Annotated in this window: 93 protein-coding genes and 7 pseudogenes; 48 read left to right on the top strand and 52 right to left on the bottom strand. The window is 67.8% G+C overall.

All coding sequences use genetic code 11. From position 1 onward, the window contains the following. Nucleotides 1-8 precede the first annotated feature (8 nt). Nucleotides 9-197: pseudogene (locus tag LMU33_RS41540) on the bottom strand (replication-relaxation family protein); the annotation flags it as partial. A gap of 512 nt (nucleotides 198-709) precedes the next feature. Next, entirely contained in the window at nucleotides 710-1,675 is a 966-nt protein-coding gene (locus LMU33_RS36730; protein WP_228625641.1) for a hypothetical protein, read from the bottom strand. Nucleotides 1,676-3,112: 1,437 nt separating this feature from the next. Here LMU33_RS36730 and LMU33_RS36725 point away from each other — a divergent pair. Further along, nucleotides 3,113-5,335: a tetratricopeptide repeat protein gene (locus LMU33_RS36725; RefSeq protein WP_228625639.1), complete on the top strand. Its 2,223-nt coding sequence runs from the start codon at nucleotides 3,113-3,115 to the stop codon at nucleotides 5,333-5,335. Nucleotides 5,336-5,662: 327 nt separating this feature from the next. After that, nucleotides 5,663-6,127, top strand: a complete 465-nt coding sequence (locus LMU33_RS36720; RefSeq protein WP_228625637.1) for a hypothetical protein — start codon at nucleotides 5,663-5,665, stop codon at nucleotides 6,125-6,127. 486 nt (nucleotides 6,128-6,613) lie between these two features. On the opposite strand, the pseudogene LMU33_RS36715 reads toward LMU33_RS36720, so the two are convergent. After that, nucleotides 6,614-6,844, bottom strand: a pseudogene (locus LMU33_RS36715) (hypothetical protein); the annotation flags it as partial. Nucleotides 6,845-7,232: 388 nt separating this feature from the next. Beyond that, nucleotides 7,233-8,105 carry a helix-turn-helix transcriptional regulator gene (locus tag LMU33_RS36710; RefSeq protein WP_228625635.1) on the bottom strand — a complete coding sequence of 291 codons (873 nt, stop codon included), beginning with the start codon at nucleotides 8,103-8,105 and terminating at the stop codon, nucleotides 7,233-7,235. A 152-nt stretch (nucleotides 8,106-8,257) separates the two neighbouring features. Here LMU33_RS36710 and LMU33_RS36705 point away from each other — a divergent pair, with 152 nt between their 5' ends. From LMU33_RS36705 to LMU33_RS36690, 4 genes are all read left to right on the top strand, one after another. Continuing rightward, on the top strand, nucleotides 8,258-9,652 hold the full coding sequence (locus tag LMU33_RS36705; protein ID WP_228625633.1) for a DHA2 family efflux MFS transporter permease subunit: 1,395 nt from the start codon (nucleotides 8,258-8,260) through the stop codon (nucleotides 9,650-9,652). Nucleotides 9,653-9,738: 86 nt separating this feature from the next. Continuing rightward, nucleotides 9,739-10,065, top strand: coding sequence for a carboxymuconolactone decarboxylase family protein (locus tag LMU33_RS36700; protein ID WP_228625631.1), 327 nt, complete (start codon nucleotides 9,739-9,741; stop codon nucleotides 10,063-10,065). 32 nt (nucleotides 10,066-10,097) lie between these two features. Then, nucleotides 10,098-10,496, top strand: a complete 399-nt coding sequence (locus LMU33_RS36695; RefSeq protein ID WP_228625629.1) for a (R)-mandelonitrile lyase — start codon at nucleotides 10,098-10,100, stop codon at nucleotides 10,494-10,496. Between the two features lie 35 nt (nucleotides 10,497-10,531). Beyond that, nucleotides 10,532-11,548, top strand: coding sequence for a zinc-dependent alcohol dehydrogenase family protein (locus LMU33_RS36690; protein WP_228625627.1), 1,017 nt, complete (start codon nucleotides 10,532-10,534; stop codon nucleotides 11,546-11,548). Nucleotides 11,549-11,662: 114 nt separating this feature from the next. On the opposite strand, the gene LMU33_RS36685 is transcribed toward LMU33_RS36690, so the two are convergent. Both LMU33_RS36685 and LMU33_RS36680 read right to left on the bottom strand, forming a co-directional pair. Further along, nucleotides 11,663-12,031 carry a hypothetical protein gene (locus LMU33_RS36685; protein WP_228625625.1) on the bottom strand — a complete coding sequence of 123 codons (369 nt, stop codon included), beginning with the start codon at nucleotides 12,029-12,031 and terminating at the stop codon, nucleotides 11,663-11,665. Beyond that, nucleotides 12,028-12,708, bottom strand: a complete 681-nt coding sequence (locus LMU33_RS36680; RefSeq protein WP_228625623.1) for a hypothetical protein — start codon at nucleotides 12,706-12,708, stop codon at nucleotides 12,028-12,030. The genes LMU33_RS36685 and LMU33_RS36680 overlap by 4 nt, the downstream gene beginning before the upstream one ends. A gap of 264 nt (nucleotides 12,709-12,972) precedes the next feature. Here LMU33_RS36680 and LMU33_RS36675 point away from each other — a divergent pair, with 264 nt between their 5' ends. Next, nucleotides 12,973-13,425, top strand: a complete 453-nt coding sequence (locus tag LMU33_RS36675) for a DUF5959 family protein (RefSeq protein ID WP_228625621.1) — start codon at nucleotides 12,973-12,975, stop codon at nucleotides 13,423-13,425. Here the strand turns inward: LMU33_RS36675 and LMU33_RS36670 are convergent. Further along, nucleotides 13,407-14,251, bottom strand: a protein-coding gene (locus tag LMU33_RS36670; protein ID WP_372478127.1) for an IS5 family transposase whose coding sequence is annotated in 2 segments (ribosomal slippage) — nucleotides 13,407-13,904 and nucleotides 13,907-14,251 — 843 coding nt in all. Because the reading frame shifts where the segments join, the coding sequence is not laid out codon by codon here. The genes LMU33_RS36675 and LMU33_RS36670 overlap by 19 nt on opposite strands. A gap of 1,387 nt (nucleotides 14,252-15,638) precedes the next feature. Here LMU33_RS36670 and LMU33_RS36665 point away from each other — a divergent pair. Continuing rightward, on the top strand, nucleotides 15,639-16,379 hold the full coding sequence (locus LMU33_RS36665) for an SDR family NAD(P)-dependent oxidoreductase (protein ID WP_228625618.1): 741 nt from the start codon (nucleotides 15,639-15,641) through the stop codon (nucleotides 16,377-16,379). A gap of 229 nt (nucleotides 16,380-16,608) precedes the next feature. Here the strand turns inward: LMU33_RS36665 and LMU33_RS36660 are convergent, their stop codons facing one another. Further along, nucleotides 16,609-17,061 carry an ATP-binding protein gene (locus LMU33_RS36660; protein WP_228625616.1) on the bottom strand — a complete coding sequence of 151 codons (453 nt, stop codon included), beginning with the start codon at nucleotides 17,059-17,061 and terminating at the stop codon, nucleotides 16,609-16,611. Nucleotides 17,062-17,399: 338 nt separating this feature from the next. On the opposite strand from LMU33_RS36660, the gene LMU33_RS36655 reads away from it, so the two are divergent. Then, complete coding sequence (locus LMU33_RS36655; RefSeq protein ID WP_228625614.1) at nucleotides 17,400-17,609, top strand: hypothetical protein; 210 nt, start codon at nucleotides 17,400-17,402, stop codon at nucleotides 17,607-17,609. Nucleotides 17,610-17,701: 92 nt separating this feature from the next. On the opposite strand, the gene LMU33_RS36650 is transcribed toward LMU33_RS36655, so the two are convergent. Beyond that, nucleotides 17,702-19,093 carry a GAF domain-containing sensor histidine kinase gene (locus LMU33_RS36650; protein WP_228625612.1) on the bottom strand — a complete coding sequence of 464 codons (1,392 nt, stop codon included), beginning with the start codon at nucleotides 19,091-19,093 and terminating at the stop codon, nucleotides 17,702-17,704. 172 nt (nucleotides 19,094-19,265) lie between these two features. On the opposite strand from LMU33_RS36650, the gene LMU33_RS36645 reads away from it, so the two are divergent. Beyond that, nucleotides 19,266-19,919, top strand: coding sequence for a response regulator (locus LMU33_RS36645; protein WP_228625610.1), 654 nt, complete (start codon nucleotides 19,266-19,268; stop codon nucleotides 19,917-19,919). Between the two features lie 101 nt (nucleotides 19,920-20,020). Here the strand turns inward: LMU33_RS36645 and LMU33_RS36640 are convergent, their stop codons facing one another. The 8 genes from LMU33_RS36640 to LMU33_RS36605 all read right to left on the bottom strand — a co-directional run bounded on the left by LMU33_RS36640 (nucleotide 20,021) and on the right by LMU33_RS36605 (nucleotide 28,331). After that, complete coding sequence (locus tag LMU33_RS36640) at nucleotides 20,021-21,913, bottom strand: MFS transporter (protein ID WP_372478126.1); 1,893 nt, start codon at nucleotides 21,911-21,913, stop codon at nucleotides 20,021-20,023. Nucleotides 21,914-21,951: 38 nt separating this feature from the next. After that, nucleotides 21,952-23,148, bottom strand: a complete 1,197-nt coding sequence (locus LMU33_RS36635) for an NAD(P)/FAD-dependent oxidoreductase (RefSeq protein WP_228625608.1) — start codon at nucleotides 23,146-23,148, stop codon at nucleotides 21,952-21,954. A 5-nt stretch (nucleotides 23,149-23,153) separates the two neighbouring features. Beyond that, complete coding sequence (locus LMU33_RS36630) at nucleotides 23,154-23,363, bottom strand: ferredoxin (RefSeq protein ID WP_228625606.1); 210 nt, start codon at nucleotides 23,361-23,363, stop codon at nucleotides 23,154-23,156. A 35-nt stretch (nucleotides 23,364-23,398) separates the two neighbouring features. Further along, nucleotides 23,399-24,637 carry a cytochrome P450 gene (locus LMU33_RS36625; protein WP_228625604.1) on the bottom strand — a complete coding sequence of 413 codons (1,239 nt, stop codon included), beginning with the start codon at nucleotides 24,635-24,637 and terminating at the stop codon, nucleotides 23,399-23,401. Nucleotides 24,638-24,768: 131 nt separating this feature from the next. Then, entirely contained in the window at nucleotides 24,769-25,251 is a 483-nt protein-coding gene (locus LMU33_RS36620) for a MarR family winged helix-turn-helix transcriptional regulator (protein ID WP_228625602.1), read from the bottom strand. 376 nt (nucleotides 25,252-25,627) lie between these two features. After that, a complete protein-coding gene (locus tag LMU33_RS36615; protein ID WP_228625600.1) occupies nucleotides 25,628-26,074 on the bottom strand; it encodes a nitroreductase family deazaflavin-dependent oxidoreductase in 447 nt (148 codons plus the stop codon). Nucleotides 26,075-26,228: 154 nt separating this feature from the next. Next, nucleotides 26,229-27,383, bottom strand: a complete 1,155-nt coding sequence (locus LMU33_RS36610) for a Gfo/Idh/MocA family oxidoreductase (RefSeq protein ID WP_228625598.1) — start codon at nucleotides 27,381-27,383, stop codon at nucleotides 26,229-26,231. A gap of 72 nt (nucleotides 27,384-27,455) precedes the next feature. Continuing rightward, complete coding sequence (locus LMU33_RS36605) at nucleotides 27,456-28,331, bottom strand: LLM class F420-dependent oxidoreductase (RefSeq protein WP_228625596.1); 876 nt, start codon at nucleotides 28,329-28,331, stop codon at nucleotides 27,456-27,458. Nucleotides 28,332-28,691: 360 nt separating this feature from the next. On the opposite strand from LMU33_RS36605, the gene LMU33_RS36600 reads away from it, so the two are divergent. From LMU33_RS36600 to LMU33_RS36590, 3 genes and pseudogenes are all read left to right on the top strand, one after another. Beyond that, a complete protein-coding gene (locus LMU33_RS36600) occupies nucleotides 28,692-29,702 on the top strand; it encodes a recombinase family protein (protein WP_228625594.1) in 1,011 nt (336 codons plus the stop codon). A 119-nt stretch (nucleotides 29,703-29,821) separates the two neighbouring features. Then, nucleotides 29,822-30,562: a Type 1 glutamine amidotransferase-like domain-containing protein gene (locus LMU33_RS36595; RefSeq protein ID WP_228625592.1), complete on the top strand. Its 741-nt coding sequence runs from the start codon at nucleotides 29,822-29,824 to the stop codon at nucleotides 30,560-30,562. Nucleotides 30,563-30,962: 400 nt separating this feature from the next. Continuing rightward, nucleotides 30,963-31,664 (top strand): annotated as a pseudogene (locus LMU33_RS36590) (transposase); the annotation flags it as partial. Nucleotides 31,665-31,691: 27 nt separating this feature from the next. Here the strand turns inward: LMU33_RS36590 and LMU33_RS36585 are convergent. Beyond that, the gene (locus LMU33_RS36585; protein WP_228625589.1) at nucleotides 31,692-33,131 is read right to left on the bottom strand and encodes a cytochrome P450; all 1,440 of its coding nucleotides are present in this window, start codon (nucleotides 33,129-33,131) and stop codon (nucleotides 31,692-31,694) included. Nucleotides 33,132-33,471: 340 nt separating this feature from the next. Between LMU33_RS36585 and LMU33_RS36580 the strand changes: the two genes are divergently transcribed. Continuing rightward, a complete protein-coding gene (locus LMU33_RS36580; RefSeq protein WP_228625587.1) occupies nucleotides 33,472-33,750 on the top strand; it encodes a hypothetical protein in 279 nt (92 codons plus the stop codon). Here the strand turns inward: LMU33_RS36580 and LMU33_RS36575 are convergent. Then, nucleotides 33,737-34,960, bottom strand: coding sequence for a beta-ketoacyl-[acyl-carrier-protein] synthase family protein (locus LMU33_RS36575; protein WP_228625585.1), 1,224 nt, complete (start codon nucleotides 34,958-34,960; stop codon nucleotides 33,737-33,739). The two genes, LMU33_RS36580 and LMU33_RS36575, sit on opposite strands and share 14 nt — an antisense overlap. Further along, a complete protein-coding gene (locus LMU33_RS36570; RefSeq protein ID WP_228625583.1) occupies nucleotides 34,950-35,219 on the bottom strand; it encodes an acyl carrier protein in 270 nt (89 codons plus the stop codon). Before LMU33_RS36570 ends, LMU33_RS36575 begins: the two co-directional genes overlap by 11 nt. Before the next feature lie 305 nt (nucleotides 35,220-35,524). Between LMU33_RS36570 and LMU33_RS36565 the strand changes: the two genes are divergently transcribed. Further along, nucleotides 35,525-36,532 (top strand): terpene synthase family protein, encoded by a 1,008-nt coding sequence (locus LMU33_RS36565; protein WP_228625581.1) that lies wholly within the window; start codon nucleotides 35,525-35,527, stop codon nucleotides 36,530-36,532. A 3-nt stretch (nucleotides 36,533-36,535) separates the two neighbouring features. Then, on the top strand, nucleotides 36,536-37,915 hold the full coding sequence (locus LMU33_RS36560) for a cytochrome P450 (RefSeq protein ID WP_228625579.1): 1,380 nt from the start codon (nucleotides 36,536-36,538) through the stop codon (nucleotides 37,913-37,915). A 27-nt stretch (nucleotides 37,916-37,942) separates the two neighbouring features. Here LMU33_RS36560 and LMU33_RS36555 read toward each other — a convergent pair whose 3' ends face one another. Beyond that, nucleotides 37,943-39,205, bottom strand: a complete 1,263-nt coding sequence (locus tag LMU33_RS36555; RefSeq protein WP_228625577.1) for a phthiocerol/phthiodiolone dimycocerosyl transferase family protein — start codon at nucleotides 39,203-39,205, stop codon at nucleotides 37,943-37,945. Nucleotides 39,206-39,512: 307 nt separating this feature from the next. Here LMU33_RS36555 and LMU33_RS36550 point away from each other — a divergent pair, with 307 nt between their 5' ends. The 6 genes from LMU33_RS36550 (at nucleotide 39,513) to LMU33_RS36525 (ending at nucleotide 45,246) form a co-directional block, all read left to right on the top strand. After that, nucleotides 39,513-40,949, top strand: coding sequence for a cytochrome P450 (locus tag LMU33_RS36550; RefSeq protein ID WP_071384597.1), 1,437 nt, complete (start codon nucleotides 39,513-39,515; stop codon nucleotides 40,947-40,949). Then, nucleotides 40,946-41,587: an ATP-binding cassette domain-containing protein gene (locus LMU33_RS36545; protein WP_071384598.1), complete on the top strand. Its 642-nt coding sequence runs from the start codon at nucleotides 40,946-40,948 to the stop codon at nucleotides 41,585-41,587. The genes LMU33_RS36550 and LMU33_RS36545 overlap by 4 nt, the downstream gene beginning before the upstream one ends. Continuing rightward, the gene (locus LMU33_RS36540; RefSeq protein WP_071384599.1) at nucleotides 41,584-42,384 is read left to right on the top strand and encodes a hypothetical protein; all 801 of its coding nucleotides are present in this window, start codon (nucleotides 41,584-41,586) and stop codon (nucleotides 42,382-42,384) included. Before LMU33_RS36545 ends, LMU33_RS36540 begins: the two co-directional genes overlap by 4 nt. Before the next feature lie 115 nt (nucleotides 42,385-42,499). Then, nucleotides 42,500-42,763, top strand: a complete 264-nt coding sequence (locus LMU33_RS36535; RefSeq protein WP_228625575.1) for a hypothetical protein — start codon at nucleotides 42,500-42,502, stop codon at nucleotides 42,761-42,763. Continuing rightward, on the top strand, nucleotides 42,730-43,521 hold the full coding sequence (locus LMU33_RS36530) for an IS110 family RNA-guided transposase (protein ID WP_228625574.1): 792 nt from the start codon (nucleotides 42,730-42,732) through the stop codon (nucleotides 43,519-43,521). Before LMU33_RS36535 ends, LMU33_RS36530 begins: the two co-directional genes overlap by 34 nt. Before the next feature lie 348 nt (nucleotides 43,522-43,869). After that, entirely contained in the window at nucleotides 43,870-45,246 is a 1,377-nt protein-coding gene (locus LMU33_RS36525) for an IS1380 family transposase (RefSeq protein ID WP_228625572.1), read from the top strand. A gap of 678 nt (nucleotides 45,247-45,924) precedes the next feature. Here LMU33_RS36525 and LMU33_RS36520 read toward each other — a convergent pair. Next, nucleotides 45,925-46,568 (bottom strand): annotated as a pseudogene (locus LMU33_RS36520) (IS6 family transposase). 111 nt (nucleotides 46,569-46,679) lie between these two features. Then, nucleotides 46,680-47,363, bottom strand: coding sequence for a rhomboid-like protein (locus LMU33_RS36515; RefSeq protein WP_228625570.1), 684 nt, complete (start codon nucleotides 47,361-47,363; stop codon nucleotides 46,680-46,682). Nucleotides 47,364-47,476: 113 nt separating this feature from the next. On the opposite strand from LMU33_RS36515, the gene LMU33_RS36510 reads away from it, so the two are divergent. The 4 genes from LMU33_RS36510 to LMU33_RS36495 all read left to right on the top strand — a co-directional run bounded on the left by LMU33_RS36510 (nucleotide 47,477) and on the right by LMU33_RS36495 (nucleotide 51,383). Continuing rightward, the gene (locus LMU33_RS36510; RefSeq protein ID WP_228625567.1) at nucleotides 47,477-48,682 is read left to right on the top strand and encodes a sensor histidine kinase; all 1,206 of its coding nucleotides are present in this window, start codon (nucleotides 47,477-47,479) and stop codon (nucleotides 48,680-48,682) included. Further along, nucleotides 48,679-49,365, top strand: a complete 687-nt coding sequence (locus tag LMU33_RS36505) for a response regulator (protein WP_228625565.1) — start codon at nucleotides 48,679-48,681, stop codon at nucleotides 49,363-49,365. The genes LMU33_RS36510 and LMU33_RS36505 overlap by 4 nt, the downstream gene beginning before the upstream one ends. 539 nt (nucleotides 49,366-49,904) lie before the next feature. Continuing rightward, nucleotides 49,905-50,903, top strand: coding sequence for a M48 family metallopeptidase (locus LMU33_RS36500; RefSeq protein WP_228625563.1), 999 nt, complete (start codon nucleotides 49,905-49,907; stop codon nucleotides 50,901-50,903). Between the two features lie 273 nt (nucleotides 50,904-51,176). Next, entirely contained in the window at nucleotides 51,177-51,383 is a 207-nt protein-coding gene (locus tag LMU33_RS36495) for a hypothetical protein (protein ID WP_228625561.1), read from the top strand. Nucleotides 51,384-52,151: 768 nt separating this feature from the next. Here the strand turns inward: LMU33_RS36495 and LMU33_RS36490 are convergent. The 4 genes from LMU33_RS36490 to LMU33_RS36475 all read right to left on the bottom strand — a co-directional run bounded on the left by LMU33_RS36490 (nucleotide 52,152) and on the right by LMU33_RS36475 (nucleotide 63,349). Next, on the bottom strand, nucleotides 52,152-52,418 hold the full coding sequence (locus LMU33_RS36490; RefSeq protein WP_228625559.1) for a hypothetical protein: 267 nt from the start codon (nucleotides 52,416-52,418) through the stop codon (nucleotides 52,152-52,154). A 414-nt stretch (nucleotides 52,419-52,832) separates the two neighbouring features. After that, complete coding sequence (locus LMU33_RS36485) at nucleotides 52,833-53,189, bottom strand: hypothetical protein (protein ID WP_228625557.1); 357 nt, start codon at nucleotides 53,187-53,189, stop codon at nucleotides 52,833-52,835. Then, nucleotides 53,186-59,287, bottom strand: coding sequence for an RHS repeat-associated core domain-containing protein (locus LMU33_RS36480; RefSeq protein WP_308280835.1), 6,102 nt, complete (start codon nucleotides 59,285-59,287; stop codon nucleotides 53,186-53,188). Before LMU33_RS36480 ends, LMU33_RS36485 begins: the two co-directional genes overlap by 4 nt. A gap of 504 nt (nucleotides 59,288-59,791) precedes the next feature. Next, nucleotides 59,792-63,349, bottom strand: coding sequence for a laminin G domain-containing protein (locus tag LMU33_RS36475; RefSeq protein ID WP_308280834.1), 3,558 nt, complete (start codon nucleotides 63,347-63,349; stop codon nucleotides 59,792-59,794). A 468-nt stretch (nucleotides 63,350-63,817) separates the two neighbouring features. Here LMU33_RS36475 and LMU33_RS36470 point away from each other — a divergent pair, with 468 nt between their 5' ends. After that, nucleotides 63,818-64,339 carry a hypothetical protein gene (locus tag LMU33_RS36470; RefSeq protein ID WP_228625555.1) on the top strand — a complete coding sequence of 174 codons (522 nt, stop codon included), beginning with the start codon at nucleotides 63,818-63,820 and terminating at the stop codon, nucleotides 64,337-64,339. A 405-nt stretch (nucleotides 64,340-64,744) separates the two neighbouring features. Here the strand turns inward: LMU33_RS36470 and LMU33_RS36465 are convergent, their stop codons facing one another. Then, complete coding sequence (locus tag LMU33_RS36465) at nucleotides 64,745-65,380, bottom strand: HNH endonuclease family protein (RefSeq protein ID WP_228625553.1); 636 nt, start codon at nucleotides 65,378-65,380, stop codon at nucleotides 64,745-64,747. A gap of 236 nt (nucleotides 65,381-65,616) precedes the next feature. Here LMU33_RS36465 and LMU33_RS36460 point away from each other — a divergent pair, with 236 nt between their 5' ends. The 3 genes from LMU33_RS36460 to LMU33_RS36450 all read left to right on the top strand — a co-directional run bounded on the left by LMU33_RS36460 (nucleotide 65,617) and on the right by LMU33_RS36450 (nucleotide 66,589). Further along, nucleotides 65,617-65,811, top strand: coding sequence for a hypothetical protein (locus LMU33_RS36460; protein ID WP_228625551.1), 195 nt, complete (start codon nucleotides 65,617-65,619; stop codon nucleotides 65,809-65,811). Between the two features lie 68 nt (nucleotides 65,812-65,879). After that, nucleotides 65,880-66,206, top strand: coding sequence for a hypothetical protein (locus LMU33_RS36455; RefSeq protein WP_228625550.1), 327 nt, complete (start codon nucleotides 65,880-65,882; stop codon nucleotides 66,204-66,206). Nucleotides 66,207-66,346: 140 nt separating this feature from the next. Beyond that, nucleotides 66,347-66,589 (top strand): DUF3761 domain-containing protein, encoded by a 243-nt coding sequence (locus LMU33_RS36450; RefSeq protein WP_228625548.1) that lies wholly within the window; start codon nucleotides 66,347-66,349, stop codon nucleotides 66,587-66,589. Between the two features lie 115 nt (nucleotides 66,590-66,704). Here the strand turns inward: LMU33_RS36450 and LMU33_RS36445 are convergent, their stop codons facing one another. Continuing rightward, entirely contained in the window at nucleotides 66,705-67,580 is an 876-nt protein-coding gene (locus LMU33_RS36445; RefSeq protein WP_228625546.1) for a PhzF family phenazine biosynthesis protein, read from the bottom strand. A gap of 592 nt (nucleotides 67,581-68,172) precedes the next feature. On the opposite strand from LMU33_RS36445, the gene LMU33_RS36440 reads away from it, so the two are divergent. Beyond that, entirely contained in the window at nucleotides 68,173-68,451 is a 279-nt protein-coding gene (locus LMU33_RS36440) for a hypothetical protein (protein WP_228625512.1), read from the top strand. A gap of 9 nt (nucleotides 68,452-68,460) precedes the next feature. Here LMU33_RS36440 and LMU33_RS36435 read toward each other — a convergent pair whose 3' ends face one another. After that, nucleotides 68,461-70,056 (bottom strand): ISL3 family transposase, encoded by a 1,596-nt coding sequence (locus LMU33_RS36435; protein WP_443728982.1) that lies wholly within the window; start codon nucleotides 70,054-70,056, stop codon nucleotides 68,461-68,463. Between the two features lie 712 nt (nucleotides 70,057-70,768). Between LMU33_RS36435 and LMU33_RS36430 the strand changes: the two genes are divergently transcribed. The 4 genes from LMU33_RS36430 (at nucleotide 70,769) to LMU33_RS36415 (ending at nucleotide 76,015) form a co-directional block, all read left to right on the top strand. Next, on the top strand, nucleotides 70,769-71,671 hold the full coding sequence (locus LMU33_RS36430; RefSeq protein ID WP_228625544.1) for a HEPN domain-containing protein: 903 nt from the start codon (nucleotides 70,769-70,771) through the stop codon (nucleotides 71,669-71,671). Between the two features lie 346 nt (nucleotides 71,672-72,017). Continuing rightward, nucleotides 72,018-73,544, top strand: a complete 1,527-nt coding sequence (locus tag LMU33_RS36425) for an ISL3 family transposase (protein WP_228625542.1) — start codon at nucleotides 72,018-72,020, stop codon at nucleotides 73,542-73,544. A 318-nt stretch (nucleotides 73,545-73,862) separates the two neighbouring features. Continuing rightward, nucleotides 73,863-75,491 (top strand): hypothetical protein, encoded by a 1,629-nt coding sequence (locus LMU33_RS36420; RefSeq protein WP_228625540.1) that lies wholly within the window; start codon nucleotides 73,863-73,865, stop codon nucleotides 75,489-75,491. Next, entirely contained in the window at nucleotides 75,488-76,015 is a 528-nt protein-coding gene (locus LMU33_RS36415) for a hypothetical protein (protein WP_228625538.1), read from the top strand. Before LMU33_RS36420 ends, LMU33_RS36415 begins: the two co-directional genes overlap by 4 nt. A 503-nt stretch (nucleotides 76,016-76,518) precedes the next feature. On the opposite strand, the pseudogene LMU33_RS36410 reads toward LMU33_RS36415, so the two are convergent. Next, nucleotides 76,519-77,299 (bottom strand): annotated as a pseudogene (locus LMU33_RS36410) (IS5 family transposase). Nucleotides 77,300-77,556: 257 nt separating this feature from the next. Next, nucleotides 77,557-77,964, bottom strand: a complete 408-nt coding sequence (locus tag LMU33_RS36405; RefSeq protein WP_228625536.1) for a hypothetical protein — start codon at nucleotides 77,962-77,964, stop codon at nucleotides 77,557-77,559. A 443-nt stretch (nucleotides 77,965-78,407) separates the two neighbouring features. Here LMU33_RS36405 and LMU33_RS42260 point away from each other — a divergent pair. Further along, a protein-coding gene (locus LMU33_RS42260; RefSeq protein WP_443728984.1) for an IS630 family transposase occupies nucleotides 78,408-79,501 on the top strand; the annotation gives its coding sequence in 2 pieces (ribosomal slippage) (nucleotides 78,408-78,851 and nucleotides 78,854-79,501; 1,092 coding nt in all). On the opposite strand, the gene LMU33_RS36390 is transcribed toward LMU33_RS42260, so the two are convergent. The 3 genes from LMU33_RS36390 to LMU33_RS36380 form a co-directional block, all read right to left on the bottom strand. Further along, complete coding sequence (locus LMU33_RS36390; RefSeq protein WP_228625533.1) at nucleotides 79,495-82,644, bottom strand: tetratricopeptide repeat protein; 3,150 nt, start codon at nucleotides 82,642-82,644, stop codon at nucleotides 79,495-79,497. The two genes, LMU33_RS42260 and LMU33_RS36390, sit on opposite strands and share 7 nt — an antisense overlap. After that, the gene (locus LMU33_RS36385; RefSeq protein ID WP_228625531.1) at nucleotides 82,641-83,084 is read right to left on the bottom strand and encodes a hypothetical protein; all 444 of its coding nucleotides are present in this window, start codon (nucleotides 83,082-83,084) and stop codon (nucleotides 82,641-82,643) included. Before LMU33_RS36385 ends, LMU33_RS36390 begins: the two co-directional genes overlap by 4 nt. A 357-nt stretch (nucleotides 83,085-83,441) precedes the next feature. Next, nucleotides 83,442-83,798 (bottom strand): hypothetical protein, encoded by a 357-nt coding sequence (locus LMU33_RS36380; protein ID WP_228625529.1) that lies wholly within the window; start codon nucleotides 83,796-83,798, stop codon nucleotides 83,442-83,444. 235 nt (nucleotides 83,799-84,033) lie between these two features. On the opposite strand from LMU33_RS36380, the gene LMU33_RS36375 reads away from it, so the two are divergent. Continuing rightward, on the top strand, nucleotides 84,034-84,192 hold the full coding sequence (locus tag LMU33_RS36375) for a hypothetical protein (protein WP_228625527.1): 159 nt from the start codon (nucleotides 84,034-84,036) through the stop codon (nucleotides 84,190-84,192). Nucleotides 84,193-85,066: 874 nt separating this feature from the next. Here LMU33_RS36375 and LMU33_RS36370 read toward each other — a convergent pair. Beyond that, the gene (locus LMU33_RS36370; protein WP_228625525.1) at nucleotides 85,067-85,417 is read right to left on the bottom strand and encodes a DUF6233 domain-containing protein; all 351 of its coding nucleotides are present in this window, start codon (nucleotides 85,415-85,417) and stop codon (nucleotides 85,067-85,069) included. A gap of 68 nt (nucleotides 85,418-85,485) precedes the next feature. Between LMU33_RS36370 and LMU33_RS36365 the strand changes: the two genes are divergently transcribed. The 4 genes from LMU33_RS36365 to LMU33_RS36350 all read left to right on the top strand — a co-directional run bounded on the left by LMU33_RS36365 (nucleotide 85,486) and on the right by LMU33_RS36350 (nucleotide 88,204). Further along, nucleotides 85,486-85,653: a LexA family protein gene (locus tag LMU33_RS36365; protein WP_228625523.1), complete on the top strand. Its 168-nt coding sequence runs from the start codon at nucleotides 85,486-85,488 to the stop codon at nucleotides 85,651-85,653. Between the two features lie 368 nt (nucleotides 85,654-86,021). Continuing rightward, nucleotides 86,022-86,741 carry an IS6 family transposase gene (locus LMU33_RS36360; protein WP_228625521.1) on the top strand — a complete coding sequence of 240 codons (720 nt, stop codon included), beginning with the start codon at nucleotides 86,022-86,024 and terminating at the stop codon, nucleotides 86,739-86,741. 112 nt (nucleotides 86,742-86,853) lie between these two features. Continuing rightward, nucleotides 86,854-87,432: a hypothetical protein gene (locus tag LMU33_RS36355; protein ID WP_228625519.1), complete on the top strand. Its 579-nt coding sequence runs from the start codon at nucleotides 86,854-86,856 to the stop codon at nucleotides 87,430-87,432. Between the two features lie 148 nt (nucleotides 87,433-87,580). After that, nucleotides 87,581-88,204 carry a hypothetical protein gene (locus LMU33_RS36350; protein WP_228625518.1) on the top strand — a complete coding sequence of 208 codons (624 nt, stop codon included), beginning with the start codon at nucleotides 87,581-87,583 and terminating at the stop codon, nucleotides 88,202-88,204. A gap of 225 nt (nucleotides 88,205-88,429) precedes the next feature. Here the strand turns inward: LMU33_RS36350 and dnaE are convergent. Beyond that, nucleotides 88,430-91,976, bottom strand: a pseudogene (gene dnaE, locus LMU33_RS36345) (DNA polymerase III subunit alpha). Nucleotides 91,977-92,551: 575 nt separating this feature from the next. On the opposite strand from dnaE, the gene LMU33_RS36340 reads away from it, so the two are divergent. Then, nucleotides 92,552-93,085 carry a hypothetical protein gene (locus tag LMU33_RS36340; protein WP_228625516.1) on the top strand — a complete coding sequence of 178 codons (534 nt, stop codon included), beginning with the start codon at nucleotides 92,552-92,554 and terminating at the stop codon, nucleotides 93,083-93,085. A gap of 153 nt (nucleotides 93,086-93,238) precedes the next feature. On the opposite strand, the gene LMU33_RS36335 is transcribed toward LMU33_RS36340, so the two are convergent. Further along, nucleotides 93,239-94,321, bottom strand: coding sequence for a hypothetical protein (locus LMU33_RS36335; RefSeq protein ID WP_228625514.1), 1,083 nt, complete (start codon nucleotides 94,319-94,321; stop codon nucleotides 93,239-93,241). 443 nt (nucleotides 94,322-94,764) lie between these two features. Here LMU33_RS36335 and LMU33_RS36330 point away from each other — a divergent pair, with 443 nt between their 5' ends. Continuing rightward, entirely contained in the window at nucleotides 94,765-96,456 is a 1,692-nt protein-coding gene (locus LMU33_RS36330; RefSeq protein ID WP_228625665.1) for an IS1182 family transposase, read from the top strand. A gap of 123 nt (nucleotides 96,457-96,579) precedes the next feature. Then, nucleotides 96,580-96,858 (top strand): hypothetical protein, encoded by a 279-nt coding sequence (locus LMU33_RS36325; RefSeq protein ID WP_228625512.1) that lies wholly within the window; start codon nucleotides 96,580-96,582, stop codon nucleotides 96,856-96,858. Nucleotides 96,859-96,867: 9 nt separating this feature from the next. Here the strand turns inward: LMU33_RS36325 and LMU33_RS36320 are convergent, their stop codons facing one another. After that, nucleotides 96,868-98,463 carry an ISL3 family transposase gene (locus LMU33_RS36320; RefSeq protein WP_443728982.1) on the bottom strand — a complete coding sequence of 532 codons (1,596 nt, stop codon included), beginning with the start codon at nucleotides 98,461-98,463 and terminating at the stop codon, nucleotides 96,868-96,870. A gap of 307 nt (nucleotides 98,464-98,770) precedes the next feature. Here LMU33_RS36320 and LMU33_RS36315 point away from each other — a divergent pair, with 307 nt between their 5' ends. Then, on the top strand, nucleotides 98,771-99,217 hold the full coding sequence (locus tag LMU33_RS36315; protein ID WP_228625510.1) for a hypothetical protein: 447 nt from the start codon (nucleotides 98,771-98,773) through the stop codon (nucleotides 99,215-99,217). A 337-nt stretch (nucleotides 99,218-99,554) separates the two neighbouring features. On the opposite strand, the pseudogene LMU33_RS36310 reads toward LMU33_RS36315, so the two are convergent. The 6 genes and pseudogenes from LMU33_RS36310 to LMU33_RS36285 form a co-directional block, all read right to left on the bottom strand. Beyond that, nucleotides 99,555-99,722: pseudogene (locus LMU33_RS36310) on the bottom strand (IS5/IS1182 family transposase); the annotation flags it as partial. Between the two features lie 61 nt (nucleotides 99,723-99,783). Continuing rightward, nucleotides 99,784-100,101 carry a hypothetical protein gene (locus LMU33_RS36305; RefSeq protein WP_228625508.1) on the bottom strand — a complete coding sequence of 106 codons (318 nt, stop codon included), beginning with the start codon at nucleotides 100,099-100,101 and terminating at the stop codon, nucleotides 99,784-99,786. Continuing rightward, nucleotides 100,098-100,538: a hypothetical protein gene (locus tag LMU33_RS36300; RefSeq protein WP_228625506.1), complete on the bottom strand. Its 441-nt coding sequence runs from the start codon at nucleotides 100,536-100,538 to the stop codon at nucleotides 100,098-100,100. The genes LMU33_RS36305 and LMU33_RS36300 overlap by 4 nt, the downstream gene beginning before the upstream one ends. After that, on the bottom strand, nucleotides 100,525-101,358 hold the full coding sequence (locus LMU33_RS36295) for a hypothetical protein (RefSeq protein ID WP_228625504.1): 834 nt from the start codon (nucleotides 101,356-101,358) through the stop codon (nucleotides 100,525-100,527). Before LMU33_RS36295 ends, LMU33_RS36300 begins: the two co-directional genes overlap by 14 nt. A gap of 361 nt (nucleotides 101,359-101,719) precedes the next feature. Next, complete coding sequence (locus LMU33_RS36290; protein WP_228625501.1) at nucleotides 101,720-102,220, bottom strand: NUDIX domain-containing protein; 501 nt, start codon at nucleotides 102,218-102,220, stop codon at nucleotides 101,720-101,722. Further along, on the bottom strand, nucleotides 102,217-104,025 hold the full coding sequence (locus LMU33_RS36285; RefSeq protein WP_228625500.1) for an ABC transporter ATP-binding protein: 1,809 nt from the start codon (nucleotides 104,023-104,025) through the stop codon (nucleotides 102,217-102,219). The genes LMU33_RS36290 and LMU33_RS36285 overlap by 4 nt, the downstream gene beginning before the upstream one ends. Before the next feature lie 254 nt (nucleotides 104,026-104,279). On the opposite strand from LMU33_RS36285, the gene LMU33_RS36280 reads away from it, so the two are divergent. Continuing rightward, entirely contained in the window at nucleotides 104,280-104,519 is a 240-nt protein-coding gene (locus LMU33_RS36280) for a hypothetical protein (RefSeq protein ID WP_228625498.1), read from the top strand. 427 nt (nucleotides 104,520-104,946) lie between these two features. Here LMU33_RS36280 and LMU33_RS36275 read toward each other — a convergent pair whose 3' ends face one another. The 6 genes from LMU33_RS36275 to LMU33_RS36250 form a co-directional block, all read right to left on the bottom strand. Then, nucleotides 104,947-107,040 carry an NACHT domain-containing protein gene (locus tag LMU33_RS36275; protein ID WP_228625496.1) on the bottom strand — a complete coding sequence of 698 codons (2,094 nt, stop codon included), beginning with the start codon at nucleotides 107,038-107,040 and terminating at the stop codon, nucleotides 104,947-104,949. A 316-nt stretch (nucleotides 107,041-107,356) separates the two neighbouring features. Beyond that, nucleotides 107,357-107,845, bottom strand: coding sequence for a hypothetical protein (locus LMU33_RS36270; RefSeq protein WP_372478125.1), 489 nt, complete (start codon nucleotides 107,843-107,845; stop codon nucleotides 107,357-107,359). Further along, nucleotides 107,842-108,138: a hypothetical protein gene (locus LMU33_RS36265; RefSeq protein ID WP_228625494.1), complete on the bottom strand. Its 297-nt coding sequence runs from the start codon at nucleotides 108,136-108,138 to the stop codon at nucleotides 107,842-107,844. Before LMU33_RS36265 ends, LMU33_RS36270 begins: the two co-directional genes overlap by 4 nt. A 123-nt stretch (nucleotides 108,139-108,261) precedes the next feature. Then, nucleotides 108,262-108,567, bottom strand: a complete 306-nt coding sequence (locus tag LMU33_RS36260; RefSeq protein WP_228625491.1) for a hypothetical protein — start codon at nucleotides 108,565-108,567, stop codon at nucleotides 108,262-108,264. 168 nt (nucleotides 108,568-108,735) lie between these two features. Next, nucleotides 108,736-109,239: a hypothetical protein gene (locus LMU33_RS36255; RefSeq protein WP_228625489.1), complete on the bottom strand. Its 504-nt coding sequence runs from the start codon at nucleotides 109,237-109,239 to the stop codon at nucleotides 108,736-108,738. Nucleotides 109,240-109,380: 141 nt separating this feature from the next. Then, complete coding sequence (locus tag LMU33_RS36250) at nucleotides 109,381-110,520, bottom strand: NUDIX hydrolase (protein ID WP_308280833.1); 1,140 nt, start codon at nucleotides 110,518-110,520, stop codon at nucleotides 109,381-109,383. A gap of 819 nt (nucleotides 110,521-111,339) precedes the next feature. Between LMU33_RS36250 and LMU33_RS36245 the strand changes: the two genes are divergently transcribed. Next, the gene (locus tag LMU33_RS36245) at nucleotides 111,340-112,311 is read left to right on the top strand and encodes a hypothetical protein (RefSeq protein WP_228625487.1); all 972 of its coding nucleotides are present in this window, start codon (nucleotides 111,340-111,342) and stop codon (nucleotides 112,309-112,311) included. A 387-nt stretch (nucleotides 112,312-112,698) separates the two neighbouring features. Here LMU33_RS36245 and LMU33_RS36240 read toward each other — a convergent pair whose 3' ends face one another. Continuing rightward, complete coding sequence (locus LMU33_RS36240) at nucleotides 112,699-113,592, bottom strand: hypothetical protein (protein ID WP_228625485.1); 894 nt, start codon at nucleotides 113,590-113,592, stop codon at nucleotides 112,699-112,701. 1,448 nt (nucleotides 113,593-115,040) lie between these two features. Here LMU33_RS36240 and LMU33_RS36230 point away from each other — a divergent pair. Continuing rightward, nucleotides 115,041-115,343, top strand: a 303-nt coding sequence (locus LMU33_RS36230; RefSeq protein WP_228625483.1) for a hypothetical protein, incomplete at its 3' end; no start/stop codon positions are given.

Below are 115,343 nucleotides of genomic sequence, written 5' to 3'. Positions count from 1 at the left end.
CCGGTGCCGGCCTTCGGTCGGGGAGGCAGCTCGTTGCCGTCGGCCAGAGCCTTCTGTCCCGCCGGGGTCAGGTTCCAGATCGGGTGCTTGCCGTCCTTGCCGTTCGTTTCCGCCAGCCCGAGCTCCGCCAGCTCCACCATGGCCCTGCGCACGTACGACCGGCCGTCCGACTCCTCTTTCGTGATCACCTGAGCCATCTGCCGGACCGTGGCTATCCGCACGCAGCCCAGCATTCGCAGCGCATCGGCACGCACCTTCCCGGCCGTGGGGGTGGACTTCTTCCCCTTCGCTGACGTCTCAGGGGAAGGGAGAGAGGTGTCAGCGTGCCGGGAGGTCCCCTGGCGGGCGGTGTGAGCTGCGGTGATGGACACGACGTTGGAATCGTTCGCGGCACCGTTCACGGCACTGGATTCCGGGCCGCCCGGAGGCCGCTCGGCACCCCTTGTCCGGGTCGGGCGCGGCGCCGGTTCGGACTGTCGGGCGCTGCTGGTGTACGTCATGACAAGGCTCCTCACACAGGTGGCGCGGGGGTCCGGATGGAATCCCCCCGTCACCTGCTAGAGGTGTCGTGAAAGTCGACGGTGTGACGCTCCACTGAGTGCCGTTACCGAGCCGTGATCATCAGGCAGGCCCGGCTGTCCAGTGACACCGAACGGGGACACGTTGCCACTGAAGTTGGACCAACTGCTCGCTGACCGGCCTCGGGCCGTCAGCGCGCCAGTCTGAGGCGTGCCGTCTCTGCGGCATGGGATGCGGCTTCGATCAGCCCGAGTTCGCCGGCGAGCGTTCCCACGAAAGCATCGACCGCCTCGATCGCGCGGCCCTCCATGGTGTCGGGCTCAGCGAAGTACGCCGCGAACTCTCCGGCGCCGATGGTCGCCAGGGCGGGCCGACGAGCCTGGTAATCCGCCCACTCTGGCCGAAAGACGGCGCGCACCCGGTCGAGCTCTTGCTCGTCGATCTCCTCGTGCCGAAGGCGGCGGATCGTCTGCTCTCTGGCCTTCCACATCGCGATGTGGTGCTGGACGGGGACGGGCCCGAACGGGCCGGCCAGGGCTCGTTCGATCCTCGGCATTCCGGGCTGGACTGGCCAGGGCGAGTACAACTCCGTGAGGACCGCGGTCAGTCTGTCGATGTCGATTCGGCCCGTCCGCTCGCCTTCCTCGAGGACGAGCTGGGCGGCGCGCCGTTGCTTGAAGGTGGCTGAGGGGTGGGCAAGTTGCTCAACGATGGCGCGGACGTTCTCGCTGCGCCGGACGGCGGTCGTCTGGCCAGTAGCGCGCGCGTGGGTACGCCAGGCTCGGCGCGCCTGCGGGGTGAGCACGATCGTGTCGTCGATCAGCCACAGGTACAGCACGACACGGATCAGCGACCGTTGCGGGATGCGCCCCAGCGGGGAACGCTCTCGAGCTTCGAGAAGTCTGGTCAACAACTCACGTTGTTCCGGGGGGAAGACTCGCGGATCGCTGCCGTGCGCGCTGGTCTTGCGCGGCTCAGGGTTGGCGAGCATCCCGTCCTCGACCCAAGAGGTCACCATCCTGGGACTGGCCTTCATCACACCCAGAGCGTGCGCGTCGGCAACCAGGTCGGCCGAAGTCCCTTCGACCCACGTGGTGGCCCGATTCCCGTTCATGGCGCCGAACTTACATCGAGATTCGAGCCTCAGGAGCTGCATTCAGCGGACGTCAGCCATAAGGCTTGGGGCTGCAGAAACTGCGCCCCGCACCGTATCCCTGCCAGGAACACGCGGTGCGGGGGCAGCCGACTCATCCCCTGAACGGAGACCGTCATGTCCCACCGTACGCACCGCCCCGTCCCGAAACGGCGACGTGCCCGCCATCGTCTAGTCCAGGGCCTCGGGCAGGCGGCGTTCTACGCCGCTTCCGCCACGTTGGCCGGCGGGCTGGTCCGCGAGCTGCTCCACCTGGTCCACACGTCCGTCTCTTCGTGCTGACCTGGGCGCCGGGGAGATGCCGCGTCCTGCCGCGCGCGGCATCTCACCGGCGCCAGCTACAGGTAGAGGTCTGCAGCTTCGAGTTGAGAAGACCGCGGTTCAGCGGGGGTGTCGGGAGCAGCGCGCGGACAAGGCGGCCGTCGACCCGAGCGAGACGGCGAGCGGAGTCCGCAGCCCCGACCGCCGGGGCATCGCGCAGCGTGGCGGGACGGAGATTCCTCCCCCACCTAAATGGGCGGAATGTCGCAGGTAGCGGAACTGGACAAGGGGCAACGCGAGCGCCTGTGACTGTTCGAGTTAGTTGGCGGTTGTTCACGAGAAGTGGCGGATCGAGGCCGTCGAGTGATCACATGGCGCCGAAAGCCGTTCAGGCCTGGAGCTGTGAGCGCTGGCCCGAACGGCTTCGTCTTGCCTGGGATCAGTGGCTGAGGCGCCAAGCAATGAGGGCTTCGACAGCGCCACTGGTGGAAGCGAGCGCAAGGTGCCCGAGGACGACGAGGAACATGTGCAGGGCACGGCGCGCGCGGGAGGATTCCTGGTTGTGGGACATGGACGTCTCCTGACAGAAGGCCGGCTGCGGGGTGCTGCCGGACGGAGACGCCATGGCGCGGGTTCCGGGGGGTTTCCGACGATGTCGGTACTCGGAGCTGGGGCGGGAACTAGGCTGGTCAGCCCAAGGGCCGCGTGATTTCCTGGGGGATTCAACTTCGGAAGTCAGTAAGCGGGGTGGGCGTTGTGGGAGAGCATGCGGAGCGGTTCCGAGCGGAGTTGAGCGCCGTGTACGCGGCGGCGGGGCGCCCGACGCTGGACCAGCTCGTCCGTTTCGGGCGGCAACAGAGGCCTCCGGTTACCGTGGCGGACTCAACGATCAACGGCTGGCTAAACGGGCCCACTGTGCCCGGCCAGAAGCACACCCGGTACTTCCTCGCCCTTGTCGACTTCCTTCAGCACGAAGCTGCACGGGCGGGGAGCGGATACGCGCGACGGTCGCAGGGATGGTGGCAGCAGCTTCTCGACCAGGCGCGGCAAGAACGCAACGCTAGCCGCGGCGGAAGACCACGGACCGGCACGAATACGACCTCACCACCCAACGGCCCTGTGACGCTCCCGCCAGCTCCGGTCGGGTTCACTGGCCGTACTGCAGAGCTGGTCGAGGTCTTGAACTGGCTGGAGGCCGGGCGTGAACAAGTGGACGACTCAGAGGCCGCGGTGGTGGTGTCGGCTGTGGCGGGGATGGGAGGCGTCGGCAAGACCGCTCTCGCTTTACAGGCTGCCCATCAGGCCCGTGCGCGGAACTGGTTCCCCGGCGGGATCCTTTTCGCTGACTTGCGCGGCTATAGCCTCGACAACGCAACGCAGGTCGACGCAGTGGCCGACCAGTTTTTGCGTGCTCTTGGTCTGAAAGCCAAGGACCTGCCCTCCACGCTGGAGGAGAAGCTTGACGCTTGGCGCCTCGCGCTCGATGACTTGGCAGCGCAGGGGCGGCCGCTACTGGCAGTCCTGGACAATGTCCGATCGCCCGGTCAGGTCCGTGGCCTATTGCCCGGTGCCCCGCACCGAGCCCTGGTCACCTCCCGCCACACCCTGTCCAGCTTGCCTGCTCATCGCATTGGCCTCGCCCCGCTCACACCGGATGAGGCCGTCGCCCTTCTGGACAAGGCACTGCGAGTTGGGGGAACCGGCGACGACCGCGTCACCAGGCAACCAGGAGCGGCGTCACGTTTGGCCGAGCTAAGTGGTTACCTTCCGCTGGCCTTGCAGATCATTGCTGCACTGCTGAGGGATGAGCCTGCAAGGGAGCTTGATGACCAGGCCCACGAGCTGGAGAACGTACGAACCCGGCTGGAGGCCATGACGTACGACGGCGAGGATGGTGGGGGTTATCCACTTGTGGTTCGGGCATCTTTCGAGCTGTCCTACCAACATCTGAACGACTCTCAGGCTCGTGCCTTCCGGCTGTTGGCCGCCGCGCCGGGTGGTGTCGTCTCTACCACTGCAGCCGCAAGGCTGGTCGATCAGCCCCTGGCGGAGTCCCGGCGGCTGCTTGCCGACTTGGCGCGCGCTCATCTCCTGCGGCCAGTAGCCACGGCCCCGGAGCGGTGGTCGATGCACGACCTCATCCGCCTGTTTGCCGATGACCTGGGCCGTTACCACGCTGCCGACGACCAGCGTGACGTCGCGGTGGCACGACTGCTCGACCACTATCTCACTACCGCCAAGGCCGCAAACACCCACCTAAGGGTTGACCATGAGCCTGACTCCCTGTTTCACAATCGGGAAGAGGCGTTGGCCTGGCTAGAGGCCGAGCGCACCGCCTTGGTCGCCGCCGCGACCTCCGCCGAAGCAGGCCACCACTCAGTCGGTCCTGAACTCTCCTTCGCGCTCGGTCAGTACCTCACCTGGTACCGCTACTTCGAGGATGCGATCGCTGTCGCTACTGCCGCTGCTGGCATCCTGCGGGAGAGTGACGACCGACGAAGTGAGAGCGTGGCGCTGAACAATCTCGGGCTTGCTCTGCTCCAGGCACGGCGTTTCGGGGAGGCCATTCAGGCGTACAGCCAGAGCCTGGAAATATGCCGGGACTGTGGTGACCGTGGTGGAGAGGGCGCGGCACTGGGCGGCCTCGGGGCCACCTTTGCCGAGGTAGGGCGTTTCGACGAAGCAATTCAATCCCAGACCGCTGCCGTCGAAATCCTCCGGGAAGTGGGTGACGGTTACCAGGAATGTGCGCAGCTGGGCAACCTCGGACTCACGCTGCAAGGGGTTGGGCGTTTCAACGAAGCCATCGACGCCCACCTCACTGCTGCTGACATCTTCCGGGCGATCGGAGAGCGCCGAGGCGAGGGCGAGGCGCTGGCTAACGTCGGGCTCGCGGCAACCCGCATCGGGCAGTTCAAGAAGGCCATCTTCTTCTACCACGCTGCTGTAAGCATCTTCCAGGAGATCGGCGATCAATACAGTAGAGGCCAGGCATTGAACAACCTTGGTGTCACACTGCGAGGAGCTGGTCGATTCAGTGACGCCGTCTTCGCCCACGGTGCTGCCGCCGAGATTTTCCAGGAGGCTGGCGATCGTCGCAGCCTGGCTATGGCATTCGGCAACATGGGACTCGCCTTGGCCGGCGGCGAGCAATTCGACGTGGCCATAAGCTGCCATTCCGCCGCTGCCGAAATCTTCGGGGAGACCGGTGACCACCACAGCGAGCGCGAAGCGGTGAAAAACCTAGCGATTTCACATAACGAACTTTGGCGACGTAAGAAGCCACAGACCGCAAACCTGCTCGTTGTCTCGCATCTATGGCAAACGGACGACCTGCCTCGATCCCATGGTCGTCGCGCACACGCGTCCGACCCAGCTGAGCAAGAACCTCAGAAGCCGTAGTGCTGATCCTGCTGGCTTGGTGACAGAGCATGAGATCAGGCGAAGCCCAGACGTTCGATGAGAGATCCGTACGTCATCGTATTCGGGGCCGGTGCGGGACCGCCGCTGCCATCCAACGTGAACAGAACCCGCCAATCACAGTGAACAGAACCGTGACGACCTGCAGGAACCACGCATCGCACCCGCCAACTAACGTGAACAGTCACAGCGCCGACCGGGCGAGTCCGCCCACCGTCAGTGCGCGGACTCTATCCACAGGCACTCGCTCCGAAGATCGCTTATGAGGCCGCCGCGATCGGCGCGGCGCCCCGTACGTGAGGAGCCATCATGCCCACCACCAACATGCCGCTCGCCCCGATGACCCCGGCCGCGGCCATCAGCGCGTTCAGCTACCTCCGCGCCGTCCAGGCCGACGACGTCGAAGCCTCCCGCGAGTTCGCCAGCGGCGAGCCGCGGATGCCCGAGCTGCTCGTCGATGTCGTCGAACGGATCGTCGTCCCCGTCACCGCGCTGCCCAGCCCGGAGGCGGGCGAGCCGTGCGCGGACACCTTCGCCCTGGAGGCCCTCGGACGCGTCTTCGTGACCTCGCTGCGGACCTGGGCACAGGCCGGACCGGACACGGCGGAAGGCATCGCCCGCTCCGTCATCGACTTCGCCGCGCAGTTCCTCACCGAGGACCACGAGGACGTCGCCGACACTCTGCGTCAGCTGGAGGCCGTCGGAGTGGGCCAGGCCCTCGATGCCCACCCCGCACCGGCCGGCTCGCACCCGGTGCGCCTGACCGTCGTGTAGGCGCACCCGATGCGCGCCACCGCCGCGCGCCACACCGCATCGCCCATCGTGGTGCGTTCCATCGGCATCACCGCACCGCACCTGGCGCGCGCCACGGCCGGGCAGGCTCCCCTATCACGCACCCCCTTGACCACGACCTGATCGCCAGCCGAAACGGGCTGTGTCAAGGAGAAACGTCCTCGGTAGCGGACCTGGTCAAGGGGTCAAGCACGCCACCGGCCGCACCTGGTCAAGGGGTCGGTCGGCGGTGGGCACACCGGTGCGGCGCACCGGGCGCACGCGAGAGTGCCGGGCATCGTCGGGTGGTGCGCCGCCGGATGCGGTGGCGGACATCGCGGTGCGCACCACGTGGCGTGCATCGTCATCCGGCGCACCGGAGTGGAGTCCACTCTGCGGATCCCATCGGGTGGAGTCCACCCGATGTCGTGCATCGCCACTGGATGCAGAACATCGTGGGCTCCACTCGGTGGACAATGCCCGGCATCGTCACCACAGCCAGGCGGTGGAGTGCCGCACCCGGGACAGGTCACGGGCATCGCGGCGCGCGGCCGCGTTGCCGATCCGGTTCTGCCGGGACCGGGGCCGACGCGACTGCCCGGCGGCGAGGCGGCGCTTCCCGGCGTCCTGGAGTCGCCGCCGCTGCTTGCGCAGCTCCTGCTTCTTCGCCGCCTTCGACTTCGGCTTCCGGGGGCGCTTCCAGATCGGCTGCCACCCCAGGGCTGAGCGTCTCGGTGAGCTCGCGGTTGTGACGCTTGAGCTTGGCGTTTCGCGCGACGAGCCTGTCGTAGCGGGTCGGTTTGCTTGGGGCTCCTGGCGTCGGCGGTGCTGACCGGAGGGCGGCGACCCGGGTCTACTGAACACCTGCGGACCCTAGCCGGTCAGTAGTCGACTACTCGCCCCCAGCCGGGCGGTGCCCGCTCCTTCTCGGTCCGGCCGCGCCGGCCGGGAGATCCTGCTCACCGCGACGGGACACGGCGACACGCAGCGAGGGTGCACGAAACCGCAGGGCGGGCCAGCGGGACCCGTCCATTTCGTGCCCAGGGGCCGGCATCTGCAGCGCAGGGGACGATCAGTTGTGCGTCGTGGATCGGCAGCGTCATCCTGGTCATCCCTGTGACCGACGGGTCGATGCCTGAGATCCGTAGAGACGCGCGAAGGCTGCGGCATGCCGCCCGGTGGCCGCGAGGGTGTAGGTGACGATGGTCAGCCCGGGGTCTGCGGGGACTTCGAGGGCGTCGTAGTCGAGGTCGAGGTCGCCGACGTCGGGGTGGTGGAAGCGCTGCTGGCCGGAGCGGTAGTACTCGACGTCGTGGTCGTCCCAGCGCTGGGCGAACTCGTCACTGCACGTAGCGAGTTCGTCGATGAGGTCGGCGAGGTCGGTGTCGGCGGGGTTGCGGGCGGCTTCGGTGCGGAGGCTGCCGACCGCGTCGTGGGCGATGCCCTCCCAGTTGCGGTAGAAGCGTCGGGCTCTCGGGTCACGGAAGACGAAGCGGGCCAGGTTGGGCGGCTGCTCGTCACTGTCGAGGGCCTCTGTGTACAGGGCGCGGGCGAGAGCGTTGGTGGCGAGGATGTCGAGGTGGGCGTTGCGGACGAAGGCGGCGGCCCCGGTCATGGCGTCGAGGATCTGCTGGAGGCTGGGCCGTACGTGGCTGATGCCGCCGTCGCGGTCGGGGACGCGGTGGGGGTTGTTGGCAGCGCGGACGAGTGCGGCCAGGTGCGCGCGTTCGACGTCGTCCAGGCGCAGGGCGCGGGCGAGGGCATCGAGGATGTCCTCGGAGACGCCGCCGACGTTGCCGCGTTCGATGCGGGTGTAGTACTCGACGCTGATGGCGGCGAGCTGAGCGACCTCTGAGCGTCGCAGCCCGGATACCTGCCGCCGCCCGCCGAAGTCGGGCAGGCCGGCCTCCTTGGGGGTGATGCGGGCCCGGCGGCTGGTGAGGAAGGTACGGATGTCCTCGCGGACGGTGTCGGCTGGCACGGCTCCAGCGTAGGCCGGTGCCGTTTGCGGGGGTCCCTGCCAGTACCCCTCCCAGCAAGGACTCCCAGGTCAGAGCCGGTGCGTGGTTCTGTGGATGGGTGACCGGACCGTCTGGCCCGGCGCGTTTCCCACTGGAAAGGATCACGCCCGTCATGACCGTCACCGCTACTTCGCGCCGCTCTCCGGATGTCGGCACGGCTGACAGCGGCCGGCACGCCACGGCGACGCTGGTCGCCGCTGTGCTGGGGTTCTTCGTGATCACCCTGGACGCGACGATCGTGAACGTGGCCCTGCCCTCGATCCGTGACGCGCTGGGCGGCGGGATCACCGGTCTGCAGTGGGTGGTCGACGGCTACACGCTGATGTTCGCCGCCCTGCTGCTGTCCGCGGGCGCCCTGTCGGACCGGATCGGTGCCCGCAAGGCGTTCGCCGGCGGCGTGGCCCTGTTCGTGCTCGCCTCACTGGCGTGCGGGCTGGCCCCGTCGCTGCCCGTCCTCATCGCCGCCCGGGTGGTGCAGGGCATCGGTGCGGCTGTGACCATGCCGACCTCGATGGCTCTGGTCCGTCACGCCTTTCCCGACCCGGCCCGCCGGGCCCGGGCGGTGGGGGTCTGGGCGATGGGCGGCGCGGTGGCCGCCGCCGCGGGCCCGGTGCTTGGGGGTGTGCTGAGCCTGGCCTCCTGGCGGATGATCTTCTTCATCAACCTGCCGGTCGGCCTGCTCACTCTGGCCCTGCTCGCCCGCAGTCCGCAGTCCCCGACGCGTCCGGCGCCGTTCGACTGGATCGGGCAGATCACCGGCATCCTTGCCATGGGCGGGCTGACCTTCGGCGCGATCGAGGCCGGCGAGGCCGGGTTCACCGCCCCGAAGGTGCTGATCTCACTCGGTATCGCGGTCGCGGCGCTGGCCGCGTTCGTGCCGGCACAGGCCAAGGTGGCGCACCCGATGGTGCCACTGTCCCTGTTCCGCGTCCCCACGGTGGTGATCGCCACCGGGATCGGCTTCGCGTTCATGGTCGGCTTCTACGGACTGCCGTTCGTCTTCAGCCTCGACTTCCAGCAGCAGCACGGACTGTCCGCCCTCGGTGCCGGCATCGCGTTCTTGCCGATGATGCTGCTCAGCGCCTGCCTGACCCCCTTCTCCGCACGGATCGCGGAGCGCACCGGCCCCCGCGTGCCGGTCATCGCCGGGCTGGTGCTTATCGCGGCCGGATCGATCGCCCTGGCTGTACTGCCGGCCTCGGCACCGGTGGGGGCCAGCGCCCTGCTGCTGATCCCGGTCGGGCTGGCCGGGCCGCTGGTGATGCCGCCGACCACCGCCGTACTGCTGGAACACGTGCCAGCCGAGCAGACCGGCACCGCCAGCGGGGTCTTCAACACCAGCCGTCAGATCGGCGGCGCCCTGGCCGTGGCCGTCTTCGGCGCACTGATCTCCGGCACGGCCGGCTTCCAGCACGGCCTGCGTATCAGCCTCACCCTGGCCGCCGTCATCGCTCTGGCAGCCGCGCTGGCCGCCACCCGCATGGCCGCCGCCTGGCATCGCGCCTGACCCAAGCCACGCCGACCGCGGAACGGTCCAGCACCACCCATAGCTCACCGCCCCGCCGCCAGGGGCCCGACGACAGGATCTCACCCATGTCCGGCAACACCGATCGCCCCTCGGGCGCAGCAAAGATGTTCGGCGACTTCGCCCCGCAACTGGTGCACTTCACCGACGATGTCCTGTTCGGGGAGGTGTGGAAGCACCCTGGCCTCGACCCGCGCGACCGCTCGCTGATCACCGTGGCGAGCCTGGTCACGGGCGGCAGCACCGAGCAGCTGCGCCACCACCTGGGGCGCGCCAAGGACAACGGCGTCACCGAGGCCCAGCTGATCGAGGCCATCACCCACCTCGCCTTCTACACCGGCTGGCCGCGCGCCATGTCCGCCATGGCCGTCGCCAAGGACCTCTTCACCAGCTGACCCACCCCCTACCTCCCTCAAGGAGCCAACCGATGGAACTGCGCACCCGTCCCGCCACCGCCAAGCTGCCCGAGAAGATGTTCACCGGCGACGCCTGGGCCGACGTCATCTACCGCGGCGAAGACCCCTCCAAAACGCGGGCCAACGCGGTGCACTTCGCGCCCGGTGCCCGCACCGCCTGGCACTCCCACGGCATCGGCCAGACCCTCTACATCGTCGAGGGCATCGCCCTGATCCAGTCCCGCGGCGGCAAGATCCTTGAAGCCCACCCGGGCCAGGTGATCTGGACCCCGCCGGGTGAGGAGCACTGGCACGGTGCCGCCCCCGACCACTTCATGACCCACATCGCCCTGTGGGAAGGCGACGACGTCGACTGGCTCGACCACGTCACCGACGCCGAATACGCCGGCCCCCGCACCCGCGAACTCTGATCCCCTTCCCCAACGACAGCAAGGAGCACCCCGCCATGCGTGGAGCCATCCTGTACGGACCGGGCGACGTCCGCGTCGAAGAGCGCGCCGCCCCCACCATCCTCAAGCCCACCGACGCGGTCATCCGCACCTTCGCCACCTGCGTGTGCGGCTCGGACCTGTGGGACTACCGCGGCATCAACCCGGTCAAGGACCCCGCCCCCATCGGCCACGAGTACGTCGGCATCGTCGAAGAGATCGGTGACGACGTCACCACCGTGCGGCCGGGCCAGTTCGTCGTCGGCTCCTTCTTCGCCAGCGACGGCACCTGCGCCAACTGCCGCAACGGATACCCCAGCAACTGCCTCAACCGGGAGTTCGTCGGCGGCTGCCAGGCCGAGTACATCCGTATCCCGTGGGCCGACGGCACCCTGGTCGCCACCCCCGAACTGCCCAGCGAAGCCCAAGTGCCCGACCTGCTGGCCTGCTCCGACGTCATGGGCACCGGCTGGTGGGCCGCCGTCGCCGCCGGAGTACAGCGCGGTGACACCGTCGCGGTCGTCGGTGACGGAGCCGTCGGGCTGTCCGCCGTCCTCGCCGCACGCGAACTCGGCGCCGAACGCATCATCGCCATGTCCCGCCACGAGGCACGCCAGAAGCTCGCCACCGAGTTCGGCGCCACCGACATCGTCGCCGAACGCGGCGAGGAAGGCGTGGCCCGCATCAAGGACATGACCGGCGGCATCGGCGCCGACCGCGTCCTGGAATGCGTCGGCACCGAACAGTCCACCCAGCAGGCCCTGAACTCCACCCGCCCCGGCGGCGGCGTCGGCATCGCCGGCGTCCCACACGGCGTCCAGCTCGACGGCACCGCCCTGTTCTACTCCCACGTCGCCGTCCAGGGCGGCCCCGCCCCGGTGCGCCGCTTCCTGCCCGATCTCGTCGACCGCGTCATGACCGGCCGCATCAACCCCGGCCGCGTCTTCGACCTCACCCTGCCCCTCGACCAGGCCGCCGAAGGCTACAAAGCCATGGACGAACGCCGCGCTATCAAAACCCTCCTCCGCCCGTGACCGTTTGCTCTCGAGCCCCCCACAGCCCTCAACGAATCCGCCGTCTCACTGCTTGGGCGACTCGGTACAACCAACCCACCCCTGACGTACCGGCCCAGACCGGTCACTGACCGCCTATGCACAAGGGTGCGGGTGCCGTAAGAAGATGCCGTGGGTGTGGACGGCGCGCGGGATGCGGGGGATGAGTACCGCCGGGTCGTCGCCGGGGTACAGATGCAGGTTGCGCCAGCCGTGGGTCCGGGCCATGTACGCGGTGGCGGCCTCGATGATGTCGGCCCACCGCTGATGCCCGAGGACCAAAAAGCCGACCGGGTAGAGGTCGTCGTCGGCCCCGCCGTCGATCCCGGCGACGAACAGGCCCTGGTGGGCGATGAACCCGTGGTCGGCCGCGCCGTCGGCGCACGGCGTCCAGACCTGTTCGGCGGGGTGCATGGTGCCGTCGTCGCCCTCGCTGGTCTCGATTTCGTACAGATCCGAGGTCACGCGCTCACCCCCGCGATGGCGTCGGCCAGGAGCGCGGCGACGTCGGCGCCGTGCGGGTCGGCGTAGCTGTCGTGGTCGCTGACGTGGAACACGGCGTCCTTCGCGGTGACGGTGAAGCCGGGGATGACGAGGGCGGCGCGGCCTTCCAGCTCGGTGTTGAGGCGGTCGGCGTCGCGGGAGGCCAGCCAGGTCTGGGTGTAGGGCCCGAGGCGCAGCAGCGTGTAGCCGGTGCCGTCGGCGCGGCGGGCTTCGACGTGGACGCCGTAGTGGGCAGGGCCCATGCCGACGTCGTCGGGGAGGGGCAGGTTCGCGGCGGCGTGGGTGAGCATCGTGTAGGCCGGCTGCCAGAGGCCGAGGATCGCGGTCGTCTCGCAGCGCAGCCAGCCCCGGTCGGTGTAGCCGAGCTGGCGGCCGTGGAGGTAGGCCGCGGCGTGCGGGGTGTCGGGGTGGACCAGGGCCACGGCGATCATCTCGGTGCCGTGGTCGTCGCCGGGCCGGGAGTGCGCGCGCTCGATGAACGGGCCGACGCGCACGGCGATGTCCTGGGAGCGGCCGGGCGTCCAGGGTTGCGGGTCGCGTACGGCGGCGAGCATTGCACGGAACTGGTCGACGACGGCCTGGTCCTCGGGGGTGAGGGCGCCGGGGCCGTGGCCGCAGCGACGGAAGCGACGGATCATCGGGCGGTCTCCTGCTCGGGGTTGGCGGTGCGGGGGCTGGCGGGCGTCTTGAGGACGCGCGGCAGATGGACGTGCAGGTGCTCGACTACGACCTCGCGGCCGCGGTCCCGGAGTGCTCGGGCCAGGAGTTCGGTAAGACCGCTGGCACTTTTCCGGACTAAGAACTCCTAACGGAATGAGCTTGGACAATCTGGTTGTGGCCGAAGCTCTGGTTCAGCACCATGAGCCCTAGCGGGTGAAGGAAGGCAGAGCAGAGGGCACACTGTGGAACTGATCAGTCTCTCGGATGGTGACAACGGCTTCCGGGTGCGTGTGCTGGGACGTCGGTCGCCGGGCGTGCTGCATCTTCACGACCGGCTCGACGCAGAGGTCCTGATCACGAGCAGCTTCGTCAGCGGTCGATTGGGCATGTCCCTGTTGCCTTCCGACCTGGAAGACTGGTCCCGCGCTTTGGATCTCCTTGCTGTAGGTCAGGACATCTGCTGGAGGGACGACGACCATAGTCCAGAGATCAGGATCCAGCCGCACAACGACGAGCATGGGACTCCCGCTGTCCATGTAGAGGATCTGGGCAGTTCGTGCGTCTCCGTGTTCCTTCCTATGAACCTTGAAGAGGGTTGGATCGACGAGCAGCGGAGGCTGCTTGGGCGGGTACTGAAGGAGTGGCCGAGCGAGGTCCTGCAGTCCTCACCGGGTGTCTATGAGTGGCGGCGCTGAACTGCTGCCAGGCGCCGCCAGCAGATGAGTGCGCATCCGAGGGCGAGGAAAGCTTCGTGGATGTCGTCGCGGATCTCCCATCGGATCCGCAGACGGCGGAACCAGTGCAGGTGGGCGAACGCGCGTTCCACGACCCAACGTTGGGTGCCGAGTCCGGAGCCGTGCTCGGTGCCGCGGCGGGCGATCAGCGGTTTCACGCCGAGGTCCCAGACCAGGCGGCGGTACTTGTCGTGATCGTAGCCGCGGTCGGCCAGCACCACGTCTGGTCGGCGGCGAGGCCGGCCGCGCTTGCCCCGCACCGGCGGCACGGCTTGGAGCAGCGGGATCAGCTGGGTGACGTCGTTGCGGTTGCCGCCGGTCAGGGTGGCGGCGAGCGGGATGCCGGTGGCGTCAGTGATCAGGTGGTGCTTGCTGCCCGTTCTGCCCCGGTCAACGGGGCTTCGTCCGGTCTTGTTTCCCCCTTTAACGCGCGGATGTGGGAGCCGTCGACCGCCGCCCGGGAGAAGTTCAGGGCGTTGACGCTGCGGAGCTTGGCGAGGAGGACCTCGTGCAGCCGGGGCCAGACTCCGGCCTCGGTCCATTCAGCCAGGCGGCGCCAGCAGGTCATGCCGGAACCGAAGCCGAGTTCCTGCGGAAGGTGTTCCCAGGCGATCCCGGTGTGCAGCACGAACAGGATGCCCTGGAACACCAGCCGGTCCGGATGCCGCTTGCGCCCCGGATACCGGGTCCGACGCTCCACCCTCGGCAGCAATGGCTCAACTACCGCCCACAGCTCGGCATCGACTTCCCACGGCTTCGGCCGCGCCACCCCACACCCCCGGATCATCGCTTCCGAAGCGATCCAACCACCTCGAAGATCATTTCGTTAGGGGTTCTAAGAAGCCGGGCTGGCCTGGTCGCTGCCGTTCACCGTCCGCGGTTGGCCTTGGCCTGCCCTGGTTGGAAAGGGCCTCGGGCAGCCAGAGGAACTATTCGATTGCGGACGTAGTGTGCGACATCCCGTGGGTTGCTGTGAGCCGCGCTGAGTTCTCGACCTCGTGGCCAGGGGGTTCGTCTTCTTTCCGGCAGTGGTTCGCGGGCTGACGTAACTTCAGGATTCCTGAAGCGTTCTCACTCTGTCTGATCGGTTCACGATCGGGCTGAAGGTGAGGGGGATCGGGTTGGCGCTGGCTGTCGTACGGGACCTGCGCGATGTCCGGCCGCCGGCTACGGCGGAGGAGCTGGAGCAGTTCGAGACCGACGTGCTGGCGGGGTTCGTGCTGGCGCGGGCCTCGGCCGGGCTGGCGGACGGCACGATCCGCGGGGACGTCGGGCACCTGGAGCAGATGCCGCTGGCGCCCTTCGACCGTTGCGCAACCCGGACGCGCCCGAGCTGGACGAGGACGACGACGGCGAGACGTGATCGCGCTGACCGCGGCTATGCGGCGCCCTCGATCTCGGCCCTGAGTTGGGCAGCGAGGGGCGCGGGCCTCCTCCGCCTGGACGGCGGCTTCGGGGCGGCCCTCCTCAATGGCGATCCGGTCGAGCAGGGCCGCCTTGCGGTCGGTCAGCCGGAGGCGGGCAACAGGGTCCGGGCGCTTGTACATGGCTCTGGAGTCCTAGCTCAGACACCAGCCGCAAAGTATCGGGTGATCACGCGCTCGCCGTCGTGGCGGCGTTCTCGTCGTGCTCGCGGGGCATCCGCATGACGGTGGTGGGTGAGAGGTGCTGACCCTTCTTCGTGCCGATGGTCTTGCCGCTTGGCAGGCCGGACAGCGGGCGGCGCCTCCACCCCGCGGCTGCTGCTCTGCGGCACTTTCGTAGCTCATACGCGCCCGAGCATGACGAGGACGGCGATGGCCACGAGGACCGACGCACCCTACGGCTGGGCCGGGAACAGGGGAGGACGGACACCGCGGTCCAGCCGGTTGCTGAACGGCCCAAGAGCGGCCTCACCGAGCTCGACCAGTCATTCGTCGTCACCGGTCCGGACGTAGCGCACCCGTCGATCTCCACGAGCAGAGCGGCGCGCTCCAGTCTCCCGCGGACGTGATCAACGAAGGCGAGCTCACTGGCCAACCCAGGACCACGTGGGCCACGGCCCCGGGCTGGACCATGATCAACGATCGGTCCGGCGTGGGTCCGTCGTCGCCATGGCATGAACCATCAGGATCATCAGTTACACGAGGAACAACCGACAGCATGTCGTTCCTCTCGGCTTGGAGGAGCTTTTCATGGCTGCAGAACTGGACGGATCCACCGCTCTTGTCACCGGCGCCACCGCCGGCATCGGCCGGGCCGTGGCCCTGCGCCTGGCAGCGTCGGGGGCCTCGGTCATCGTCCACGGGCGGGACGAGCAGCGGGGTGCGGAGACCGTCAAAGAGATCGCTGCCGCAGGCGGGAAGGCTCGGTTCGTCGCTGCGGATCTGAGTAGCTCTGAAGAAGTCCTGCGTCTTGCCGCTGAAGCAGGCGAAGTGGACGTTCTGATCAACAACGCCGGCATCTACCGGTTCGCCAGTACGCCGGACACCACCGCCGAGATGTTCGACGCTCAGATGGCCGTCAACTCACGCGCGCCGATGCTCCTGGTCGGTGCCCTCGCCCCGGGAATGGCTGCACGTGGGCGTGGTGCCATCGTGAATGTGAGCACAGCGGCGGCCACCACGCCGGTGCGGGAAACGGGCGCTTACGGGGCCTCCAAAGCTGCACTCGAACTTCTCACCCGAGTATGGGCTGACGAGTTCGGCGCCCAGGGCGTCCGCGTGAACGCCGTGGCCCCGGGCCCTGTCCATACCCCCGGGACGGAGGAGATGGCAGGTGAAACCCTCCAGGCGATCGGGCGAACCACCGTACTGGGGCGGGTCGCAGACCCTGAAGAAATCGCGGAAGCGGTTCTGTTCCTCGCCTCCTCCCGCGCCAGCTACATCACCGGCACGGTTCTCGAGGCACGCGGCGGACAGCTCGCGATCGGCTGAACTCCGGGCCGGGTTTCGATAGACATGCCAAATCGGCATGTCGCCACCCACGCCCGTGATGTCCGTGGACTGGTCGGCGTGCCCGACGCGAGTGGGTCCACCCTGGGTCTCGACGTGCCGACGATCGTCGCGAGCCTCCTCATCGCCCGGCCGGTCTGCTGGGTTGGACTGTTCGCGCGGTACCGCGTCGCCATGCGCGACCGATCCGGAGAGGAGACATCGGCGCCGGTCAGGCCGTGGCGTGGACGTCGGCCCAGTGGACGGCGTGTCCGGGGCGGTCGTGCTCGCCGTGGGCGGCGGTGATGTGGTCGATGATGTCCAGCCCGCGGCCGTGCTCGTCAGGGGTGCCGCTGGCGGCCCAGTCGCCCTCCCTGTCGGCGGGGCCTCCGTCGGAGACCTCGATGTGCACCCGGCAAGTGTCCGCGTCGCGGTTCAGCGAGAGGTTCAGTGGGGGCTGTGCGTGCTCGACGGCGTTGGTGACGAGTTCGGAAACGGTCAGCAGCACCGAGTCGGCCGCCTCCCGGGGGACACCCCACCACGTCAGGAGCCTCTGGGTGATCCTGCGGGCCTCTCCGGCGGCTTCCGGGCGGTGCGCGAGGGGCCAGGCATCGCCCGCTGCCTGTCGCGGCCTCCGGGTGACGCCTCGACTCGGGGAGACGGTGGGTGTGTAGGTGCAGGTCATGATCATCACCCTCTTCCGGCGCCACGGTGACGCCCGGGACTCCAGGCCCCTAACGACCCATGAGCCATTTATATCACTGCTCTATATAGTTTGTCTATATAGAGCGATGGTATAAATGCTCGAGTTGAGGATCTTGACCTGGCGGACGACGAGATTGCAGCTGGCCGGTAGAGCCGCTTACAGCCTGCAGGATTGTCCGGGATTTCCCCGCAGGGCAGCGTAGGGACCGGGAAAACGGAATGGAACGGACGCCAGAAGGCCCAAGGCCCGGCAGCCACCTTCCCTGCGCGTCACGTCTGATGCGCTGTCACTTTCCCTTTCACTCCAGGAGATTGATCATGCGTAACATCAAGTGGCCCCTCGCCGTCCTCGCAGGTCTCACGCTGGCCCTGGGAGGTTCCGCCGTGTCGGCCGTCGCCGCACCGACCGCGCCGGTGGGCGTGGTTCAGGGTCACAGCAGCCCCAACAACGATGACGACGACACCGCCTACGTCATTCACATCCACGACCACGACCACGGCCACGGCGGCTGGAGGTGGGGACGGTAGTTCCGTCCCTGAGGGGGCCGGCCCCGCGTCGGCCCCCGTCCGCACCCGGCCGACGCTCCCCCGGCCGGTCGACGGGCCGGCGCTCGGCCTCCTCAGTGACGTCGAAGCGCAGCGGCGGTCTGGTCGCGGCCTGTGCGGCCGCTCGGCCCGAGCGGCAGCTCCGCACTGAGGGTGGTCCCCGCCGTGCGCGGACTGTCCAGAACCATCCTGCCGCCGAGGGCTTCCACCCGGTCCTTCAGACCCACGAGGCCGGTACCGGCGGCGAAGGCGGCGCCGCCGACGCCGTCATCCTGTACGCGGACACGCAGTACGCCGGAGTCGGTGTCCACGGTGACGGTGACGGTCGAGGCCTCTGCGTGCTTCGCCGCGTTCGTCAGCGCCTCGGAGACGACGTAGTACGCGCTGACTTCCACACGTTCGGGCAGTCTCCCTCGCAGGCGCACCTCGACATCGACGGGGAGGGCCGATCGGCGGGCGAGCGCCCTCAGCGCGGGACCGAGGCCGCCGTGGGCCAGGACCGCCGGATGGATGCCCCGTGCCACCTCGCGGAGTTCGTCGAACGCGCCCGTGACCCCGGCGGCGACGTCGCGCAGTCGCGCGCGGAGCTCGGCCAGGTCCGGCGGGACCGTCAGCTGCGCGTGCTGGAGCAGGAGGAGCAACGACACGAGCCTCTGCTGCACGCCGTCGTGCAGATCACGTTCGATACGGCGGCGCGCACCGTCGGCGGCCGTCACGACACGGGCGCGTGAGGCGGTCAGTTCGGCATGGGTCCTGGCGTTCTCCACGGCGATCGCCGCCAGGTCGGCGAAGGCGGCCATCTGGGACTCGGTGTCCGCCGGGAACGGGCCGTCGCTCTCCTTCGAGACGACGATCGCACCCCACGCCTCCCCGTCCACCACGATCGGGCGCCCCACCGACGAGCGCATGCCTGGTGCCCGTGCCTTCCGGGCGATCGCCGCGGTGGTGTCCTCGACGTCCTCGATGCGGACGGGACCGCACGTCGGCCGGACCTGGCGGGCGGCCCCGCGTCCCTCGAGGGCAGAGCGAGCACCGACGGGCGACGGATCCGGCCTGCCCCGACGGCTCCAGGTCGCGACGCCACGCATGCCGCCGTACGCCTCGAAGCGCGCCAGGCAGGCCAGATCGGCGCCGCAGAGGAGACCCGTCTCGCGGGCCACGGCCTCGAACACGGTCGACGGCGGAGCGGACCGTGCGACAAGTGTCGCTACCTGCCGCAGCGCGGACTGCTGCTGCGACAGCTGTGCCGACACATGAGCGGAGCGCCGCAGCCGCACCGCCAGCCGACCGACGATCGCCGCCGTGAGGAGGCAGGCGGCCAGGGCGACGCGGGAATGCGAGCCGGTGATCCCCAGGCCGTGCTGCCCGGCGTACGGCGCGACGGCGCCCAGGAGGCCCGCCACGCCCGCCATGATCGCTGTTCCGGCGAGCCGGCCCTTCACCCAGTGCCGACTCTGTATGTCCACCCGGCCATGTGTCATCGCTTCACGCCCCTTGCCCGGCCCGGCCTGGACCCGGCGGTTCAGCGGTCGACTGGTGCCGATGCCCATGAGAGCCTGCAGCTGAGCAGGGCATCGCCGCCATCGGCCGGCGACGGAGCTGGCCAGGCATGCCGCCCAGGACGGTGGAAGGCGCGGTATGACACAGTTGCGAGTCGTTCTGGCGGACGACGACGTACTGCTGCGCCAGGGCCTGGCAGGTCTGCTCGAGCGGGCCGAGGTGTCCGTGGTGGGGCAGGCCGGTGACGGCCCGGGCTTGCTGAAGCTCGCCAGGGACACGGTGCCCGACCTGGTCGTGGTCGACATCCGTATGCCGCCCACCCACACCATGGAGGGTCTGGAGGCGGCCCGGGTCATACGCCGTGAGCTGCCGGATGTCGGCATCCTGGTCCTGTCCGCGCATGTCGAGGTGGAGCAGGCCATGGAGCTGTTGGCCGGCGGTCGGCGGATCGGGTATCTGCTCAAGAGCCGGGTCGCCGACGTGGAGGAGTTCCTGGAGGCGGTCAGGCGGATCGCCAAGGGCGGATCCGTCGTGGATCCTGCCCTGGTTCAGGAACTGGTCTCGGCGCAACGGCGCAGGAATCCGCTCGACGCGCTGAGCGCACGCGAGCGCGAGGTACTGGCCCTGATGGCGGAGGGCCGGTCCAACATCGGTATCGCACGCCGTCTCTGGGTCACCGAGGGCACCGTCGAGAAGCACGTGCGCAGCATCCTCGGCAAACTGGGCCTGTCCGAGACCGACGACGACCACCGGCGGGTACGAGCCGTCCTGACCTTCCTGCAGGCCCCCTGATCCCGCGCCGAACAGGACGCGGTCCGGCGACACCTCTGCGGTACGGAGGAACGCATGGACATGGCAGCTGCCCGCCAGGCCGCGGGGCGCCCGGTACCGGATCAGCATGTCGGCCGCTGTCCCTTCTGACGGCCCGACCCGTCGAGCGGCCACTGGCTCCCCGGTGCCTCGGCCACCGTGGCAGTGCAGGGCGCTCGTCCCGGCCGGCCGTCCACTCCCCCGCCTGCTGAGGTCGTCGCGAGGGGACTGGCGGAGGTTGCCGCCGACGTGGTCCCGCGACGGTTGCGGATCAGGGATGTGACCGCGGCGACGAGGGCCATGGCGATGGCCAGCGTGAAGACGACGACCAGGCCGTCGTGGAAGGGCCGGGAGATCAGGTGGGGGAAGAATTCCCGCCCGGTCAGGTTGGCGGCGTTGGCCCTCGGCAGGTGGTCGAGGATGGCCGGACCGAGCAGCTGCCGGACGGGGTTGTAGCCGAGGAAGGCGGCGAACAGCACCCCCACCGGCGGCAGCGTGGCGACGGTGTGAGCGGCTGGGGCGGGCACGTGCTGGGCGGTGAGGCCGGAGCCGAGGGTGTGCGGCAGGGAGCCGGCGAGCCCGGCGACCATCAAGGAGAAGAAGACGCCCATGGACAGCACCGTGCCGGCGTTCTGGAAGGTGGCGCGCATGCCGGAGGCGGCGCCACGGGCGTCCGGTGGAACGCTGGACATGATGATCGAGGTGTTCGGCGCTGCGAACAGCCCGTTGCCGAGCCCGTTGAGCAGGACCAGGACGGCGAAGGCGCCGTAGGGGAAGTCGGTGGGCAGCACGAGGAGCCCGGCGAAGGAGACGGCCGTCACGGCGCATCCGGCGACGGCGAACGGCCGGGCGCCGAATCTGTCCGACAGGGCTCCGGACACTGGCCCGGCCGCGAGGAAGCCGACGGTGAGGGGCAGCAGGTAGATACCGGCCCACAGCGGGGTGTCGGCGTAGTCGTAGCCGTGGAGCGGCAGCCAGATGCCCTGCAGCCAGATGATGAGCATGAACTGCAGTCCGCCGCGGGCGATCGCGCCCAGGAGCGTGGCCGCGTTGCCGCCGGCGAAGGCGGCGTCGCGGAACAGCCGCAGCGGGAACATCGGTTCGGTGACTTTCGCCTCCACCATGCAGAAGACAGCCAGGGTGAGGGCGCCCCCGGCCAGGCCGGCGAGCACCCAGGGGTCGGTCCAGCCCATGGTGTGTCCGCCGTAGGGCTGGATGCCGTAGGTGATGGCGGCCAGCAGTGCGGTCAGCCCGGCGCCGAAGGTGAGGTTGCCCCACCAGTCGATCCGCCCGGGATTGCGGATGCCCGTCTCGTGCAGCGACTTGTACGCCCACACGGTGCCGATCAGTCCGATCGGCACGTTGACCCAGAAGATGGAGCGCCAGTTCCATTCCACGAGCGCGCCGCCGAGAACCAGGCCGATGAACGTGCCGGCGATGCCGGCGACCATGTTCACGCCGAGCGCCATGCCGCGCTGCCGGGCGGGGAAGGCGTCGGTGAGGATGGCGGTCGAGTTGGCCATCAGCATCGCACCGCCGACGGCCTGCACGATCCGCCACCCGATCAGCCACAGCGCACCGGCCGACCCGTGCAGCGGGTCGACCGAGAGGATCACCGAGGTGACGGTGAAGACGACGAATCCCAGGTTGTAGACGCGTACCCGGCCCCGCATGTCGCCGAGACGGCCGAGGGTGACGACCAGCACGGCGGTGACCAGCAGGTAGCCCATCAGCATCCACAGCAGGTAGCCGACGTTGCCCGGTTGGAGCGGATCGAGCCGGATGCCGGTGAAGATACCGGGCAGCGAGATCAGCACGATCGAACCGTTGATGGTCGCGATCAGCACGCCGAGCGTGGTGTTGGTCAGCGCCACCCATTTGTAGCGGGGGTGGTCGGCGCTGATCCAGGCGCGGCGAGTGCGGTGCCGGACGCCGGGGGCGGTGCCCGCAGGGCGGCGGGTTTGTTCGGCGGTCACCGGCAGTCCTCCCTCCTTGTCTCCTGTGGGACCTGGGGTCAGTTCACGGTGGCCGGGTCGAGCGCGGGTGCGGCCGCGAAGGCGGCCCACGGTGCGCGGTCGACGACCAGGCGACGCAGCGTGCGTACCTGGCGCGGAGCGTTCCAGCCGAGTACGCCGACCACCCTGCCGTGGTGCCCGTAGGCGGCGGCGAAGTGGCCGTCGGACGGGTCACCGTAGACGATCCGCATCTCCGCGTCCGGCGGGAAGATGCCGTACGCCTGGATCCTGGTGTCGTACTGGTCGGTCCAGAAGTAGGGCACAGGAGCGAACGGGGTGTAGCCGCCGAGCAGGTTGCCGACCGCGGCCATGGCCTGTTCGGTGGCGTTCATCCGGTGCTCCAGCCGCATCCGGGTGCCGAAGTGCGGGTTGAACCACGAGGCGACGTCGCCGGCGGCGTAGATCCCGGGTGCCGCCTCGCACAGTGCGTCGCACTCCACACCGTCCCTCAGGCGCAGCCCCGAACCCGACAGCCAGCCGGTCGCCGGCGTGGAGCCGAGGGCCAGAACGACCACATCGGCCGGCAGCGTGGTGCCGTCGCCGAGTTCCACCCCGGCCACCCGGCCGCCCGCCCCGCGCAGTCTGCGCACCCCCACTCCGCAGCGCAGGCGGGTTCCATGGTCGCGGTGCAGGTCGGCGACGAGCTCGCCCACGCGGTCCCCGAACGGGCGTCGCACCGGGACGGGTTCCGGCTCGGCCACGGTCACCTCCAGGCCCATGACCCGTGCGGCCGCGGCGACTTCGGTGCCGAGGAACCCGGCGCCCACGACGACCACCCGGGGCCCGGCGAGCAGCGCGGCGCGCAGGGCGATCGCGTCGTCCAGGGTGCGCAGGACGTGGACTCCGGCCAGATCGCTGTCGGGCAGGCGTCGGGGAGCCACGCCGGTGGCGATGACCAGCGCGTCGAAGCCGATGCTCTCGCCGCCTCCCAGGCGCACCCGGCGGCCCGGGACGTCCAGGGCGACAGCGCGCTGTCCGAGCCGCAGATCGGCCTTCAGCCGGTCGAGATCCCGCAGGGTGCGCAGGGTGGTCCGTTCGGGCTCCCATGCGCCGGTGAGGATCTGCTTGGACAGCGGCGGACGGTCGTACGGCAGACGGGACTCGTCGCCGATCAGGGTGAGTTCACCGTTCCAGCCGCGGCGGCGGAGGGTCTCGGCCGCAGTCAGGCCTGCGGCCGAGGCTCCCACAATGACCATGCGGTTCACTCCTTCTTCTCCTCTTCTTCCACCCAGATCGCCTGGGCCGGGCAGAGGGCGGCGGCTTGCCGGACGTCGTCCGCCAGGCCGTCCGGTGGCTTCTCGGTGAGGAGTACGACGATGCCGTCCTCCTCCCGCTGGTCGAACACGTCCGGTGCGCTCAGCACGCACTGGCCGGAGGCCACACACTTGTTCTGGTCGACGATCACCTTCATCGGATCCTCCTTTCCCGCGCGGCAGTTGGCCGCGGTCACCAGGTGACGGGCAGTTCGTAGACGCCGTAGACGGTTCCGTCGTGCTTGAACGGGATCTCGTCGAGATCCACGGCGAGCTTCAATGTGGGAATGCGGCGGTACAGGGTGCTGTAGACGACCTGCAGCTCCACCCGGGCCAGCGGCTGGCCCAGGCACTGGTGGACGCCGAAGCCGAAGGCCACGTGGTGGCGGGGGTTGCGGTTGAGGTCCAGTTGGTCGGGGGCGGGGAAGGCGTCGGGATCGCGGTTGGCGACGTCGTTGGCGAGGACGACGCCCTCGCCGGCGCGGATGGTCACGCCGCCGACCTCGATGTCCTCCAGGGCCACCCGGCGGCGTCCGCTGTGCACGATGGTGAGATAGCGCAGGAGTTCCTCGACCGCCGAGGCGACCGCCTTCGGGTCGTCGCTCTCGCGCAACCAGCCCAGCTGGTCCGGATTCTGCAGCAGGGCCAGGGTGCCTAGCGCGATCATGTTCGCGGTGGTCTCATGCCCGGCGGTCAGCAGCAGCATCCCCATGCTGGCCGCCTCACGCCGGGAGAGCTCACCGGCCCTGACCCGCTCGGCCAGCGTGGAGAGCACGTCGTCGGCCGGGTGGGCGAGTTTGACGCCGATCTGCCGGTCCAGGTAGTCGAGCAGCTGCTGTGTGGCCACCCGCGCCTGCTCCACGGTGCTCGTGCGCTTGATCAGGATCTTGCTGTTGGCCTGGAAGAAGTCGTGGTCGGCATACGGAACACCGAGCAGCTCGCAGATCACCAGCGACGGCACCGGCAACGCGAACGCCTGGACCAGGTCCACCGGCTTGGGCCCGGCGAGCATGGTGTCGATCAGGCCGTCGACGATCTTCTGAATGGCAGGCCGTAGCGCCTCCACCTGCCTGATGGAAAAGGCCGCGGTCACCATCCGGCGAAGCCGGGCGTGCTCCGGATCGTCCATGTTGATGAAGGTCCGCGACTGCCTCCGGCGCTCCTTTTGGGCCGGGCTCAGGTGGGGGTAGTGCGGGAGGTCGCTCTCCGAGCTGATCCGCGGATCGGCCAGCAGGGCTCGCGTGTCCTCGTAGCGGGTGACCAGCCACGGGGTGCTGCCGTCCCACAGCCGTACGCGGCTGATCGGGGCCTGGTCCTGCAGGACGTGCAGGGCCGGCGGCGGGTCGAACGGGCAGCGGGCCGCCCGGGGCATGGGGTAGTCCGGGACCTGCGCCGCGGGTGCGTCGGTGCCGTGTGCCGAGGTGGTTGTCATGTTCTCCGCCCTTTCCGGAAATCGGACATGGGGCAGGCGCCGGGGCCGGGGCCCGCCGCGCGTGGGCGTGACGGGGCAGCGGAGCAGATCCCGCCTGCAGGAGAAGCAACCTGAGAGAGCAGCCAGGAGGTTCAGGAGGCCGGCCCGCCGCCGGGGTCACCGGAGCGCGGGGCGGCTTGGATCATCCGCTGGACGATCGGCAGGGCCGTACGCATGGCCTCACCCAGGGCCCGCACGTCCTGCTCGGACAGTGCGGTCATCAGGCCGGCCACCCGGGCGCGCTGCGCGTGCCGGCGCTCGGCCAGCAGCGCTCGCCCGGCATCCGTGATGGCGACGAGGCGGACCCGCCCGTCTTCGGGATGGGTCACGCGTGACGCCAGTCCCTGCTCCTCCAGCCGCTGGACCAGTGCGGTCATCGACGGTTGGGCGAGGCCCTCCGCGGCTGCCAGCGCGGTCAGCCGGATCGGCCCCTCCTGCTCCAGCCGGCTGAGCGCCGAGGCGGTGGTCAGATTCATGTTCTGCCGGTCCGACAGAAGGTATCTGACCAGCCCGATGGCCAGCGCATTCAGGTCCGCCGCCACCTCCCGGAGGCTCTCTTCAGGTGTCTCATCCATACCCCCTTTATATCACTTACCTATATTTAGTGTCTATATAGGACGGTGATATAAAATCCGGCCAAACGGCCACCTTCGAGACACCTTCCCGTGCATGCCTCTGCAGGCGTCAGCCCGTGGCGTGTCGACGAAGAAGCGCCGGGGGCAGCGGGGTAAGCACCCGACACCAGGCGGCGGCGCCGGGGGCGAGCCAGGCGGCGATCGCACGAGCCGGCTCGAAGCCCTCCTGCCGCGCCGGCCAGGTAGCGTCCCCGTGGGCGGCGGCGTCAAGCCGACTTGGGGGGCTCAGTAGCTGAAGATGCGAGGGGTGGTGGCCAGGCGTCAAGGTTGGTCGTCGTCGAGTGCCCTCCGACGGCTCCGAGACCGCCCGAGGTCACTACCCGACGACAGGTTCCAGGACGAACACCGGGAACTGCCGCGAGGTCTTCTTCTGCATCTCGGCGTACCTCGGAAAGACAGCGACCGCGCGCCGCCACCACTCGGCCCGCTCCTCGCCGGTGGCCTCATGGGCCGTCATGTCCTGCTTCACGGTGCCGTCCTGGAGTTCGACGTGCGGATCGGCCTTGATGTTGAAGTACCACACAGGATGTCTGGGGGATCCGCCCAACGAGCCGACCACCGCATAGCGCCCGTCGCACTCGACGCGCATCACCGGCGCCTTGCGGATCTTGCCGGTCTTGGCGCCCCGGGTGGTCATCACCACCACGGGCCACCCCGTGTCCCACAGCGTCGCCCCCTTGGTGCCGCCCGATTCCTCGTACGCCTCCACTTGCTCGCGCACCCACTGCGTCGTGCTGGGTTCATACTCGCCCTCGAGAGGCATGGCATCCGTCCCCTCGTCGTAGGGATGTTCTCGCACCATGCTGCAACGCCAGTGCGTGTGTCCGGCATTCCCGACAGAGGTGACCTCGCGCCTGAACAAGCCCGACCTGCCGAGGGCGAAGCAGTCGAACTCACGACCTGACTGACTTCGGGACCTACGCGCCCTGCTCTGTGAGTGTGACCTTCCGGCCCGTGCGCGCCGCCTCTCGGATCCGCTCCAGCATGCGGTGGCGCCGGACGGCGTGCCGGAAGTCGGGAACGCCGTCCTCGTCCGGCGCAAGGTTCCCGGTGATCTGGTCGCGCAGAAGGGCGTACTCGTGGGCGACGTTGCAGGCGGCTTCGGCGGATCGCTCGGTCCATTGCGTCAGCGACCGCTGATAGCGCGCGGGAACCGGAAGTTCAGCCAAGGTGCCGTCCTCTCCCCGGGCGCCGTACAGCCGCAGCCCCCCGTACCACCACTGGGCCTGGTCGGCCTTGACGACGAGATCGCCGTCCGTGCCGTTGATCTCCCAGTGAAACGCGGTGGCGCGGGACGTCCCACCGCGGATGTGCATCGCGGCCACGGCCCCCGACTCCAGTACCCCCGTGACGGCGATCTGGTCCTCCGCGCTCTTGGCCGCGACCGCCCCGCTCGTGACGTGGGTGACCTCCAGGCGCAGGTTCTCGATGTGAGCCGACGCCTCGCGGAACTCCCCGAGCACCATGGTCAGCGCGTCGACCGAGTGCCCGAAGGGGATCGACAGCAGCGTGGCGCCGCTCGTGACGTCCAGCACGTACGCGTAGGTGTCCTCGTAGGTGGCACCCCCGATCCAGCCCGACCCGAGCATGCTGGTCGACAGCACCCGCCCCACGTAGCCGCCGGCGACCAGGTCCCGCAGATACCGCAGTGGCGGAGCCGACCGGGCCTGCAGGCCGACAGCCGTGAGCACACCCTTGCGATGTGCGAGGTCGGCCAGCTCTTCGGCCTGCGCGAGGTCGGCACCGAGCGGCCACTCGCTGAACACCATCTTCCCCGCCTCCAGCGCGGGCCGGATGAGTTCCAGGTGGTGCGGAACCTTCACCGTCACCACCACGAGATCGACTTCCTCACTGCGGGCCAGCTCCTCTGCGCTGCCGAAGGCGAACGGCACCGCATATTTCTCGCCGGCCGCACGCGCGGATTCGGCGCTGCTGGCGCTCAGCGCCCGCAACGCGTATCCATCGAGCCCGGCCAGCGCCGGCACATGGGCGGTGGCCGCCCACCCGCCGCTCGCGCTCAGACCCACGACACCGACGCGGATCGGCTCCCGATGAGGGGAAATGGACGTCATGTGCACCCCAGCGTTCGCAATCGCCTCTCTCGGAAGTGCCTCGCACAACGTGCGGGTTTCGAGAGGAGGCCGTTATCCCCATAGAGAAGCGAGCCTGCGCCATTCCTCCCTCGGGAGCTTGTCCCTGTGGGTGCCGGTGAGCACCTGGAGGGCCACGTGGTCCCCGCCTGCTTGGTGGAAGGTGTCGATGCGGTCGCGGATGCGAACCTCGTCGCCCCAGGCGAAGACCGCGTCGATCAGGCGGTCGCTGCCGCCCGCGGCCAGGTCGGCCTCGGTGAAGCCGTGCCGCAGGAAGTTGTTGGTGTAGTTCGGCAGGGTGAGGTACATCGCGAGGGCGTCGCGTGCCAGGGCGCGAGCCCTGGCCGGGTCGGTCTCCAGCACCACCTTCAGCTCCGGGGCGAGCAGCGGGCCCTCGCCGAGGATCTCGCGGGCCTGGGCGGTGTGTTCGGGCGTGACCAGGTAGGGGATGGCGCCGGCCGCCCGCTCGCCGGACAGCTTCAGCATCTTCGGGCCCAGCGCGGCCAGCACCCTGCTGTCGGCGGCGACTCCGGCCTCGTCCAGCTCGTCGAGGTAGCCGGTCATCGCCGCGTACGGGCGGCCGTAGTCCTTCACCAGCGGGCCGTGGCTCACGCCGAGACCCACCAGGTAGCGGCCGGGGTACGCCGATTCCACCTCGGCGAAGCCGGCCGCGGTCGTGGCGGCCTCCTGCTGCCAGATGTTCAGGACGCTGGTGCCGACGACGATGCGGCGCGTCGCCCCGATCAGCGGTGCGGCGTGGTCGGCGGTGCTGTTGTTGCCGAGCCAGATGGCGCCGTACCCGAGTTCCTCCAGTTCGGCCGCGGCCTCGTCCAGTTCGCCGCGCCGGGCCGGGTCCTCCGAGCGCAGTTCGATGCTCCAGGCACCGTACCGGCCGACTCGCTGCTTCAGGGGGACTCTGGTGTCGCTCATCGGGTCTTCTCCCCGGGTGGTGGGCTGTGCCGTGATCATCACGTCTCCAGCCACTACCGACCGGAGGGCGCCCCGGGTCGATTCCCGCCGTTCCCTCAGTTGGTCGAACGGCCATAAGACGTCGAACAGGCACGAGCCCGCCACTGCGGTGGCGGGCTCGTGCGTGTCGTCTAGCGGACTCGGGGAACACCGGAACCGTGGTTAGCGGTAGCGCCAGTTCCAGTTCGGGTCTCTCATAAACGACCATCTGTGAGAGTTCTGCGAGACCCCCCGGAGCGATCACGTTTCCGCAGGTTGCCGTTCGCAAAAGCCCTCTCGAAACCCACATGTTGTGCGAGGCCTTTCTGAGAGACTGCCGCCATGGATCTCACGCCAGATCAGGCGGCATTGGCGGTAGAACGTCACGACTGCCCGAACTGTGACGCGCCCGCCGGCAGCGCCTGCCGCACCCGGGGCGGGAAGACCGCCGCGAAGTACCACACCCCCCGCTTCGTCCTCGTCCCCGCGCTTCGCGAGGAACTGGAGATCCCTGTCCCCGCCGACCGCGCCCCCGGCCGCTCGTGGAAGCAGGGCCCGGCGCTCGCGATCGTGCCCGCGACCCGCACCGAGCGGCCGGTGCGGATCGGGTACGCGAGGACGTCAACCGCGCGGCAGGAGCTGGCGAGCCAGCTCGAAGCCCTCCACCGGGCGGAGTGCCACAAGGTCTTCAAGGAGCAGATCAGCACCCGCATCAAGGTGCGGCCCGAGCTGGAGGCGGCGCTCGCGCTGGCCCGGCAGTTCAAGGAGGCCGCCCCGGAGACGCCGGTCATCTTCACCGTCCACGAGCTCAAGCGGCTCGCGCGCAACGCGGCCGAGCTGATGGCGCTCTCCGCCGAGCTGCAGGCCGGTGGCATCCAGCTCGAACTCCTCACCGGCCCGCTCACCGGGATCTACGACCCCAATGGCATGGGGGCGATGTTCTTCGCCGTCCTCGCCGTGGCCGGGCAGATCGAGCGCAACTACATCCGGGAGAAGACCCTCGAAGGCCAGGTCATCGCCGCGTCCAAGGGCAACCACGGCGGACGGCCCAAGGTCATCGACGACGACATGCTCACCTTCGCCATCGCGCTCAAGGACAAGGGCGTCCCCGTGCCCGAGATCGCGAAGAAGCTGGTCATCAAGACCGGGAAGAACGCGGGCAAGAACCCGTCGGTCGCCTCGCTCTACCGGGCCCTCGCGGAAGCCGAGGCCGCTGCAGCGGACGACGGCCTGCCGCTGCGGCCCAAGCCCGTCCGCATCCGCCGGCCCGGGGACCCGCTCACCCCCGAGGAGATCGACCTCCGCGAACGCCTCCAGGCCCAGCCTCACCCGAACACGGATATCCGCAGCTAGGCCCCATGATCGATCTCAGCGCCAACGGATGTACCGATGTTCCCCGAGGGCGTAGCCGATGGCTTGGCACGGTTCAGGGCATCGTGCGCGTCTGAATCCTGATCTGAGGAGGCACCCTCGTGGCTGTCGTTCCGGAACGTCGTTTGGCTCTCCTCGGTGGCGGCTTCTCCACCGACGACGACGGTCTGCTGGATGACTGGGTAATCGATCAGGTGTCCGTTCCTCGCCCCAAGGTGTGCTTCATTCCGACAGCCAGTGGTGACTCCCCCGCCTACATAGAGCAGTTCTTCGGGGCGTACCAGTCACGTTCCTGCGAGCCCAGCGTCTTGCATCTCTTTCGGCGGGAGCTGGATGACGACGCCCTGCGCACGTTCCTGCTCTCGCAGGACGTCGTCTATGCAGGAGGGGGCAACACCGCGAACATGCTGGCGGTCTGGCGCGCGCACGGCGTGGATCGGCTACTTCGCGAGGCCTTCGACCGCGGCACTTTGCTGTGCGGCATCAGTGCCGGTGCCAACTGCTGGGCCGAGGGATCGCATACAGACTCTTTCGGACCGCTGACCCACCTCTCGGACGGGCTGGGCCTGCTGTCCGGCTCGGTCTGCCCGCACTACGACAGTGAGCCCGGCCGACGATCGTCCTATCAGGCAGCCGTGGCAAACCGCGCGCTTCCGGCTGGCTGGGCGGTCGAGGACGGCGTCGGCGCCCTCTTCACGGGCGGTCTGCTGGTGGACTCCGTGACGCGCACGCCTCAGGCCTGTTTGTATCGGGTAGAGCCCGGCGAGGATGGCGGAGTGAAGGAGCAGGCCAGGCAATGTCGCCTGCTCGTTGCACAACAGCAGCCCACTTCACCCGCGTGAAGTGGTGAGAGAGCGGCCCCGCCTGGTGCGGGGCCGACGGCCGCGTTGGTGCAGAAGGAATCAGCCTTGAGGCTCGTGTTCTGGTAGTCCCGGCGCAGGTGACGGTGCGTGGTCGGTGAAGAGGGGAATGCCGAGGTCGACCAGCTGGGGACGTCCGTCGGTGCGGCTGTTCTTGAGGCTGTTTAGCCTCGCGCTTTCACGAGGCGACCTGTCCGGCTGGTGATCAAGAAAGCAGAAAGTGCCTCTGACCAGCGAGAATGAGGATTGTTGAGGTCCTTGTTCCCGCCACCGCCGGAGGCACTTTCCAGGTGAAGGTGCGACACGAGGTCGCGTGTGTTGAGTGGATGCCCTTGGAGAGGGGGTCGGCGATGGCGCCGATGACAGGCGTGCTGCCAGCACCCGCGAGCGCTGGCAGCAGATCCACCAGCTCCTGGACGCCGGCGCCGGCCTGCTGGAATGCGCCCGCTGCCTGGACCTGGCCCTGAACACCGTCAAACGCTACGCCCGCCACGCCGAGCCCGAGCGCATGGTCCGCGCCCCGAACTACCTGCCCACCCTTGACCACCTGCGACGACGCCGCGCGGAGGACCCCGCGGTGCCCGTCACCCACCTCCTGCACGAGATCCGCGAACAGGGCTACACCGGCAGCGCCAACCTCCTGGTCCGCTACATCACCCAGGGCCGCGTCGAGGCCGACCACTCCGCCCTCTCCCCACGCCGGGCCGCCCGCTACCTCCTCACCGACCCCACCCACCTGCGCGAAGGCCAACAGACACTCCGCAACCAACTCGTCGACGCCTGCCCCCAGATGACCGAACTCGCCACCGCCGTGACCGGCTTCGCCGCCCTGCTCACCTGGCGCGAGGACAACGCCAGGGCCCTGACCGACTGGATCGCCCGCGTCCGCACCGCCGACCCGCCCTTCCTCCATGGCTACGCCACCGGCCTGGAACGCGACCGCGCCGCCGCCGACGCCGGCCTCACCCTGCCCTTCCACAACGGGCGCACCGAGGGCGTCAACCACGAGATCAAACTCCTCAAGCGTCAGACCTACGGCCGGGCCGGCTACCGACTCCTCCGCCACCGCATCCTGCTCAACTGACACTCCACCGAGCTCGGCAATCAACGGCTACGGAAATCTTGGAAGACCCGATGGGCGTACAGGCCCGCGGAACGCCGCGAAGTTAGGGCTCCAGCGGTAGGGCGCGAAGGCCGTGCGGGAGGTGCGCAGCTGCGGCGTCATCACCAGTGGCGGGGCCTCCAGCATGATGTCCACCCTGGGGGCTGCGGGGCTCGAGGATACGGCTTCTCCGTGGAGGGTCCAGTTCTGCAGAACCCGGGCGAGGACGACGACGACCTCGGTGAGTGCGAAGTGCTTTCCAGGGCACTGGCGGGAGCCGTTGCTGAACGGGATGTACGCTCCGTGCGGGCCGGGGGTGCCGTGCGCCCAGCGGTCAGGATCGAATCGCTCGGGGTCGGGGAACAGGCGTGGCTGACGGTGCAGTTGGTAAGGGCTCACGACCACGCTGGTGCCGGGTGGCAGGATCTGCCCGGCCAGCTCGACGGGCTTGGCGACGCAGCGGGTGATCAGCCAGGCATGGGGGTACAGCCGTAGCGTCTCCAGAACGACCTGCCGGGTGAGTTCCAGGCGTCGCACGGTTGACTCGTCCGGCGGATCGTCCCCGAGGACTGAGTCGATCTCGTGCTGGACACGACGAGCGATGTCCGGGTGGAGGTCCAGCAGGTGCAGCGCCCACACCATGGTGCTGGCGGGGCCCGCTGCTGTTGCCGCGGTGAACATGTTGATGACGTTCTCACGCACCTCGTGGTCGCTCATAGGCTCGTCAGTTTCGTCCTGTGCCGCCAGCAGCACGGACAGGATGTCCGCGTGATCCTTGCCGGAGTGGCGGTACAGGCTGATCACTTCGTCGACGACCTGCTTGTACCTGGCCAGCGTTCGGTGGAACTGGAGGGTGCGGTGACGGAACAGCCACTGCACTCCGAGCGTGGTGGTCAACACCTCGTAGTAGACCGCTTTGTTGATCGCCCTCAGGCAGGTGTGGACCTCGTCGCGGAAGTGCTCCGTGAACTCCGCGGCGAACATGGCGTGGACGCCGGTCATAGCCGCCATGTCCGTCATCTCCCGTGTTACGTCGAGGGGAACCCCGGATCGCCAGGCATCGGTCATCGCGTCTGCCGTGGCGACCATCGTGGTGATGAACCGCGCAATGCGCGCCTGCTGCAACGATGGCTGGACCAGGCGTCGTACCCGCTTGTGCACGGCGTTCGGGCAGGTGAGGATTCCGTCACCGAAGAGCTCCCGTAGCTCGTCCTTGCCCGGCCCGCCGGTGTCGAACCTGTGGGGGTCCCGGAGCACCTGATCGGCCAATTCCGGATGGCAGGCCAGGTAGACGGACTTCCGGCCCAGCCGGACGTGTACGAGATCCCCCTGCTCCGAGAGTGAGTGGAGGAAGGACAGCGGTGCTCTCCAGGCGCGTACCGCGTGCCCCAGGACCGGCAACGCACCCCGAGCGTGGGCGAATCGGAAGTCGGGTCGCGTCCTTCTCATGGAGGTTGGGCTCCTTGCGTATCTGTCTGGGGCGGCCGCACCACCGTCCGGGAATGTGTCTAGCCAATCCGCGGGCGGAGTGACTCTGCCCGTTGGAAAGCCTCACCGTCCGGGTAGGTTCTTTGAGTCGTTCGGATGGGCGCGTGCCTGCGCGGTTGACCCCAGAGACCCTTCAACCCGGGTGTCGCCACTTCACCGACGGAGCGACGGAGAGCAGTCCGCACTCCGGTGATCGCCGACGAGGCACACCCATCATTCCGTGGGCAGGGGAGCTTCCTGCCCGCAACCGTCCCGCGAGCCCCGTCGCTGCGGTGTCATCCTCGGCTGCAAGGAGATCGTCTTGACCGATATCATCGCCGTGCCCTCGCCGATCCCTGCGTCCGCAACGCCAGTTGGATCAACAACAGTGACGGTGCGGCTGGCCGGCGGCGACGATTGTGCTGGCGGGGAAGGCGGCCAAGGCGTGGGGGTGAGCGGGGCGGCGGCGCAGCTGCTGAAGTTCAGCGCCTTCCGGGACCCGGTGCTGCTGGCGCGGTGTGTGAAGCTGCGGGTGATCGAGCCGGAGAACGAATACTGTCGACGCGGCCTCCAAGCAGCCATTCTCGTCAGTCGGTCGTGAACAACAGGACGGCGTTCTGGCCGCCGAAGCCGAACGAGCAGCTGAGGCCCGTGTTCCCGGCCATCGGGCGTGGTTGGTCGGCGACGATGTCCAGCTTGTGGTCTCCGTCCTGGCCCTCGAAGTTCGCCACCGGCGGCACTGTCCGCCGGTGCAGGGAGAGGACCGTGTATGCCGCCTGGATCGCACCCGCTGCCCCGAGGGCGTGGCCGATCACGCCCTTGGCGGCTGTCACGGGGGGTGTGTCCGCTCCGAAGACCCGGGTGAGAGCTGCGGCTTCGGCCGCGTCGTTCAGCGGTGTGGAGGTGCCGTGCGCGTGGACGAGACCCACGTCTGCCGGAGCGCATGCCGCGTCCTGCAGTGCGGCGCGGATGACTCGTTCCGCTCCGTTCCCCTCCGGGTGCGGGGCCACCGGATGGTGGGCGTCCGCTCCGGCGCCGTAACCGCGCAGCACGGCCTGGACCGGTGCCCCGCGGGAGGTGGCGTGGGAGAGGCGTTCCAGGACGAGGACGGCGGCGCCCTCCCCGAGGACGAAGCCGTCCCGTGCCGCGTCGAACGGCCGGCTGGCCAGCTGTGGGTGTTCGCGTCGCCGTGACAGTGCCCGCATCCGTGTGAAGCAGGTGGCCGTCATACGGGAGCGCGCGGACTCGCTGCCGCCGGCCAGCACGATGTCACATGTCCCGGACCGCAGCAGGTCCCGGGCGACCCCGATCGCGGTCGCGCCCGAGGCACAGGCGCTGGACGTGGTGAAGTTCGGCCCCCGGGCGCCCAGGTCGATGGCGACCTCGCCCGCGGCCATGCTCGGCACACTGCGCGGCAGCGCGAGCGGCGAGACCCGCTGGGGCTGGTCCGCGCCGAGGTGGCAGAACTCGGTGACGTACGTGCCAAGGCTGTTGGACCCGACACCCAGCACGACTCCGACCCGCTGCGCCGGCCATGTGCCGGTGTCCAGCGCGGCGTCGGCGACGGCGCGCCGTGCGGCGGCCAGGGCGAACTGGATGAACGGGTCCACGCGCCGGGCGAGTGACGGGCCGAGTTCGGCCGCGGCGTCGAATCCGGTCACCTGACAGGAGAAGTCGACGGGCAGTCCGGTGAGTTCGGGGTCGGAGGCGGCCAGTGAGCGGCCCTGGCACAGGGCCTCCCAATTCGCGTCCGCCGTATGTCCGGCCGGGGTCACCAGGCCCAGCCCGGTGACCGCGATCTCAGGCGGCATGCTCGAACGCCTGGGCGGCGTCTGCGAGCGTGGAGGCCGGGAACAGGTCCAGCTCGCCCTCGACAAGGACGATCCCGTACTCCTGCTCCGCCGCCACGACCAGTTCCATCAACGACAGCGAGTCCATCCCGAGGCTTTCGAACGTCGTCGCGGCGGTCAACTGCTCCGGCACCACCTCGACATCAAGATGACCGGTCAGCAGGGCGACGAGCCGCTCGGGCAGTGCCCGCTCCGCATCCGGTTCCGCTGCCTGTGTCATGGCGTGTTCTCCTCTTCTCTCGAACTGGCGTGATCTTCGCAGAAGTAACGGCTGCGAGATCCCGCACCCAGGTTGCGGGGCCGGGCCGAAGGCCACGCCCCACACATTGCCGCAAGTCCGGATTGGTAGCGAACTGCCTGGTCACGAAAGGGAAGTTGGGGGAATTCGGACGTAAGATCACTGTGGGGCGCATGGTGCCTCCCGTACGCGCTCGCCCATGGGAGTGGACCCTCCGGGGCAGCATTGCTGTGCTCAATCTTGCTCACGCACCATCCTCGGGAGTCCCATCGAAGGAGCAACCGAGCGTGACGCGAACCGGAGCGGTGTTCACCACCCCGTGGCCCTTGCGGATCAACCCGCATGTGGATCAGGCACGCGAGAGCGCGCTTGCCTGGATGCGGAGATTCGGCCTGCTGGACGGCGAGCAGGCCGAGGAGGACTTCGTTGACTGGCGACTGGCCGAAGTGGCCGCCTTCTTCTACCCCCATGCCAGTGCCGAGGAGTGCTGTACGGCGGCGCAGATGATGGGCTGGTACTTCCTGCCGTTCGACGACCAGCTGGACGGTGAGATCGGCCGTGATCCCGGCAGGGTGGCCACTGTCTGCAGTGCCCTGATCGGCATCGTGCACGGAGTGTCCGGACCGGAGTCGCACGATACGCCGACGGTGCGTGCCTTCGCCGATCTGTGGAGCCGGATGGTGCGTGGGATGTCCCTGCCGCTACGCACGCGTGTGGCGTTCAACTGGACGGCGTACTTCTCCTCCCAGGTGACGGAGGCGATCGACCGCAGGACGGGATTCGCCCACCGCGACCTGGCGGACTACTTCTTACTGCGGGCCTCCACGACGTGCGCCTTCGGTCAGAACGACCTGGGCGAGAAGTGGGGTGGCACTGAGGTGCCGCCGGAGCTGTGGCATCACCCTGTGCTGCAGCGCATGAGGCAACTGGGCGCCGACGTGGTCGCGTTGCGGAACGACTCCATGTCGCTCCGGCACGAGGACATCACCGGGGGGCACAACGCGATCCACCTCATTCAGCGCAGCCGCGGCGGCACGCGGCAGGAGGCGCTGGCCGAGGCGTCCCGGCTCGCTCAGGAAAAGGTCGACGAGCTCGTGGAGTTGGAGGAGAGGGCTTTGTCACGACTGGTACGAGCCGTCGACGAGAGTCAGCGTGCGGCGCTGCGGGGATATGCGGACATCATTCATGACTGGATCTGTGGTGACTACGAATGGGAGCGGATCACCACACGTCATGACGAGCACCGTGTCATGCCCGGCTGGGCGGCCGGTCTGCTCGTGAGCGCGGGGAGCTGAGCGATGACGACGACAAGCCTCCCGGCCTCCCACGTTTCCGCCCCGCGCGCACCCGGTGCCCTGCCCGGCGTGGGCCACTTGCGGCAGTTGCTCGTCGACCCGACCCGGTTTCTGACCCGTCTGCCGTCCTATGGCGATCTGGTGGAGATCCGGCTCGGCCCCCGCCCCACCTACGTGGTCTGCAGCCCCGAACTGGTCCGCGAGATCCTCGTGAGCCGCCACCGCGACTTCGACAAGGGTGGCCCCTTCTTCGACAACATTTCCGTGTTCTTCGGAGACGGCCTGGCGACCTGTCCCAATGCCAAGCACACTCGGCTGCGCCGATTTACCCAGCCCGCCTTCCACCCGAGCAAGCTCCCGGGGTACGCAGAGCTCGCAGGCCGCGAGATCACGGCTGTCACCCGGGAGTGGCGCGAGGGACAGGTCCTGGACGTGCGCCGGCTGATGCAGGAACTCGCCATGAGGATCACCGTCTCGACGATGCTGGCGTCGTGGTTCGCCGACGCCGGTGCGGACGCCGACACGGTCCGCCGCACGCTGGGTGACGTGGACGTCCTGGTCAGCGGCGCGTTCCTGCGCATGGTCGCGCCCGGCATCGCCCGCCTGCCGTTGCCGGCCAACCGGCGCTACGCACAGGCCCGGGACTCCTTGTACGCGCACATCGACGCCACCGTCGCCGCCTACCGCCGCGCCGGTGGCGACCAGGGCGACCTACTGTCCATGTTCCTGGCCGAGGACGGCGACGGAACCGCGCTGTCGGACACGGAAGTACGCGAGCAGGTGATGACCATGTTCATCGCCGGAATCAGTACGACCGCCGCCATGCTCGCCTGGACCTTGCACTACCTCTCGTTGGACGACGGCCTCGACGCGGCCGTGGCGGCCGAGGCACACAAGGTCTGCGGCGGCGGGCCCGCCCGGCACGAGCACCTTCCACAGCTACCGACCCTGATGGCCGTGGTGACCGAGGCCTTCCGGATCAGGCCCTCCGCCTGGCTGTTCAGCAGGACCGCCGTCACCGACACGTCCTTGGGCCGCCACCGCGTGCCGGACGGTGCCGACATCCTGATCAGCCCGTACATCATTCACCATCGGCCCGATCTCTTCCCCGAGCCCGACCGGTTCGACCCCGGGCGCTGGAGTAGCGACGGACGCAACTGGGCCAACGCCGAGCGGGCGATGGCGCTGGTGCCTTTCGGGACCGGGTCCCGTAAGTGCATCGGACACGACTTCACCGTCATGAACGTCATGCTGTCCCTGGCGTCCGTCCTGGCCGACTGGAAGCTCACCCCCGCCACGTCCCGCCCGGTCACCCTCATCGGGCGCAGCATCATCGAACCCCGCAACCTCGACCTGCGGCTGTACCGCCGACAGGTTTCCTAGCAGGGATTGCGCCGCTGTCCACCGCGCCTACTCGCACAGCGCGCGGTGGACAGCCTCCTCGATGGCGTCGGCCAGGTCGGCGGCCTGCCGCGCGGTGAACCAGTCCGCGGACATGACCAGGGTGATGTCGAGACCCGCCGTGTCGTCCTGACTGCCGGTGAGAAAGACCGAGGGCAGGGGGCCAGGGGGAAGGGCACACCCGTCGATGGGGCCGGACCTCAAGCCCGGGGGAAGCTGGAGCGGCGGGGTCTTCGTCATCAGGTTGCTGACCAGGACACTGATCGGAGCGTGCGCCACTTCGTCCATCAGCTCGCCGGTCGCGGCGATGGCCTTCTGCACCGTGTTGTCCAGGACAGCTTCGCGCAGTTGCTCCAGCACACGGCGTCCGATGTCGGCCGGATGGCATTCGGGCCCCACCTCGACCACGGCGTGCGAGGCGGTGGCGGCCAGCACCATCTCGTGCGGAGACATGGGGGGCCTGAGCCGCCGCCGGAGATCCAGAGTGGACAAGCATGTCATGGGGGCGGTTTCGTCCGGGCAAGGTGTCTGCGAGTGGACCGCCCGCAGGGCGATGCCGCAGGCCAGCGCATGCCAACTCGTGCGTGCCGCCTTGGCCACTCGCGTCAGTTGATCGACGGACCCGGCAGACAGCCGCACCTGCCGCCGGTGGACGCCGGCTTGCGCTCCCGTGCCGGCTCCGGCCGCGAGGGCGGGGATGCACGCGGGGACGAGATCCCGCATCTTCGCCGAGCGGTCCCTCAGGAAGACGCTCAGCTCCTCAGCGGAAAACCGGGCGCGGAAGTGTTCCTCGACGGGGCGGGGCAACCCGACGGTAGGGGGCGGCAGCACAGGTGTACGGCCGGTGACGCGGGCGCTGTAGCTGCGCCACAGGGTGTGCAGCAGCATCAGCGCGCTGACACCGTCACTAATGGCATGGTGAACCGACAGGGCCAACCGATAGCGGTCCTCCGTCTCCTCGGTCACCACGGCCCTGAACAATGGTGTGTCCGGCGCGTAGGGCGCTCCGACCTGGTCGATGCCGTCGGTCACCTGCAGACGCGGGCCCGGCGCCGACGGGTCCAGCCGCAGCAGGTGGCCCGGGTCCGCGGCCACGATCCGTGCGGACAGTACGGGGTGCAGGACGAGCAGGTCCTCCACTGCGGAGGCCAGAGCGTCGAGGTCGAGCCGGCCGTGCAGCCGCTGGCTGAAGTGGATCGGCGTACCGAACGAGGCGAAGGCCGTCTCGCTGGCCGCGAGCGGGCGTTCCTCCACCACGGTGGCGTCGGTCAAGATGCTCTCCTTACAGCGTCCGCGGGCCGGCGCCTTGGTCAGGGCCCAGGCCGATACGGTCGGTGCCCGCGCCATGATCGTGGTGTGCTGTCGGGGCTCACCGCAATGCGGGCTGCTCCCGGTTCACTCCGTCGGGTTCTTCCCCCGTCAACAGTGCCGGGCGCACTTCAGTCGAACGGCTCAAAGACCCACTCGGACGGCGGAGAAGCCCACCAAACAGAGCCGGTCCGGCTCCGCATTGGTTAGACACGTTTCCGGACAGCGGCCGCTGCCGCCCCCAGCCCGTGCGCAAGGAGCCCATTCCCCCATGAGCAGCACACGATCCGACTTCCGATTCGCGCACGCTCCGGGCGCGTTGCCGGGACTGGGGCATGCACTGCGCATCTGGAGAACACCGCTGTCCTTCCTCTGCTCCCTGCCGTCCCAGGGAGATCTCGTACGCCTCCGACTCGGACGGCAGCCCGTCTATGTGGTCTGCCATCCGGAGCTGGCCGACCAGGTGCTGCGGGACTCCCACACGTTCCCCAAAGGGGGCCTGGGATACACCCAGACACGCACGCTCCTCGGCGACGGCCTCTTCACGTGCCCGAACGCCGAGCACAAGCGGACACGACGGCTGCTCCAGCCACCGTTCCAGCGCACCCGCGTCGCCGATTACATCCCCGCCATGGTCGAGACGGCGGACGCGGTGACCGGGGCCTGGCGATCCGGCGTTCCGTGCGACGTGATGCGCGAGATGACAGCCGTGGCCGCGATGATCGGCGTGCGCACGATGTTTGCCGCGGAGATCACGGAGCACTACCGCGACGAGACCCAGGCCTGCATCGGGGAGATCATCGGCGGGATCCACCACGAGGTGCTCACCTCCGCGCTCGGAGTGCGGTGGCTGTTCCCCCACCGCACCCGCCGCTTCCACCGGACGCTGGCCAGGTACGAGCAGATCATCGACGCAGTGATCCTCGCCTACCGCCGCTCCGGCGAGGACCACCCGGACATCCTCTCCATGCTTATGACGGCACGCGACGACGCCGGGGAGCCGATGAGCGACCGCGAGGTGCGCGACAACGTCATCACCATGTTCACCGCAGCGACAGCAGCGGGTCGCGCCAGCGCCATGGTGTGGGCCCTGCACCTGCTCGACCGCCACCCGGACATCGCCCGTCGTGTCCGGCACGAGATCGACTCCGTCCTGGGAGACGAACCACCGGACATTGCGGCGCTACAACGCCTGGAACTCACCCGGCAGGTCGTCCTGGAGACACTGCGGCTGTATCCGCACGGCTGGCTCATCCCTCGCAGCGTCTCCACTCCCGTCGAACTGGCCGGGCAGATCCTGCCGCCCGGCACCAACCTGCTCGTCAGCCCGTACCAGCTACACCGCCAACCACGTCTCTTCCCCGACCCCGAGCGGTTCGACCCCGACCGGTGGGCAACCGAAGACCCCGGCCCCCGCGAGGCGTACATCCCGTTCGGCAACGGATCCCGCAAGTGCCTCGGAGAGGCCTTCGCACTCACCGAGATCGTCGTCGTCCTCGCCCGGGTCCTCCAGAGCTGGACCCTGCACGGGCAAACCGCCTCCTCGCGCCCCGCGGTCCCTCGCGTCAACACGCTGCTGGAGGCACCGCCCCTGGTCATGACGCCGCAGCCACGTACCTCCCGCAGCAAGCAGGTGAACAGGCCCGCACAGACCCGCTCACCCGGCGGCGCGGACGCGCGGACGTACAGCGAAGAAGGGAACTCGTGACCGTCTCCCCACCCACGGCCACCCGCACCGCACTCAGCGCGCGGGGCATTCACAAGGCATTCGGCAAACACGTCGTACTGGCCGACGTCGACCTCACCATCCGTTCCGGTGAGACCGTCGGCGTCGTCGGGGAGAACGGCGCCGGCAAGACCACCCTCCTGCGCATCCTGTGCGGTGACCTACGCCCGGACAAGGGCACCGTCACGGTCGACGGCACGCTCAGCCATTGCCCCCAACACCCCGTTCTCAACAACGCCCTCACACCGTTCCAGCACCTTCGCCTGTTCCAGGAAGCCTTCCGCCTCCCCAACCTCGAACCTGCCCACGCGCTGATCGACCGGCTCGCCTTCGCCGGCCATCTCCACCGTCCCGTCAGAGTCCTCAGCGGCGGCACACGGCAGAAGCTCAGCCTCGTCCTCGCCCTCATGCACGAACCCGACGTGGTGCTGCTGGACGAGCCCTATCAAGGCTTCGACTGGCAGACCTACCTGGCCTTCTGGGACCTCGCCGCCGCCCGCCGTGCGGCCGGGCGCACCACCGTCGTCATCTCCCACCTCGCCTACGACATCGACCGTCTGGACGCCGTCATCCAACTCAGTCACAAAGCGGCCGTCAGGACCAAGGGAGCCAGCCGGTGAGGGCCTACCGCATCGCGGCCCGCTACAACCTGGCCGAACTCGCCAAGAACACACTCGCCGCCCTCCTGCTGGCCGTCCTCCTCCCGCTGTGGATCCTCGCCGCACCGCAAATCTTCGCGCCCGCCTCGCTGACCTTCCGGCTCCGCGCGACCGGTCGGACACTCACGGCCTCAACGGACCAGGTGGGTATGATCCATGGTTGCCTCGGCATCGTCATGCTCCTGATGGCCTTCCTCACCTTCAGCGCCGCCCGTCAGTCCGGCCCCTTCGACCGCCGGCTCACCGCCGCCGGCTACCCGCGCACCCCGCTCCTACTGGCCAAGGCGACCTCGCTGCTCTCAGCCGCCGCACTCGTCGCCCTGTACACCACCGTATGGACGCTGGCCGTATGGTCGCCCCGCCACCTGGGGTTCCTGTGGCTCGGACTGTTCACCGCGAGCCTGGTCTACGGAACACTCGGACTCGTCCTCGCGCTCTTCCTTCCCGGCGAACTCGAGGGCATGGTCGTCATCTTCGTCACCAGCAACCTCGACCTGCTGCCACAAAGCCCCCTGGTCAACCCCGACCCGCATGGGTTCCTGGGCCCCCTCCTGCCCATGTACGGCTCCACACAGACCTGCCTCGCCGCTGGACTCGCCACCACGACCCCACTCCGGGCCGTAGCCGCAAGCCTCACCTGGACAGGGACCCTCACCCTCATCGCCCTCCTCGCCTTCTGGATCCGCACCCGCGAGCGGCACTTGGTGACCCTTGACGCTAGCCTCGCGCTTTCACGCGGCAGGGCGTCCAGTGGTTGATCAGAAACGCGGAGAGTGCTCCTGACCTGACCCTATGAGGGCGGGGGCTTCCCCGCCGGGTGCGTTCGGAGCACCCTATTGGTGGGGGAGCCGAGTCGGGGTCGGGCGGCCCACGATGCAGGCTTACGTAGGGATCGATGTGCATCGCCGCCGGTCGCAGATCGCCGTGATGGACGAGGGCGGCCGGACGGCGGTGAACCGCAACGTCGTCAACGGACGCGAGACGGTGCTGGGCGTGATCGGCGATCTGCCGGTGGGCACGCCGGTGGCGTTCGAGGCGGCGCTCGGCTGGGGCTGGCTGATCGAGCTGCTCCAGGACTACGGCTTCGAGCCACACATGGCCCGTTGCAGTGCAAGGCGATCGCCTCGGCCCGGCTGAAGAACGACAAGGTCGACGCGGCCACCCTGGCCCATCTGCTGCGCACGGATCTTCTGCCCGAGGCATGGATCGCTCCCGCAGCAATACGCGAGCAGCGGGCCGTGCTGCGCCACCGCGCCCAGCTCGTGCGGCTGCGGACCTTGCTGCGCAACCGCATCCACGCGGTCCTCGCCGACTACGGCTGTGAGCGCATGGGCAGCGCCCGGAACTGCTGGAGTGGCACGGGCCGCGCCTGGCTGGCACAGCTGCCGCTGGCGGACACCGCCCGCGGCGCGGTCGCCGACCGGCTGGAGGTCATCGACGCACTGCAGGTGGTCATCGACCGGCTGGATGCCGCGCTCGCCCAGGCGGCGAAGGCGGATCCGCGGGTCAAGGCGCTAACCGCGCTGCCCGGCATCGGCCCGCTCACCGCCATGGTCATCGTGGCGGAGATCGGCGACATCCGCCGGTTCCCCTCGGCCCGCAAGCTCGCCTCGTGGGCCGGGCTCACGCCCACGCTCCGCGGCTCGGACCGCACCGTGCGCTACGGGCACATCTCCAAGCAGGGCGACCCGTGGCTGCGCCGGATCATGAACCAGGCCGCGCAGACCGCCAAGCGCATCCCGCCCTACGCCGCGTGTTTCGAGCAGATCGCCCACCGCCGCGGCCGGAAGATCACCACCGTCGCGGTCGCCCGCAAGCTCCTCACCCACGCCTACTACATGCTGCGCGACCTCGACGCCGCGCAGCAGCCGAAGGAGCCGTGCACCACGGCATGACGACCACCCCTGAAGGACGGGACGACAAGCCCCGGGCGAGCTCGCATCGCTGCATGAGCCGGCCACGCCGCGCTCGTTGACCTGAATGTCAGCCCGGCCCCCGAAGCAAGGTCATGATCCGGCCCGGCCGGCCGGGATCGAATGGGTGCGTGCGAGTCCCCTCCGCACGACCAGCGCCCGGGGGACCACGGCCCAACACGCCAGTCCACAGCCGTGGCCAACCCGGCACGGGCCCCGCAGCTCGCACCGGGCCGGGGCATCGTGCGCCTTGACAGCCCCCGCCCTCATGGGTGCAACGATGAGACTTGTCTAGGGTCCAGGTCGTCGCGTGAAAGAAGCACTCTCCAGGTGAAGAAGCGTATCGGGTCCTACCCGCGTGTCCGCGTCGAGGGCGGCGGTCGCGGGGTCGTCTCGCGGGCCGGGGCCGTGCTGCTGGTCGAGACGGTCCGCAAGTCCGGTCTGGATCAGGCGATATCGGCGGCATTGGCGCCGTGGCGCAAGCCGCGGGCGGTGCATGATCCGGGCAAGATCCTGCTGGACGTGGCGCTCGCGGTGGCACTCGGCGGGGACTGCCTGGCCGATGTGGGCACGTTGCGGGCCGAGCCGGCCGTGTTCGGGCCGGTGGCCTCCGACCCCACGGTCTCCCGGCTGATCAGCACGCTGGCGTCGGGCGGACAGCGGGTCCTGGCCGCGCTGCGCACCGCCCGTGCCGAAGTACGCGAACACGTCTGGCGGTTGGCCGGGGAAGCGGCGCCGGACGCGGACGGGCAGGTGATCGTGGACATCGACGGGGTCCTCGTCCTGGCCCACTCCGAGAAGCAGGACGCAGCCGCGACCTGGAAGAAGCCGTTCGGGCACCACCCGCTGATGGGATTCGTCGACCACGGCTGCGGCGGGTCCGGTGAGCCGGTCGTGGGCCTGCTGCGGCCCGGCAACGCGGGCTCCAACACCGCCACCGACCACATCGAGGCGACCAGGCTGGCCCTGGCCCAGCTGCCCAAACGGCTCCGACGCGGCCGGCAGACGCTGATCCGTACCGACTCCGGCGGCGGCACCCACGAGTTCGTCGCCTGGCTCGCCCAGCGCGGAAGGTGGCTGTCGTACTCGGTCGGCATGACCATCACCGACGCCGTCCACCAGGCCGTCCTGAAGGTCCCGGCCTCGGCCTGGACACCGGCCGTGGAACCCGACGGCGACATCCGCGACGGCGCCTGGGTCGCCGAACTCGCCGGCGACTGCCTGACCGGCTGGCCCAACGGGCTGCGGCTGATTGTGCGCAAGGAACGGCCGCACCCCGGTGCCCAACTGCGCTTCACCGACGCCGACGGCATGCGCCTTACCTGCTTTGCCACCAACACGGCGGGCGAGGCGATCGCCACCCTTGAACTGCGCCACCGCCAGCGTGCCCGTGCCGAGGACCGCATCCGCGCCGCCCGCGCCACCGGCCTGCTCAACCTTCCCCTCCACGACGCCGCGCAGAACCAGATCTGGCTGGAGATCATCCAGATCGCCCTGGACCTGCTCGCCTGGATGCCCCTGCTCGCCCTGACCGGCAAAGCCCGCCTGTGGGAGCCCCGCCGCCTGCGGCTTCGGCTGTTCTCCACCGCCGCCCAGCTCATCACCACCGGCCGCCGCCGCATCCTCCGCCTGGCCAGGCACTGGCCCTGGACCGACGTGATCACCGATGCCCTGGACCGGCTCCACGCCCTCCCGAACCCCGGCTGACCAGTACCTTCCCATCCCTGCGAGCAGCATCACTCCGACCGGAGCCGTGGAACCCGGCGCACACCCGACGCGACAACCGGGCCATCAGCCTGCCCACACTCCGAAAACCCCCACCAACACTCACCACAAAGGCTCCGTCAGCAAGCTGACGCTCCCTCATGAACGATCGAGGTTAGCGCAGAGTCCACGGCTCCTTGGCAATGCGAAGCCTCCTGGACCGCAGGGGGTGGGGCTTTACCCTTCACGCAGTTCGCATGGGTCCGGCTGTCGTCGGACGGTATGCACCATCGCTGAGAAGTGGTCGACGGTCCCCCTGAGCCCCCAAGGAGGGCGTTGAGCGGGGCTCACCTTGCGGGATGCCGTCAGGGGAGCCAGGGCGTGTGCAAGGTGGAGAGTTGACGGGACGTCGCGCGGCGTTCGGCGAGGGTGAAGAGCAGGGCCGTGATGCGCAGGAGGCCGGCCAGTTGGTCATGGCTTCATACGTTGCGCCGCCCCCGCCGCCCTGGGCCGGGTGGACGGGGTACCGCCCAGGCGCTCGATCCCCCTGGGGGTAGCGGCGTAGAAGGTCTCGCTGTCGTTGTTGTTACCGCCACCGTCGACGAGGGGTCGTCAAGTTGTTGGTCTGGTGGCTGGTTGAGGGTGTGTCGGGGTGTGGCAGATGCGGTTTCCGCCTGTGGCTCAGGCCGTGGTGGGCATGCCCGTGGTGCCGGTGATCGCGTTCCAGGTCTCGAAGCGGTGGTGCCTCTCGGTGCGGTACTCAGCGGCGGTGAGCATGTGACGAGGTCGGAGGTGCGGTGAGATCTCACTGAAGACGGACAGGAACTTCTGGGCTGATCGGGCCGTGCGGAAGCCCTTCATGGCGCGTTCACGCTGCCTCGCCGTCTGGTGGCTGTTCTCGGCCCTGTTGTTGAGGCCCTTGTGGGCACGTGCTCGGCCGAGCGCATGAGCTCGCGATGCGCCACGGGGCAGGAGCGCATCTTGTCCGTGACCAGCACCCTGGGCACCCGGCGCGGCTTCTTCATGAGCTGGGCCATGAACCGCTTCGCGGCCTTCGCGTCCGACCTGGACTGGACCAGAATGTCCAGTAAGTACCCCGCCTGGTCCACCGCGTTCCACAGGTACTGCCGCACCCTGTTGATCTTGATGAACACCTCGTCAAGGTGCCACTTGTCGCGGGCCTGCGGACGACGGCGGCGCAGGGCGGCCGCGTACCGGGGGCCGAACTTCCCGCACCACTGCCGGACCCCTTCGTGGGAGTCGATGACCCCGCGCGCGAGCAGCAGCTCCTCCACCTCATACAGCCACACCGCATGGGCGGTGATGTCCGCCGGGAACCTGAATCCCTTCTACGACGCCGCCGCTCCGGTCCCCACAGCCAGCCCTCCGCGGTGCTCAACAGACCCGGCGATCATCCCAGCACCAAGGCCCCCAGCTCAAGTTGACAATGCCCGACCATTGGTACGCTCCTCGGTCTGAAGCGGCGCTGCGCGTGCCGTCAGTCGGTGCAGGTAGCGGTTGGCGTCGGATGACCGCAGACCCCATGCCAGCAGCATCCCGGTGGACAGTGCTGTCACGTGGCCAACGGGAGTGACCCCCAGCGTGGTCAGGCCGCTCGTGATGTGCGGTGCACGCACCGCGAGCGCGGCGAGCGCGGTCCATCGGTGCCACCGCCGGGCCCCCGCTACCGCCACGGCGGCCAGGGCCGAGACGATCACGTAGGACGGGCCGACGTCCAGCGCCGCACGCAGCGCCGGGTCTGCTTGGCCCGCCGCGATCCGTGCTGCCAGCAGCCCTTCGCTCACCAGTGTGCCGAGGACTTGGCCGGCCGCAATCAGCGCGACCGCCCGCATGTTGCCGAACCGGATGACGAGAAACGCCAGTATGGCCCCGACGAAGGCGATGCTGCGCAGACAGGCCCAGGGATCGGCGCCGAACAGGAAGGCGGAGGTGATGAGCGCCTCCACAGGATGATCACCCATATTGGCCAGGTTGGTCGATGCCCAGGCGTTCACCGCGTGATCACCGCCGTACGTCAGGGACGACGCGGCGGCGAGCAGGGCGAAGCCCCAGGGCACAGGGGAAAGCCATCGGCGGGCGGGCGTCCGGGAGAGATCCATGTGGCCGACCCTGGCAGAGGGTGCCCGCCCCGCGGATCTGACCACGGAATGACCGGCTGATCTCTATCCCTGGACAGAGGAGGATGATCGCCCTCCCGGCTAGGGTCGGATGCATGCGAGTCATGATGGTGAGGCATGACGCGGCGTCCCGTGCCAGGAAACTGACGCCGAATCAGCTGATCGCGCTGGATGTGCTTTTGGCCATGGTCGTGATGGCGTCGAACGTCTTGTGGTGGACGCTTGGCACGCATCGCACGGGCTGGCCGGCATGGCAGACCGTGCTGACGGGCTCGTTGGGCGTGGCCGTCGCCCTCCGGCGGCTGCTGCCACTGCCTGCACTGGCGGTGGGGTCGGTGGTGATGGCCGCCGACGGCGCGCTCAGCCTGACGGGGGTGCTGGCGACGGCCTTGCTGGTATACGGGGTGGCGGTCGCCCGACCCGCGCGTGTCGCGGTGTACGCGTGCGTGGTGGCAGGCGCCGCACAACTCGCCTTGATGATCCCCATGCAGGGCATAACAGGGCACGACTACTGGGGGTGGCCGGGGATGAGCCAAAGCCTCATCGTCGAGGCCGCCGCCTGGGCGATCGGATGGTCCACCAGACAGGGCCGCGCCTACACCCGAGGCCTGGTCGAGCAGGCCGAAGAGCGGGCACAGCTCCTCCTCGTCGAGGAACGCATGCGCATCGCACGGGAGTTGCATGATGTCGTCGCGCACAGCCTGAGCATCGTCGCGGTCCAGGCGAGCGTCGGCCACCACGTCATCGGCAGCCGACCCGACGAGGCCGCGAAATCCCTCTCCGCGATCGAGACGACGAGCAGGGAAGCCCTGGGAGAGCTGCGTTCACTGCTAGGTGTCCTGCGCGATGACGACGGTGCCGAATGGCTGCCCGGCGGCCTCGACGACCTAAACACACTCATCGAACAGACCCGACGGGCCGGCGTCCAGGTCGACTTGACGACCAGCGGTCACCCGCACGCCCTGCCCCGAGGTCTGGACCGCGCCGCCTACCGCATCGCGCAGGAAGCACTGACCAACGTCGTCAAGCATGCCCGCACCAGCCACGCCCGGGCGACGGTCGCCTACGCGCCGGGCGAGGTCGCTCTCACGGTCGTCGATGCCGGCGTCGGCCGCACGTCCACCCCGATCACCGAGGGCCACGGCCTGACCGGCATGAAGGAACGCGCCGCCCTCTACGGCGGCGAGGTTCACGCGGGCCCGCTCTCGCCGCACGGCTTTCGCGTCGCCGCCCGGCTGCCGTACGCCGTGGACGAGCGAACAGCCCAGTTCCCCGTGGGCGCCGATCTGGAGGGCGCATGACGGTGCGGGTCGTCGTGGTGGACGACGAGACGCTGGTGCGTGCCGGGTTCCGTGTGCTGCTCGAGTCGGAAAACGATCTCCAGGTCGTCGGCGAGGCGGCCGACGGAACCGAGGCGGTCAAGGTGATCCGCGAACTGCGCCCCGATGTAGCCCTGATGGACATCCGGATGCCCGGGCTCAATGGCATCGAGGCCATCCGCGCGCTGTTCGGCGGCCCGTCTCCGGTGCCCGTCCACGTTCTGGTGCTCACCACCTTCGACCTGGACGAGTACGTCTTCGAGGCACTCCGCGCAGGCGCCGCGGGCTTCCTCCTCAAGGACACTCCACCCGCACGCCTGATCGACGCCGTGCGGGTGATCGCCACCGGGGAGTCGTTGCTGTCACCCGGCGTCACCCGCAGGCTCATCGAGACCTACGTCCGCCGCCCCGGCTACACAGGCCCGGTCACCCACGCCCTGGATGGTGTGACCGGCCGCGAGCGTGACGTGCTGGGTCTGATCGCACGTGGCCTGTCCAACAACGAAATCGCAGCCGAGCTGTATCTGACCGTTGGCACGGTCAAGACCCACGTCAGCCGTCTGCTGACAAAGCTGGGGGCCAGGGACCGGGCCCAACTCGTCATCGCCGCCTACGAAAGCGGACTGGCCAGTACTTGGGGTGCACGACCTCGCGGCGGACGATGATCCGCAGCCGGGGGCCAGCCGGTCAGCTCGAGCAGGTTGGTGATCTCCACCAGGGCGGCCCCCTTGCAAGGATATCCGGAGGCGTACAGCTCGCTACTCCAGGAACTGACCCAGCAGGAGCAACAGCCAGCGTGCAAACCGGCCGAAAACGCAGAGAAGGCCCGTACCCCCTACGAAACTGCAGGGACGCATCGGCGCGGCCCCACGGCTGCCTAGGCTGACACAACCCGGGCGAGCGCACCCCTATCCCCGTCCCACGCTGCACGAGGGTCCCGGCCGGTGAACCGTTCGGAACCCTCGTGCGGTCGTGCTCAGCGGGCCGCGAGTCTCTTCGGCTGCGCAGACAGGCTCATCGTGTGGCGGTCTCACCCATCTGCTCGGGAACCCACGGCACGGGAGGTGCCCGGAGTGGTTGATCGGGGACCAGCGAGCCCGCCTCAAGGTCGGACTCTCGCAAGGAGTCCACGCGGGTTCGGATCCTGCCCTCTCCGCCCATGCAACACCGCGCTCCCGGGCAACTGCCCGGAGAGCGCCGGCCAATGTCGAGGGCAGGTCAGTTGCTGCAGGTGTCGAGCGGGTGGGGCGGCGCCGGCATGGTGGTGGGTCTGGTGTTCCTGGTGCTGGCCTGGGTGCTCGCCCCGAGGGTTCGTCACCTGGCCGACGACCGGCCCGTGCTGTTCCGGGCCGACGCGCCCGAACTGTTCGCCCTGGTGGATGAGGTGGCGCGGGCGGTCGGCACCCGAAGCGTGCACGCGATCGCCGTGGACGGGAGCATCAACGCCGGCGTCATGACGTACGGTGTGCGCGGTCGGCGGCTGCTGGTGCTGGGCATGCCGCTGTGGGAGGTCCTGACACCCGGGGAGCGGATCGCGCTGCTCGGCCACGAGCTGGCCCCCTATGCCAACGGCGACACCCGCAACGGCCTGGCGGTGGGCACGGCGGTGCGGACCCTGTCCCTCTGGCACCACACCCTCGGGCCGCTTCCGCACCCGTCCGTGATCGAGATGGTTGTCAATGCTCTCTACGTGGTGCCACGCCTGCTGGTCCGGGGGGTGCTGGTGCTGCTCGTCCGGCTGACGTCGCGGGCCGGGATGCGGGCCGAGTACCTCGCCGACCGGCTGGCCGCCCGCACCGCTTCCACGCAGGCGGCGGTGGGCCTCATGGACCGGTTGCTCATCACCGAGGCGCTCGGCGTCCTGCTGCGCAGCGAGGCCAACCGTGCCGCCCTCGGCGGGGCAACATCCAGCCGGGAGGCCACGGCCCAGGCCGACGAGCTGTGGGGGCTGCTCACCGCGTACGCGGCATCCGTCCCGGAGCACAAGTATGAACGGCAGCGGCGCGCCGGAGCCCGGCGCGGGCACCAGGTCGACGCCACCCATCCGCCGACCCATCTGCGGCGCGCCTGCCTGCTCGTCGGGGAGCCCGTGGCGGCGGCAGTGGTGCCGCAGGCCCGCCGGACCGAGCGCATCGCCACGGAACTCGCCGCGGCCCGCACCGAGGTGGCCCGGCGCCTGCCGAGGGACGGCCTCGGAGACTGAGGCCCTCGCGGGCTCCCTGCCACATCTGGGGCCTCGCGTTCGGATCACCCGCCAGCCGCCCCTGCATCTGGCACTGCTGTGGCACGGTGACCCCTTCGTCCCGAACTATGGGCGGGGAGGTCACTGAGGTCTGTCAGGCGTGTCAGCCGACTGCTTAGGTCTGGTGGTGGTCGGTCGTGGGTGCGCAGGTCGCTGCACTTCGCTGCTGTACCGAACCCCGAGGCCGTCCGCTCGGGACAGCATGACGGCCAGCTCTTGCGCGACCATGAGCGTATGGAATCGTGGACGATCAAACACTTCTCCCAGTCCAACCCGGCGGGAACCGGGCAGGATGACGTGCCCGCGCTTCTACGCCGAGTCGCAGACTCCATCGAAAGCCTCGGCTCGGTTGAGGTTCAGGATCTCGTCATGCATACGGAGATCACTGCGGACGGCCCTTGGCCGAGCCTCACGGTGTACTTCCACGACGCCGAAGACTGATCCGGACTTCACCCGGAGCGCTTTGCACTTCGTCCGCTTCCTTATCAGGTCGATCATCGTGGGCTCTCGACACTGGAAGTCGGCAGTCTTGCGGCGTGGAAGTGGTCGGTAGGGTCCGCCTCGGTCTGCATTCGTTCGCCGCTGTTGGTGTCGGCCGTTGATGTCAGACACCCGTGGCCCATTTGACGGTTGTCCTAGATAGGGAGTAGCGGCGCCACTCAGTCGCCGTTGTCGGCACGACGAGCCTTAGCGAACGCTCCGCGCCGGACCTGAAGCACCGCACCAAGCACGATCAGCCCCATAGCCACGGCGGAAAGAGCCGCCGTCGCTCCGGAAGAGAAGCCGAGGAGTTTGGGTCCTCCGTCCAAGACGAAGCCGCCACCCATCGCTGTCCAACCCCAACCAGCCCAAGGCGACCGCGCATACACCGCCGCAGTCCCTCGGCCGCTCAAGGTGAACACGCCCATGACTACGAAAAAGCAGCCGGCACCCAACATGCTCCACGCTGACATAGCACCCCTCCGCGGGAAGACTACGGCACGGGTGGAACGGCTTTGAGCTGCGGGCCTGGCGGTGTCGTAGAGCACCAGTTTGGAAGATCGCGTACGTGGATGGGCGCTGACCTGGCAAAGCTGTGGCCTGGGGATCTCCTGGGTCTTTGCCGACGTACCCCCTTGCTCCCCGCAGCGCGCCATCTGACCGGGCACGCGGGGGACACGCGCATCCTCCTTCACTCCATCGTTGAGCCTGAGGGGTTGGATGATGTCGCTACCGGGGGGTGAGCTTCACTTGAACACCGCCGATGGTCGAAGCCCATGCTTGACCGCTCTCCAGCACTTTCGCGCCCTCATCCAGTATTTGGATCTTCATGGCATCGGCCGATGTCTTCAGCTCCTGCCACGGTCGATCGGAGTCGAAGGCGCGTCGTGATCGCGCCACTGAGATGTCCAGTGCTCGGATAGCAGCGTCAACGTCAGCCGCTTCCTCGCCCGCACTGCCGACGCCCTCGAGTGACCAGTCCAGCCACAAGCTCATGTACTTACGTTCCCACGGCAGCCTTACGGTGACGAGTTCGGATGATCCCTCCATGCCTCGCCACGGCCTCCACCACTTATCCCAGCTCCCATCCCGTACGCGTCGACCCACACACCGTGGAGCAGGCGTGGTTCCTGGCGTCCAGGTGGAGCGCGCCACTGTACGAACGATCTGGACGCCAGGGGAAAGCTCTCCGCATAGCCCCGGCCATACCGCTGAACGACTGGGCCGACAGCACGTAGTCGAGGTTAGCTCCGGTCGGCCGAGGACGCAGGCACCCGGGCACGTCGGCGGTCAAGCACCCACATCGGCGTCCTGGCCTACGCTCCCGCCTTCATGTTCACTGTCTCAGTTGACAGGAGAAAGCCCCGCCTCAATTAGGCGGGGCTTTCTCCTGTCAATCTCGCACAGTCCTCAGGCGAGGGACTTTTCTCTCTCCTCGGCGTACAGGGCCGCCGCCCATGGCTCCCCGTCCGTCAGAGCGTCCCAGAACCCAGCCTGCTCCCACGCCGTGGGCCCGAACGTCACGCCCCCCTCGACACCGATCGATACCGACCAGTTCGAGGGAATCCGACCGTCGGTCACGACGAAGAGACGCGAATTGAAAAGGCCGGGCAGCTCGTCTCGTATTGATTCGATCCGGAGGAGGTTCTCACCATCGGCCCTGGAGAATACTTCCAGGACGCTATACTCCCGATTCTCCCTAAGAGTGCCTGCTCCGAGGGTCACCGCTTTCGGATGTCCGCTCAGCCCCTTGAAGAGGACTTTCATTTCTCGTCCGTACCTATCGCGCGAGGGAACTTTGCCTTGTAGTCGTAGTAGAGAACTTCCCCAGTCTCGTTGTTGCGGTAAAAATGAACTTCGAAGTTCATTCCATTAGGTGCTTGATGCCTGGCTGTGCTCCACTTGCCCCACTTGCCGACACCACCTCTGGCCTCGAGCTCCGCAATCACTGCCGGGTTCTCCATTTTTTCTCCCGGTTGGATCATACGGGACTCCTTGAGGGCCTCCTCAGTGAGATCACCGTCCTTGGTGAACGGCGAGTTAGCCGACATCCAGCGGAGGTCTTCTCGCAATCTGTTGGCGTTGACTATGTTGTGGGCGCTGTCTGCTCCCTTGACCGCCGTTGCTGCTACTCCTGCGCCGGCGCCTGCGGTCAGTGTGGTCCCACTCCCGGCCGCATCACCGGAAAGGAGATCAGCGGCGCCTTCGGCACAGGCGGCAGCTGCGGCCAGGCAGGCTGTGATGCCTTCTGCCGCCACCGGCGCGGCGGCGACGGCCAGCCCCACCACGGTCACGATGCCCAGAAGAACTTTCTGCAGTGTGGAGAGTTTTCCACGGTCGATCCAGTCGTCATGGGCAGTTGGATCGTAGTTGGGGTTGGTTCCCATCGCCCAGCCGTGGAACACCGTTTCCTTCGGCTTCGGTTTGGGCCCTGCCATGAACACCACACGGACTGACACGTCTTGTCCAACGGTGGAGACCGTGGCGGTCAGTGTGCCGGAAACACCCTTGATGGTGGTCTTCGACGAGTAGGTGGCGGTGGAGTGGTAGGTCCATCCGCCCTTGCCGTTGGGCTCAAGGTGATCGTAGTAGGTGCCGCCCTTGCCGTTGCTGCAACCGTACTCGCAGGCCGTGATCGGGCGGAGCCCACTGGGGTCGGATGCGGTGACGGGCGTGTTGTTGGCGTAGGAGTATCCGTTCAACGACTCATGGTCGTCGGCTTCGAATACAGGATCGACGGACAAGAACCGACCGGTGACCGGGTCGTACTCCCGCGCGCCGACGTGTGTGAGCCCCGTGCTGGCATCGGTGGGTTTGCCAAGGAATCCCTTGTCATCTGGCCACGCGGTTGATGTGCTGCCTCGAGCCTCACCGAAGGGCTCCGTGTAACGGCGTGTGATCTGCTGAGTCGCCGCGTCCACGACCATGCTGGCGGTGCCGTGATGGTCGTCCACGATCCAGTACAAGCCGGTGTTCGTGCGCAGCGCGGTGCCGTTGCCGGTGCCGTAGTAGCGCTGGGCGGTGAACTTCTTGGCCGCAGGATCGTAGTGGAGCTCCTGGCCCGGAAGGTACAGCACCGTCTCGGACGGTCCTTGGCGGACGAGCAGTTCGCCGTCGGCGTCATAGAGATAGCTGGTGGTCTTGCCGTTCTCGGTGAGCGACGCCAGGTCGCCCTCGGTGTTCCAGACCAGGGTCTGATCGCCCGAGGCGCCGGGACGGCGGGTCGTGTTGCCCTGGTCGTCGTACTTGTATGAGGTGGTGGTGCCGCCCGTCGTGGTGGACGTCAAGGTGTGCGGTTGGCCGGCGCCCTTGTCGTCGACCGGTGGATAGGTGTAATTGGTCTTGGTGTCACCCGAGGCCGTGTGAACGGTCTGGGTGTCACGCATTCCACCGGCTGTGTAGGTCCAGGAGTTCCAGTACGGAGCCGGGCCGCCCAGGGCCGTTACCGAGCGGTCGGCGGAGCAGTCGCCGGATGCTGGGGTCCAGGCTTCGGTCAGGCGCTGGTGACCGTCGTAGGTGAAGCACTGGTTGTCGGGGGAGCCTGCCTTTTGCTTGACCGACAGGACGTTGCCGCTGTCGTCGTAGGTGTAGTCGACGTCGCTGGTGTAGCCGGTGTTGGTCTGGTCAAGCGTGTGGTTGTTCAGCAGGCGCCGGGTGCCGTCCTCGTACCGGTTCGCGACCTGGAACTGCTTGGCGGTCGAAGAGGTGCCCAGGGTGGTCAGCTGCGGTTCGCCGTACTGGGTATAGCCGACGCTGCGGATGTAGTCGGTGCTGCCCGAGACGGTGTTGACCAGGCCGAGGTCGTTGTAGGTGTAGGCGATCGTCTCGGTCGGCAGGCCGCCGGCGGCGGGCAGGATGGTGTTGTTGACCGTCCCGTCGAGGTTGTAAGCCGTGGTTGTGGTGAAGGTCTGTGGTGCGCCGGCCTGCACCAGCGGGTCCGACGCCGCGAGTACGGTCTTGATGGTCGTGGGTTGATAGAGGTTGTTGTAGCCGGTGATCTGAGTGGCGTAAATGCGGCCTGTGGTTCCGCCGACGTAACGGATGGAGGAGGACAGCTGTCCCTTGGCAACCGAGTCGTAAGTGAGTTTGGTCAGCTGGTGGGCAGCGTCCTTGACACTGTCCCATGTGCCGGTCTTGCGGCCGAGTTCGTCGTAGTCGGTGATGAGGGTCTGTGACTTGCCGTCCTTGGTGACCGTCGTGGTCAGGGGCTGGTCGGCGTCGTCGTAGGTGATGTTGGTGGTGCCCTTGTCCGGATCGGTGCTTTCGATGTCCCGGCCGCGGATGTCGTACTTGTGGCTCCAGACCGCGCCGTCAGGGCCGGTCACGGTGTCGACCTGGCCGCCGGGCGTGTATGTGTACTTGGTGCGGGTGTAATCGCTGCCGGTCGGGGTCGGGCCAGCGTATTCGCGGCGTTCTGTGACGCGGCCGCGGGCGTCCTTGATGGTGAGAGTGCCTGAGCCGCCCTTGGCTGCGGTGACTGCGACCTGGTCGCCTTGGTCGTCGGTCTTGGTGCGCCAGCGTTCCTGGCCGTTGACCCGGAAGATGGTGTCCGTCGGGCGTCCGGCGCCGTCGTAGACGGTCTCGGTGGAGGCCGGCACGGATCCGGGGAGTGTGTTGGCCAGCGCGCTGGTCGGGCTGTTGTTGTCGTAGACCTGGTCGTTCTTGAGGTAGGCCAGCCCGCGGTCGTCGTAGAGCGTTTCTGAGATGACGCGGCCGCCGCCGGGCGCGGGGCCCTGCTTCTGCCTTTCTCGCAGGAGTGCGTCGTAGATCTCGTATGAGGTGGTGTATGTCTTGCCGTCGGCCTTGAGGGTGTCGGTCCGGACCCAGGCGGCTTTGTCCTTGGTAAGGCTGTAGGTGTAGACGAGGCTGGCTGCGTCGTTCAGGGCGCGCGCTCGGTTGGGCTTCCAGATCGCGGTGACGCGGCCGAGGGCGTCGAACTGCCACTCGGTGACCTTGCCGTTGGGGTCGGTTTGCTTGGTCGCCTGGCCCCAGGCCGGGTCGACGTCCTTGGTGACGGAGTAGCCCTTGGGGTCGGTGACGGTGGTCTGGGTCAGCGGCCCGTATCCGGTGTCGTCGGGAACATAGCTGGTATGGGTCGACCGGTCGAGGGCGTCCGTGGTGGTCTCAGGGCGGCCGAGGTCGTCGTAGGTGGAGGTCGAGACCTTCTGATACGTGGGCTGGTTCTGTGGGTCGTAGCCGGAGATCCGGTACGACGAGGTCATCTCGCCCTTGGTGGGCGCCGCACCGACTGCCTGGTTGTCGTAGCCGGTGGTGACGTCGGAGATGGTGTCGTCGGGCAGATTGGGCGTCTTGTCGCAGCCCACGGCGTAGGTTTCGACGCGGGAGGAGAACTGCACGAGCCAGTCCGCGGTGTTGCGGGCGTAGGTGGTCTTGGTGCAGGTTTCGTCGCCGGTCTTCGCGGTGTCGCCCTGGTCGTCCACTCTCAGTGGCATACCGTAGGTGGTGCCGTAGGTCGTGGTGGTCTGGGTGGTACGGGTGCCGGTAGAGGTCTTGGTCCGGGTGGTGATCGTGGCCGGCTTCATGAAGTACGACTCGGTGGTACCCCAGTCGTACTTGTGATTGCCGGTCAGGTGGGACCAGGGCGTGTTGATGGTGCCGCTGACCTCCTGGCTGCCGTTGTAGGCGATGGTCTCGCGGACGAAGCCGGCGTACTGGCGGTCGTCGTCGATGCTGGTACCGGTGGAGTCGGTGACCTTCTCGACGCGCGGTGTGCCGTCCTTCTCCTTCTCGCCGTTCAGGCCTCGCATGTACAGGTTGACGATCTTGCTGGTGGGGCCGGTGTCGTCACCTGTCGTGGTGGTGACCTTGCCGTAGCCGCGCCACTGGTTCCAGGTGCGGTACTTGGCCTGGGTCAGGCCGTCGTCGTCGGAGTAGCCCCAGCCGGCGCCCCCGTCGTAGGTGTAGCGCGTCTCCTGAGTGTCGCTGCCGTAGAGGTCCTCCTGGAAGACGGAGGTGATCACGTACTTGTGGAACCAGTCCAGCTGCGGATCCGCGCCGGATTGTGACCAGTAGACGGGGAAGCAGCGCAGCGTGTTCTTGTCTTCGGAGGACGGCATGGTGGTGCCGCGGATGCACTGGGGGTCGGAGTAGTTGACGGTGAGGACGGAGCCGCTCTCGCTTGTGATCTTGCGGACCCGCCACTTGATGTAGCGGAGGGTGTCGCCGCCGCCTTCGACGTGGTTGGGCAGTTGGATGCCCTCGAAGTCAACTGTGGGCAGGCTGACCTGGGTCCCGCCGGCCTTGCCCGTGTTTTGGATGGACTTCAGCCACAGACTGGGCGAGGAGGCGTCGCCGGAGGCGGGGAAGTCGTGCTCGAGGTGCCAGTTGTCGACGTCGCGGCGGGTGGTGCCGGTGCCGGTCCACACAGAGGTGGTGACGTCGGTGAGCATGTAGCGGGTGAAGAATGACGGGCTGGTCTTGCCGGTGCAGGCAGTGCCGTCTGCGCAGATCAGGTCGAAGGGGACGTCCGGCCAGTTCTGCTTGGTGTCCTTGGTCAGGCTGGAGCAGTCGCTGGCGGTGCAGCGCTGGGCGTAGTCGAAGGAGACCTGCTGAGCGGCGGGCTTGGTGTAGAGGCTGTTGCTGCGCAGCCCGTAGTCGATCCGCTTGAGGTAGCCGCCACGGACGTAGTTGGCAGCAGGGTCATCGACGCCGTTCTTGGCGTAGTTGTTGCGTTCCCGGCCGTACCAGTAGGTCATGGCGTTGCCGTGGGTGTCGACGACGTAGTCGAGGTTCCACTTCCATGCCTGGTTGCAGCTGGAGGCGGCGAAGGTGGTGTCGTGGCAGGGTTCACCTGCGTCGTCGCCGAAGACCGGGACGGTCCAGGTGGAGTTGGTGACCGGGTCGTCGGCGTCGGTGCCGTGGTCGCTCCAGCCGGGCAGTCGGTGCTTGCCGAAGTAGTACTGGGTTCCGTCGGTGGTGGTGACCTTCCAGTACTCGCCGTTGTCGTCGCCGTTGCTGGTGTTGCCAGTCAGGTGTTCGACCTTGGTGGCGTCGTCGTTCTTCAGCTTCCAGGTGCCGCCGGCGGCCTGGGACTTCTCGGCGGTGTCGCAGGCGGTCGCGTCGTCGCAGTCGTTGACGAGTTCGGCTGCCTTGCCGTTGAGGACGAGGGTGGCGTTGGCGTACTTCCAGCACAGGTCGTTCTTGCCGTCGTTGCCGTCGTCCTTGCAGGAGCCGTATTTGCGCTCGATGTAGGACTCGGTGATGCCGAAGCCTTCGCCGACCACGGAGGTCTGGTTGTTTTCCGAGGAGGTGCGGCCGTCGACGGAGCCCGAGTTGTAGGAGATGGCGAGGTTCGGGGCCGGTCCTGCGGTGGCCGGCGGAACGCGCAGTGGGTAGTTCCAGGTGAAGTCGCCGGTGCTGCCGCCTGCTTCCCAGGTGGCCGAGGGACCGAGCGGGCTGGCGCTGAAGTCGCCGCTGGGACCGGAGGAGTCTGCGGTGGCGGCCAGCAGCATCGCAGTCTTCGTGCTGGTCGCGGAGGCGGGCAGGGTCGCGGTCACCGTCTGGGCGGCTGGGTCGTTGTGCGTGGGCAGAGGTGTCTGCTTGCGGCACTTCGCGCGACCGGGTGTGGTCAGGGCGCACTGGGGCAGTTGCACGAGGTGCAGGCGGGAGCCGTAGGAGCCGCCGTAGGCGTCCGCGAAGGAGGCGTACTTCAGGCTGAGCCGCCAGATGCCCTCCGTTGTCGTTTCGGGCTTGACGGCGATGAGAGTTCCGGGGATGCCGGCTTTGTCGGCCTGGGCGTGCTTGTAAATGTGCAGTCTCGCGGAGCCTACGGCCTGCGGCTTGCTGGCGGCGTGGACCGTCTTCTTCTCGCCGTGGGCCTGCTTGGTCTTCTTGCTACTGCTCACGGGTGTGAGCGTGATGGGTACCGAGCCTGCCTGGGCCGTAGCGGGCTTGCCTGCCGTCAGGCCTACGCGGGTGTCTGCTGCTGCGGGCCACTGGACGTGCGCGAGGTGCTGCCGTGTCTTCCTGGCAGCGGCCTCTGCTCTGTTCGTCGTGGCCGGCTTTTTTGCCTTGAACGGCAGGACCTTGTTGACCTTGCGCTTGGGCGGTGCCGGGAAAGTAATGGTCTTCGTGTCGGGCTTGGCAGGCAGTGCGGTTCCGGAGGGAACTGCTATCTGCGGGATGAGGGCGACGCTCACGGCGAGTGCGCCGCGGGCGAGCCAGCGGCGCACGACAGCCCTGGGCGGTCTGCCGCGGGATGCGGGATTCACTGTGACGATTCCTTGCCTGATGGCGGATATATCCCCTGGGTTGGCAGGGGTGGTTTGACAGACGTGGGAGAGGGGTCGCCGACGGGCGGCCGGAGCGCTGCGCGCTGTGGTCCGGCCGCCCGTACGGCAGACGGGTGCCTACTGTTCGGCGGCGTACATGTCGCCGATCTGGTTTGCGCTCATCGCGCCGGCCCACACGCGGACGCTGGCGATGTGACCGGGGAAGTAGCGGGCTGCTGCTCCGTCGATGCGGGCACGGCCCACCTCGAACTGGCCGCTGCCCTGCCACGGTGCGGTGTAGGCGACACCGTGGTCGCCGTCGACCTGCGTGGTGTCGGCGTACAGGTACACCGCTCCCCGGGTGGTGCTGTCGGATTCGTCGCCGCTTGCCTGCTGGGCGTCGTAGACGACGGTCAGGCGCACCCAGGTGTCCTTCGCGGCGACTTCGGACTGGGCTCGGGTCCAGGTCGCGCCGGTGGCGTCCTTGTTGGGGCGGCCGAAGTACCACTTGCCCTGGGTGCTGCCGGCCGGCTGTTCGTACCACACGCCCCAGGAGGACTGGGTCGTTCCCGGTTGTCCGAGCACCTGCACCTGGTAGCTCTTGGAGGTGTCCGCGAGCTTGGCGCCGTCCAGGCGCACCCAGGCCGTGGCGGTGAATGAGCCGGTGTCGTCGACCATCGGGCCCATGGCGGTGGCGTAGTCGCTGGCTCCGTTCAGTGCCATGACCTGTCGGGTGGGCAGGCCCAGGTCGGCGTTGTCGGCCGTGTCCGGGTCGATGCCCAGGGTGGCTCCGTGCAGGGTCATGGTGCGGCCGTAGCCGGAGGTGTCGGTGATGGTGGTGCTGCTGGCCGTGGTGGCGTCCCAGCTGCTGAGCAGGGCCACGGTGGGATGGCCGGCCTCGCCGTCGGAGGCGTCCTCGTCCTCCAGTACGGCGTCCTGGATCACTTCGGTGTCAGCGATCGCGCGGGACCACACATGGACCTCGTCGATCCGGCCGTCGAAGTACTCGCTGTAGGAGCCGGAAGCGTGCAGACGCCCCACCTGCAGTGCTCCCGTGGCGTTCCATGGCGTGGTGAAGGCGACCGGGTCGCCCTGGGGGCGTCCGTTCACGTACAGCTGGATGGTTCCGGCCGCCGCGTCGTACACGCCGGCCAGGTGGGTCCAGACGTTCAGAGTGGGCGGCGCCGTCGAGATCGAGCGGGTGATCGTGGGGCCGGAGATGTCGCTGCCGTGCCGGTTGAAGATCCAGGCCTTGTAGGCGGAGGAGTAGTAGAGCTGGAAGCCCGAGGCCGTCGTGCCGGCCTGGGACAGGATGGTGTAGTTGCGGGAGTCGTCCTGCAACCGCACCCATGCAGATACCGAGAAGCTCTTGCTGGTGTCCAGAACGGGGCTGGATGTTGCGGCGTAGCCGCTGGTTCCGTCCAGCTTCAACGAGTGAGTGCCGGCGCGTTCCAGGATGGAGTAGGCCGCTGTGTCAGACGGCGTGAGGCCGTGCGGGGTGGCGGTGGTGCTGTCGTTACCGTTGCCGTCCAGGTGCCAGATCCCGGTGGGGAGTTCCGCGCCCTTGACGTTGAAACTGTAGTAGCCGGTCAGCGAGGTGTGCCCGGCGTCGTCGAAGGCCCACACCTGGATGGTGTTCTCACCCGGCTGGTTCGGTGTGATGGTGCGGTCCAGCGAGGCGCCCTTGGCCACCGGGATCGGGTCGGAGAGCTTGCCGCTGTTCAGCTTCCACTTGTAGGACGTCACGTCCGACTGCACACCGGCGGTCTTGGGGTCGCTGTCGGCCGGAGTGAAGGTGAACACTCCGCTTTCTCCCACGGCCCCGGACGCCGGGTCGGTGTCGGCCGGCTTGTACTTGCCGTCCTTGCTGCTGATCACGGGCGCCGGGGGGCTGTCCGTGTCGACCCGGAAGTAGCACCAGGACGACCACGAGGATGTCAGCGTGCCGGTCGTACCGCGGTCGGTCTTGTAGTAGGCCTCGGTGCGAGCGTGCATGCGGTAAGTGGTCTGTGGGGCGAGAGCGCTGGTGGTGGCGTCGCGTTTGGCGTTGTCGGCCACCCACTCGCTGGAGGGCGAGTCCGCATCCCACACCTTGGCCGAACCGTCGGCCTTCCACACCTCGAACTGGGCGCGCAGCTGCGCGTTGGAGCCGTCAGCGGACTGCACGGTCGCGTACATCTTGGGCGAGGTGTCGCTGGTGGCGAACGGCTGGGTGGAGGCGTTGCACACCGACCCTGTAGTGCCCTTCTGTACGCCGACCGGTGTGGGCACGCCAGGCTGGGAGATGTACGTCACCGACAGCTTCGCGTCATCGCGGAAACGGGCCCAGGAGGCGGTGGAGCTCTCGTCGTGCGCGGTGAGGGAGAAGGTGATCTGCGGCTTCTGCTTCTCGACGAAGTCCCGCACCGTCGGGGTGAGGTTCTCGTTGGTCTCCTCGCCCACGTTGTCGCTGAAGCGGACCCAGTCCGCGGGCTGCGAGGGGCTGCACAGGCTGCCGCGGCCATAGGCGACATTCCTGTCGCCCATCAGGTCGATACCCTGGGGACGGCTCGACCACCGGGTGCTGTCGGAGATGCCCCTGTCGACCAGGCTCAGGTCGTACCAGTGAGCGTCGCAGGTGAACGTCCAGGTCTGGTAGGCCTCGAAGGTGACGTCCAGGACCTTCTTCCCGTACAGCGAGGTCAGCGGGTACTCGTAGTACAGGCGCTGCGTGTAGGGGCTGTAGGAGCACAGGTAGCCGGCGTAGTTGGAGCAGTAACCCGTGCCCTTGTCGCCGTCCCACTCCCAGAAGTGGTCACCTTGCGAGTTCAGGGCCGTCCAGTCGTTGTGGACCACGGCCTTCACCGGCGGGTCGATGTAGACAGGAAAGGCAGTGTCCTTGCCCCTCAACAGGTCCATGTCAGGCGTGAGGGTCAGCTTGTTTGCGGCCAGGGAGACGTCCACATCGGCGGTCTTGTCCCCGACATCCGGGCCGTGAGAAGGGTCGCCGGACGTACCGTCCCCCGGTGCTGCGCTTGGTTCAGCGGTGAACGACGCCTGACGGGCTACCCCCTGAGTGCCACCTGAACCGCCCGCGGCGTCTCCGGTGGAGTCCCACATCTGCGCTCCGGGGCTCTCGAAAACCTTCACCCCGTCGTCGTCCACCGCTGCGATGCCACCGTCCAGGCCCGGCTGAACATGAACGCCCTGCCCGGCTACGGACATCTCCAGCTGATCAAGGTCCGGGTTGGCAGCCGCCTTAGCGTCCTTGACGATCAGCACCTGCTGGAAACCGGTACTGACTGCCGTCACTTTCAGGTCGACACCGGGCAGGACATCGGGATACGTCGCCGAGCTACCGGCTACCTCAGGCTTGGGCAGCGTGGTCGGCCACGACACGGACAGCGACTTGCCGTCCTTCGCCACGGTCACCAGATGCTTGTCTCCACCGTCGGAAAACGCCACATCCGTCGTGATGGCCTTGGCCCGGATGCTGCCGTCGGCGTCCGTGTACAAGGTGGTGTCGATCGGCGACCAGGAGCCGTCATCAAGCCGTGCCCGCACCGGAGCGGCATTCGACTCCTGGGTGAAGGTTCCATCTGGGTTGGCGAACACCTCCGTCGTTTCGGTGCGTGCGGCCTTCACCTCGACACGCTCCCCCGACGACGCCGCCAGGGAGGACGCCTGCTCCTCCGGAGTCAACGCCTGCCGCGCCACAGCCGAAGTGCCGACTGACACATACGCGCGTGCCCCCACCGCAGGAACCACCGCGACCAGTGACAGCACAGTCGCCAGCGCACTCCGCCGGACCAACGCACGACGCCACATAGGACGTCTCACAGAATCCCCCCAGGGCTTACTTATCTCTTACAAAGGTCGGCTCAATATCCATGCACGCGACAACAAACTCAATCGTGACAAAGATCACAAGGGATCCAACTGGCTGACCGGAACCGGTCATTGGCACTCAACTAGCCCTAAACAATTCGTTGAACTTGAAGAAAACTTTACCGTCTCTAAGTCCCTTCCGGACATCACACTGCTGCCGCCGGTCTGCGCCTAGCCGCCTCCGTACTCCGCTGCGAGAGCTGCACGCCCCCATCAGATGAGTTCGCCAAGCAAAAGCCCGAGCGCCCGCCGATGGGACCGACCGAACACGCGACCGGATGGCCGTAAGGTCAGCACATGGGTTTGTGGCACGTTCTGCCAGACAGCGAGCGACAACGGTGGACGCTGGATCCGTTCGCGAGTGTCGGCCCGCTGCGATTTGGGATGAGCCGTGACGAGGTATCCGCAGAGCTGGGCGGCATCCGGGCAAGCTGGGGCGTGCACAACTCGCATGACCAAGCAGGTCACGCCAGCTACCACGAGTTGGGGCTGACGGTCTTCTACGCGGCGGATGAGCGCTTGCGCGCTGTCAGAATCGATGCCCTTCGGGGACCACAGGTCCTCGCCGAGGACACAGCATTGGTCGGCCGGGTTCCCTCCGAGCTGGAGCAGTGGCTGGAAACACGTGCTGAGCGCCGAGAACCCGACCCCGAGCTCCTCTACCTGCCCGGAGGAGAGCTCGGCTCACTGAGTCTCGGCGTAGCGCTGTGCCTGCAGCGGGCCGGCGATCGGCTGCTCACGCGGCCGGTCTTCCTCTCCTCCGACACCATGGACGACGGCTACACCAAGCTGGGCAGGGACGCCTGGGCCATCTCCTGAACCTGACGGAGGCCCATGCGGCCCGCCGGGTCAGCCTCGAGTGCAGCCAGTCCCATACCTGCGCGGCCGCCCTGCCCATACAGGCGGGTGCCGGTGCCCCTCACCGCCTGCTCGGTGCCCCAGGTAGCCGGGGCACCGAAGATGAACTCGTCGCCCTGCTTGCGCCGTCGGTGCGGAGTGCCTTCGGTGGCTGTGCTTCCCGGCGCCGCCTGACCGGTGTGCTGGAGCTGTTCTGCGCCGCGTCTGCCAAGCACTTGCAGTTGATCGGGGACCAGAGAGCGAGCTGGCCTCAAGGTCGGACTTCTGGGGGTCCAGGCAGGTTCGAATCCTGCCCTCTCCGCCCCCATGCAGCCCCGCGCTCCCCGGGCAACTGCCCGGGGAGCGCGGGGCGGTGTCGAGGGCGGCTCAGTTGGTGGTGCAGGTGTCGAGCATCGAGGAAAGGGCTGTCTTCTCCTTGTCGGTGGTGGTCAGCTTCCAGATGGACTTGATGTGGGTGTAGTCCTCGGCGTACGTGCACCAGAAGGCGTGGTTGGTGGGCTTCCAGTCGGCCGGCCCGCTGTCGGACTTCGAGGAGTTCGCCGACTCTGACGCGATGAGCAGCTGGGGGTCTTTGAGGTCGTTGCCGAAGGCCTTGCGCTGATCCGGACTCCAGGTGTCGGCGCCGGAGCGCCAGGCTTCGGCGAGGGGGACCATGTGGTCGATGGTGGCCTTCGCGACGTCGGTGACGGTGGTGTCGTCGTAGACGGAGTACCAGGTGCCGGAAGCCGGCTGGCAGTGGTCGGGCTTGTCCTGGACGTTCTTGCCGTCGCGGGCCAGGACGTCCTGGCGGGTGGTACAGCCGTCGGGCTGGGTGGACCAGATGTCGAACTTGTCGCGGGCGTAGCCGTCCATGGAATGCGGTGGGGCGATCGTGAGCGCGGTCAGCTCCGCGCGGGCAGTCGCCACAGGCGGCGGCGCGGGCGGATCCGCGAGAGCCGGCGCGGCACTGACACCGAGAAGGAGCAAGGCGGTTGCCAGCAGGCCAACGAGGGTGCGGCGCATGAACTCTCCAAAGATTGTGGGGGGTTGGAGATGCGCATACGAGATAACCGCAGCCGGACAACAGTTCGCTACGCGCGTGGACTGGATGCGACAACTCCCCCACGCCGCCTTCACCCCCACCTCACGGGACCAGACGGGCAGAAGGCTCAGCGTGTGGGAGGCGAAGGGGGTAAATCCCTGGTCAGAGACCGGCCGGCGGGCGTAACCGGCGCGGGGTGGTGTGCGTTGCGCCCCGCATGGACGAACTTCTCGATCCCGCATTCGGCATGCCGGAGCTGTACGAGCCGCGCCTGCCGCTGCTCACTCTCACCGAGGCGCACCAACTGCTGGACGTCCTACAGCACTTCGGCACGGTGGACCACGACTGGGGCGCCCAGGCCCGCCACTTCGCCGCCGAACTCGCCGCCCGCGTCCCCTCACGCGACACCTAGATGATCAGCTCCAGGGGTTGCTGATCTCTGGTCGTGACATTTGAACTGAGTACGCTCAGAATCGGATCGTGAAGTGGATGGACAACGCACGCAAGAGGCGGCAGGAGGCCGGAGAGCTTCGTGAAAGGGCACTGGCAACCGTTACAGCTAGCACACTCTGCCATGACTCCCGCCCGTTCACACAGGTCAAAGTCATTTGGGGCACCGCGCGCTCCTCGATGGACGCCGCCTACGAGGCCCTCCTGATCGAGGCGTACAACCTTGGCTATGACGCGGTACTGGGCGTTGGCTTTACCTCCCCCGCTCATCCACCGGGCGGTGGTGGTGGGTACAGCAGCGTGAACTTCATCGCCTACGGGACTGGTGTCACGTGGACGAGCAACAGTTCGGCTTGATTGAAGCGACGTCAGGGACCTCGTCGCCGCCCAGCCGGCCAGACGCTGATCTACGGCAAGAACTACTTCGGCTGCGACTTGGAAAGCCGAACTCGCCCAGGACGACATACGCGTTGCGCGCTCGTCTTGCCGTCTCAGCGGTGGCTGTCGCCGCGGCCGGTGTCTTCTTCAGTGCCCCGGCCGCGTCCGCGGCGGCACTGCCGTCGACCAACACCGCACATCGCTGCGTCCACCACACCACCGGGGTGTGCGGCTGGACGCACCACCAAAAGCCAAGGGACAAGTACGAGACGGCGAAGTGCGTGGACGCCACCGCGGACTACTCGCGGCACTCGCAGGGCACCTGCTCCCACCACCACGGCGTCCGCTACTGGTTCAAGTAGCCCTCTCCCCCACACTGCAGGTCGCCTCCCCCGGTACCCGGAGAAGGCGACCTGCGCGCTGTCGAGGCGGCCATGAGCCGACGCCACCTGAGCGCTCTCCTACCTGGGCGGGCTCTCAGTTGATGCGAGTTCCTGCGCCGCTGACACGGACGCGCGGGTCACCCGCGCGCAGCGACACCGTGAGCTCGCCAGGGCGGCCGAGGTCTTCACCCTGATGCAGAGTGAGGACAGTGTCCTCGGGGACCAGGCCGAGTTCACGGGCGTACGCACCGAACGCTGCGGCCGCAGCGCCGGTTGCCGGGTCCTCGACGACGCCGCCGACGGGGAACGGGTTACGCACATGGAAGACGGTGGCCGACTCCCGCCACACCAGCTGGAGCGTGGTCAGGTCCAAGCGGTGCATCAGGGCTTCGAGGCGTGCGAAGTCGTACGCGAGATCCGCGAGGCGCGCGCGTGTCGCCGCCGCCAGAACGAGATGGCGGGCACCGGCGAACGCGACACGGGGCGGGAAGGCCTGGTCGAGATCCGCGGCCGGCCAGCCGAGCGCGGCGAGCGCCTCCGTGAGATCGGCGTCGGCGATCTCCTCGATGTGCGGCTCGACACTGGTGAGTGTGGCCCTGACCGTCCCGCTCTCCTCGGCCACCTCCACCGGCACGGCGCCGACGCGCGTCGCGAACACCAGTTCCCCAGGGCCTATCCGCTCGGCGAGAGCGACGGCGGCCGCGACGGTGGCGTGCCCGCAGAACGACACCTCGGCCCTGGGGCTGAAGTAACGGATGCTGTACGCCCGCCCCTCCTGGCCGCCGAGGCCCTGCGGAGGCGCTGTCAGGAATGCGGACTCCGAGTATCCAAGGTCGGCGGCGATGGCCAGCATGTCGCTGTCGTCCAGGGCGGTGGCGTCCAGAACCACGCCGGCGGGGTTTCCGCCGTCGGGGGCGCTGGAGAAGGCGGTGTATCGCAGCACCTCGGGCCGCGGCGCATTCGTCGTCATGCTTGTAGCAACGCGAGCCGGCCAGCGGCTATTTCACAGGAGCCGCCGGACCGAGGACCTGCGCGCGCGGCGGACTCCGGCCGGAATCAGTGACGGGCGGATGCGGCCCTTCGCATGCACCGGGTCTGTCTCGCTCGCTCATACAGTCGGGCGCGAAGGAGGGCCTCAGCCCTCCGGTTCCCACGGCACGAGACGCGACAATGGGCGGGCAAGGCCTGTCGGCAAGCGCTCCTCCGCGGATGACCGGTGCCACGGCCGGCTCGGGGACCGGCCACAGCACCGCTACGACCAGAACACCACCAAGATGAAGTTCCCGCCCGGGCACGCAGCTGCGCATCACCGAATCGCCGCATCGCGACGCCGCCGGCCTAGTGCCGCCCTGATGAGTCCGTGACGCCACGCGGCACGTCCTACGCCTGTATGTGTGGCCGGGCTCGAACGGCGAGAACGAAGACTCTGCTGCGCAATTCCGGGGTGGCTATGTACGCGAGAACGGGCTCTGGTCCACTTTCTGTGGAGGCTCACGGACAGTGATGTCAGTGGTGTGTGGTGGGATGGCCGGACTCTGCCGTTGATCCGCTGGGAGACCATCGTGACGCCTTCGTACCCGTCCCTGACTCGTGCCTTGGCCGAGGCCTTGATCGATGTCCTGTGGTTCATCGACGGCAGCGAAGACGAGCAGATGGATCAGGACGACGCGGTCAAGGTGATGGAGGGCGTCGCCCATGTGGTCAGTACGTTGCCTAATGATCAGCGACAGGAACTGATTGAGCTGGTTGGGGAGATGGCAGCCGCCGAGACCGACCCGGCTCGTCGCGAGTTCCTGGAAGAGTTCCCGGAAGACTTCGGGCTGATCGACGATGAGACCTGAGCAGCCTTTTCAGGAGTAGAGCAGGACGCGCTTTCGGAGGAGTTCAAAGCCGGCGCGGCCGAACATCTGGCGCTTCAGCATCTTGATCCGGTTGACATGGCCTTCGACGACTCCGGAGTTCCATGGCTGGGAGAGTCCGGCGATGACGGCGTCGAGGTCGCGCTCCAGATGCCGGGCGAATCGCTGGAGGCTGGGCAGGTCGGCGGTGGTCGCGGCTTCGATCCATGCTGGCAGTTCGTGGCCTTGCAGCTGGGTGAGCATGTGGGCGAAGGAACGGACGTGCCCGGCGAGTGCGTCCAGTTCGCGGCAGTTCGCCAGAACGTTCTTGAGCTGGATCCTGTCGCTCTCGGCCAGGGCCTCGGGGTGGGTGAGGATCCAGCGGGTGACGGCGCGGGCGGATGGCGGCCTGGGGCCGACTGGCTGGGGTTTGCCGCGTAAGTTCCGGCTGACGTAGGCGCGAACGTTGCCGTAACCGTCCGGGTAGCCCTGTGCCTTGATCTCCTCCCATAGCTTCCAGGCGTTGGTGCAGCCTTCTTGCCACCGCTCGTCGAGGTAGGGCTTGAAGGTGTCGAGTTTGGTGGGGCGGCTCTGCCACTGGCCGGTGAACAGCTGCTCAGGCTCGGTGGCACGGGAGAAGCGTAGGACGGTGTTAAGGCCCATGCCGAGTTGCCGGGCGATGGACCGTTTGCTGTGGCCAGCGGCCAGGAGCGCGTGGAGGGTGGCGTGTTTGGCGCGGGTCCGCTCAGCGAATCGGTGCCCTGTCGGCCACGGCGATGACGCGGGTGACTCCGGCGCCGGCTGAGGTTCCTCCAGCGGCGCCGGTGCTGGTCTCAGGCACGCGCGGTGCCGGTAGACGCACTTCTCGGCCGCTTCGCCGAGGTTGTGCCAGAGGTGCCATCTATCGGCGACCTGGAGAGCTTGCGGGGCGCCACGGGCGGCGCCGTCGGCGTAGAAGATGGCGCGGTCCCGGCAGATGATCTCAATGCCGGGGCGCTCGGACAGCCAGGCCGCGAGGGTGTCCGCCTCGCGGTCCGGCAGGAGATCCACCGGCCGACGTGTCTCGACGTCGACGAGCACTGTTCCGTAGATCCGGCCCTTGCGCTGGGCGTATTCGTCCACACCGACCACGCGGGGCGTGACGGTGGGCGGATCCGGCAGCGAGGTGATCAGCCTCAGCAGCGTATTACGGCTGACTTGCACCCCGAAGGCGTCCGACACCCGGGCGCCGGCCCGTCCCGCGAGCGCGAGACCGACAGAGACCAGCGTCGATCGCAGTCGCTCCGTCCGCCGACCGAACCGACGGGTGAGTCCAGGAACCTGCTCGACAAAAGTCCTGCGCGGGCAGCTCTCCTCCGCACAGACGAACCGGCGTACTCGTAACGACACCACGACCAGCTTCCCAGCGGTCGGGAGATCACGAGGAAACCGCAGGTAGGAACCGTGTACCCGCCCCGACCAACACCCGCAACCCGGACAGGCCGCCCCACTGGCCATGGTCTGGGCCTCCACCCGCACGACAGCGTCAGCCACCTCGACCGACTCCACCGACACGTCCTCCACCAACCAGAACAGCAGCTCACCCAGCTGCGGCCGTACTCCGTTCACGGGGCAGAACTGTCAGCCTCGCTCCACCTGGGCAGGACGATTTTCGGGCGACCTCGGCACCCATCTAACGATGAGTAACAGTCACGCTACGTACACGACCACAAGAAGTGGACCAGAGCCGGACCTCGTGAACAAAGCCACTCCCCCGCCTGTCCTGGCACACCCTGGGCAGCCACTTCCAAGACTCCCGAGCCTTCTGGAGGGCAGTGGGCACCAGCGCGCCAGGCAGCTACCAACAGCGCGCCACCTGCCCACACATACCCGAAGGATGAGCCCGGCTCGGCTTGTGCGCCCGGCGGCGCCTGCGCCGACGCCCTCAGGCAGCGCAACGGACATGGGCCCGCTCGCGGCGGCCCTGCACGCACCGGTGATCTTTCCCGAGTCCGGCCCCATGCCTCGCGCGTCGGCGCCTACCGTCATCCCACCAGCTTTCAACGGCCGCAGCTCGTGCACCGTGTCTGGGCCGCCCAGCAGCAGAGGGCGGAAGAAGCCTGAACACGACGGGGCCCGGTACCGACGGGGCGTCTCACGCGTCAGCGGGCGTCCGCCTCCGCGCGCTGCGGCTGCCGGCAGCGGGCTCACTGGTCGACGCAGATCTGGCACCATCTGGCCCGGCTTGGGCAGCGCCAGGCTCTGCCCGATCGCTCAGCCGCTCTGGACTCATCGAAAACTGCCCGGACCTCAGGGACACTCAAGGTCTAGGGTCCCTTCCATGCCTCACGCCGAGCGACTCAAGACTTCTTCGAAGCGATGGATGGCCGCTGCCCTCGCGGCATTCACGAAAGGCCCAGAGCACTACGACTTCGCCGTTCATCACGCGGGGATCTCCGCTGAACATCTACTGAAGGCCTACCTCGCGAGCCTCCACCCAGCCCTGATCGTGGAGGCCAGGGACTTCAACTCACTGCTTTACGCCACAGGACAAGCCACTCACGCCTCGGTTCCGCCCTCTCAGATGAAGACGATCGGTCTGGTCGAGGCACACACACGAGTTCTCAAGATCCTTCGCAAGCAAATGCCGATCGACCAGCGCGCACTCTTGCCGCTGGCCAACGCGCGGAACGGAGTCGCGCACAATGGGCTACACGCCGTCGCCGAGGTCCAGACGGTCTTCACCACGTGCCTCCGCCTGGTCGACCCTCTACTCACGGAACTGGAGATCAATCCAGCCGACTACTGGGGCCCTTACCGGCCGCTCCACGACAGGCTGATTGAGGAGCGAGCAGCCGCGGCACGCATCCGCCTGGAAAGCAAGCTGGCCAAGGCGCGAGCCGATTTTGTTCAACGCTACGGACACCTGGACAAGGAGACCCGTACCGCCGTACTCGCCACGGTCACTCCCAATAATCCCGGCTACATCGAACATGACGAGCCAGCGACATGCCCCGCCTGCGGCTCCCAGGCGTGGCTTGGAGGGTCCACTCACGTCGACGAAGACAAGTGGGCGGTGATCTTCACACCTTATGTATTCACTTGCCCTGCTTGCGACCTACAGATCGAGAACGAAGAGTTCGAGTATCTCGATGATCTCGGCGACGAGGTCGAACTCGACGAATCACCAGAGGACTTCTACTCCGGCTGGGAGCCCGACGAGGACCTCTTCAGAGATCGCTGACTTCTGAGAGAGCCGTACTAGTGGAAGCAACACCTGGGCGGCGCGCTCGGCAATCACCGGGCGCCCGGCGAACCAGCGGCGCCAACTCCGGCGAGGCGGGGTGGCGCCGCCGTCGGCTGCGCAGAGGGCAAAGGGTGGGCGCAGCCCCGACCGCCGCAGCCAAAGTTGTCGGCGTACACATGAACGTGGCCCTGGCAAGATTTCCGTGATGCTGAGGTGTGCCACCGTGCGCCGGTGACACTCCGTCACGGGTAGCGGCACTGTCAGCGAGTGTGATGACCTCGTACGGATCATGTCTCCGCACCTGGACGCGGTGCGAGTGGAACGAGTGTGGGTGGCGGGCGGCGTGGTCCGCATCACGGCCTGCACCCGCGGGTTGACGGTGCCTTGTCCGGACTGTGGTCGTGGTTCGGCGCGGGTGCACAGTCGCTATGACCGCACGCTGGCCGATGTCGCTGTCGGCGGGCGCCCGGTGTTGATCGGGCTGTCGGTGCGGCGGTTGTTCTGTGACAGCCCGGGTTGTGGCCGGCGGACGTTTGTCGAGCAGGTCGAGGGGTTGACGGTGCGCTATCAGCGCCGCAGTCCGCTGCTGCAGCACCTGGTAGAGATGGCCGGGGTGCTTCTCGCCGGCCGTGGCGGCGCCCGGCTGCTGCAGATCCTGAAGGTGCCGCTGTCGCGGACCAGCGTGCTGTTCCACTTGATGCGCTTGCCGCTTCCGTCACCGCCGGTCCCGCGGGTGCTGGGCGTGGACGACTTCGCGCTGTACGCGAACGTCTACGGAACCCTGCTGGTGGATGCCACCAGCCGATTACCGATCGAGCTGTGGGCCGGCCGCGACGCCGAGCAGCTGGCCGCCTGGCTGCGGACGCACCCAGGTGTCGAGGTGGTCTGCCGGGACGGCTCGCTGGTCTACCGCCAGGGCATCACCGACGGCGCCCCGGACGCCGTGCAGGTCAGCGACCGCTTCCACCTGTGGCAAGGGCTGTCGAAGCGGATCGCAGATATCGCCGCCACCCACCGCGGCTGCCTGCACGCCGCAATACCCCCACCCGAACCGGCACCGCCACCAACGACCCCGACGGCACGGTCTGGCCAGGCCGACACCCCAGCTCGCCGCCACGCAAAGCGGCTGTTCGAGGCAGTGCACGCAGTGACCGACACCGGTTGCTCGCTCAGCGCCGCAGCCCACGCGCTGGGCCTGAACCGGCGCACCGTGGCCAAGTACGCCCGGGCCACCACCTGGCAGGATTGTGTACGGCGCACCCGGCCCCGCCAACCCACCAGCCTCGATCCATACCTCGACTACCTTCAACAACGGTGGGAGGAAGGCGAGCACACCGCGACCGTGCTGCACCAGGAGATCGCCGCCAAGGGCTACCGCGGCCACTACCAGCGCGTCAAGATGGCCCTCGCACCGCTACGCCGCGGCCTGCCGATCGACACCCCCCGCGAGCGGCCGCCCTCGCCCCGCGAAGTCGCCCGCTGGATCACCACTACACCGTCCCGCCGCAGCTTGCACGCAGCCGAGGCACTCCGGCGGCTGCTCGAGCACTGTCCGGATCTGGACCGCACCCACGACCTGGTGCGTCAGTTCGCCGCCATGCTTGATACCCGCGACGCCGCCACGCTGCCGGCCTGGCTCGACCAACTCGCAACCTCCCGACTTCCCGCACTGACCGGCCTGGTCAAGGCCATCCGCGAGGACCAGCCCGCAGTCGTGCAGGGCATCACCACCCCGTTCAACTCCGGCGTCAACGAAGGCCGCATCACCGACCTGAAACTACAGAAGCGGATCATGGCCGGACGCGCGGGAGTCCCGCTGCTCCGCCACCGCGTCATCCTCATGGCCCGGCTCCGACGCCGCTACCCGTGACGGAGTGTCACCGGCGCACGGTGGCACACCTCAGCATCACGGAAATCTTGCCAGGGCCAGCGAAAGACGTACTCCGACAAAAGTGCCCTGGGCGCCGGCCTCGGTCCTTGTCGGTGCCGCCGCGGCACGGTCCCGACCACTCCGGGTGCCCCGGAGCGCGGGAAGCCCATGTTCAACGCGCGGATGACGCTGCTGGGTGGCCGGCCAGGTACTGGTCGACGACATGGATGACGTTGGCACGGGCCTGAGCGGACAGCAGGGAGTCGTCCAGGCAGCGACCGGCTGGTGATGCCGCCGTGGGAGGACCCGGCCGCGGTCATGTCCGACTTCCTCGGCACCAACGACGACACCCCCGACGGCGAGAACAGCGTCGCGATCGTGCACCCGGCCGTCATGGCCCCGCTGCTGGTGTGGGCGCTGCGCACGGTCCTGGACCTGTCCCCAGACATCCTGGCCGCCGCGCGCGAGCACCGTCGGCTGCTCGCCGCCATCCCTGACCGCGCCCCGCTCGGCGGCGCCGAGGCCACGGTGGCCCACCTGCGCGGCCTGCTCGCGGCCGGCAAGAAGCTGCCCTCCAGCGGTGCGACCGGCGCCACCGCCGTGCGCGCCCGCTACCGCGGAGCGCTGCCGCCGATGGCCAACACCTTCCTGGCCGGCACCCTCGGCGTCATTACCTCCCAGGTCGCCCGCGCCCGCCGCATCCTGTCCGACGAGCTCACCCCGGCCAACTTCGGCCCCGCCCCACTCCTCGACGTTCCGCTCACCGCCCGGATCGGCGACGCCCCGTGGAGACAGCCGATCGGCTTCGACGACGTGGACACCCTGATGCTGCACCTGTCCACCGCCGCCCTGATCTGCTGCGCCTACCTCTCCGGCATGCGGCCCGAGGAGGTCCTAGCCCTGCGCCGCGGCTGCTGCACCCGCGTGGAGCGCGACGACGGCACCGTACGGTTCGAGGTCCGCGGCCGGCATTTCAAGGGGGTGCTGGACGAGGACGGCAACGCGATCGGCGAAGGAGAGGAGCGAGCGGAGCCGTGGATCGTGCTGGAGCCCGTCGCGCGCGCCATCGCCGTCGTCGAGGAACTCGAGGCCGGCGAGCAGCTGTTCACCCGCACCCTCTACCGGTACGCCAAGGGCACCTGCATGCCCCGCACCGGCCCGTCCTCCGACACCGCCGTGGAACGGATCCGCGCCTTCACTGCTTGGGCCAACCAGCTCGCCGCCGGCCACGACCGGTCCCACGAGCTGATCCCGCCCGATCCCGACGGCGCCGTCGCCCTGCGCCGCTTCCGCCGCACCATCGCCTGGTTCATCTACCGCCAGCCCGGCGGCCGGATCGCACTCGCGGTGCAGTACGGCCACGCGGCCACCGCCATGTCGGAGTCCTACGCCGGCCGCTCGAAGGCCGACATGCTTGAGGTCCCGGACCAGGAGAAGGGCCTGGCCCTGGCCGAGACCCTCACCGAGGCCGGCGAACGCATCACCGCCGGCGAGAAGGTCAGCGGCCCGGCCGCCGACCGCTACCGCACCGCGGCCGCCGAGTTCTCCGCCCGCTACGCCGGGACCTACCTAGGACGACGCGAACTGCGCGCGCTGGTTGCCAACCCCCGCCTCCAGGTCTACGAGGACCCGAAGGCGTTCCTGACCTGCAACCACGACGCGTTCACCGCGCTGTGCAACCCCGACCGGGACCGGGCTGGCAACGGCGGCCGCAGCACCCCCGACCACTCCCGCTGCCACCCGGCGTGCGCGAACATCAGCCGCACCGACAGCCAGATCACCGCCTTGCGGGCCGAAGTCGCGCGAATCGAAGCGGACGCCGACGCCGGCCTCGACCCCTACCCCATCGCCGCCCGCGAACAGCAGCGCAAGGACCACCTCACCGCCATCATCCGACGCCACGAGGCCCCGCAGCCGACCGACACCGAAGTCGAGGAGCGCCGATGAACACCCCCACCGCGACCGCCCCCGGCCCGCGCGACGACGCGGCGCTGACCCAGCTCGTCGGCGAGGCCCTCACCCACGCCCAAGGCCACGCCGACACCGAGGACGCCACAGAGGTGCGGGCCATCACCGACGCCATGGTGCGCCTGCTGATTGGCACCCCGCTGCACTCCGACGGCAAGCTGACCATCGTCTCCCTGGCCACCGAGGCCGGCCTGCGCCGCAACAAGCCCACCCACAAGCACACCGGCCTCAAGGACCTGTTCTACGCCCTGGTCAAGGCCCGCACCCCCGTCCCCGAAACGCTGCCCGACTCGGCGCGGGCCCGCGCGGCCAAACAGCAGCAGGATCTGGCCCGCGTCCGCGCCGAACGCAACGATCTGCGCGGACAGGCGCAGCTCCTGGCCCGGATCGTCCATGTCCTGGAGATCGAGAACCACAAGTGGGGGCGACCCGATCGCAGGCCAGGCCACCATGCGCAACCGGGTCCGAGTCGCCGAACGACTCGTCGACATGGATCCGGCTAAGTGGACGAGCGAATTGAATCAGGCACACAGCCAGGCAGCGGAATTCGGGATCTGAGCATAGCTTGGCAACGTCGTAGGTCACTCGATCTGCTGAAGGTGCCTTGGACGGTAGTCATCAGATGCGAGCCCGTCGCCCTGGTAGCGTCGTCAGCCGAGCGGCAACACGTGGCAACCGTCCGCAGAACCGATGCGGACCGGCGTGCCTCACGTTCCGCGCGCCGACCGCGAGCAAGGCGTCCCGCAGCCAGAGCACCGGGTCACTGCCAGCCCGCGGCACGGGTGCGCCGAGCCGGATGAGCTGTGCAGCGGCGTATTCGCGGCCCTGTTCTTGCCTGCGGATCTTCTGGGCCGCTAGAGACAGCAGAGTGACTGCTTCGGTTTCTCTGGACTCTGACTCTCTCGTTCTGCTGAGCGTCACGCTGCCCTTGGCGGTTGAGTCCCACCGACGCGGCGTCACGCTCCCCGACGACGAGAGCCAGAGCCGAACGTACTCAGAGGTCGTTTCACTTGGTGAGTCGTCGGTAGTTGATGAGGCTGGTGGCGATGGCCGTGAACGCGAGGAAGTGCTCGGGTTTGCGTTCATAGCGACGGTGCAGACGGCGACACCCGGATAGCCAGGACATGGTCCGCTCGACCACCCATCGGTGCTGGCCCAGACGCTGCGAGGTGTGATGCCACGCTCGCGGAGCCATCGCCTCAAGTAGAGGTAGTCGTAGCCCTTGTCCCCGTGGAGTTTCGCAGGCCGCCGGCGCCGGGGACCGCGCCGGCTGCGCACCGGTGGGATCGAAGCGATCAGCGGCTGCAGCGCGAGGCTGTCGTGCGTGTTGGCAGCCGAGATGGCGACCGAGACGGGCAGGCCACTGCGGTCCACGACTAGGTGGATTTTCGATCCGTTCTTGCCCCGGTCGGTCGGATTCGGTCCGGTCAGCTGCCCCCTTTGAGCGCGCGGATGCTGACGGAGTCGACGGCGAAGCGCGACCAGTCCAGCTCGCCCTGCGCTGCGAGCTCGTCAAGGATGACGCGGTGCAGGCGGGCCCACACCCGGGCCTGACTCCACCGTGCGAAGCGCCGGTAGACCGTGGGCCAGGCCGGGCCGAAGACCGGCGGCAACTGCCGCCATGAGCACCCCGACGTGGCAACGAACACGATCGCTGCCAGACACTCGCGGTCCCCAGCCCGTCGGCGGCCACCACCTTGCGGGCGTATGACCACAGTCTCCGGCACCACACGGCGGTACAACTCCCACAACTCATCCGGTACCAGGCGCTCAGCAAGACTCGTCATACCAACAACAACGACCCCGCCCGCCAAAGGAAACGGTGCCTTAGGAGGACGGCCCGGTCGGGGCCTATGGCATGAAAGAAGGACCTCAGCGTGAACTCCTTGCTCTGGACTGACATGGAGATGTCCTCCGCGCCGGTGATCAGGTCCCACACGTCCGTGAGCAGTGAGAAGTCGTCACCAGGCGGTTCACGTCAGGGCAACCCGTACAGCCCTCCTCGCGTCAGGGTCCGCCCAGGCCCGGCCGTACCCGCTGGCCGTCAGGAGCAGGTGCCGTTGCCGCTGGCGTCCAGGGTGCAGGTGAGCGTGCCCGTCCGGGTCGCAACGGCGTCCTGGACTCCGCTGGGGGAGGTTTCCACGGCGGACACGATGACCTGCACCTGCTCCCCGTTGACCAGCGAGCCCACGTTGGTGGTAAACGGAACATCCACCGGCTGATCCGTCGAGGTCTCCGTCCGGCTCGTAGTCCCTTGAGCCACATCCACGTTGGCCCCGGCCAGATCGCTGGAGTAGGAGCCCCGGTCGCCGGTGAACGCCTCGAGTTCATTGAAAAGGGTGTGTTGGGGGACGAAGCGTGCCACGGTGACGGTGGGGCTGCCCAGACTCAGCGCATAGGCCGGGGTAGCCAGGGCCGTCGGCAGTAGCAGACCCGCGGCCAGTACCAGCACCGCCCCTACGACTTTCCCGCCCCCTGCGGCCCGGTTGGTCTTCCACGCTCTCATCGCGGTACCCCCAGCGTCTTCGAGCCCACCGCCCACGCGGAACCGCGGACGACCTGCCTCCATAGTGCGCCCGACCGCTTGTCCGGGACCGGTGCTGTTTAGGCAATTGGGGTGCCCGGGGAGCGCGCCGGGATACGTATGCGCCCCCACCGGCCCCAGGCCGTCACCGAGCCAACTCGGATCAGGTGCCGAACACCGATAATGCTCCCAAGTTCCTAAGCAGGTGTGTGCCCATCCCGGAACGAGATGGGCACACACTGATGCGTCGCAGGCCCCCTGCGGGTGGGGTTTCCTGGTCAGCGCGTAGCGAGTTCCCTGGGCATTACTGATCTCTTCGGGTTGTTGTCGAAGGTAGTGACGTTTGGTGATCCCTGCGGTAGGCCGGTGGTATGCGGTACGCGCAGGATGGTGGGCTGACCGCGGAGCGACGACGGTTTCGCGAGCGGATCCGGTACGAGGCAGGCGAGCGGTTCGGCCGCGGCGAGAGAACCGCGGTGATCGCGAAGGATCTGCGGGTGAGCGAGCGGTCGGTGGAACGCTGGCGTCGTGCCTGGCGGGAGAACGGGAGAGCCGCGCTCGCCTCCGCGGGGCCACCGAAACTGCCCAAGCTGTCCGACGACCAGTTCGCCGAGCTGGAACAAGAGTTGGCGGTGGGGCCGGCCGTGCATGGCTGGGAGGACCAGCGCTGGACCCTGGCCCGGATCAGAGCGTTGATCGCCTGGAATTTCTCACTGGATTGCTCGTCGTCGGCGGTGTGGCGGCTGCTGCACCGGCACGGCTGGTCCTGGCAGTCGCCGGCCCGCCGGGCCCTCGAACGCGACGAAGCCGCCGTGGGCTTGTGGAAGAAGGATGTGTGGCCCCAGGCGGAATGACCGCGGCGGCGCTGGGGGCGTACATCGTCTTCGAGGACGAGGCCGGGTTCTCGATGACGCCGCCGCGCGCCCGCACCTGGGGCCGGCGTGGACACACGCCGGTGGTGCGGGTGCGCGGCCGCTCCTGGCGCCGCTGGTCGATCGCCGCAATGTGCTGCTACAAGCCGGGCGAGACCTCCCGGCTGCTCTACCGGCCGCGCCGTCACCGCAAGCATCGGGGCAAAGGACGCGACACCTTCGCCTGGAGCGACTACCGCGACCTGGTCGTCCGCGCCCACATCCAGCTCCAGGCACCCATCGTGCTGATCTGGGACAATCTCAACACCCACCGGGCCACCGGAATGCGGGACTACGCGGCCGCACACGACTGGCTCACCATCATCCAACTTCCCTCATACGCACCGGACCTGAACCCGGTCGAGGGCGTCTGGTCGCTGTTACGGCGCGGCCCGCTGGCCAACACCGCCTTCACCGACGATGAACACCTCGAACGCACCCTCCGCCGGGGCCTGCGCCACATCCAACTCCGCCCCGACCTGATCGACGGCTGCCTTGCAGGCACCGGACTCACACTCACCCACCAGCCGACAACAATCCGAAGAGCTCAGTAAAGCCGCCCATTTTTGCGATCCGGGTCGTTAGCTGCAAGCCAGTTCCAGACTTCTCTCGCCTCTCGCGGACAGCCGAGGCTGACGAGCAGGTCCACACGCAAGCCCAGCACAGCACGGAGGGGTGGAAAGAACCTCGCGGGTATGGCTGTCGCGAGCCTGCGGTAGATTTCCACCGCTTCTCCCGTCGCCCGCAGAGCTGCAGACAGGTCCTGTCGCGCTTGAAAACGCACACCTGCCCAGATGGACAGCGTGCGGGCGAGGTCGGGTTCGTGGGCGGCCCGGTTGTCTGCCGACAGCCGGCGGTAGACATCTACCGCCTCCTGGGAGATGGTCAAGGCCTCGCTCCGACGCCCCACGTCGCAAAGTCGGTTGCCGAGATTGGACAGTGCGGTGGCCAGCTCGGGTTCGTGGGCGGCCCGGTTGTCTGCCGACAGCTGGCGGTAAACATCGACCGCCTCCTGAGAGATGGTCAAGGCCTCGCTCCGACGCCCCACTTCCGAAAGCGAAACCCCGAGGTTGGTCAGCGAGGCGGCGAGTTCGGGTTCGTGGGCGGCCGGGTTACCCGCCGCCAACCGACGGCAGACATCTACCGCCTCCTGGGAGATGGCCAAGGCCTCAGTCTGACGCCCCACATGCGAGAGCAAAACTCCGAGGTTGGTCAGCGAGGCGGCAAGTTCGGGTTCGTGGGCAGCCGGGTTGCGCGCCACCAACCGACGCCGGATGTCCACCGCCTCCTGGGCTGCGGTCAGTGCCTCCTCCGCCCGCCCCACCTCCGAGAGCAAGACTCCGAGGTTGGACAACGAGTGGGTGAAGCCGGGTTCGTGGGCGGCCGGGTTGCCCGCCACCAACCGGCGGTAGACATCGACCACCTCCTGCGTGACGGTCAAGGCCTCACGCCGACGACCCATTTCCCACAGTCGGCTGCCGAGGTTGGTCAGAGAGGTGGCCAGGTCGGGTTCGTAGGCGGCCGGGCTGTCTGCCGACAGCCGGCGGTAGACATCGACCGCCTCCTGGTTGACGGCCAAGGCCTCGCTCCGACGCCCCACCCCCGACAGCCTCAAACCGAGATTGGTCAGCGAACCAGCGAGGTCGGGCTCGTGGGCGGCCGGGTTGTCTGCCGCCAGCCGACGCCGGATCTCCACCGCCTCAAGTTCGGCGGCTAGGGCCCTCTCTCGCCGTCCCTCCTCCGCCAGCCGTAAACCGAGGTTGGACAGGGATGCGGCGAGGTCGGGCTCGTGGGCGGCCGGGCTGTCTGCCGCCAGCCGGCGGTAGACATCGACCGCCTCCTGCGTGCTGGTCAGCGCCTCCTCCCGCTGGCCCACATCCGAGAGCAAGACCCCGAGGTTGGCCAGCGAGCGAGCGATGCCGGGCTGGCGTTCAGGGTGTGTGGGGGCGAGATCGCGCCAGGCTTGCAGGGCATGTTGGCCAGCGGTGAGAGCTTCATGGCAGAGTCCGACGTAGGACTGGCGTCTCGAGAGGGTCTGGTAGGTGCGGGCGCGGGTGGCGGCGTCGTGAGTCGTGGCCAGGCGGTGGTCTGCCAGGCGGGCGGTGATGGCGGCGATGCCGACGTCGAGGTCGGTGTGCCGGCTGGTGGGCAGGTGGACCCCAATGGTTTCCAGGACTGTGAGGCCGTCGGTGTCGAGGCCGTCCTGCCTAGTCAGTTGGGCCAGTGTGGCCAGGGCAGTGCCGCCGGCGTGCAGGGCGAGTTCCGGGTAATTCTTGAGCAGGGGATAGAGCTGGCCGGTGGCCACGTGGGGCCAGCGGCGGGCGGTTTCGATCAGGCCAGTCAGGACGTCACGGGTCCACGGCGCGGGTGTTGCCGTACCTGTGCCCTTGGGATCGAGGAGGAGGCGTTGGGCGGCCTGGTGGGGCCAGTCGTCGATGGCTGCTCCGGGCACCGGGTGGGGGACGTCCGGATTGTTGGGGTCGGCGGGGGTGATCAGGCCGATGAAGTCTTCGCCGAGACGGTCGGGATAGAGCGGTTCCAGCACCGTGAGGGCGCGGGCGGGGTCGGCGTGGGGTGGGGGGTAGCAGGAGCGGTGGTCGTCCAGGAGGGTGTTGGCAACGGCGATGGAGTCGGCAAGACCGATCCAGTTGAGAGCGGTCTGACCGTGGCTGCGGGAAAGGGGGCGGGTGAGAATGGCGGTCAGCACGATGCGGCCCATCGCTTCCGGGGTGGTGGACAGCGGCCGGGGCTGGCGCTCATGCAGAGCTCTCCAGTGATCGCGTTCGCGTTTCAGGAGGTAAGCAGAGGCGCGGGCCGGGTTGGTGGGAACGGGGTCGTGGTGCAGGTGGGCGTCGACGGCGGCCAGGGCGGCGATGTGGATGGTCAGGATCTGCGCGTAGTCCTCGTCGATGTCCAGACCCAGGGGCGGTCCGACATGGTCGGCCTGGTCGGAGGGCAGGCCGAGGTGGTCGGCGAAGCGGTTGCGGGCCTGGCGGAAGAGGGCAGCGCGTGCGGATGGATCATCGGCCAGCGGCAACAGTGGATGGGCCTGGGCGGGGACGTCGAGCTTGTCGCCGATCCAGGTCTCCAGACTCTCCCACCAGATTCCGGCCGGGCGGGCCAGCAGCAGGATGCGCACCGGAATACCGATGCGGTGCAAGAGCGGCTCGTGCAGGAGTCTGTGCAGGTCCGGTGTGGGCCAGCGTTCGGCGTAGTCGACCACCAGCAGGACGCCGATTTCGGTTAGAGGTGGCGGGCTGGTGGCGATGGGGTCGGCGCCCGTTTCGTTGACACCCGCCTGCCACACCGTCCACCCCGCCTCGCGGCTCAGGTCGACAAAGCGGGCAGCCAGGCGGGTCTTGCCCTGCCCGCCGGGACCGTGCACCAGCCGGATTGCCAGCTTCTGTGCTGGATCGTCGCGCCAGCGAGTCAGCTCATCGAGATCGTAGCGGCGGCCGGCGAACGGCACCACCTGATGTACCGCCCGCAGCAGCCGGGAGGGCTGCTCGGCCAGCATCCGGACGGACACCGGCTGCGGCGCGGCGGGAAAGTCCTCAATCCGGTACGCGGGATTCCACCGGTAGACGAACTGAATGTGCTGGGCGCCGTGGCCGCCGATGAGGACCGCTGTGGGGCCGTTGAAGGTGTTGCCGTGTACGCCGCTGTCGCTCACCGGGCTTGTGTCGGGGGTGGTCACAGCTGGCAGCCGAAACGGACGTCCTGCCGGTTGTGGTTGCCGGCCTGCACGGCGGTGGGACCGTTAAAGGTGTTGCCGGACACCAACCCCGCCCCATCCCCCGATGCCGGGGTTGTCTCCTCCAGCAGCTGCCGCAGCTCGGTGGCGGCCTGGGCGCGCTGCTCATCAGTGTCCAGGGCTTCCAGCAGGTTCTCGATGCGGGTCTGCCATACGGCCCCCTGCCGCGCCCGGACCCGGTCGAGCGTGTCGGGACCGGCAGCAGCGAGACCGGCCGCACTGCGCTCCAGCCGCTCCAGCTCGCCGCGTTCGCGTTCTGCATCCCCGCGTCCGAACCACCGCGCCAGCTGGTTGCGCAGTCCCTCCCATGCATCGCTCCCGGCCGCCTGCACCACGGCGGCACCCCCCGCCGCAGCCAGTGCCGTCAACGCCTCAGGCAGCATCTCGCCCCCCTGCAAGTCGGTCAGGTGGAGACCCTAGCGTCCTACCGGCACGTACACAGCGCATTCGCCCGATATACGTTCAGCCACGACCACGGTTCCCGCCCGCCGTCACGCCTCACCTGCCTTGGAGAACTCGGTTCGCCGCCGCCCGCAGCGAGTGGCCCCCGTGCCGCTTCAGGCGGCCCGGCCCAGGTTGGCCTGTCCGCGCAGCGGCGTAAGGTCGACGTCGAGCTTCGTCTCATACGCCTCCTACCATCCTCTGCCGTCCATGGCCGGACCGCACGGCCGCCAGAAGACGACGGTCAGGAGGCCAGCCGAGTTGGTTCTCGCCGACACTCCGTTCACCGCATCCCTACATCAGGCGCGGCCAGGAGGCGCGTAGGTGATGCCGACGTCTCCGGCGGAGGTCGCGGCGAGGGCCGCGACCTTCCAGATCGCGGCGGGAACACCAGCTCGGGGGCCCTCGTAGGTGTCGTTGAGGAGATCCACGGTCAATGCCACGGACTTGGCGTCCGGTCCCGTGGCTGAGAACTTGACCTCCTGCGCTGCCCACGGGTTCGCACTGACAGAGGCGAACTGCACCAGGGCGTGGTACGCCGCGAAGTCCTTGCCGTTCCGGGTGAGAGTGAGAGTGCCTGGCCGAAGGTCGAGGCCAACGCGGACCTCGGTGTCCTCCTGCACGATGGCGGGTTCGCCGGTGGTGCTCAAGTCCACGCTGCTCTCCAGGAGGGTGAGGTGGGAGTTCAGCCGCTCAGCCTGGCAGCTGACTGCCCATCGGGAGAGGGCGTCCATTAACCGAGCGGGACTGGCTGCGCGGGTCGACGTCCGGCAGGCCACGGCCTTGCGTGACAACAACCACTTCGTACGCGGTGGGTACAGGTGCGGCTACCAGGCGATACCGCTCCCAGAAGCGCCCGAGCCGGAGCAGCCGACCCAGGTGCTCGATCTCGTGGCTGCGCTGAACGCATCCGTCGAGAAGGCGAAGGCGTCCCGCCGTGAGGGCACTGGGCCGACCGAGGTGCACAAGCTGCCCAAGCCGAAGAAGAAGACGGCCGCAAAGAAGCAGCAAGCCAAGAAGACGACGGGCCGCCGCCCGCGCAGTGCATAAGCGGAGGGCCACCCCTGCACAGCCCGACCCGTGCGACGGGGCACGAGGCGATCGTTGCCTGGCTATCTTCCGATGCTTGGCAGGCGTAGCGTGAAGTTGAGCAAGCACCATATTGGGCCATCATGGTCATGAATGTATGCATGCCAGCAAGGCTTTCTGGTTGAGGCAGGTTGAGTGAGTCATGAGCTGGGATCGCACAGCGGACAGAGTCGCCCGTGCACACGTAATGGAAGCATGTGCATATCCATACCTCAAAGGGCGGCCCTACTACACGGACTCCCATGGTCAGGCGATAATCACCGGACCAAAGAACAATCGGCTACAGAAAGCGTGGGAAAAATCTTGCGCCGAGATGCAGGAGCGCGCCGCCTCTGATCCGGAGGCAGCAAAGGCATGGGCCCAGTCGCAGCTTGATGCAAGAGAGGCATACCGAAAAACAAAGGAAAACTGGGATCAAGCTAATCGACGCATCGATTTGGCGCTAATAGAGGACCAGAAACGCAGGCAAGCACTGTGGGACAGTATGTTCGGGCAATCCAAGGAGCCTGCAGCGACGGGGCAGCATCCTGCGGTTAGTCCGGCGCACCCGAAACCCGAATATCCACTCGCCAATACGGTTCCCCCTGGAGCGTCCTCGCCTTGGCCCTCCACGGGCCTACCAGCAGGCCCCTATTCGCCGACTAGCGCTGAATCGGAATACGACTCTGTCGTAGATATGCTCCGTGCAGGCGCGGCCGCCGCCGGAGTTGCTGCTGTGGGAGCCTGCGCCACATGGGTGACCGTGAGGAAGCTCCTGCGCAGACGGAAGGCGCAGCAGCAACGAAGCCAGCTGGACAAGCCGTCCGAGGAAGAGGACGCAGATACATAATTCCCCTCACTCGGGGACGCCGAGGACAGAGTCCGGCTGGCAGTGCGCGCACGGCGGCACCTGGCGGCGGAGCGCGTCGATGGCCTGGTCGCGTGTCGCCGGGCGGCAGCGGCCGCTCTTCTTCGCTGCCCAGCAGTCGCCGACATGGACCGCGTCGAGGTTGGCTCGGTTGAGCCCGTATTGGATCAGCCACTCCGGCGTCGGCGGCCGCTGCTCGTCGCCCTGCCGTCGCTCCGTCTCGCGTCGTTCCTCGTCGGCGATCCACTTGTCGATGAGGGCCAGCTCGCGGGTGATCTGCTGCTGGACGATGCGGCGGGCGAAGCGTAGGGCGTCAAGGCGAGAGATTTCCTCGCCCATCGGGGTTGCTCCTGGCTGCCGGTGTGTCTACTTGCCGAGAAAATCGAACATGCGCCCTAATCTCGATTATGCACCGCGTAGACCACCTCACCGACACCCAGGAGCGCATCCTCCGCTGCATCCGGGAGGCCATCCTTGACCGCGGGGAGGCGCCGACCGTGGCCGAGATCGGCGCGGCTGTCGGCATGAGCAGCCGGTCCTCCGTTCAGTACCAGTTGGTCGAGCTCGAGTCGTAGCAGGCCATCGTCCGCGAGCCCGGCCGGACGCGTGGAATCCGGCTCGCATGACCAGCGCCGGCATGCTGCTTGTCACGGCGATATTCGCCTGTCGGGCGAGCCATCCTCGGGAGGGGCACACATGGAAAGCGAGAGCGCGGCTGGCATGGTCGCCATCCCGGCCGGGGGCTGATCGAGCCACCGATGGCCATGGCGTAGAACGTGCACTCGAGCCCGGGCGTGTACGCGCTGCTGCTGGGCGCCGGCGTCTCGATCGCCTCAGGAGTGAAGACCGACTAGGGGGTGGTGGAGGACATCGTCGGGAAGGGCGCTGTCAAGTTCGCGGAGACGTGTGATGATCTTGGTGATCGTCGTGGGAGGGGCCGTTCGTGGAGTGCGCAGCGCCGTCGTACAAGGGGTTCAGGTTCCCGCCCGAGGTGATCGCGCACGCCGTCTGGCTGTACCACCGTTTCCCTCTCACCTTCCGCGACGTGGATGAGCTGCTCTTCGAGCGCGGCATCCAGGTGTCCTACGAGACCGTGCGCCTGTGGTGCGAGCGGTTCGGGCCCGAGTACGCGCGCCGGCTGCGCCGCCGGCAGCCCAGGCCCGGCGATAAATGGCATCTGGACGAGGTGTTCCTCAAGGTCAACGGACGGACGCGCTACCTCTGGCGGGCCGTGGACCGGGACGGAAACGTGCTGGACGTCCTGGTGACCAACTCCCGCGACACGAAGGCCGCGAAGCGGTTCTTCCTCAAGCTCCTCACAGGAACAGAGTCCGTACCCCGCGTCGTGGTCACCGACAAACTGCGCAGCTACGGAGCCCCTCACCGCCAGGCGATGCCCTCGGTGGAACACCACAGTTCGAAATATATGAACAACCGAGCGGAAAACTCCCATCTGCCCACACGGCAGCGCGAGTACGCGATGCAGGGCTTCCGCAGCGTCGGCTCAGCACAGCGGTTCCTCGCCTCCTTCAGCAGGATCTCACCCCACTTCCGCCCCCGCCGCCACCGGATGACCGCCGCCGACTACCGCACCGAAATGACCGACCGCCACGCCACCTGGCACCAGATCACCGACACCACCCCCATGACCACGGTCGCCTGACACAGCGACCGCCAGCACCACCGGCACGCCTCAACCCGCCTGCCTCAACAGCAACTTGACAAGTCCCGCAGCACTGGTCGCTCTCGGGGCTGAACCAGCGGCGGATCCGAAGGTGCGGCCCGATGAACTGCGCGAAGCAGACCGTCTGCGGCTGCTGGGCAAACTGCTGACCAAAACAGAGCTGGAGATCACCACCGCCACGCGTCTGACCGAGGAAGGAGAGATCGAGGACGTCCTGGAGACGATGCTCGGCTGGATGGACCGGCTTGGTCGTGACCCCGGCCTCGCGGTCAACGTCCTGACGAACAGACTGCAGCGCACCGCCATGCAGGTCTCGGAATCCGAGGCGGAGGAAACGCCCCCGGGCCAGGAGGCGTCTTTCGCCGCCGCGATGAAGCGTTGTACACCCTCAGCGCCCAACTCCACGCCGACCGAGGCGACGTGGAGGGAACCCGTCGAGCTCTCAGCGGGGCGGAGGAAGCCCTCATCGACATCATCCAAGGCATGCATACCTGCGCGTCGCCCTCGACGACGCGGCCACAGAGGACGAAGAGCCGGAGGGCTGAGTGCCGGCCAGCACAACAGATGCGCTCGCGGCGGCAGTACGCCCTGGTTACAGCAGCGCCTCCTCCTCGGCTCCACGAAGCCGACCTGCGCCATGTGGACGAGCGCACGGCGCAGCTTGGCCTGACGCTCCTTGTGCTCCAGGCCGGGGACATGGGAGGCCCGAAGGGGTTGGGACTTCACCCGCCCTGAACGAGCCGCCAGACGGGACGTTTGTCGTTGCCGGGCTGTGACGGGATGGGGAGATTACCGTCGAGAACGATCGAAAGGATGGCATGCACGGGACAGGCGCGACCTGCCTGTTTCCACGTCATCTGCTCTTTCTGGGGGGATCAGTTCTGATGCATTCCACTATGCCTCGCGCGATGGCTTCGACCGCTGTCGCGTTGTCCGCCGTGTTTCTGCTCGGCGCGTGCAGCAGTACCAGTACTGGTTCTCGGGCTGGTTCCGTTCATCCGGGCGGTTCGGCTGCAGCGGCTCCGGGCGGGGCTCAGCCGGCGGCCACCGCGGCTGCAGGCGATGGTCAGACAGCGGCGGCTGCGTCTGCAAAGATCACCGGCTGCCGGAACCTGGTCGCGACCGCGGCGGTCAAGACGGCCGTCACCCGCGCGTACACCAGCCACAACGCCCTTTTCCAGCACATCGAGCCGCGCCCGGGCCAGTTCCTGTACGGGCAGTGCGGGAACACGCGGTACGCCGCGACCGCCTTCGAACTCACCCCGGGCGCGACGCCCCAGGAACAGGTCGGCATCCAGGACGACGGCAGTGCGCGCAAGTACTTCATCCTCCGGGGCGGCCAGCCCTGGGGTTACAACCACAGCGCCGCCCCGTTCAGCAGCGGCTGCGTCGGAATCCCCCGGGAACTCTCCCAACTGTGGGACAACTGCCCCTCGGAATGACGACCTACCAGTGCCGTGGGGCCAGGCTCCGATGCGTGCGGTTCCTTTGAAGGGACAGGTGCGTGCTGAGCTGGGCCGAGGCTATGAAGCGTCGGCGTAGGCGAGGTAGATGCCGCAGATGGTGCACCGGAAGACTAGGGCGCTTGCGCCTTGCCCGAGGTGAGTCAGGAAGTTCTCGAGCTGGGACGCGTCGTGCCAGCCGCCCGTTCTTGGTGTTCGGATCGTTCACGCGACGCCATGCCATGCGTCGGGTCCGAATGATCCTTTGATGTCGGATGCGATCGTGGTGGCGTTAACAGCGGCCTGCAAGCGGTAGACGATCGTCTTCTGCACTCCGGCACCGAGAGGTGGACCGGGTTCTGGCCTGGGTGAGCCTTCACGATCCGCCTGAGTTCCTTGATCGCGGGCTCGGTGATGCGGTGGTAGGGCAACGTGAGCACGATGGGTGTCGCGCCGGTGCGTTCTGCTGAGGTGACGTCGAGTGCCTGCAGTTCCTGTCCGAAGATGCTGATCGTGCCGTCTCGGTCGTTGATGCGGCCCTGGACGGACACCACGCTGTCTTCGACCAGGGCGCCTGCGACGAGTTGGTACGTGGCGGGGAAACTTCGATCGTGCCGTCTCGGTCGGCAAGGTCGACGATCGCCCAGTTGTTGCCCTGCTTGGTCACCTTCAGCTGAACGCCGGTGATCAGGCCCGACAGGCGCACGATGCCCTCGGCCCGGCCGGAGGACAGCAGGTCGACGATCGTGGTGTCGCGGTGGGCAGCGAGGATGTTCTCGGTGCCGTCGAGCGGATGGGCGGAGACGTACAGGCCGAGCATCTCGCGCTCGCTGGACAAAAGCTGCTTGCGCGACCACTCCTCCTCTCCGATCTTCATGTCAAAACCGAACCCGGCGTCATCGCCAGCGTCGGGGTCACCCAGGCCGGCGAACAGGTCGTCCTGCCCGTATGCGGCGGCCTTCTTCAGCGGTACGACCGCGTCGACTGCCATCTCGTGCACGGCTGCCAGCCCCTTACGGGTGTGCCCGAGTGAGTCGAACGCGCCGGCCTTGATGAGGGAATCGATGGCCCGTTTGTTCAGCGCGGGCAGGTCCACCTTGTCGAGGAAGTCCTGGAACGAGGTGAACTTCCCCTTGGACTTGCGTGCGGTGGTGATCGACTCGATCACGTTCTCGCCGACGTTACGTACCGAGAGCAGGTCGAAGCGGACGTCGTCGCCGACGGCCGCGAATTCGGCCAGGGATTCGTTGACGTCGGGCGCAAGGACGGTGACGCCGAGCTTACGGGCGTCGGCCAGGTAGACGCCGGCCTTGTCCTTGTCATCGCCGACGGAGGTGAGCAGCGCAGCCATGTACTCGGCCGGGTAATTGGCCTTCAGGTACGCGGTCCAGTAGGAGACGAGCCCGTAACCGGCGGTGTGGGACTTGTTGAACGCGTAGCCGGAGAACGGGAGCATGACGTCCCAGATCGCCTTGGTGGCTTCTTCCGAGTAGCCGTTGCCCGTCATACCAGCGTGGAAGTTCTTCCACTCTGCGGCCAGGACCTCGGGCTTCTTCTTGCCCATCGCGCGGCGCAGCATGTCGGCGCCGCCGAGGGTGTACCCCGCAAGCGTCCGGGCGATGGCCATGATCTGCTCTTGGAAGATGAGCAGGTGGTGGGTGCTGCCCAGGATCGGGTCGAGGACGTCCTTCAGTTCCGGGTGGATGGGGTCGGGGTCCTGCTTGCCGTTCTGCCGCAGCGCGTAGTTGGTGTGCGCGTTGGCAGCCATCGGCCCGGGCCGGTACAGCGCCAGGGCTGCCGCGATGTCCTCGAACCGGGACGGTTCCATCAGCTTCAGCAGCGCGCGCATACCACCGCCGTCGAGCTGGAACACACCGAAGGTGTCGCCCCGGCCCAGCAGTTCGAAGGTCTTCCGGTCATCCAGGGGGATGACGATGGTGTCCTTGTCGCCGTTCAGCGGGTCGACGGTGGCGAGCTTGACGCAGCGATTCTCCCGGATGTTCTGCAGGGCGTGGTCGATGACGCCCAGGTTCCGCAGGCCCAGGAAGTCCATCTTGATCAGACCCATGGCTTCGCACGACGGATAGTCGAAGCCGGTGATCTTCACGCCGTCGGAGGCCCGCATGTGCAGCGGGATACGGTCCGTCAGCTTGGTCTTGGACAGGATGACCGCGGCCGCGTGGACGCCGGTGCCCCGGGTCAGGCCCTCGACACCCTTGGCGGTGTCGATGACCTTCTTCACGTCCGGCTCGTTCTCGTACATCTGCCGGATCTCGCCGGCCTCGCCGTAGCGCGGGTGGCCGGGGTCGAAGATGCCGTCGAGCAGGATCGACTTGCCCATGATGTCCGGCGGCAGAGCCTTCGTGATGCGCTCACCGTGGGAGAACGGATAGCCGAGAATCCGCGAGGAGTCCTTGATCGCGTTCTTGGCCTTGATCTTGCCGAACGTGTTCACCATGGCGGTGTACGCGTCGCCGTACTTCTCGGTGACGTAGCGCACCATCTTGTCGCGCTGGCGGTCGTCGAAGTCGAGGTCGACATCCGGCGGGTTGATCCGTTCGGGGTTGAGGAACCGTTCGAACAGCAGGCCGTGCTCCAGTGGGCACAGCTCGGTGATCCGAGTCGCGTACGCGACGATCGAGCCGGTGGCCGAACCACGGCCCGGTCCGACGGGGACGCCGTTGTCGCGGGCGTACTTGCAGATGTCGGCGACGACCAGGAAGTAGGAGCTGAAGCCCATCGGGCCGATGACCGACATCTCGGTCTCGAAGCGCTCCAGCACCTCGGCGGGAATCGGGGTGCCGTAGCGCATGGCGAGCCCCCTGAGGACGTCCCTGCGCAGCCAAGACTCCTGCGTCTCCCCCTCGGGCACGTCGGGGAACTGGGGCATCTCGTCGACGTAGTCGAAGACCTCGTCGTAGGAGCCGGTCCGCTCGGCGATCAGCAGCGTGTTGTCGCACGCCTCGGGCAGTTCGACGAACAGGGACCGCATCTCCTGCGCGGTCTTCAGGTAGTAGCTGCTGCCCTGGAACCGGAACCGTTTCTCGTCGGCCTTGTTCTTGCCGACACCGATGCACAGCAGGTTGTCGTGCGCGTCGGCCTGGTCCTCGTGGATGTAATGCGCATCGTTCGTGGCCAGCAGCGGGAGGTTCAGCTCCTTGGCCAGACGCAGCAGCCCGTCCCGGACTTCCCGCTCGATGGACAGCCCGTGGTCCATCAGCTCCAGGAAATAGTTCTCCTTCCCGAAGATGTCCTGGTAGGCAGCAGCGACCTGGCGGGCCTCGTCGTACTGGTTCAGCCGCAGCCGGGTCTGGATCGCACCGGACGGGCACCCGGTCGTCGCGACGATGCCCTGGGCGTACTCGCTGATCAGCTCCATGTCCATGCGGGGCTTGCCCGCCGGGAACTGACCCGTGTAGCTGGCCTCCGTCGAGAGGTAGAAGAGGTTGCGCAGACCCTGCGCTCCCGTCGCCCACATCGTCATGTGAGTGAAGCGGCCACCGCCGGAGACGTCCTTCGAGCCCTCGCCGTCGTCCGACATCGCGCGCTGCCCGCCCGGCCCCCAGAACTCCTGCTTGCGGTTGCGCCGCGAGGAAGGAGCGACGTACGCCTCGATACCGATGATCGGCTTGACGCCATCGAAGCCCTTGGCCACCTGGTGGAACTCGTACGCGCCGAACATGTTGCCGTGGTCACTCATTGCAACCGCAGGCATGCCCTGCTTCGCGACCTCCGCGAACATCGGCTTGAGCTTCTGAGCGCCGTCGAGCATCGAGTACTCGGTGTGGTTGTGCAGGTGAACAAAGGACCAGGACACCGGGTGCGCACCTCCGCGAGAGGTCAACGGGGAGGCATCAGGCTACCCCTCGCCCCATCACTTCCGGTTGCCTCGACTCCGGTGAACAACCCCAATTTCCATGGGAGTTCAGTGACCGAATGTCCGTCGTGCCAGGGCATTTGGAATCTGCTGAAGGGCATCCATTCGGCGTGTCGGAGCGTACCGGCGGCGTTGTCACGGCGGCGGCCGAGACGAGAGAGCTGCTGCGCGGACTTCCTCCTCGGCCCGCCTGTGGTGCTGCGACACCTCGTCGGATCCCGGAGGTAGGACGAAAACTCTCCGTGCACGGGACCGGGACGTGGCAGCCTGCAGAAGGCCGTCCCGCCGGGGCGCGGCGGTCCGGATGTGCCGCCGGCCCCTTTTGATGACCTCCTTCATTCCCTGCACGCCCGGGGATAGCCCCGAAGACAGGGCAGATCGCGGCGACGGCCAGGTGATACTCGTCCGGCGGGGATGCCCCTCGGTTCGTGGTACGGGGCGTTGTCAGTCCTCGTTCGTAGCATCACGGCATGTCTGATGCCTTCACCGTCTTGTGGACCCATGACACGTGCCGTGCTCTGCGCAAGGCAGGGCGTACAGGCGAGCGGCCGCCAGTCGCCTTCAGCGGCATCCATTCGTCGCTGCCTGCCTGGTCGGGTGCCCGTCCTGGGGATGAGGTGTACGCGTTGCACGTCAGCCGGTGCACTGTCTTTGTGGTGAGTCGGATGCGGGTGATCGACTTGGAGCGCCGGGAGTGTTGCGGAGCTGCACCCACTACATGGCAGGATCCAGCCTTTCCGGGGCACGATGACTGGTCGATGCTCGGTGCCGGCGGCTGCGGCGCCGCAGCGGTGCACGTGGACGCGACACCCGTACGTTTCGACGTGTCGATACCCGGGGACGTGCTGGCGGGGCTTACCTGGCGCAACCGCCGGGCCCAGACGCGTGGACTGAAGTACCTGGTAGACGGCCGCCTCGAGCGCTCCGTCAGCCTTCAGGGGTTCTACCGTCTCACCCAGGAGTCGGCCGACGACCTCGCGAAGGCGGTCGGCACTGGCCCTTGACGGGCAACGCGGGAGTACGCCGGAGCGGACGGCTAATCTGCCATCAGGATGAGGCCTTTCGCAGGTGCAGGTGATGGCATGGCCGACGCGTTCAAGCAGGTCGACGGCCAGTACTGCTACAAGCGTCTTGTCCGCCTCACGGAGGGCGCGGTCTTAGCTCCGGGGACGTCCCATGACGATGGTGGCAGTGCTCAGGGCTGCGGATCCGATCACCGCGAGGACGATGCGTAGGGGCAGCGAGGAGGCCGGCCCGAGGATTGCTGGTGTGGCAACCAGGATCGCTCCGAGTGCGCTGATGGCAAGGCGAGAGATCAAGCGTATGCGAGAGTGCTTGATGATCACCGGGAAGCGAACGGCTGCCACTGGTGTCGTGTTGGCTTGTTCGGGTCCCAGTCGGATGGTGACGTGGGTGAGGGCGTCGAATGAGGCGGCGTCGGGTTGGAGCCAGAACTCGGTGGAGTCGTAGCGAAGTGCCACGTCGTGTGCGGCGTCTGAGGAGACTCGTAGGAAGCGGCCGTCGGTGTCGCAGGTGAGGCTGATCTTCGGTATCTCGGTGTAGCGCTGGGCGTAGAAGCTGACGGGAAGTCGTGCGGGCTGTAAGTCGCCGAGGCTGAGGCGGCCTTCTGGTTCGAAGGTGAAGGCGGCGGCGCTGGCCAGGTGAACTGGCTGGTCGACCCGCATGAAGTAGGCGTTTTCGAAGGTGGGGTGGAGAGCGAGGCGTCTAGCGACGCTGATCCACAGTTGGGCCTGGTCTCCGTTGGTGCGGATGGGAAAGGCGGGGAACTTGAGGACTGCGGGGTAGTAGGTGCCACCGTTGGCTTCGACGATCTTGTCGATGGCTTTGCGGCTCTCGGTGTTGATCTCCGCGCGGGACAGAGAGTAGTCGTCCAGGTCGACGTGGTCCGTGACGCGCAGCTTGAAGAGGAAGACTTCAGCAACGCATTCAGCGGCCACGATGTCTGCGACTCTGATCGGAAGGAGGAATGGGTCGGGAGGCGGGACAGCGTTGGGGGGCGGAACAGCGTCGGCGATGAAACCGATCAGGGCCCGTTGGCCGATGATGGTCCCGTTGGCAACTTTCTGCTGCAGTGGCGGTGCCACGTACTGGGCCTCGTAGCGGAACTGGATCGTGGCGCCTCGCGGCAGCGCCAGCGCCGTGAGGATGTCCTCGGCGTAGCGCCGCCGCACATTTGACGACAACAGCAGGACCTGCGGGCGCTCCTCTTGGCTGTTCACCCCCCCCGTCTGCCGCTGCCGCAAGGTCTCCCTCATCTGCGTCCAGACCTGGCGTGACGTCGTCGAACTCCCTCCATCGGTTGTCGGGGGGACGGGCACCTTCCCGGCAAGGCTCAAGTACGCGGACGTCGTTTCCGCCTTGGACAAGTCTGGTCGTTCCTGGGAGCCCTATCCACCGTTGACCTTCGGCGATCAGTGCTCGCTCGTGGCGATCCGGTCAGGAGCGAACTTCACCTTCGAGATCCCCGAGGGTCAGGAACCCGTGCTGAACGTCATGGGCCTGTCCGGCGACGGACACGACTGTTCCGCACGGACTGCAGGTCAAGATCACTGACGCGGAGCGACTCTGCTGCGCAATTGCGTGCGGGGTGACGGTGGGCGCGGGATGATCGTCCGTGCGGTCGTTGTCCTGTCGTGCGGCCGTGGGGGTGGTGCGGTTGTCGATGCGGCCGGAGGGGCTGCCGGAGGTTCCGGCGCAGACCGCGGCGGTGGCCCGGGCGGCGTTCCCGCGGGGGAGCCTGGCGATGCGGGTGCGTGATCGGCTCGCGGAGGTCTTTGCCGACGAGCCGTTCGCCGACGCGTTCGGGGTGCGCGGTGCCCCGGGACTGTCACCGGGGGTGTTGTCGCTGGTCACGGTGTTGCAGTTCGCCGAGGACCTGACCGACCGGCAGGCAGCGGCGATGGCGGTACGGGCGATCGACTGGAAGTACGCGCTCGGGGCCGAGTTGACGGACACGGGCTTCGACGCGAGCGTGCTGAGCCGGTTCCGGACCCGGCTGGCCGAGCACGGCATGGAACGGGTGGTCTTCGACCGGCTCCTGGAACACTGCAAGGACGAGGGCCTGGTGGCTGCCGGAGGCAAGCAGCGCACCGATGCCACCCATGTGATCAGCGCGGTGCGGGACTTGAACCGTCTGGAGCTCGCCGGGGAGAGCGTGCGGGCAGCTCTAGAGGCCCTCGCGGTCGCGGCACCGGCCTGGCTGGCCGGACAGGTCGATGTGGCCGAGTTCGCCCACCGTTACGGGCCGAGGGTGGACGGCTGGCGCATGCCGTCCTCGCAGACGAAACGCGACCGGCTCGCGCAGGTCTTCGGCCAGGATGCCCTGGCCCTGTGCCGGGCCGCGTGGGCTGCCGGCACCCCGGTGTGGATCCGCGAGATCGAGGCGGTGGATCTGCTGCGGCAGTTCCTCGTGCAGACCTACTACCTGCACACCGACACCCGGGGACGGGAGGTGATCAGGAAGCGGGACGCCGACGACGAGGGCGTCCCGCCCGGCCAACTCCGCCTGGCCTCGCCCTACGACCCCGATGCCCGCTGGGCGGCCAAGGGCGAAGACCTGTTCTGGATGGGCTACAAGGTCCACCTCACCGAGACCTGCGACACTCCCGCCGAAGCCGGGGTCCCGGCGGCACCGAACCTGATCACGGACGTGTTCACCACCGACGCCACCGTGCCCGATGTGAAGGCGACCGCACCTGTCCAACAGCGCCTGGCCGAGCGCGGGGTGAGACCCGGCGAGCACTACCTCGACTCCGGCTACCCCTCCGCCGATCTCATCACCGCCGCGCTGAAGCAAGGCACCCGTATGGTCACCCCCGTCCTGCTGGACCACTCCGCCCAGGCCAAGGCTGCAACCGGCTTCGACAAGAATGCCTTCGCCATCGACTGGAAGGCCCGCCAGGTCCGCTGTCCCGCCGGGAAGAGCAGCGCACACTGGAACCCGGTGAAGCAGCATGGCGCGGAAGCGATCGTGATCACCTTCAGTGTCCGCACCTGCCGCCCCTGTCCCTTTCAAGAACAGTGCACCAGTTCCGCGCTGCGCCGGCGCATGCTCACCCTGCGGCCCAGGGAACCGCACGAATCCCTCGTCCGGGCCCGCGCCGAGCAGAAGACCGAGACCTGGAAGGCCAAGTACGCCCTGCGCGCGGGAGTGGAGGGCACCATCAACCAAGCCCTCGACATCACCGGCATACGCCGGGCCCGCTACCGCGGCCTGCCGAAAGTCCGCCTCCAGCACGCCTTCTCCGCCACCGCACTGAACGTGATCCGACTCGACATGCACTGGACCGGACACAACCAGCACCACACCCGCAGCAGCCGCCTTGAACACCTCGCCTACCGACTCACGGCCTGACCCCGGTGGTTTTGTACGTGAGCTGCGGCTCTGGTCCACTTTCTGTGGAGGCTCACGGACAGTGATGTCAGTGGTGTGTGGTGGGATGGCCGGACTCTGCCGTTGATCCGCTGGGAGACCATCGTGACGCCTTCGTACCCGTCCCTGACTCGTGCCTTGGCCGAGGCCTTGATCGATGTCCTGTGGTTCATCGACGGCAGCGAAGACGAGCAGATGGATCAGGACGACGCGGTCAAGGTGATGGAGGGCGTCGCCCATGTGGTCAGTACGTTGCCTAATGATCAGCGACAGGAACTGATTGAGCTGGTTGGGGAGATGGCAGCCGCCGAGACCGACCCGGCTCGTCGCGAGTTCCTGGAAGAGTTCCCGGAAGACTTCGGGCTGATCGACGATGAGACCTGAGCAGCCTTTTCAGGAGTAGAGCAGGACGCGCTTTCGGAGGAGTTCAAAGCCGGCGCGGCCGAACATCTGGCGCTTCAGCATCTTGATCCGGTTGACATGGCCTTCGACGACTCCGGAGTTCCATGGCTGGGAGAGTCCGGCGATGACGGCGTCGAGGTCGCGCTCCAGATGCCGGGCGAATCGCTGGAGGCTGGGCAGGTCGGCGGTGGTCGCGGCTTCGATCCATGCTGGCAGTTCGTGGCCTTGCAGCTGGGTGAGCATGTGGGCGAAGGAACGGACGTGCCCGGCGAGTGCGTCCAGTTCGCGGCAGTTCGCCAGAACGTTCTTGAGCTGGATCCTGTCGCTCTCGGCCAGGGCCTCGGGGTGGGTGAGGATCCAGCGGGTGACGGCGCGGGCGGATGGCGGCCTGGGGCCGACTGGCTGGGGTTTGCCGCGTAAGTTCCGGCTGACGTAGGCGCGAACGTTGCCGTAACCGTCCGGGTAGCCCTGTGCCTTGATCTCCTCCCATAGCTTCCAGGCGTTGGTGCAGCCTTCTTGCCACCGCTCGTCGAGGTAGGGCTTGAAGGTGTCGAGTTTGGTGGGGCGGCTCTGCCACTGGCCGGTGAACAGCTGCTCAGGCTCGGTGGCACGGGAGAAGCGTAGGACGGTGTTAAGGCCCATGCCGAGTTGCCGGGCGATGGACCGTTTGCTGTGGCCAGCGGCCAGGAGCGCGTGGAGGGTGGCGTGTTTGGCGCGGGTCCGCTCAGCGAATCGGTGCCCTGTCGGCCACGGCGATGACGCGGGTGACTCCGGCGCCGGCTGAGGTTCCTCCAGCGGCGCCGGTGCTGGTCTCAGGCACGCGCGGTGCCGGTAGACGCACTTCTCGGCCGCTTCGCCGAGGTTGTGCCAGAGGTGCCATCTATCGGCGACCTGGAGAGCTTGCGGGGCGCCACGGGCGGCGCCGTCGGCGTAGAAGATGGCGCGGTCCCGGCAGATGATCTCAATGCCGGGGCGCTCGGACAGCCAGGCCGCGAGGGTGTCCGCCTCGCGGTCCGGCAGGAGATCCACCGGCCGACGTGTCTCGACGTCGACGAGCACTGTTCCGTAGATCCGGCCCTTGCGCTGGGCGTATTCGTCCACACCGACCACGCGGGGCGTGACGGTGGGCGGATCCGGCAGCGAGGTGATCAGCCTCAGCAGCGTATTACGGCTGACTTGCACCCCGAAGGCGTCCGACACCCGGGCGCCGGCCCGTCCCGCGAGCGCGAGACCGACAGAGACCAGCGTCGATCGCAGTCGCTCCGTCCGCCGACCGAACCGACGGGTGAGTCCAGGAACCTGCTCGACAAAAGTCCTGCGCGGGCAGCTCTCCTCCGCACAGACGAACCGGCGTACTCGTAACGACACCACGACCAGCTTCCCAGCGGTCGGGAGATCACGAGGAAACCGCAGGTAGGAACCGTGTACCCGCCCCGACCAACACCCGCAACCCGGACAGGCCGCCCCACTGGCCATGGTCTGGGCCTCCACCCGCACGACAGCGTCAGCCACCTCGACCGACTCCACCGACACGTCCTCCACCAACCAGAACAGCAGCTCACCCAGCTGCGGCCGTACTCCGTTCACGGGGCAGAACTGTCAGCCTCGCTCCACCTGGGCAGGACGATTTTCGGGCGACCTCGGCACCCATCTAACGATGAGTAACAGTCACGCTACGTACACGACCACAAGAAGTGGACCAGAGCCTGAGCTGCGACGTCGTTTCGATGCGTAAATGGGAGTCGCGTATTTGTGCGAAAGGTCGGTGTTCACGAGAACGGGAGTCAGTCAACCGGCCCTGGTGGCGGCTTTACCCGTCGTGGATTGAACGACTCATCGCGGCATGATCGGCTAGGTCTGAAATGACGCATGCAAGCACTGCCGGAGGCCCACCGTGCCGTACTACCTGCTCACCGTGACGGCCTCGCGTCGTACCAATTTCGGGCTGCAGGTCGAACCCACAGTGCGGATCAGGGAGCTGGCCTCACGGGTGAAGGACACCGACGTGCCCATGCCCGGCGAGCGCGTCCTGCTCCTTCGTCCCGACACGGGCACGTGGTGGATCGCCCCGCTGGCCTCCTTCGGCCTTGAGGCATGGCAGAAGGACGGCATCTCCTACACCCGCAGCGACCCCGACGACCCGGAGTTCACGCTGGCACTTGGTGGCAAAGGAAACCCAGAGGAGGTGCTTCCGGTGGGCACCGAGATCTGGATGGCTGACAAAGCTCCGACCAGCGCTCAGCGCACCCAAGGCTGGCGCCACATCATCGTCGGCATCGCCTCCGGCGACTGGTACCAGGCAGACCCAGATGCGGTCGACACCACCATCACCGACCACTGACCCCTTGACCGGGGCAGGGAGCCCGAGGCGTGCCGCACGGCCGGCGCGCTGTCCTCCTACGGAAGGAAGGAGCCGCTTATCGACACCGCGGCCCCGACGAGTTGCCGGCGGACAGCTATGAGTGACTCCCGAATTCGTCAACATTGATCACGCGGCGGCGTAGCGAGATGCCTCCCGAAGTCGTCGATAAATGACTCCCGTTCTCGCGTACATAGCCACCCCGGAATTGCGCAGCAGAGTCGGAGCGCCGTCAAAACTCGTGAACATTCATCGCCCCAGAGATCGCCAACCGCTGCTCAAACTGGTCGACACGCTGTCACTGAAGGTGAACGAAGCCAGCCACCAGCAGCACCCGCTCGGCCAGCGGAAGACACCACGACCGGCCACCACCGAAACCGTTGCCGCCCCGCTCCCGCACCGCCCGCAGCAGCTTCTCGAACCGCCCCATCCGCAACCCTATGAACGTCTCCACCCACACCGGCTCAGCCCGCAACACCCCACCCATACAGGCAAATTGCCCACCACCAAGTCTTCTGCAACACCCTTTAGTTGATTGCGACCAAGGCTCAGCCGAGCAGCAAATTGTAGAGGACTGCCGCACCCAAGGCACTGATCCCCGAACCGACCAACAAGCTCGCCCCACCGCGGGCCAGGTTGCTTTCCTCAAAAGCACCCAGCACGCTGAAGCAGAGTACGAGCCCGCGGCCCATTTCCAGCAGCCCAAGGACGACCAGAACGAGCCCTGCGGCGATGATCTCCCAGTGGTTCTGAAACGCGTCCTGGAATCTGCTGGGGTGTCGAGTAGCAAGCAAATATCCGACAGGCGTGAGGACGCAGGCGACGAACGCAGCAACACCAGACAACTTGATCAATCGCTGAATCATCGGAACGCCCCGCCTTCGATGGGGAACTGGGAAAGACGTTGCCTGGCCGTGCGGATCCGCTCCCTGTTCCACTCCTCGCGGCGCGCGACATGGACAAACAGTTCACGCAGTCGATTGACTTCGCTCAGCATGACACGTTCCTCCATAGCCACCTTCCGACGCAGCGGAAGGACAACCACGGCCTGGGCTACAAGAATGGCTGCAAGACCGAATGCGGCAATGAACAGTGAGACCACGACCCACGGACCTTCCTTTCCGCCGGGCCGATCGATACTCAGCAGCGCCGCGGCAATTGCCACGAGCGCTACGGCGCCACTTCCTACTTGAGCACGTCGCGCCACCCCTACATGAGCCCGCACCCTGCGAATGACACTCAGCCGGGATTCAGATTCGGCGAGGACCCGGTCGAAGGCGTCACCGTCATCAATGATCGTCATGCCCCGCTTCCCCCACACCGGCAGCAAGGAAGCTCCGGAGGGTGCTTCCGAAGTGGCTTCGAAGGGTGCCCAGTTGCTCGTCATCGAGTTGGAAGAGCTGCGTCTGCAATTGAGGCAGAAACTGATGCCTAATGAGCCGTGAACTCATGGGAAGCACGGCGAGATCGATAGACGTCTCGTCCACCAGGTCGCGCAGAGGGATATGAAACTCCGACTCGTGGCCAGGCGTACCCGGGATGTAGTGATCGCGGGCCTCGTCGATGCGGTCCCAGTACAGATCGCACTTCGTGACGGCGATGAGCATCCAGCGTAGGCGGTTGGCTGCGCGCTGATCGATGATCCGCTCACACAGGTCCTGGAAGTCCTCGACCTCCTTGCGGAGGTGCCAGTCGCGTACCGACTCCTGGTCGAAGTCCGGGTTTTCGGCGCGCAACGCCTCTTCGATGGCCCGTTGCTCGGGACGCCGCCAGGTTCTGTTGTGACCCCAACACACGACGTGGATGATGCCGTGCGGCGATGCTGTCCCACCCATGGTGGCGGCCAGAGCGCGTTCCCGCTCCTCGGATGCCTGGCCCGGGATCACCACCACCGAGGCCTGGGCTCGACGGGAGCCGGAGCGGAAGACTGCACGATGCTTCTCACTGTCCGGGCTGCGAATGCTGTCCCTGTCCCCAGTCCTGATCGTCTGAGCCAGGGCGTCGTACAGTACGGTCTTCCCAGCGCCCGCCTCACCAGTGATGGCCACCGGGTTCATGGCGAGGCCGATCCGCCCCTTCCCGAACGCCGATCCATTGGCGGGCGCCAGGTGTGCGCCGTCCACGGCTTGGCGAACACTCTCCCACCGGGAGCGAATGTTGTCCCAATCGCCCGACATTGGTGATCCATCCCCCCGTGATCAGCCACACGCGCGGCGAGATACTACCCGGTCGCCACCAAACCGAACGTGGTTTGGCATGAATGCTCAGGACGCTGCGGCTGGATCACGAAACGACGGGCCCGCTTCCCTGGGCTCACCCGAGGAAGGTACGCATGAGATCGGCTGCACCCCCGCTCTGGCCCTACTGCCTCTACGGTGTTGACCACACCACCGGCGCGATCGCATGCCGTGGCCACCGAATAGCCCTCCGTGGTGAACCGCACCATGTCAGCGGATCATTGGATTCCTGCGGCCCCGTTTTCGGTCATTCGTGCCCTGGTCGTCTCTCGATGTAGGCGGGGCGGCCGGTGCTGCGTGCCTCGTGAAGTACGCGCAGGCGGCGGTAGGCGAAGGGCGGGAGGTGGCGCTCCCACTCGGTCAACGGCCTGGTGGCCCATTCGGTGTGTTCGCTGGGGTTGAGGGTGATGCTGTCGAGTTGGGTAGGGGTGAGGGTGCCGCCGTCGAAGAAGAGGGCGAGGCGGGGGATGCTCCATTGTGCGTCAGGGAGGGAGAACTGAGTGACGAGGAGTGGCTGTTCGCCGTCGATGATGAGGGCGGTTTCCTCTTCTGTCTCACGCCGCGCCGCCTCCAGCGGGGTCTCTCCTTCTTCCACGACACCTCCGGGGACCTGCCATACGTCTCGCCGGTTGATCGACCGCAGGAGCACCGGATGGCCGTTTTCGTCCGTGACGTAGAGGGCGCCGGCGACGATGCCTCTGGGTACGGTGGCCATGAACTCGGCCGGAGGGAGCCAGTTCGAGGTCATGCCGGCTGCTCCTTCTCCACGTCGACGCGCTGGGTGGGGATGGCGCGGTCGTTCTGCAGGAGCCAGAGTTCGCGGAACAAGCCCGGTGTGGTGGTGAGTTCTTCGAAGGTTCCGGTCTGGATGATCCTGCCGTGGTCAAGGACAACGATCTTGTCGGCGATGGCCACGTTGGCGAGCCGGTGTGTCACGAGTACGACGGCGCGGTCTTCGGCGACTTCGCGGAGGCCGGTGAAGATCCGGTGTTCGGCGCGGGCGTCGAGGGCACTGGTCGGTTCGTCCATGACCAGAAGTCCGGCTTGGCGGTGGAAGGCTCGGGCGATGGCGATGCGCTGCCACTGCCCGCCGGAGAGTTCGACGCCGCCGAACCACTCACGCGCGACCAGAGTGTCCAGGCCGCTGCGGAGGTCGTCGACCACTTCGTGGGCTCCGGAGCGTTCGGCGGCCTGGTGGACAGTCTGGTCGCCGCCGTGGGGCTGTCCAAGTGTGATGTTCTCACGGGCTGTGAGGGGCCAGTGAGCGAAGTCCTGGGGGACGACGGCGGTCTGCTGCCACAAGGCGTGGGGTTCGAAATCGCTGGTGTCGTGGCCGTCCCAGGTGACGCGCCCGCGGGTGGGCAGGTACAGGCCGGACAGAAGCTTGGACAGGGTGGTCTTGCCAGATCCGTTCTCGCCGACCAGGGCGAGGACTTCGCCGCGGCGGACCTCCAGGGTGACGCCGTCCAGTGCGGGCTTGTCCGCACCCGGGTAGACGTAGGTGAGGTTCTCCGTCTTGACGACGTTCGGGGAGTCAGGAGACCGGGTTCCCCGGTTCATGCGGTGGCCGCCGGCTTCCTCGATGAAGTCGACCCAGTCGTCGAAGTACAGGCCGGTGCGGAAGAGCTGGGTGCCGTAGCCAACGAGACCGCGCAGGGATGAGCCGACGGTGCGCAGGGCGAACACTGCGGTTCCGGCGGAGGCCACGGACATGTGACCGGTCGCCAGGAGCGCCGCGAGCGCGCTCCAAACCAGGAGGGATCCAACGCCTCCCGCGAGAGCACCGAGGAGTTGGTAGCGGCCTCCCCGGTTGATGGCACGGTCGGTGATGGCATCCACGCGGGCGCCGATCTTCCGGTACAGGCCGAGGAGGAAGGGCGCCATGGTGCCGGCACGGACCTGGTCGGCTGTTTCCTTGTCCACGATGTACCAGCGCAGCAGGGCGAGGATGCGCCGTTCGGACGACATGGCGCGGCTGGCTTCGTAGGTGACCTGGGCGCTTTTCATGCTGGCGAGCCCTTGCGGAAGGACGGCCAGGACGAGTAACGGGAGCAGGACGGGGTGGAGGGCGGTCAGGACGCCGGCGGCGGCGATGATGGAGGCGAGGCAGGCCATGAGCTGCTGGGACTGGGTGATCAGGTCCTGGGCGAGTTCGGCGCCCCGGTCGGCGTTGTCCCACCTGTCGTTGAAGCCCGGCTGGTCGTAGGCGGTCAGCTCGGCCGCGACGGCCGCGTTCAGCATCTCCAGCTCGGCTTCGCGGGAGATGCGCGGGGAGAGCCGCCAGGACAGGTTCGTGATGGCGATGGCGAGGAGGGCCCGGGCCCCGGCCGCGACGGCGAGAGCGGCGATGGCCGGGGCGGCGCTGGTGAGCCGGTCCTGAATGTGCCCGGAGGCGACCAGCGCGGTGATGGTGCTGGTCGTGGCGACCAAGCCGAACGCTTCCAGGCCGGCGGAGAGTCCCTGGCAGGCGAGGAGGGAGACGACGGCGCGCCGGTCGATCTTCCAGGCGAGAGCCAGAGCGCGGCGCATGAGGTACGGAAGGCGCCGGGCCATTCCCCAGGTGGTGACAGGGTGGCGGCGCAGGATGGTGAGGCGGGGGGACTCGAACCGGAGTTCCTCGGCCGGTTTGTCAGAGGCGGGTTTGTCAGAATCACTACCTAACGTGCTCAAGTCAGTCCTTCCGTAGGGCAGTTAGGCATGCCAGGGTGCGCCATCCCGGATGGTCCCGGGAATGGCGCGAGGACAAGATCCACTCGAACTTGTGAACCGAGCGGCGCGGCGACTTGCGCAGCATCGAGGAGGAGCCCGTGACACCGCCCATACCCGAGAACGTGTCGCCCCGCCGGTGGCGCTGGATCCGGCTGACCACCTGGCACAAAGAGGTCCGGTTCCTCTACTGGCCCCCGCCACGTCCGACCGGCTACCGCAACCTCCGGATGTTCGACCGGGACGGATACGACATCGGCCGGCTGGTGTGGGTGGTGTGCGACGGGTGCCGCGTCGGCAGAATCAACAAGATCTCGATCGACCCCGACTGTCACCGCTAGGGCCTCGGCCGGCGGCTGATCCGCCGGGCGCTCGCCGACGGTCCCGGCTACACATGGCAGACCACGCACCAGTCCCCCCAGGCCAAGCTCTTCTTCCCTGCTTTGGAAAAGGAGTTGGGTGCGGCTCTTCTGCAGTGAGCTGGTGATGCCCTACGCCGTTGCCCTTCGTGGTCGGACGACGGATCGTCGTGTCCCAGGACGCGGTCTTGGAGGCGGCGATGGTGTCCTGGTTGGAGGAGCTCGATCGGCGGGAGGCTGCTGCGCGGGAGGAGATCGCCGAACCTGCGCGACCGGTTCGTGAAGGTGACCGAGCGGCTTGCTGAGCCGTGAAAAGGTGCTGTCCCGGTTGGAGATCACCCGGGAAACGATGACCGACTTCACCCGAGCCGCTTAATCGCCGCTGGAGGGCGGACGTTTGGCGGTGCCTTCAAGGCAGCTGCTGCTGAGCAAGGTGGCGTTGTAGGTCGATGTGCCGGAACTGGTACATGGGTCCAGCCTGTCGTAGCACACCACGGTATTTGTGCGCGTCCTGGAGGAAGCCGATCAGTTTCCAGGGAAGTTTGCGGCGCAGCGCCAGGTGAGTTCTGACGATCACGAAATGCGGCCATGCTGTCTGCGTCAGTCCGATCCCCAGCCCGCAGGCGAGCCCGAGTGTGCCCAGTGTCGTGGTCACGGCGACCAGACCGTATTGGAGACCCCCGATCGTGACGGCCAGGGCGCCTGCCAGGACGCCTGCGAGGCCACCGGCGAGTGTGGTGGCGATGAAGGCACGGCGATCTGAGGAGAGCAGAGTGACGGGCCCGGTGACGGTGGTGAGGTCGGGTACCTCGGCTTTGAGGCTGAAGGCGATGCCGGTCAGCAAGGCGAGGGTGAGCCCGGTCCCGAGCCCGTTGCTGAGCCCGTCTGAGAGGCCGTTCTTGCTTCCGTTCTCGTACCCGATGACGAAGCCGCCAGCCAGCCCGGAGAGGAAGCCGGCCGTGGTCCTGCGGGGTGACCAGCGAAGCCGTGTGCCTGGGGCGGGGTTCACGAGGAACGCTGCCAGCAGCCCGATCACGAGTCCGCCTGCGATTCCGATCACGAGCCCGGGCACGAGGCCGCCGTCGAGCCCGACCTCCACTCCCAGCGTGCAGCCGGACGCGATGCCGAACATGAGGGTGCTTGTCAGGCGGCGGAGGTGTGGCGAAACGGCGTGGGGGAGTTTCCACCAGGCCAGGTCTGGGCTGCCTGCTTGCTGGTTCTGCAGGAACCGGGCGAGGAAGACCAGGCTGCGGTGGGCTTGCTCGGCTGTCCAGCGGGGCGGGTGGGGACTGCCAGGGGTGTAGGCGGCCGGGAGGAAGGCGTTGAACAGGTGGGTGTCCACAGCAGTCCTGTCCGGGAAGGCGATGGTGTCGCACAGTTCGTCCGGGTGGGGAATTGCGCGGTTGGGGGAGCTGTGGGGACGGGGGTTGTAGATGGTGCGAGCCAGGAACAGCCCGAGAGGGGTGCTCAGCGCCTGTCCCACCGGGGATGCGGTGCCCAGGTGCGCGGTCACGGCGTCCCAGCGACGTGCAGCGGTGGTGTGCGGGCCGCCGGCGTCCCGACGCAGGTAGGCAGTTGCTGTGTCGGGGGCGAGCGGACGGAGCTGGATGACAGCGGCGCCGTTGAGGCGGACCGGTGCGTCTGGGTGCCTGAGGACGGCGCGGTAGGGGGCAGCACGGCTGGCCAGGACCAGGGGGCGTTGGGCGGGCAGTGCGCCATTGAGGGCACTGAGCGCAGTGGCGTGCAGAGCAGGAGGAAGTTCATCGAGGCCATCGAGCAGGGGCAGGATACGGCCGGCGTGTAGCAGTGCCTCGGCCAGATCGGCGCGCCGGTTCGCGGCGTCGGTTGCAGGGATGGCCGAGTGCGGGGCGGGGGCGCGCAGCCCGGGGTAAGTGCTGCGTAGTTGCTCGGCCATCCACGGCTTCAGCGGCTGATCAGGATTCCAGGAGGCCAGCGAAAACAGCACGGGCACCGGGGCATCCTCCGTGCGGCGTGCGATGAGATCCTGCAGGAGCCGGATCAGCAGCACGCTCTTACCTGCGCCAGGCTCTCCCAGAAGGACCAGACGCCGGGTGGGAACCCGTTCGGCGAACACCTCGCCGATGTCCGCTCCCTGCCCGGACAGCCCAGCGGCGCGCCGCGGCCAGAGGGCGGGGTCACCGGGCGGCCCGCCGGGCAAGGCGCAGGCCAGGTCCGTCAACAACTGCCAGGGCTCTGCCAGGTCGTCATCGGCGGCGCGCCAGGCAACCGGCAGGGGGTAAGGGTCGTTGACCCGCCGGACGGCCGCCTCGTCGTCCCACTGGTTCTTGACTGCCTCGGCCAGCTGCCCGGCGATCGCGCCGAGTTCTACGGCCGTAGCTTCGGCACGGTCGGCGCGGAACGCCGCCCAGGCGATGTACGCCGACGCAAGGCTCAGCAACACCGATGCAGCGGTCGCGGCAGTACCGAGATGAAAACGCTGGGCCAATGCCAGCGCTCCGGCCGCCCCCAGTACGACCAACACAAGGTATCGCACACCTGTTCGTTGCAACTCTCGACGTAGTCCCCCGCGCCTCACGGCTGGTTATCGTGTCGCATCCGGCCGCGGTTGTGTATGGGATGAGCGCAGTTCAGTGCAAGTCCAGAAGTCATCCCTCAACTTCCTTCCACAGGTGACAGCTTGTGACGCTGATTGGTCACTTGCGCGACGATCGGGGTGGCGACTGTGGACGGCGCAGTGAACGACAGCCAGGGCCTCACCGGTTCGCGCCCGCGAGAGCGGGAACCGGTGGGACCGCGGTGATGGCTGGGCAAGCGCGCCACAGGGAGACTATTGATCTTTAACTCAGCTGGTCGGGTAGCGGATGGAGTCGTTCGTGCTCTTGCCGCGCGTGGAAGATCCAGTAGTCGGGGAAGTCGCCGTTGCTGATGACCGTGCGGAGGGTGAGGACGGCCTCGGCGCCGGGGACGGTCCACCTGCTGCCGGTGATGTCGAGTCTGTCGGCGACCAGATGGCGGGCTGCTCCTTCGACGGCGCCGCTGGCGATCGGCCAGCCGGCGACCAGGGCCTGGTCGTAGTGGACGAAGTCGGCGTTGTTGTCCAGGTATCGGCAGGCTTTGTCCGCGGCGGCGCGCCGGTCGTCGCTGAGGTGGTCACGGTCGGCTTCGGCGCGGATGTCCCGGGCGGCGCCGGGGGCGTCGCCGGCCAGGATCCGGGCGGCCCTGATGCCGACCCAGTCCTCCGCCGCGGGATCGGTGGCGGTGTGGAAACACCGCGAAGCCGCCCACAGCGCCGTGCCGGGACCCAAGGTGCCGTTCGGCGCCGTCAACCGTGCGCAGTCGGCGTCGCCTTCATGAAGACCGGGTTGGCCAGGGGGGCCATCGTGCCGAACAGCAGCGCGTCCCCCATCGCCCTGCCCGGGGCTACGACGACCGACGCCATGGGCGCAGCCGGAACGGCAGCGGACTGTGCTGCCTCGGCCTCGGCGCGGGCCTTAGCCGCCGCCTGCCGGGCACGGACCTGCCCCCACTCGGCCTCGCGGGCCCATGCCCTGGCGGTCACGTCCTGATGCAGCCGCTGCTCGGTGACCGCCCGGCGCTCGGCCTCCGCGGCGTGCGGCATCCCAGCGTCAACGGCGGTCGCGACCGCGCGGCGCTTCGCTGCGCACGGCGGCTCTCCTGCCGGTCCTCGCACCGAGGGCAGTCCCGGCCGGTGTCGAAAAGCACCCGGTCATGCACCGCACTGCTAGCGCTGCGGCAGGCCCCGGGCCAGCAACCAGCCCACGGGGTCGGTGATCGGGCCGCCGGTGCGCAGCTGCTCGGACAGGCGCCGGGCCAGCCGGTCAGCGAGGACCTGCGGCGCGTCCGCGCGGCCAGCGAAGCTCTCCACAGCCTTCAGCGCACTGCGGGCGGCGGCCTCCACGATCCGGTGAGCACCCGACCGCTCCAGCCGCGCCCACACCAGGTCGACCGGGGCCAGGACGGCCCCCAGTTTCTCCGGTGGCAGGAGCGCCCTCCCTCGCTGCTGCCTGCCCTGACCGGTACCGTTCACGACCCGCGCCGGGGCGCCGGCCATCGGCCCGCGGCCGGACTACTCGCTGACCGACGGGGACTTCTCCCGCTGTTCCCCGCACAGCGGGCCGTCCTCGCGCACACGCGCGCGGTCTGGCCGACCGGGCGCGGCCGGACAAGCTCGCGCATCGCCCGGCTCTGCCGGTCTCTAATTGCGTGTCCGCTTCTCGATCTCCCGTTGTACGTGGACGATCGCGGTCCGCGCGGCTTCGAGCCTGATGCCCTGCTCACGGGCGAGAGCGAGGTGGTCGTCGAGCAGGCTCCCGTCCGCGGCGAGCTTGTCTGCGTGGTTCCGCGGCAGCACATTCGCCCGGTACCCCTCCAGCTCCGCTACGACCACACCGAACGGCAGATCCGGGGAGCGATGTTCGGCGATCCTGAGCCGGCTGACCACGTCGACCAGCTCGCGCAACTCGGACGTGACGCCCTCGACGGCCGTCATGAGCGACAGCCGGTTCAGCACGAGGAGCGCATCGCTCGCCGTGTCGTAGTCGGGCTGGTGCCACTGGACGGTCTGGTCGCGGCGGCGGTGGTTGACGACGAGCCAGGTGCTGACGACCAGAGCGACGAGGGCGATCACCGCCCCCCAGGTCCAGGAGGAGGAGAAATCGCCGGCGCCGGAAGAAGAACTGGAAGAAGAAAGCGGCAGCATGGTGTTGTCCTTCCTGAGGATGGATGCTCACCAGATCGCCTCTTCCACAGGGTCTGGTGAGCCTTGGTGTTCTCCACACCGGTGCAACGGTGTGTTCCGGCCGCGGCCTCGGGCTCTCGCACAGTCCGGGGCCGCGGTGTTCTAGGGGGTGCGGCGGCCGCGCAGATACGGGGGGTAGAGCAGGTCCGCCGTGCCCCGGCGGAACAGGACAGGCGGTTTCCCGGGCCCTGACCTGCGCACCTTGCCGGTCTTGAGCACGAAACCCTGTGTCTCGACCACGACCTTGCGGTAGAAGTTCCCCGCGTTGAGCTCGCAGCCCCACACGGCCTCGTAGACCTTGCGCAGGTCAGTGATGGTGAAGAAGTCGTCGCAGAAGGCGGTCGCGACGGTGGTGTGTTCCAGCCGGGTCCGGAGGTGTTCGAGCCCGCGCCGGAGAATCTCACCATGGTCGAAGGCGAGGCTGCTGTTGGGGCCCCACAGCGATTCCTCGACCTCGACCCAGTCAGCCTCGCGGGCGTCGCTCGCGCCGGTCACCTCCGGCGGATCCGGCATGACCGCCAGAAAGGCGGTCGAGATGATCCGGCCCCGGGGGTCACGCTCCGGATGCGAGTACGTGTGCAGTTGTTCCAACCGGATCCCGGAGCCGTTCAGGCCGGTTTCCTCCCGGAGTTCCCGCTTCGCCGTGTCCTCCAGGGACTCTCCCGGCCGGACGAATCCGCCGGGCAGGGCAAGCATCCCGCGATACGGGTTCTTGCCGCGCCTCACGAGCAGGACCCGCAGCTGCTCCGAGCGGATCGTGAAGATCACGATGTCGGCCGTCGGCTGAGCCGCGACCCGCGGCCGCCTGACCGGAGCGGGTCCCGGATCGCTCCCGGCGATGATCTCCACCAAGCGGCGCGCGTCGACGACGGTTCCCTCCGGGACGGCGATCGGCAGATCCTTCGGCGGCTCCGCGTAGTAGACGGCCATGCCGCGTTCATGGACGCACCCCAGCTCGTACGCGGTGGTGCGGCCGATGTATCCGCCGGGATTCACGACGTACACCAGGTCCGAGGCGAAGATCTTCTCCAGGGTCGCCGCCTGGAGGTCGTGGTCCGAGGACTCCGGAGGGTCGGACGCGAAGCGCACGAACTCGTGCCCGTCGTTGACGATCTCGGAGATCGGCGGACTCTTGACTGTCAGTCCGGCATCCGCGAAGGTCCGGGCGGCCGCCCGGACTTCGGGGTAGTGCTGCCGGAAGCTCCCGATGAGAGCGACGGAGCCCTTGGTGGAGATACGCATAACGAGACTGTGCCAGCCGAACGCCGCCGATCCGAACTCCCAATAGAACCTCCCTGACAAGAACCCGGCCGTTGTCCGAGGTGAGAGCCGGTTTCACGACAATGCCTCAGAATGAAAAGAACCAGGGGCGGTTGCTGGCCACGCCTGTCGCGACACCAGGGCCCCTTCGATCGGGATGCACCATCCGAACGGCCAACAACCGAGCCACCTCGGCCACCCGCCAAGGTACGGGCGAGGTCCGACGGTATGACTTACGGCCCGCGCGGATGACACAGTGCTGAACGCCCCGCAGCCGGCCGCACAGAGCCGCTACGGAGATCACGACCGCTGTTGTGATCTTCGAGAGGAAGCCGCTTTGCGTCTCACCCACCCGTTGCGGACGGTGCCGGCCGTCCTGCCCGCGCTTGCCGCCCCGGCCTCCAGGCCGCGATCTGGAACTGGCGGTACTGCACGGGCACGGGCTTGCGGCCGGTGCAGGGCGCGGCGGTCGCCGGACATCGCGTAGCGGCGGGTTGCAAGGCCGTGCTCGAGGGGCTCGCCGATCTCCTCGCACAACAAGGCGAGGGCACCATGGGCCGCCTCGGTGTCGGACAGGTAGGCCAGCGCGACTTTGAGCATCAGCTCGCCGATCGCGTGGGCGCTGGCGAAGAGGTTGTACGGGACGGGTAGAGGACGACATCAGTCGCCCGCGTGCTGTGGCGCCTGAGTCTTGAGCGCAGTCATATGGCATAGGACAAAGGGCCAGAAACTATCGCGTCACGCGCAGTCTTCCTGGGCAGATACGAGCGGTCGCATTGCCCGGAGTAACCAGGGGGTCACGTGGGGTGGAAAGACGCGTTCGGTGACGCGATGAAGGAACTGACGGCGATACAGCAACAACTCCAACGTCTCGACGACCCGACAGCCGGGCTGACCGCGCTGTACGGCGAGATCGCCCAGAGCCGCCTGAAGATCCTGGAAAAGATCGAGGGGGGCGTCACCGGACTGCGCGAGGAGAACCGGGAGGTACGCCGACGCCAGGACCGGATGATCAGCGACCTGAACGAGACGCGGGGCGAGCTTCGGGAACTGCTGGACCTGGTCGACGCCCTTCGCCCCCTCGCACTGGCAGAGAAGGCGGGCGATGACGCGCAGATGCGTCGCGAGGAGACTGCGCCGCCGGCGGCGGAGCCTGGGGCGGAGACCGACGATGGCTCCACCGACCCCGCCACAGCGCATCCGGCCGTCTCATCCGACACCGACACCCAGGGGGGAACCGTGGAGAACACTCAGCGCCAGCCGCAGCGCGAGGCGGGGAGCCAGGAGCAGGACCTCGCTCTCAAGAACGCCATCGAGGCCGCTTACCGAGGCCCGGGCACTTCCCACGCCCAGCCCCCCGGGGTCACACCACAGGCATCCGCCAGTGCCGAGAACCCACAAGTCGGCCACGGTGTCCTCCTGCTGAAGGCCGCAGGCGTAGCCTCCACGGAACTGATCGCGCACCGCGACACCTGGGAGTGGCTCGCCGCCCTGGCCGTCGACCACAGCCACTTCCGCACCCCGCCTGCCGTGGAGGACTTCAAGGATGGCCGGGTCCGGACCGTCCTGTCCGGACGCTCCCTCATCGCCCTGCTGATCGAGCTGTGGAACACCCGCTCAACCGCCACCCCGCTGGAGGGCGACTGGGCAATGGCCGTGACCTCCTACAACCGCATCGCGTCCGAACTCACTGGCGTCACTGGACAGGGCGAGACGATCCGCATCGTCCTGGACGACGGCCTCCCCCACGTCCCCCACGACGCCGACGCCTGATCAAAACTTCCTTCCGGCGGAGCATCGCAGGACACGTCCGTACGCGCCACGACGGAGACTGCAGCACAGCGGCCACGTCCCGGTCAGATGCGCAGCGCGTTCGGCTCGAGCCCATCGGAGGACGGTGCTTCCCCCGAGCACACCTCGGCACCCCCGACCACTAGGCTGCAGCCGGTGGTGTGAGGGCTGGCCACCGCCGGTCCTGCCCCCACACCACCGATCCTTTGTGCGAGCGTCTGAGCGCCGGTCGCACGCCCCCACGATCAAAGATTCGTGGCAAGCCAGGCGAAATCCGCACAACCGCCCAGGGGCTTCCCCCTGATCGCAACCGGGTCTACCAGTCGGCCTCCTGCGCGCGCTCGACACGCGAGCGACCATCTTGAGCTGTCAGCTACGTCGCAGGCCCTGGAATGCCTGGCATAGGTCCTGGATCGCGGCGGCTAGCCTCGGATGGTCGGACAGGTCCAGGTATCGGGGGTCGGCAGCGTGGGCGAGGAGTCCCAGCATCCGGTGGGCGATGTGCGCCTCGTATTGCCGTATATGCCAGTCCTCCAATGGGCCGTCGCTCTCGTCACGCGGAACGTGGTCCCAGGGCCTGGCACGGAAGTGGTCGTGTTCGGCGATACATGTTCTGAGCGCTCCAGGCCAGGTCATTTGGAGTGACTTGCTGCCGTGTGAGACCGGTGCGGACATGATCCGGGCCTCCCGGGAGCGGTCAGCCCTTTGCTGAAGGTCGCCGATCCCTGTGAGCGCGTCGGCCATCGCCCGAATCCGATTGACATGCACAAGTGCCCACTCGCGTTCGGCGCGGCGCCCTCGGTCTTCGCGCGCTGCTTCGACCCGCTCGTTCTGCGTACGCGGAGGGGTGCCGCCCTGCAGGTGGGGCGCTCGGCTCAGTTGGAGACGACGACGTTCGGCCGACTGGCGGTTGCGCATCCCCAGAGCGCCGGCGATGCGCGCCCAGGTGGTCTTCTTGTTCCGGGCGAGGTTGATGAGGTCAAGCTCGTCGCGGTCGAGCTTCTCGCGCAAGGCACGGTTGACCATGAGTGCGGCCAGCACGTCGGTCTCCGTCACGTCCGGACCGCTGAGGTCATGGGCCCGCTGGGTGATCTGGTCGTATCGGCGGGCGATTTCGAACAAGGACTTCCTGCCATTCAGGCCTGAGCGTTGGGCGCGGCGCATGCCATGGGAGGGGTGGTCGAGCAGGTGGGTCCAGGCACGCTCGCTGTCGAACTCCGCTTCCGGCCCATAGTCGCTCCGCCTGTCATGTGTCGTCCTCATGACGACTCCTTTTGTCGTCCGGGAGACGACACATTCACGGGACGACGACGTCCGGATCGGTAGTCTTCCGGGCCTGTGCGCGTTTGGCAGGCCGGATCGGGTTGCGGCGACAACTCCGCTGCTTGATCGCCGGATCAGGGGTGCCGTTTTCGGAATCGACGCAGGGCCTCGCCTGTGATGACGGTGGTAATGGCGACCGCGACAGCAGCTATGTACTGGGAAGCTGCATCGTAGAAGACGGAGCTCAGCATGGTGGTACCGGCATACGTCACACGTACGCCTTACTCCTTAACAGTGTTCCCGGTTGGTGAAGCACGGCACACCGCGCGCGCACTCGAGAAAGCGCGCAGCGAGGCCGTGCAGGACGAACGGAAGTCTGCCGGGAGGCTTCCCGTGGCATGTGCCGATTTGGAACAGGTTCGAGAACCGCCACCCTTCGCCACTAGGGCAAAAGACGTCAACCTATAGGTTTCGATTCACTGGAATGTCGTCTTCTGGATGCCATCCAAACCGGCACGGCCGCATGTAGCGCACATTTCACGCCGCCTTGCTCGCCCAGGCGGACGCTGAGGGAGACCTGGGCTGGGTCGTTGCGGTCGACTCCACGATCGTCCGCGCCCAGCAGCACGCCGCCAGGGCCCGTCAAAAGGCCGACTCAATGGCGGGCGCCGAGCATTCCACCGGGGAGGTTGTGGGGTGGGCCGCCATCGCCACCCCGGCGCGTGACTCTCATGGCGCAACACAAGCAGCGGGGATCCACGGTCAGCGGGCGGCAGTCCACCTCGTCCCATCTGCTGGATCGCCGTCACGCGGCGTGCTCCCGCAGCTCGGGAGTAGACCGTAAGCGCGTCGGTGAGAGGTCGAGAAGCCGCTGTCGCATCCCTGGTTCGTGGTTGCCGGACCCGTGTGCATTCGACATGCAGGCTGTACAGGTATACGTAACTCTGGGAGGCATTGCTCCAAGACACGCGTCTTGCCGGAGCTCCAGGGAGGATCGTTCACCATGCGAGACATAGCCGCCCTCTTCATCGCCTCGCTCCTCGGCGCCCCTGCAGCCCCGGCCGGTCCCGCTTCCGCCACCCCATCCCACACGAGCCCTCAGGCAGTTGACGACCACGGCGCCACCCCATGCCGGGTCGTGTCCCGCCGAGTGGTGTAGCCGCGATCACGGTGAAAATGCAGGTCGCGCACACAACCAGTCGGCCCGGCATCGCGGTCACCTGACTCACCATTAGCTAGTGCGGTGGTCGCGATGACCGGGGTGAAGGCCCACAGGTCGGCCTTGGTGGACGTCCAAGTCCTCGGTGTTTTGCTCCCAAGGGCGATCCCGCCGCGGGGCGCCGGGCGGCTGGATCACTCGGGGGATTGGCTCAACCCCATACCAGTACACGGCCGGCGCTTGCCGCCTTCCGCAATGGCAAGCACCTGACTCGAAGAAGAGGGTAAGCATGTCAGACTCCGACTTCAGCGTCCTTACACAACACAACGACAACGCGCGCACCGGGGCCTACCTACACGAAAGGGTTCTGACAGCGGCGACTGTCGGCGGGCACCACTTTGGACGGCTGTGCGAGCGGAACATCAACGGAGACCTGCTCGCACAGATCCTGTACGTCCGGAACGTACCGAATACGCCGCTTGGAACAAAGAACCTGTTCTTCGCGGCAACCTCAACGAACGAGGTCTACGCCTTCGACGCCGACGACCACAGCGACGGTTGGTTTCAGATTCATCCTGAGACGGTGTTCGAT

Origin of the sequence: Streptomyces barringtoniae, from assembly GCF_020819595.1 — a bacterium.
In the GTDB taxonomy this organism is placed as follows: domain Bacteria; phylum Actinomycetota; class Actinomycetes; order Streptomycetales; family Streptomycetaceae; genus Streptomyces; species Streptomyces barringtoniae.
This window is presented reverse-complemented; position numbering and strand designations above follow the sequence as displayed.

Bases quoted from the DNA above. Each gene is read 5' to 3' on its own strand.
- LMU33_RS36730 (WP_228625641.1), bottom strand. From the start codon at position 1,675: ATGCAGCTCCTGAGGCTCGAATCTCGATGTAAGTTCGGCGCCATGAAC.
- LMU33_RS36720 (WP_228625637.1), top strand. From the start codon at position 5,663: ATGCCCACCACCAACATGCCGCTCGCCCCGATGACCCCGGCCGCGGCC.
- LMU33_RS36705 (WP_228625633.1), top strand. From the start codon at position 8,258: ATGACCGTCACCGCTACTTCGCGCCGCTCTCCGGATGTCGGCACGGCT.
- LMU33_RS36700 (WP_228625631.1), top strand. From the start codon at position 9,739: ATGTCCGGCAACACCGATCGCCCCTCGGGCGCAGCAAAGATGTTCGGC.
- LMU33_RS36695 (WP_228625629.1), top strand. From the start codon at position 10,098: ATGGAACTGCGCACCCGTCCCGCCACCGCCAAGCTGCCCGAGAAGATG.
- LMU33_RS36690 (WP_228625627.1), top strand. From the start codon at position 10,532: ATGCGTGGAGCCATCCTGTACGGACCGGGCGACGTCCGCGTCGAAGAG.
- LMU33_RS36680 (WP_228625623.1), bottom strand. From the start codon at position 12,708: ATGATCCGTCGCTTCCGTCGCTGCGGCCACGGCCCCGGCGCCCTCACC.
- LMU33_RS36665 (WP_228625618.1), top strand. From the start codon at position 15,639: ATGGCTGCAGAACTGGACGGATCCACCGCTCTTGTCACCGGCGCCACC.
- LMU33_RS36660 (WP_228625616.1), bottom strand. From the start codon at position 17,061: ATGACCTGCACCTACACACCCACCGTCTCCCCGAGTCGAGGCGTCACC.
- LMU33_RS36655 (WP_228625614.1), top strand. From the start codon at position 17,400: ATGCGTAACATCAAGTGGCCCCTCGCCGTCCTCGCAGGTCTCACGCTG.
- LMU33_RS36645 (WP_228625610.1), top strand. From the start codon at position 19,266: ATGACACAGTTGCGAGTCGTTCTGGCGGACGACGACGTACTGCTGCGC.
- LMU33_RS36635 (WP_228625608.1), bottom strand. From the start codon at position 23,148: ATGGTCATTGTGGGAGCCTCGGCCGCAGGCCTGACTGCGGCCGAGACC.
- LMU33_RS36630 (WP_228625606.1), bottom strand. From the start codon at position 23,363: ATGAAGGTGATCGTCGACCAGAACAAGTGTGTGGCCTCCGGCCAGTGC.
- LMU33_RS36625 (WP_228625604.1), bottom strand. From the start codon at position 24,637: ATGACAACCACCTCGGCACACGGCACCGACGCACCCGCGGCGCAGGTC.
- LMU33_RS36620 (WP_228625602.1), bottom strand. From the start codon at position 25,251: ATGGATGAGACACCTGAAGAGAGCCTCCGGGAGGTGGCGGCGGACCTG.
- LMU33_RS36615 (WP_228625600.1), bottom strand. From the start codon at position 26,074: ATGCCTCTCGAGGGCGAGTATGAACCCAGCACGACGCAGTGGGTGCGC.
- LMU33_RS36610 (WP_228625598.1), bottom strand. From the start codon at position 27,383: ATGACGTCCATTTCCCCTCATCGGGAGCCGATCCGCGTCGGTGTCGTG.
- LMU33_RS36605 (WP_228625596.1), bottom strand. From the start codon at position 28,331: ATGAGCGACACCAGAGTCCCCCTGAAGCAGCGAGTCGGCCGGTACGGT.
- LMU33_RS36600 (WP_228625594.1), top strand. From the start codon at position 28,692: ATGGATCTCACGCCAGATCAGGCGGCATTGGCGGTAGAACGTCACGAC.
- LMU33_RS36585 (WP_228625589.1), bottom strand. From the start codon at position 33,131: ATGAGAAGGACGCGACCCGACTTCCGATTCGCCCACGCTCGGGGTGCG.
- LMU33_RS36575 (WP_228625585.1), bottom strand. From the start codon at position 34,960: ATGCCGCCTGAGATCGCGGTCACCGGGCTGGGCCTGGTGACCCCGGCC.
- LMU33_RS36570 (WP_228625583.1), bottom strand. From the start codon at position 35,219: ATGACACAGGCAGCGGAACCGGATGCGGAGCGGGCACTGCCCGAGCGG.
- LMU33_RS36560 (WP_228625579.1), top strand. From the start codon at position 36,536: ATGACGACGACAAGCCTCCCGGCCTCCCACGTTTCCGCCCCGCGCGCA.
- LMU33_RS36550 (WP_071384597.1), top strand. From the start codon at position 39,513: ATGAGCAGCACACGATCCGACTTCCGATTCGCGCACGCTCCGGGCGCG.
- LMU33_RS36535 (WP_228625575.1), top strand. From the start codon at position 42,500: ATGCAGGCTTACGTAGGGATCGATGTGCATCGCCGCCGGTCGCAGATC.
- LMU33_RS36515 (WP_228625570.1), bottom strand. From the start codon at position 47,363: ATGGATCTCTCCCGGACGCCCGCCCGCCGATGGCTTTCCCCTGTGCCC.
- LMU33_RS36510 (WP_228625567.1), top strand. From the start codon at position 47,477: ATGCGAGTCATGATGGTGAGGCATGACGCGGCGTCCCGTGCCAGGAAA.
- LMU33_RS36505 (WP_228625565.1), top strand. From the start codon at position 48,679: ATGACGGTGCGGGTCGTCGTGGTGGACGACGAGACGCTGGTGCGTGCC.
- LMU33_RS36500 (WP_228625563.1), top strand. From the start codon at position 49,905: ATGTCGAGGGCAGGTCAGTTGCTGCAGGTGTCGAGCGGGTGGGGCGGC.
- LMU33_RS36495 (WP_228625561.1), top strand. From the start codon at position 51,177: ATGGAATCGTGGACGATCAAACACTTCTCCCAGTCCAACCCGGCGGGA.
- LMU33_RS36490 (WP_228625559.1), bottom strand. From the start codon at position 52,418: ATGAGCTTGTGGCTGGACTGGTCACTCGAGGGCGTCGGCAGTGCGGGC.
- LMU33_RS36485 (WP_228625557.1), bottom strand. From the start codon at position 53,189: ATGAAAGTCCTCTTCAAGGGGCTGAGCGGACATCCGAAAGCGGTGACC.
- LMU33_RS36470 (WP_228625555.1), top strand. From the start codon at position 63,818: ATGGGTTTGTGGCACGTTCTGCCAGACAGCGAGCGACAACGGTGGACG.
- LMU33_RS36465 (WP_228625553.1), bottom strand. From the start codon at position 65,380: ATGCGCCGCACCCTCGTTGGCCTGCTGGCAACCGCCTTGCTCCTTCTC.
- LMU33_RS36460 (WP_228625551.1), top strand. From the start codon at position 65,617: ATGGACGAACTTCTCGATCCCGCATTCGGCATGCCGGAGCTGTACGAG.
- LMU33_RS36445 (WP_228625546.1), bottom strand. From the start codon at position 67,580: ATGACGACGAATGCGCCGCGGCCCGAGGTGCTGCGATACACCGCCTTC.
- LMU33_RS36430 (WP_228625544.1), top strand. From the start codon at position 70,769: ATGCCTCACGCCGAGCGACTCAAGACTTCTTCGAAGCGATGGATGGCC.
- LMU33_RS36420 (WP_228625540.1), top strand. From the start codon at position 73,863: ATGTCCGACTTCCTCGGCACCAACGACGACACCCCCGACGGCGAGAAC.
- LMU33_RS36415 (WP_228625538.1), top strand. From the start codon at position 75,488: ATGAACACCCCCACCGCGACCGCCCCCGGCCCGCGCGACGACGCGGCG.
- LMU33_RS36385 (WP_228625531.1), bottom strand. From the start codon at position 83,084: ATGCTGCCTGAGGCGTTGACGGCACTGGCTGCGGCGGGGGGTGCCGCC.
- LMU33_RS36370 (WP_228625525.1), bottom strand. From the start codon at position 85,417: ATGGGCGAGGAAATCTCTCGCCTTGACGCCCTACGCTTCGCCCGCCGC.
- LMU33_RS36365 (WP_228625523.1), top strand. From the start codon at position 85,486: ATGCACCGCGTAGACCACCTCACCGACACCCAGGAGCGCATCCTCCGC.
- LMU33_RS36350 (WP_228625518.1), top strand. From the start codon at position 87,581: ATGCACGGGACAGGCGCGACCTGCCTGTTTCCACGTCATCTGCTCTTT.
- LMU33_RS36340 (WP_228625516.1), top strand. From the start codon at position 92,552: ATGTCTGATGCCTTCACCGTCTTGTGGACCCATGACACGTGCCGTGCT.
- LMU33_RS36330 (WP_228625665.1), top strand. From the start codon at position 94,765: ATGCGGCCGGAGGGGCTGCCGGAGGTTCCGGCGCAGACCGCGGCGGTG.
- LMU33_RS36305 (WP_228625508.1), bottom strand. From the start codon at position 100,101: ATGATTCAGCGATTGATCAAGTTGTCTGGTGTTGCTGCGTTCGTCGCC.
- LMU33_RS36300 (WP_228625506.1), bottom strand. From the start codon at position 100,538: ATGACGATCATTGATGACGGTGACGCCTTCGACCGGGTCCTCGCCGAA.
- LMU33_RS36290 (WP_228625501.1), bottom strand. From the start codon at position 102,220: ATGACCTCGAACTGGCTCCCTCCGGCCGAGTTCATGGCCACCGTACCC.
- LMU33_RS36285 (WP_228625500.1), bottom strand. From the start codon at position 104,025: ATGGCCCGGCGCCTTCCGTACCTCATGCGCCGCGCTCTGGCTCTCGCC.
- LMU33_RS36265 (WP_228625494.1), bottom strand. From the start codon at position 108,138: ATGCCGCACGCCGCGGAGGCCGAGCGCCGGGCGGTCACCGAGCAGCGG.
- LMU33_RS36255 (WP_228625489.1), bottom strand. From the start codon at position 109,239: ATGCTGCCGCTTTCTTCTTCCAGTTCTTCTTCCGGCGCCGGCGATTTC.
- LMU33_RS36250 (WP_308280833.1), bottom strand. From the start codon at position 110,520: ATGCGTATCTCCACCAAGGGCTCCGTCGCTCTCATCGGGAGCTTCCGG.
- LMU33_RS36240 (WP_228625485.1), bottom strand. From the start codon at position 113,592: ATGAGGACGACACATGACAGGCGGAGCGACTATGGGCCGGAAGCGGAG.